The following is a 115,343-nucleotide window of genomic DNA, read 5'->3' as shown; positions in this document are numbered from 1 at the left end:
GATAATGAATAGCAGTCCCTATCCCTTTTTTTGCCAAAAATGCCTGTAATTGATCTTGCTATTTAGCCCATTCATAGCTTAGTTTTTTCTCAATATCTTTGGAGTTTAATAAGAGCAGTTTGAAATTTACAACCTTAAACTGATTTCTTCAGCATCTGCAACACGGATCTGAAACGAAATAATTGGTATCTCTCAAATTTCCGCTCAAAGAAAATAAAACCTAGTGAATGCTTTTCTAAAAACACCTTTGTTAAAATTCAATTCAATTTCAGTAGGCCCAATTATCCTCCTTCTAGCAACATTCACCTTATTTTCTTAATTTTAGAGATATGAATATTAAGGAGAAAATAAAAAACCGAATCAATGCTATCAGTGACCCGCGCCTTTTAGATGAAATTTTGAAGGCAGTGGAACTCGAATATGAAATTGAACATGTAAATGAACTATCTGAATTAGAGAAAAAGGCCATAGATAATGGAATTTCTGACGCTGAAGCAGGAAATCTATATTCAAATGCTGAAGCTAGCCAATTAGTAAAAAAATGGCTAAAAAAGTAAGATGGACTACAATTGCGATTAATGATCGGGTGGCGATATACAAGTATTGGTTACTGAGAAATCAATCAGATCACTTTCCTGAAAAACTTGAACAACTTTTCGAAAAATCAGCATTTCTAATTTCCATCTTCCCGAAAATAGGAGCCCAGACAAACTACCGGAATGTGTATTCAAAAGTTGTCAGAGAATACAAAATTTTTTATCGAATCACAGAGGATGAAATTCAAATTTTACGAGTTTGGGACTCAAGAAGAAATCCCGACTCGTTGGCCCTCTAAGAAGACAAATCTTCTTGAATGAGAGACTTAATTTCAATACTTTTAAAAATTAAAACATTAGCCCAAAAAACTCCTCCACTTTATCCACTATCCAATCCACCTCTTCTGCTTTCAAATAGGGGTTCAAAGGCAAAGAGAGCCCTTCATTAGCTAGTTTTCGGGCAGCTACAAAATCACCATCAGCACGATAGGGCCTCATATCGGGAATAATCCGAGGATAATGAATAGCAGTCCCTATCCCATTTTTTGCCAAAAATACCTGCAATTGATCTCGCTTTTCGGTCTGAACCACGAAGAGATGGGCATTGTGATCTTCTTCCAAGATTCCTTCGGGAAGTACAAGTTCAGAAACACCCGAAAGCTTTTCTACATACCGCTTGGCAAAGACTTTTCGTATTTTTTGGCCAGATTCAAACTCTTCAATCAGCACATTCAAAAATCCTGCTTGCAGGCTATCAATTCGACTGTTTCGCCCGATCAATTCATGCTGATCTCGAATAGGCTGCCCATGGTTAGAAAGCAAGCGGATCTTCTTGGCCAGAGTTTCATCTTGTGTAAGGCACATTCCTGCTTCTCCTAATGCACCTAGATTTTTGGTCGGATAGAAACTAAGGCAACCGATATCTCCCCACGTTCCCGCCGCTTTGCCTTCCTGCACTGCTCCAAAGGACTGGGCGGCATCTTCGATAACAAAAAGCTGATGCGCTTTTGCCTTTTTCACCAATGCGGACATATTGACCATTTTCCCATACAAATGAACAGGAATCACGCACTTGGTCTTCTCTGTTACTGCCTTTTCCCAATCCGATCGAAGCAATCCCTGCCCATCCGTTTCCCAAAAAATCGGCTTGGCACCTACGAACACTACCGCCTCTGCAGTACTGACCCAGGTCATTGCAGGAACGATCACCTCATCTCCGGGTCCGATATTCAACGCACGAAGTGCAAGCTCAAGCGCATCGGTTCCGTTGGCGCAAGGAATGGCATGAGAAGAATGGAGTAAGGAGCAGATCATAGATTCAAGCTGCTCGACCTCCTTACCTCCAGAAAATATACCCTTATCCAGCAGCTCTGAAAACTTTTGTCTCAGCCGATCCTTTAACTCTGCATTGATTTGGGAAAGATCAAGAAAGGAAATATTCATCAAGAAGTTGGGATAGCTGTTGAGTTAGGTTCTTTCTGGAGAATTTGGCAATCAACTCCGAATCTGCCGAGACGATCTTTCCTTCACAGAGTTTTCGCAAGGCCACCTGCATTTTGACTTGATCAAAATGTGGAATCACCTTCCCCGCTCCCGTTTCCCGAAGGATTTTGGCAGTATCTCCTTTGGGATCCCCGATGGCTAAGACAGGAACTCCTGTGGAAAGGTATTCAAAAACCTTCCCGGGGATATTTCCTTTTGCATTTTTGGTATCCGTAAGAATCAACAGCAAAGCACTTGCATCAGCATAAAACTGAAATACCTCTTCGTGCGCAACATAGCCTGGAAAAAAAACATGCTCCGAAAGCCAGGTATCCTCAGTGACAAAGTTTTGCACCACCTCACTTACTTTGCCCACGAAAGAAATCCGAACAGCTTGCTCGCTGTCTATGAATTCTTCTCGAAAGGCCTTTAAAAGCGGAATGGGATTTCGAATGGAATCAATCACTCCAGTATAGACCAAATGAAAACCAGATTTGGCTTTCTTCTTTTCTTCAAAATCGGCTGGAAGATCATTGGAGTCGAATCCATTGGTCAACAAATCGACTTCTCGCCGAGACAACCGTTCAAAATCCAGTTGAAATGTGGGAGAAATGGTCAAAATGCGATCTGCTTTTCTCAATACCTCCTGTTCAAGAGCTTGATGTTTCTCTCGGATTTTATCCCGCATGGGTAAAGTGTCCAAAAACTCCCATTCAGACCAGGGGTCACGAAAATCAGCCAACCAATAAATCCCCGTTTTCTCTTTGAGTGCTTTGCCGATCAGATGCATGGAATGAGGCGGTCCAGTCGTAATCACCGCCTGAAACTGTCCGTTCTCCACCAAATCAGTCAAGAATTTAACCGATGGCTTCACCCAAAACACACGCGGATCAGGGACTAATAAATTTGCGCGGGCCCAAATACCAACTTTCTCAAGCAAACTTTTATCCTTTTGCTCCAAAACCCTTGAGGGATGATTTTTCTTTCTTCCTCGCAGTTTCGCAAAAATAGAGTAGGGTTCCCAAATCGGAAATTTGATTACCTCTAGCGAGGGGCTGATTTCTTTTTCGAGGGAAGGGTCTTTGATGTCAAAATCAGGATTTTCGGGAGTAAAAATAACAGGTTCCCAACCAAATTCCGGAAGGTACTTGGCAAATTTCAGCCATCGCTGCACGCCCGAACCTCCACTTGGCGGCCAATAGTAGGTAATGATGAGAACTCTCTTTTGCATACGTACACAAAGTACAGTCTCGCTGTGACAAAGACCAAGATTGAGATAAAAAAATGAGAGGTTAACCTTTATTTCGGTTTTTGGTCAGATTAAATCTTAAATATTCTGGAAACAGACAAAAAGGAAATGACAGGGGTTAAAAATTTAAACAGGGTTTAAGGCAGCCCTGAGCGAAGTCGAAGGGTCCTCGACTCCGCTCGGACTGACCCAATTTTCTGTACAAAAATCGTTAATCGCTTTATTCCCCCTGAGCAAGGGAATAGCCCCTCACTCCATCAAAAACACAAAGATGCTCTGTCTTGATAAAATCAAAACCAAGGTCTTTGATTTGCTTTAACAGGTCCAAGACCTGCTCATGGGAAATTGCTCGCTGATCGTCGGTTTTGAATCGGCATCTCCAGTGGTCCGTGCAAAAAGTCTCCCGCAATCCTTCAGGGAATACTTTCACACCCCTATTAGTAATTAAGTGAAGCTGTAAACCGTCCGCATTGGCTTTGCGCAAGCGCTCTCCGATGACATTGGGATCGCGATTGTCTTCATCCCAATCAATAAACACATCCACCCCAACCAGTTCTTTTTTGGCTTTGGTCTTTGGAGTCAATTTGATTTGCATAGGCTGAGTAGCTTCTTCTCCGAAAACCGCCGGCTTCATTGAAGAAGGTAGCTGACCCAATCGCTCGATCACTGCATCAGCAAATTCTTTGGTAGTCGCTCTTTTGGCAGACAGTCCTTCTTGATAGATGTCTCCCGTATGAATACCATCTTCTAAGGTCTTCATCCAGGCATTGGAGATTTTTTCAGCGATTTCTGGCATTCCTATGTGAACCAACATCATCACAGCTCCATTCAATAGACCTGATGGATTGGCAATGCCCATTCCTGAAATATCAGGGGCTGATCCGTGAATCGCTTCAAACATGGCCACTTCCTCACCCACATTGGCAGAGCCACCCAATCCGACAGAACCCGTCACTTGAGCTGCGACATCGGAGATGATATCACCGTATAAGTTAAGCGTCACAATCACATCAAAAGTCTCTGGGCGATCTGCGATTAAAGCTGTGCCGATGTCAATGATTTTATGATCAGCTTCGATTTCAGGATATTCTTTAGCTACCTCATTAAATTTTTTATGGAATAGACCATCGGCCAACTTCATGATATTGTCCTTGGTCATGCAGGTCACCTTTTTACGACCATATTTTTTGGCGTATTCAAAAGCATAACGGATAATTTTCTCAGAACCGGGCTCAGAAATCAATTTAAGTGTCTGATATACCTCCTGTGTTTGACGGTGCTCGATTCCAGCATATAGATCTTCCTCGTTTTCACGGATGATCACAAGGTCTGTTTTTGGAAAATGAGTTTTGACAAAAGGAGAATAGGCCTTGCAAGGACGCACATTGGCATAGAGGCCGAATGATTTTCTGGTCGTCACGTTTAGAGACTTAAAACCTCCACCCTGCGGCGTGGTAATAGGTGACTTCAAAAAGACTTTGGTCTCACGAAGAGAATCAATTGCCTTGGGCTCCATACCGGAAGAAATACCCTTGAGATAGACTTTTTCACCGATTTCGATGACATCATATTCCAGTTGGGCTCCAGCGGCATCGAGAATCCTGAGGGTGGCATCCATGATTTCCGGTCCGATTCCATCTCCGTAGGCCACGGTGATTTTTCTTTTTGAAGACATATATCTTGTAGTTTTAGTTTAAAATTTTTCTACTGCAAAAGTAAGTAAAAAAAGCTAGATGAAAGGGGCAAAATTGATCAAATTAGCATTATGAATCCTATAAGTTGTCTTTGTAAACGGCATTAAGAATTGGATTTTCCCAAGACTTAATTTGGGATTGAAAACCCGCCTTGTATATTTGTTCGCTACAGACAATTAAAATCTATGGAAGATTTGAAAAATATCCTCGCAGAAGAAAAAAATGGCGTTTTGTTTCTCACTGTAAACAGAGAGGACAAAATGAATGCCTTGAATTTTGCAACTCTGGAAGAACTCCGGGAAATATTTGACGAGGTAGTTGACAATAAAGCTATCAAAGCGGTCATACTCACCGGAGCAGGGGACAAAGCCTTTGTAGCAGGAGCAGATATCAGTGAGATCGCCGAACTCAATGAAGTTAATGCCCGGAAGTTTGCGGAAAATGGGCAGGAAATTTTTTCCATGATTGAAAATTGTCATAAACCTGTGGTGGCTGTGACCAACGGATACACCTTGGGTGGTGGATGCGAACTGGCCATGGCATGCCATCTTAGGGTAGCTACCGCCAATGCGAAGTTTGGTCAGCCCGAAGTCAATCTGGGAATTATTCCGGGATATGGAGGCACACAACGACTCACCATCTTGGTAGGCCGCGGCAAAGCCAATGAATTGATGATGACTGGAGACATGATCGATGCCAATGAAGCCAAAGAGTTGGGATTGGTCAATCATGTTCTTCCCACCAAATCTGACGCCATGGCTAAAGCAGAAGAAATCGTCGCCAAAATCATGTCCAAAGCGCCTTTGGCAATTGGTATGGTCGTGGACTGCGTGAATGCAGCGTATTTGGCAGACGAAAATGGATATCAGACCGAAGCCAATAGCTTTGCTCGATGTGTGAAATCTGGAGATTATAAAGAAGGGACGACGGCATTTTTGGAGAAGCGAAAGCCCGTTTTCAAGGGTGAGTAAAATCTCCTCCCCATGAGCAATCTGAAAAAACTCGCCGGACAAACGGCTATTTATGGACTGAGCAGCATTCTGGGTCGGTCCATCAATTTTTTATTGATCATCGTCTACACGGCCTATCTGACTAAAGAATCCCTAGGCTCTTTCACGTCAATCTATGCCCTGATTGGTTTTTTGAATATCGTCTTCACTTATGGGATGGAAACTTCTTTCTTTCGCTATGCAACAGGAAAGCAACTTGATCCCCAGCGAGTTTACCAATCCACTCAATCTTTATTGATTTTAACCAGCGTAGCTTTAGGCACTGGGCTTTACCTCTCCGCACCTCTGTTAGCGGATTGGATGGATTACCCCGGGCAGGCCTACCTCTTTCGATGGACAGCTTTGATTTTAAGCTTTGACGCGGTGCTTGCCATCCCTTTTGCAAAGCTCCGCCTGGACAATAAGGCCTTTACCTTTGCTACTGCCAAACTGATTAATATTGGATTGAATGTAGGGTTTAACCTTTTGCTCATTATCGCTTTCCCCTACTGGATCCGTATCGGTATCCTCCCCTCTGATTTCCTAGGCTATCAGATCGATTGGGGAGTAGAATACATCTTACTTTCTAATTTACTGGCTAATGGCTTGATTATCCCATTTGTGTGGTGGAAAGCTGGGTTTTTCAATTTCAAAATAGACGGCAAGATTCTCAAGCCCATGTGGGCCTATTCGATTCCTTTGCTTTTCATGGGACTGGCTGGAGTCACCAATGAACTGGTTTCCAGGTTGCTCTTCGAATACCTCCTTCCCGAGAATTTCTATCCGGGATTAAGTAGTAGGGAGGCAGGAGGAGTCTTCGGTGCCAATTTTAAACTCGCCATACTGATGAATCTGGTAATTCAGGCGTTCAAATATGCAGCTGAGCCCTTTTTCTTCAAAGAATCCGAAAACGAAAACGCCAAGCAAATCTATGCACAAGTCATGCATGCTTTCATCATTTTCTGTAGCTTCCTGATGATAGCTATTTCTGTTAATTTAAACTGGATAGGGCCACTTTTCTTACGTAGCCCCGGATACGAGGAGGCTTTATTTATTGTCCCTGTTTTGCTGATGGGTTACTTGCTTTTAGGTGTCTATTTCAATCTATCGATATGGTTTAAAGTGACTGACAAAACCCAATATAGCTTTTGGATTACCTTACTGGGTGCTGCGGCAAGTATTGTTGTCATTTGGTTTTTGGTGCCCAAATGGGGCTTTATGGGAGGAGCGCTTAGTACATTGATCACTTACCTATTGATGACTGTGGTTTGTTTTTATTTTGGTCAGCGATATTATCCCATCCCCTATCAGACAGGCAAGGGGATATCTTACCTTCTTATCGCCTTTGGCTTAAGCTATGTGGGTTTTTATCTATCATTAGAGCATCATGTGGCAGAATTCATCTTCCGAAATGCCATGATGATTCCCTTCGCCCTGCTCCTTTTGCTAAGAGAAAAAGCGCTATGGCTAAAAATCAAATCAAAAATCAAGTCTTAAATGGATCATTTTTAGGCATAGATGGTTATCCTTTATGAGCCTTTGCTCATCTTATATCACATCATTCTGTGAAAAGGCATTATGTTTGTGATTTGATCCCAGATAATTCAAAAAACGTGATTTTAAGAAGATTTCTATATGTATTCCTGAGTCTCTCTCTGCTGCTTACCGGGCATGTGGAAGCTCAGAAAAAACTCAGCAAAAAGGAGCGCAAGGCTCAGAAAAATGAATCGCTTGCGAGTCGTTATTTCATCGAAGGAACCAAGCACATGAATTTGGGGGATTTGGAGAAGTCTTTTTTTTATTTTCAGAAATCATTAGAATTTCAACCTGAAGAAGCGGCTATTCACTACAAAATTGCAGAGGTTTTCACCAAAGCCAATCAAGCTGACAAAGCCCTTCCTTTTGCAGAAAAAGCTGTCGAATTAGATCCTGAGAACAAATATTTCTCTCTGATGATCGCTGAAATCTACAGCAATCTTAATCAGCCCCTTAAGGCTGCTGAAATACTTGATCGACTGACGGCAGATGGAGAGAGCAATCAACAATACAACCTGGACCTTGCTTCTATCTATCTCAATGCAGGAGAATTTGACAAGGCCTTAGTAGTCCTCGACAGAGCCGAGGAATATTACGGCGTGATGGAGCCGATCACCGTTCAAAAACAACGGATTTATCTTCGAAAAAACCAACTAGACAGTGCTATTGCTGAGGGAGAAAACTTGATAGAGGCTAGGCCTGGCAATCCCAGTTTTGTGCTCAGCCTGGTAGAAATACTCTATAATAACAATCGAGCCGATGATGCGCTCAATCTGATTCAGGGAGAAATTGAAAAATATCCCAATCAACCCGAGCTTCAGATGGCAGCTCACTCCCTCTTGAAAGAAAAAGGCGCTATTTCTGAATCCAATGCTTTCTTATTTTCTGCATTTAAAAATACCGAGCTAGACCCGGAGGTAAAAGCCAGAGCTTTTGAAGGAATTCTGACTGAAATCAAAACTCCTGAAAGAGAATTGATTTTGGATTCATTGGCTAAGTATATGGTCGATTTTTCATCCGAGAGTGCGACTATATACCAGGCCCTCGGCAAAAGAGCTGAAATGAATGGCAATCAGCAAAAGTCCATCACACTCTATAAACAATCACTTGCGATCCAACCAAAAAACCGAGAGATCTTAGAAAAAGTGATTTTGGGATCTTTCGGTGAAAATGCAGATTTTGAAGAAGTGGAGCGTTTCACCGTTATGGGAGTGGATGAGTTTCCAGAAAATCAGGAATTCTGGTTTTATGACGGTGTAGTCAAATCTGCCCGACAAAAAGACAGCTTGGCAGTCCTTTCTCTCAAAAGAGCTTTAGAACTGAATGATGGACAAAACCCCCAGTTGGATCAGGTAGCGTTTGGCTCCTTGGGAAGTTCATTTTATAATTTGAATGAAAAAGATTCTGCTTTTTTCTATTTCGAAAAAGCACTCAAACTCAATCCCAATGACGAGCAGGTTCTAAATAATTACGCATATTTTCTTTCGCTAGAGAAAAAGGACCTTGAAAAGGCCAAATCAATGTCTGAGAAAGTGGTGAAACGATTTCCGAACAACGGCACATTTCTTGACACTCACGCTTGGGTCCTTTTTCAGATGGGAGATTATGAAGGCGCTAAGAAATACATGAACCTAGCTATAGAGAATGAATCGGAACCAAGTGGAGTGATGCTGGAGCATTATGGGGACATTTTATATCACTTAGGCCAAAAGTCTGAAGCTATAAGTTTTTGGAAAAAAGCGGCCGATAGTCCCGAGGCCTCCGAAAAACTACCTATGAAAATTAAAGATGGAAAATACCATGAATAAATCGGTGTGGCTGGGTTTGATTCTTGTTGTTTTTCTGCTTTTTCAAGCTTGTGCCAAAAAAGTAATCCCTTTTGAATCAGATAGAAAAATGAGGGACTTCAATCCGGAGTATGCCGACTTTGACTACCTAAGCGCAAAAGCAAAAATTGTCATCGAGGAGACTTCTGGAAAAGTCACTCGCGGAACGCTCAACCTTAGAGCAAAAAAAGACAGTTTGCTTTGGTTTACCGTTTCTCCAGGATTAGGAATGGAAGCTGTGCGTGGCCTCATTTCTGACGAAAAGATCATGATCAAAGACCGAATAGGCAACGAGGATATTAACCTATCATTTGGAGAGTTTAAATCGCTCTATGGATTGAATCTCAGTCTTGATCTTTTTCAGAATTTATTATGGGCAAACCCTCCCTATACCTTCGATTACCGTGATCGATTGGTTCGCGTGGGTCAAGCTTACGAACTAACTCAAGTACGTGATCAAGTCCGCTACTTCAGTAAAGTGGGGACTAGCTCCGCAAAAGTATCCGAACTGGTATCGAATTCGCTCGACGATAGAGGAAGTCTTTTGGCTAGCTATGCCGAATACCAAAATATCGACGAAATGCCTTTCCCTGCAGAGGTACTTTACAAATTAGTCTATCAAAGCCCCGAGGGCTCACAGAATACTATAATCCATGTAGAGTGGGTTTCGATCGATCGGTATTCTTCCCCCTTGAGTTTTCCTTTTAGATTTTAATCAGTATGCGTCAAACCCTTCTTTTTTCGAGTTTAATTCTCATGTTGTTGGCTTGGTCTAGCGCGGATAGTTTTTCACAAACCAGCAGAACCAGAGAAGAACTGGAAAAACAAAAAGCCGAAGTGCAGGCCAAATTGCGAGAATTTGACGTCATTCTCAAGCAAACCACTGCCACCAAAAAAACCACAATTGGAGAATTGAATGCGATTACGCGTCAATTTCAAACTCAAAATAGACTAGTTAGCACCCTAGATCGGGAAGTCCGCCTGATCGATCAGGAAATCAGTGAAACGGAACGTGAAATCACGAAAATGGAGCAGGAATTAATCGACTTGAAGGCCGAATATTCACGAATGATTTACAATGCCTCCAAGCTCAATAGAAGCCTGTCCATCGTAGCCTTTGTATTCAGTTCGAGTACATTTAATCAGCTCTACATGCGGTTAAAGTACCTCAAACAATACACAGACAGCAGGAAGCAACAAGCAGCACAAATTGAAGAAGTCACACTAAAACTTGCCGAAAGGCGAGTAGAGCTCGATTCAAGAAAAGACGAAAAAATCAAAGTACTTGCTGAAGCTCAGGTGGAGCGAGCCAAATTGGAGCAACTGCGCAAGGAACAGCAGGGCATGGTCAATACACTCACCCGCAAAGAAACCGATATCAAAAAACAGATAACGGCCACTAAAAAACAACAAGCACAGCTCGAGTCTATGATTCGTCAAGTAATCGAAGAAGAAATCAGACTAGCAGAGGCCGCTGCCAAAAAAGAAAACTCCACCGCCACCAAATCTGCAGGTAGCTCCATGCCTATGACCCCTGAAGTAGCTGCGCTTTCCAGTTCGTTTGCAGGAAATAGGGGCAAGCTGCCTTGGCCTGTGGAGACAGGTTTTGTCACAGAAGTTTTTGGTGATAATCCCCACCCTACCCTAAGAGGAATCAGTGTCCCCAACGATGGAATCAATATTCGTACACAGCCCAATGCTAGTGTACGCTCAGTTTTTGACGGAACAGTGACCAAAGTCGCTACCATGCCGGGATATGGGGAGACGGTCATCATCAAGCACGGAGAATATTACACCCTATACAGTAAGCTAAAAACCATTACTGTAAAAACCGGTCAAACTGTAAAAGCAAAAGACGTAATTGGCCAAGTGGCAGTCGATGTCAATGGAGAATCAGAAGTTCATTTTCAAACGTGGAAAGGACTACAAAAAATGAATCCTTCGACTTGGATCGCACCCAAATAGTTAAAAAATCGTATATTTAAGAAAAAGATTCACAGTATAGGTCAGGCGCTTTGTCTAAGCGAATGACAATTATATCTTTGTGACCTCATTTACCCTAAAACAAAAGTAATCATGACAACATTGGGTTTTATTCAAAATATGGGCGGTGGCTCGATCATCTTGGTCATCTTAGTCATCCTCCTTTTATTTGGAGCAAAAAGAATCCCTGAACTGGCTAGAGGACTGGGCCGTGGAATCAGAGAATTCAAAGACGCAACCAAAGACATTCAAAACGATCTAGAAGAAGGACTAAAGGATAAGAAAAAGTAACTCGATAAAAGCTTACTGCTTTGGAAAAATTTATCACCTTCGACGAGATTAAAAAATCGCTCGAAAAAAAACAGACTGACTGCAAGACTATTGTCAGTCATTATCTCCAAAACATTCAAACGAAGGCGCATCTCAACGCCTTCGTTGAAGTTTATGAGCAATCCTCTTTAAAAAAAGCAGAAGAAATAGACGAGAAACTAGCCAATGGAAATGCAGGCAAACTAGCCGGCATGGTCATCGGCATTAAGGATGTACTCTGTCTCAGCGGACATCAGTCACACGCATCTTCTAAAATACTACAGGGCTATGAAGCCCAATACACCTCTACCGCTGTCCAACGATTGATCGATCAAGATGCCATTATTATTGGCCGCTTGAATTGTGATGAATTTGGAATGGGCAGCTCTAATGAAAATTCCGCTCATGGCAAGGTGCTCAATGCGCTGGACCCAAATCGAGTTCCCGGGGGTTCTTCAGGAGGCTCTGCAGTGGCTGTACAAGCAAACCTATGCACTGCTTCACTCGGAACAGATACCGGAGGCTCAGTGAGACAGCCGGCAGCATTCACAGGAGTGGTAGGAATGAAACCGACCTATTCCAGAGTTTCCCGATGGGGTCTTATTGCCTACGCTTCTACCTTTGATACGATAGGGATCTTTTCCCATACAGTTAAAGACAACGCATTGATCATGGAAATCATGGCTGGACATGATATTCATGACAACACCTCTTCCAGAAAACCTGTACTTCCCTATAGTCAGCTCCTTCATTTCGACAAGAAAGCCAAGATAGCCTACCTTAAGGAAACAATAGAATCCCCTGCCCTACAGCAGGAAATCAAAGAAAACACTTTAGCTGTTCTGGACCGACTCAAGGAGGAAGGTCATGAAATCAAGGCAGTAGATTTCCCCTTATTAGAATATATCCTGCCTACCTACTATATTCTAACCACAGCAGAAGCCAGTTCAAATTTAGCTCGATTTGATGGAGTGAAATACGGCTATCGCACACCCAATGCCCATAATCTCGAGAGCATGTACAAACTGACTCGTTCGGAAGGGTTTGGGGAAGAGGTCAAGCGCAGAATCATGCTTGGAACCTTTGTATTATCGGCCAGCTATTATGACGCTTATTTTACCAAGGCACAGAAAGTAAGAAGACAGATAAAAGAGCAAACTGAGGATCTTTTGTCAGAATTTGACTATATTATTATGCCGACTACGCCCACTACAGCGTTTAAGTTTGGAGAGCATAGTGGTGACCCTGTAGCTATGTATTTGGAAGACTTATTTACCGTTCAAGCTTCCGTCTCCGGAGTACCTTCTATTTCGATCCCAAATGGAAAAGACAAAGAAGGCATGCCGATTGGATTGCAAATCATTTCCAATTCATTTAAAGAAGCGGAATTGTACGCTTTCAGTAATTACCTTAAAGATTTAACTTCATAAACCCATCTCGATGAAAATCACTTTGCGCGGCTTATTTCTCTTTATTAGTTTGACAAGCGTCTTAATTCTGCCCAAAGCTTTTGCCCAAGAAGAAGAACCGGTAGAGGCAGCTTCTTTATTTTCAGAAGAGGAAGTTCAGCCAAACTACCATTACGAATACATCCCAGATTTTACCTACGATCAAATCGATCAGCGTATCAAGGCCATGGACATGAAAATGCCCTTTGAGCTGAATGATAGAATTTTTTCTTTCATCCAATATTTCACCGTAAGAAATCGAGACTATACCAAAATGGTCCTCGCTAGAAAAGACTTGTTTTGGCCAATGTTTGACGAAACGCTTCGAAAGCATGAAATGCCTGAAGAAATCAAATTTTTATCCATCATAGAATCTGGTCTTGATCCTCAGATTCGCTCCCGCGTCGGGGCGATGGGCCTATGGCAGTTTATGCCTGCGACAGGAAGAATGTACGGAATGCAAGTCAATCCTGAAGTAGATGACCGAATGGATCCCGAGATGTCCACAGATGCTGCCGCCAAATACCTGAAATCTCTCTATCGCATGTTTGGAGATTGGGAGGTAGCATTGGCAGCTTATAACTGCGGTCCTGGAAATGTGAGAAAAGCAATCCGAAGATCAGGAGGCAAAAAGACCTTCTGGGAAATTTACAATTATTTGCCACGGGAGACACGCGGATATGTACCCCAGTTTCAAGCGATGCTCTACATTCTAAATCATCTCGAAGAGCACAATTTCCATCCTGAGGACCCTACTTACGCTTTGGCTTATGAAAAAATCCGCTTTGATAGGGCTATGAGTTTGGACAAACTAGCCGAACTGACCAATCTCTGCGTGAGTGATCTAGAAAAACTTAACCCGTCTGTTAAAAATCGAATTATCCCTGAAGCCAACCGTAGCATGGAATTAAGGATACCCAAGTCAAAAACAGCCTTTATCCAAGAAAACCTAGCTTGGATAAGTGATTCCTTGGGAAATGCTCCATTACCAATGATGGCTTCTGATAAAGTGAGGCTCCAACCTGTAGAGGATTTGGCGAGGGAAATCCAACGCAATGGAATTACCTATAGAGTTCGTTCTGGAGATGTATTAGGGAGAATAGCTGAATTGCATGGAGTCAGTGTTTCTCAGCTCAAAGCGTGGAATGGACTCAGCTCCAATTTGATCCGCGTGGGACAAAACTTGACCATTTATTCATCAAGTACAGCCTCTACTGTAGCGCAGGTTCAGACTAATTCCAATGGTCAAAAAACCTACACCGTGCAACCGGGAGATTCTTTATGGATCATTTCTAAAAGGCATGCAGGATTGACCGTAGAACAAATAAAAAGACTTAACAATCTAAATTCCAACAATATAAAACCTGGCCAAAAATTGATCATTGGATGATTTTTTTAGGGTTACGTGACTGATATCATCATTATTATTGATCAAACCATCAAGAAACAAGAGTTACGTTAAAAATTGGTTGAATTAGTATCAGGTAAATAATATTGATTTTTAGACTGCAGCAGAAGAGGCAAAGTGGGTAAAGCTGCCTCCATCTGTTAATTTTTTTTAACAAACCGCAAAAGAATCAGGTGGAACAAGGTTTACGGTGGGAAAGTATTTATTTTGTACACACCCAAAGAATCAAAACACCAATCTAATGAAAACTAATTTCTGGATAGTTTCTCTTGTACTTATTTCAATGACGTGGATGGCTTGTGAGTCAAGCAGCGGATCTAACTCCAATAGCACCAAGCCCAAAGCCCGAGGATCTATCGGTGAAATCATTTTAGTCATTGATTCAGCAAAATATGCCGGTCCTGTCGGTGATGCTCTTAAAGATATTTTTGAATCAGACCTTCCGGGTATGATCCGATCTGAATCAAAATTCAAAGTCAATACTGTAGACCCAAGAGCAATGACAAGAATGCTTCGCATGTCTACTAATCTGATCTATGTCACTACCTTTGATGACAGGGGATCTGCCAGTCAAGTGATTAACTCACAATTTTCGAAAGAATCAAAAGAAAAGGCGCTCAATGACCCTAGTCTCTATTCCTTGAGAGTAGAGGATGAGTTTGCGGTGGGTCAAGAAGTGCTTTATCTTTTTGGAAATACCGAACCACAATTGATCGAAAATTTAAAAAAGAACGCGGCTCGCCTTCAAAACCTCTTTGAAGTCCGTGAAAGAGGCCGCTTGGAAAAAGCGATCTTGGCACGAAAAAGTAGTGAAGCAAACAACGAGGCTAAAAATAACCTAGGCATTGAAATAAACGTGCCCGTTTCTTATCAAATAGCTAAGTCAGAGCCGGGCTTTTTGTGGGTAAGGCAGCCTACACCGACCGCAAATCGTGCGGATATCAGTCTGTTTTTTCATGTAGAAGATTATGTATCAGAGGAGCAGACTTTTCCTGAAAACATACTGAAAATCAGGGACTCAATCACAGGAAAACATGTATTCGGTGACCCTGAAGATCCTACCTCTTATGTAGTAACTGAAAAACAAATCGTTCCTGCGTTCCGAAACATGGTGATAAATGATAATTTTACCACCGAAATCAGGGCTTCCTGGAAAACCAACAATCTCAGCATGGGCGGATCCTATCTAGGGTACCTCATGATCGACGAGGAAAAAGGCAAACTTTATTACATTGAGGGCTTTGTATACTATCCTAATGAAGTTCATAGGGATGCGCTTAGAGAAATAGAGACCATTTTACTTAAGACTGATGTGAGCTGGACACCGGAAGAGGGAGCCTAAAACCCCAAATAATTCAGCTTTTTATGGCAATTAAAATTCGTAAGGAAGACGCGCTCAACTATCATACCCAGGGTTCTCCGGGTAAAATCGAAGTAATTCCTACCAAACCCCTTTCCAGTCAAATGGACTTGGCCCTTGCCTACTCTCCAGGAGTAGCTGAGCCCTGCAAGGAAATAGAAGCCGATGTAGAAAATGTCTACAAATACACGGCAAAAGGAAACCTTGTGGCTGTAATTTCAAATGGTACAGCAGTTTTAGGTTTGGGTGATATCGGCCCAGAAGCCTCCAAACCGGTCATGGAAGGAAAAGGCGTATTATTTAAAAAATTCGCTGGAATAGATGTGTTTGATATTGAGATCAACGAAAAGGATCCTCAAAAACTCATTCAAATCATCAAGTCTCTAGAACCAACTTTTGGTGGAGTCAACCTAGAAGATATTAAGGCACCGGAATGCTTTGAAATCGAGCAGACTCTCAAAAAAGAAATGAACATCCCCGTGATGCATGATGATCAGCATGGGACAGCCATCATCTCCGGTGCAGCTTTGCTCAATGCTCTTGAGATCGTAGAAAAGGATATCACGCAAATCAAACTTGTCGTCAATGGCGCAGGTGCGTCTGCCGTCTCTTGTACACGATTTTACATGTCATTAGGCGTTAAGCGAGAAAACCTTGTGATGTGCGATAAGGAAGGCGTGATCCGAAAAGATCGAACTAACTTGGACTCGATCAAGGAAGAATTTGCTACCGATAGAGATATTCATACACTAAGTGATGCTTTGACAGGAGCTGATGTTTTTCTAGGCTTATCTGCTGGGAATATCGTTTCTCAGGATCAAATCAAATTAATGGGCCCCAACCCCATTGTATTTGCTCTGGCTAATCCAGATCCAGAAATCCCCTATGACTTAGCCATAGCCGCCAGAGAGGATGTAATTATGGCCACTGGTAGATCTGACCACCCCAACCAAGTAAATAATGTTTTGGGATTTCCATACATATTCAGAGGAGCATTGGACGTAAGGGCCACTGCTATCAATGAAACCATGAAATTGGCCGCTGCAAAAGCAATCGCAAAACTTGCTAAAGAACCTGTTCCGGATATTGTAAACAAGGCTTATGGAGAAAGCAAACTGGGATTTGGCAGAATGTATCTTATACCGAAGCCACTTGACCCAAGGCTAATCACTACCATTGCTCCTGCAGTAGCTAGAGCAGCAATGGAATCCGGTGTTGCCAAAAACCCAATTCTTGATTGGGCTGCTTACGAACTCGAATTGCAGGAGCGAATCGGAATTGATCAGCGATTGATGTCTGTAGTCATCGCCAGAGCCAAAAAAGATCCAAAACGTGTAGTTTTTGCGGAAGCAGACAACCGGAAAATACTCAAAGCAGCGCAAATCATCCGAGACGAGAAAATCGCCAATCCTATCCTTTTGGGAAATAGAGAGAAAATCCTAGCGCTGATCGAAGAAAACTCTCTAGACTTGAATCATGTCACCATCATTGATCCACTGGAGGAGAAAGACAAAGCAAATCAGTTTGCAGAAATACTCTATAGAAAACGTCAGCGCAAAGGAATGACTTTGGCAGACGCCAGCAGATTAGTCACTCAGAGAAACTACTTCGGCGCGCTGATGGTAGAGACTGGATATGCTGATGCATTTATTTCAGGTCTGACGAGAGATTATCCTAAGACAATACTCCCATCTCTACATACGATCGGTGTCAAGCCGGGCACTAAGCGTGTTGCAGGTATGTACATCATGAACACTGATAAGGGTCCTTTCTTTTTTGCAGATGCTACGGTAAATCTTAATCCTACCGCAGAGGAGTTAGTAGAAATCATTGGCTTGACAGCTGACGCAGTTAAGTTCTTCAATATTGAGCCAAGAATCGCTGTTTTATCTTACTCCAATTTTGGCTCTGCCAAAGGAGAAACGGCTTCGAAAACTGCTAAAGCTACTGAAATGGCAAAGGCAAAATATCCTGACCTGATCATCGAAGGAGAAATGCAGGCTAATGTAGCTTTGAACGAGGAGATCCAAAAGGAAATGTACCCTTTCTCCAAGCTAGTCAATAAAAAGGCCAATACCTTAATCTTCCCAGACCTGAGCTCTGGCAACATTGCCTATAAGCTGATGGCAGAATTGGGAAATGCCGAGGCTATTGGGCCTATTTTGTTGGGTATGAACAAACCGGTGCATATCCTTCAGCTGGGAAGTTCGATCCGTGAAATAGTCAACATGGTGGCGATAGCAGTAGTAGACGCACAGACCGCATCAGATTCATGATCGCCTATCTACAAGGAAAATTGGTTTTCAAAGATCCCACCTATGTCATCATAGATGTGGGCGGAATGGGATACCACGTGAAAATTTCCTTACAGACTTATAGTAAAATCAAAGATGAGGAGCAAATCAGGCTCCTCACCTTTTTGCATATCAAAGAAGATGCACACACCCTCTACGGATTCAAAGATGAAGAAGAAAAGCGCCTATTCTTGCTTTTAATTTCTATCAACGGTGTAGGTCCGAATACAGGTTTGATGATTTTATCTTCACTGAGTACAGAAGAAATTGAGCATGCCATACTATCAGGGGATGTTGCCACCATACAGCATGTAAAAGGGATAGGTGTAAAAACTGCTCAGCGGATTATTCTAGAGCTTAAAGATAAGGTAGGAAAAGGCAGTTCTGAAAGTAGCACAGTTCCAATGGGATTTTTGAAATCCAGCAATAAAATCCGCGAGGAAGCGTTACAAGCCTTAATTACTTTAGGGTTTCCCAAAACGGCAGCAGAAAAAAATATTGCTCAGGTACTCAAAAAAACCAATGGAGAAATTTCTTTAGAAGATTTAATTAAAGCATCTTTAAAGACACCATAATTTACAATTGGATTGGACTTTCGGAAGTTACTGACTTTTTGCAGGAGAAGGTTTCGAGGCAGTTGGCCCGCTAGCCTCATCCTGCTTGGTTTGATTCTAAGTTACCAAACAGCTCAATCCCAGCAGACCTCTGCTGACAGTGTACAGACACGCCTAGACTCTTTGAATAGAAGGAGGATGCTTCCCTCTTTTTTGCTTTGGCAAAACACACGGACAAACCCCCTCTATCCGAATAGAAACCCCTTTTTAATCAGTCGATCCCCCTTTTCTCCTCTCCCTCCTATTTCACAATCTGTTGAAGTAAGGATGGATTCCACTTTGCGCTATAACATTTCGGATCAGTTGGACACGACCCGAATGGGAAATGAACAAGAGTATGATTTTGAGCAATTCTCCAAAATTCAAGAATATAAGGTACGCCAAGACTACTGGCGAAGCCGCGCCCGTGGTGGTGATGGAGAAAGCGCTGTGGAAGGTAGGGGGCTAATCCCTCCGATGACAGTCAGCCCTCAATTTGACAGGATTTTCGGGGGAAGTGACATCAATATAGAACCTACGGGTTATGTCAATCTAGACTTTGGTGCTATTTTCAGGAGAATAGACAACCCTACCCTCCCCATTCGACAGCAGCGAAATGGCGGCTTTAATTTTAATCAGCAGATTCAAATGGCAGTCAATGGAACCTTGGGTGAAAAAATGAAAATCGGAGCCAACTTTGATTCCAACAATTCCTTTGATTTTCAGAATCAACTCAAACTGGAATTCAATGGCTTCGAGGAGGATATCATCAAATCCATAGAAATCGGAAACGTCTCGATGCCAGTCCAAAACAGACTGATTCAAGGTGCTCAAAATCTATTTGGTGTCAAAACCCAAATGCAATTTGGAAAATTAGGAGTAACTGCCGTAGCCTCAACACAAAGGGGAAGAAGAGATAATTTAGTCATCGATGCCAATGGACAAGGAAGGACATTTGATATTCAAGCATCCAGATATGATGAAAACAGGCATTTTTTCCTTTCACATTTCTTCAGGGAAAATTACGAACGCTGGCTAAGAGGGCTTCCACAGGTCCTCTCTGGTGTCAACATTACTCGGATAGAAGTCTACATCATGAACAGAGCGGCGAATACTGAAACCCTCCGTAATTTTGCCGCATTCATGGATTTGGGAGAGGGAAGAGTCCTTCTGAATGGGGAAAACCCATCTATTGCCCCTGGTAACCCTAACTCACCGGCTACCAATGGAGCGAATAATTTATTTCAAAATATCACAGGAAATCCAAGCTTCAGACCCTTTGATACAGGATCGAGAGCTATGGAAAGTGCCTTGGGTGTCCGAAAGGGAGTAGACTTTGAACAAATCAATGGTGCCAGAAAATTGGACGAAACTGAGTTTTTTTTCAATAAGCAACTCGGATTTCTCTCTTTGTTTAGAAGGCTTCAAAACGATGAAGTACTTGCAGTTTCCTACGAGTACACCTACAATGGTCAAGTCTATAAAGTGGGAGAATTAACCGAAGATTATCAAAATCGCCGGGAAGATGAATTGATTTTCCTCAAACTTCTTCGGCCCGCTCGGATCAATACCCAAGTACCTACTTGGGATCTGATGATGAAAAACGTCTACAGTCTTAATGCCTCCCAAATCCTCCGAGAGGGTTTTCAACTTCAAGTAATTTATAGAGATGATCGCACCGGCTTGGATAACCCTTCTCTACTTGAAGGTCAGAATGTTAAAGATGTGCCACTGATTCGATTGACTGGATTAGACAATCTCAACCCTCAAAATGATCCTGCCCCTGACGGGAATTTTGATTTCGTAGAGGGCATCACCATGATTTCCAATCGAGGATTATTGATTTTCCCTGTCCTGGAACCCTTCGGTTCCAATTTGGAAAAGAGATTCCTACCCAATGAAGGAGTACTTAAGGAGAAGTACGTGTACGATACACTTTATAAAACTACTCAGGCAGACGCCGAACTAGTCACACGACTCAACAAATATTTTATCAAAGGTCGACTGACTGCTGGTTCAGCAAGTGAAATCCAGCTTCCAGGATTGAATATTTCTCCCGGTTCAGTGATCGTGCAGGCAGGAAATATTCCTTTGACAGAAGGAGTCGACTATACTATTGATTATAATGTGGGCCGACTTGTCATCATCAATGATGCTATCCTCCAATCAGGCAAACAAATCAATATCAGTTTTGAAAAGGCCGATTTAGTATCCTTTCAAACCCGAAGTCTCTTGGGCACAAGGCTGGATTACCTTTTCAGTGAAAAATTCAGCCTAGGAGGCACCTTCTTATACCTCAACGAAAGACCTAACGTCACCCGAATTGCTACAGGAAATGAAACCCTCCGAAATAGTCTATGGGGTCTAGACGCCAACTTCAGTGATGAATCCCGATTTTTGACCAGACTGGCAGACGCACTTCCATTTACCAATACCAAAGAGCCTTCCTTGGTTACTTTCAGTGGTGAATTCGCACATCTTATTCCTGGTACTTCCAATCGGGTAAATGGCGAACAGGCTTCTTACATTGATGACTTTGAAGCGGCTATTACCCCATTTAATCTTGGAGGAGCCGCTAATCAAAATTGGAAATTGGCTGCGACTCCAGAAACAGATGACAATCGATTTGACCTGAGTAGTCTCACAGAGGACAACCTGGGGGCTACTTACAGACGGGCAAGAATCGCTTGGTATAATATTGACAATATTTTTTACCGTGAAAATGGCCCAGGTGTGCCTAGTAATATCACTCGAGAAGACAGAAGAAATCATTATGTACGCAGAGTAATTCCTCAAGAAATCTTCCCCAATCAAGACCGAGAAGTGATTATTACTCCGCAGCCCTTATTTGAATTAGCTTATTTCCCAAGTGAGAGGGGAATGTACAACTACAACCCTGGTTTAACGCAAGATGGTCTGCTTCCCAACCCTGAGCAAAATTATGGTGGAGTTACTCGAGCCATCACCACAGAGGTGGATTTTGACCGGACTAACATTGAATACTTAGAATTTTGGCTTTTAGACCCATTCATTGAGGGTGAAAATGGAAGAGTTCTCGATGGGATTTTCAATGAAAACAATACCACCGGGGGCAAGCTACTATTTAACCTAGGTGATATTTCTGAAGATGTCATGAAGGACGGAAGTCATGCCTTTGAAAATGGCTTGCCAGCGGATGGAGATCCTAGTGAAACTCGTAGTAATGAATGGGGCAGAATCACGAGAGAGCAATTCCTGATCCCGGCTTTTGATAACTCCGAATTAGCCAGAGAAAATCAAGATGTAGGCTTGGATGGGCTTAAAAATGAAGATGAGATCAGCTTCTTTCAAGATAGATTCCTGAATAGGATCAATGTAAATCAACAGGCAAGAAATCAGATATTAGCGGATGTTTCAGGTGATTTATTTCAATATTATCTGGATGAAAATTTTGACCAAGAGGATGTTAAAATTTTGGAGCGCTACAAGAAGTTTAATGGAATGGAAGGCAATTCTCCTGTCACTTCCAATCAAAACCTTCCTTACACCCCTTCAGGAACTAACAATCCTGATAATGAAGACCTTAATACCGATAATACCATCAATGAGCTTGAAAATTATTATGAGTACGAACTTGATCTCAGACCGGAAAGCCTAGAGGTCGGACAGAACTATATCGTAGACAAGGTCACTCATAATGAAGCCGGGGAAAATGTGGATTGGTATCTTTTCCGGATCCCTGTTCGCCAGCCAGATCGTACCCAGGGGAATATCACCGGGTTCAAATCAATCCGATGGATGAGAACTTACTTGACTGGTTTTCAACAGCCCGTAGTACTGAGAATGGCTAACTTTAGAATGGTGGGCAGTCAGTGGAGAGTCTTCCAAGAGTCACTGTATGAGCGTGGATTTTTTGAGATTCCTGAGCCAGATATATCAAATGTGACTGTAGATGTCGTCGGGATAGAAGAAAATTCACAAGGAAGTGATACCCAAAGCCCTTACGTACTGCCTCCTGGTATCGTCAGGGATAGGGATAATACCTCCACCGTAGAGCGAAGGTTGAATGAGCAATCCCTCAGAGTTTGTGTAGAAGACCTGGCTTCAAGAGACGCTAGAGCGGTCTTCAAAAATGTAACCCTAGACTTGGTTCAATTTGAGCGAATCAAGATGTTTTTTCATGCCGATAGTGAAGATGCTCAGGATGGAGAATTGACGGCATTTTTAAGACTAGGAACGGATTACACCGATAATTATTATGAAATAGAAGTTCCGCTTATCATTACTCCAAAAGGCACTCGAGACCCCAGACAAATTTGGCCTTTAGAAAATGAAATTGACATCGCCATCCAAGAAATCGTCGATGTAAAGATTGAGCGGGACAATCAACGAGTCCCCTTAAACCTCCCCTATTCTAAGCAGGTCAGACAGTATAAAGTAACCGTCATAGGACGACCAGAGCTTAATCAGACTCAGGGTAGTATGATAGGGGTAAGAAACCCGGGTACCGGAGCAGGGGGAAGCAAAAGTGTATGTATTTGGGCCAATGAACTCCGGGTGACAGGAGCTACCAAATCCAATGGATGGGCAGCAAATGCCTACATGAATGCCAAAATTGCGGATTTGGCTGTGGTTTCGGCATCTATTAGACACAATTCGATTGGATTTGGAGGACTAGAAACCCGGCTTTCCCAACGAGCCAGACAAGCCACTACCCAATATGACATCTCTACTAATGTGGACGTACACAAACTCCTTCCTGAAGCTATAGGAATCAATATTCCTATGTATTTCAGTTTGGAAAACTCATCCACACGACCAGAATTTGACCCGCTCAATCCAGACGTACCCTTTGAATTGGCTTTGGGGAAATTTGAAACAGATGCAGAAAGAGATGCCTATAGGGACATTGCCCTAGATCAGCAGAAGCGAAGAAATATCAGCTTTAATAATGTTCGAAAAATTAAATCTAATCCCGAGGCGCCCAACAGGATTTATGATCTGAGCAACTTCTCTTTTAGCTATGCTGTGGGTACTGTCACGCAGTCCAATGCACAGATTCAGAATTATGAGTTTAAAACCAACAAGGGAAATATTACTTATAGTTTTCAACCCAAAGCTCTAACTATAGAGCCGTTTAAGAATTCAGAATGGCTCAATTCACCCAATCTCAAGTTGATCAAAGATTTCAATCTTAACTTATCCCCTACCCTTATTTTAGCCCGAGTGGATGTAGATAGACGATTCTTGAGATCACAGTACAGAAATGATCAGCTCAGCTCAACTGGTGTAGATCCTTTGTTCCAAAAATCATTCTTCATGAATAGATTCTACACACTGAACTGGGACTTGACCAAAAATCTTAGGGTGGATTATTCGGCATCAATTATGGCAGTGATTGATGAACCCGAAGGTGATTTGGATACGGAAGCCAAAATCGACTCGGTAAGAACTAATTTTTGGAATTTTGGTAGAAGGACCAACTACAATCAAACGGCAGAGCTTAATTACACACTTCCGCTTGACAAAATTGGCTTCTTGAGCTGGATCAAATCAGATTATAAATACAATACCACCTACACCTGGATGACAGGGGCTATCGGTCAGCGGGACACTTTAGGAAATACCATCCAAAACACCCGAGAGCAAACACTGAATGGTAAGTTTGATTTGATTAGCCTTTATTCCAAAAACAAAAAACTAAATGCACTAAATGCTCCTAAACGGCCAAGTATTCCTGGAAGGCAATCAGTAACCGCAGAAGACACCATAGGAACTCCCTTTACGAACAAACTTCTTAAATTCCTGATGATGGTCAAGGAGGTCACCTATAATTATAGCCTAGTTGAGGGTACATTTTTACCAGGATACATGCCTAATACAGGACTTCTTGGAATGGATCGAGCCTTTGAAAATCCAGGATTAGCATTTCTCTTTGGAAGCCAAAATCCACAGATACGGAACGAACTGGCCCTGAGGGGGTCGATTGCGCCTAGTGCAGAGCTTACTCAGCCTTTCTTACAAAGTCGCTCATTCAATCTTCGCTTGGGAGCTTTGGTAGAGCCTTTTAGAGACTTTAGAATCACCTTAAATGCCAACAAACGTGAGGTCGGTGACTACCAAGAGATATTCAGAAACTCACTCGATAATCCTGGAGAATATTTATCCATAAGTCCCAATCGAATAGGCTCTTATTCTATCACCACAATGATGATAGGCACGAGTTTTTCGAGAGATGATTTACAAAACAACTCACCGCTTTTTGCAGATTTTGAGGCAAACCGATCCATTATCAAATCCAGACTGGATAATCTAAACTCCGGAGGAGAATACAGCATCAATGGACAAGACGTTTTGATCCCAGCTTTCATCGCAGCCTACCGAGGACAAAATGCGAGTGAAGTAAGTTTAAATCCATTCCCCAAAACCCCACTTCCCAACTGGAGAATAGATTACAGAGGACTTTCTAGGCTGAAAGGACTCAGCGATATATTCAGTAGCATCAATATTACCCACTCTTATACCTCTACCTATGATGTTAGTAATTTCTCCAATTCTCTACAATACCAGCAAGGCTTAGAATTATTTAACCGATTACAAGAAATCCCCTTAGGAAACCAAATCAATACCGAAGGACAGTTTATTCCTATTTTTGTACTTAATCAGGTAGTGATGTCGGAACGCTTCGCTCCTTTGATAGGTCTGGACCTATTGACCAAGGACCGCTTCAGCATCGCCGTCAATTACAATAAAGAGCGGGCCTTAGGTCTGAATTTTTCTAATGCACAGGTTACTGAGCAGCGTACTACTGATTTTGGAGTCAATCTCGCTTATACCAAAGCAGGGATGAAAATCCCATTTAAAATCCAGGGAAGAGAGACCGTCTTGAAAAATGACGTCCAAATGCGTCTAGACATGAAAATAGGTGACACCAGGCAAGTTCAGCGAAAAATCGAAGAAGGAAGTACCGTGACCAATGGAAATCTCAATATCCAATTCCGGCCAACTATAGGGTACATCATCAATCAAAACTTAGAATTGACTATTTATTTTGATCGCACCATCAATGATCCTCGTATCACCACTGCCTATAAAAGAGCTACTACCTCATTTGGCGGACAATTACGATTTAATTTAGCTCAATAGATTTTTTAAAGCGTCGAATCGTCTTATTTTTGATACCGTTTATAAAATCAATCAAACATGAATTTTCCTCAGGAATTAAAGTACACTAAAGACCACGAATGGGTAAAAGTTGACGGAGATGTCGCTACCATAGGAATTACCGAATTTGCCCAATCCGAACTAGGCGATATCGTCTACGTAGAAGTGGAGACTGTCGGCGAAACAATCGAGGCAGGAGAAGTATTTGGTACAGTAGAAGCCGTAAAAACTGTATCTGATCTTTTTATGCCAATCACTGGAGAGATATTGGAATTCAATGAAGAACTAGAAGGCTCCCCTGAACTCGTCAATGAATCTCCATACGAATCTGGATGGATGGTCAAAGTCAAAATAGTCGGTGACTTATCCGACGAGTTGATGTCAGCCGAAGATTATACCGAGCTGGTAGGAAAAAACTAAGTTAAAATTGCGCCTTGCTGTAAGTGTAGTTTGGCTGATACTATTGGCTTTTGCAATGCTCACACCCGGGGATAGATTCCCTGAAGTAGATGCATTCGATTACCAAGACAAGTTGATCCATATTGCTTCTTTTTGCCTTTTGGCCTACCTCTGGGCAGGAGTATTTAAGAAAAAAAGCATAAAACAGTGGAGTCCAAAAGCTTGGATCACTTTCCTTCTTTTCGGGTTTAGTCCTGCAGTAGCATTCGAATACGGTCAGCTTTATATTCCTAATCGTTCCTTTGATGAATATGACCTGATCGCCAATCTATTAGGTGCTATTTTAGGAATATTAGGATATTTTAAGATGCCACACAGCATTAGTCACTTGCATTAATGCAGGAGATTACTTACAATTGTTAGATAAATAGAAATCAAATTAACCTGTATAAACCAAATTCGCCATGGAAGCAAAAAAGACTCCAAGCGCTGACTTAACCAAAAAGACAGGAATGTTCCTGAACTTGGGTTTGGCAGTAGCTGTAGGTGTGACGCTTGCGGCCTTCGAATGGAAGTCATTTGACGATGGATCTCTTATGGATCTTGGAATGGGAAATGACAACTTTGAAGAACTGCTCGATATTCCTATCACCGAACAACCACCACCACCACCACCACCACCCGTGGAGCAGCCTATTATCCAAGAGATTCCTGATGAAGTAGAAATCGAGGATAAAATCGAAGTGAACTTTGATGTGGATGTAAAAGAGGAGACTGTCATTAAAGAAGTAGTCATTGCAGAAGCTCCTGTAGAGGAGAAAGCAGATGAAATTTTTGATGTGGTAGAAACTCAGCCAACCCCTCCTGGAGGAATGTCAGGCTGGAATGAATACCTCTCCAAAAATCTAAAATACCCTACTCAAGCAAGAAGAATGGGTATCGAAGGAACGGTAATCGTGGTATTCGTTATTAACACTGACGGTTCTATTCAAGACGTTGACGTATTGAGAGGAATTGGCGGGGGATGTGACGAAGAAGCGGTGAAAGTAGTCGAAAATGCACCTAAATGGGAACCTGGTAAGCAACGAGGTCGTCCTGTTAGAACGCGAATGAGACTTCCTATTCGATTCAAATTGAGCTAATTCACAGTTATTTATAAAAGAGCCCGTTGATACGGGCTTTTTTAATGTCTTTTCAGAACTTTTAACGTAGTTAATATTTCTTAACTCACTGTTTTTTAGAAAATTAATTTCTAGCTTCTCCTCTGTTTCACTTTAACTCTCTACAAATGGAAGCTAAAAAAAATCTCAAAGTAGATCTTAAAAACAGATCTGGTCTTTTCTTCAATCTAGGCTTATCCCTTAGCGTTGGACTTATCTTGGTAGCCTTCGAATGGAAAAGCGAAAACTCAGGCCCCTTAAAAAACATAGGGACAAGCAATGAAAATTGGATTTTGGAAGAAATCCCACTTAGTATTCAATCCCCTCCTCCGCCCCCTCCTCAACCTATTAGTCCGGAGATAAATGAAGTGGATAATCAAATAGAACTTGACGACTTTGATATTGACCTAGACATCAATATCGATGAATCCAAAATTATTCCTGAAGTCGTCCTTGAAGATAGTCCACCGATTGTAGAAACTGCCGAGGAAATCGTAGACATCACAGAAGTTCAAGCATCCTTTCAAGGCGGCATGAATGCTTGGTACGAATATCTTAATAAAAACCTACGCTATCCCAACCTTGCGAAAAGAATGGGGGTAGAGGGTACCGTTTTGGTAAGATTTGTAATCAATAAGGATGGAAGTGTTCAAGATGTAGAAATCCTAAGAGCCCTGGGTGGGGGCTGCGATGAAGTCGCGATGGATGTGATCAAAAATTCTCCTCATTGGATTCCAGGAAAAATCAAAGGCCAAGCGGTGAGATCCCGAATGGTCATGCCTATTAAATTTAAGCTGAATTAGCAGCTATGCTTTATGCCATCAGTAGGTAATGACACCTTTATTAATAAAACCTAAGGATTTCAATTCTTAGGTTTTATTGATGGTCCCCGCGAATAATTCAAAAATCACTTCCTCTCCATCTAATAAGAAGTAAGCATTTTGAGGTATTTTTGATTAAATGCCTTATTTTTCATCAACCCAATCTCGCACCCCTGATGAAAAAGAAATATTTACACCTACTCTTCATTTTCCTAGGACTATTTTCTTGTGGACGTCATGATACATTTGATATTTTGATAGTCAAAGGAACAGTCTATGACGGACAGAATCAGCCACCTACCCAGAAAGACATTGGAATAAGAGATGGAAAAATAGTGGCTATTGGAGACTTGGAAGGCCAAAAATCTCGAAAAACCATCCTTGCGGAAGGCCTTGCCGTAGCACCCGGCTTTATAGATATGCATACTCATCTGGAGCCACTTTTGGAAATGCCCCTAGCCGAGAGTTTGGTGAGACAGGGGGTGACTTTTGCCTTAGGAGGACCTGATGGAGGAGGACCTTGGCCTTTCGATAGCTATTTGGACTCTTTGGAGAAAATAGATCTCGGACTAAATGTGGGCTATTTGATTGGACACAATACGATTCGTAGAGAAATCATGGGCAATGAAGACCGTGCCCCCGAATCAGCCGAATTGGATAGTCTGAAAAGTTATGTTCATCAAGCCATGGATGCAGGAGCCTTTGGCATTTCTACAGGCTTAAAATACCTTCCAGGGACTTTTGCAAAACTAGACGAAATTGTAACTCTTTCTCAAGTAGTAGCAGCTGAAGGAGGTATTTATACATCCCATTTACGAGAGGAAGGACTAGGACTTATTGATGCTGTACAAGAGGCCATAAAGATTTCCAAGGAAGCCAATATACCAGTTGTTCTAACCCATCACAAAGCCATCGGCATTAAAATGTGGGGCCAAAGTAGCCGTACGCTGGCTTTAGTCGATTCTGCTAGGGCAGTGGGGCTAGACATCATGATGGATCAATATCCTTATGCCGCTAGTCATACAGGCATTAGTGTGCTGATTCCGAGTTGGGCTTTAGAGGGAGATCAATTCGAAGAGCGAATTAGCAATCCCGCATTAAAAGACAGCATCAAAGCAGGGATCATATTCAATATCCTGAACGATCGAGGGGGAAGCGACCTTAGGAGAATTCAATTCTCACGAGTGAGCTGGAAAAAAGAATTGGAAGGAAAAACATTACAGGATTGGCTAGCAATGGAAGGTATGGAGGCTACGATAGAAAATGGTGCGGAACTGGTCATCCAAGCACAACTCAATGGTGGAACAGGGACCATATACCACGCAATGGATGAAAATGATGTAGAAAACATCATGCAACACCCACAGACTATGATTGGCTCAGATGGTCGGCTTTCGATACCTGGTGAAGGACATCCGCATCCTAGAGCTTATGGCACTTTTCCACGTGTCCTTGGTCATTACAGTAGAGAAAAAGGAGTACTAGACTTGCATACCGCCATTCATAAAATGACCGGGCTCTCGGCAGAGCGACTGGGATTAAAAGGTAGAGGCAAAATTCAAGAGGGGAATTTTGCAGATATCGTGATCTTTGACCCTCAAACAATTAAAGATAAATCTACCTTTACAGACCCTCATCAATATCCCGAGGGAATTCCCTTCGTCATTGTCAATGGGCAAGTCGCTGTAGAAGATGACCGCTTCTTGGGGAGAGGCTTCGGTCAAGTAATTCGAAAAAATCAACAATAAGTCTGAAAAAAAGCAGCGGAAGTCCCCTTCCGCCGCTTTTTATAGCTATTGATTTCCTTTAGAGCACATTAAGTGACTGTTCTTTTATTTTCTCCAGTTCATCTTTCATTCGTATGACTGAGCGCTGAATTACCGCATCATTCGCCTTGGAGCCAATAGTATTGATTTCTCTACCGATTTCTTGAGAGATAAAACCGAGCTTTTTCCCTTGCCCTTTTTCCTCTGAGAGCGTCTTGGAAAAATACTTTAAATGAGTATCAAGTCTCACAAGCTCTTCAGTAATGTCTAGCTTTTCGAAATAATAAATTAACTCCTGCTCAAATCTATTTTCATCAAAATCATTTTCTTCAAGCCATTCTTTGAAATGGTTTCTAATCCGATTTTGAATTTTATTTTTTCGATTTCCTTCCTCAGATTTGACCTGATCTAGTCCCTCAGCGATAGATGCTATATTTTCTTCTAATTTTTGAAATAGGACTCGACCCTCATCTTGTCTGAAAGCATCACATTTTAATATTGCCTCTTCCAAAACCTTTTTGACTAAAGACCACTCTTCTCCCACATTTTCGGCCTCGACCGAGGTAGAGTTCATCACTGATGGAGCCTGAAGAGCGAGTTTGAAAATTTCCGCATTATCTGCTCCTACTTCTTTTGCCAAAGCATTGAATTTTGAAAAATAGGCTTTAAATAAGTCTTCATTGATGGTGACAGGCAGATCACTTCCTGTCTTGGACATAAACTCAATATTAACACTGACTTTACCTCGCTCTAGTATACCCTGCACTAGTGTTCTTATTTCTAATTCTTTCTCCGAAAATTGTCTGGGGCTCCTGAGGGAAAGGTCTAAAAATTTAGAATTGAGAGACTTTACTTCTACGTGAATGATATAATTTTCATCTTCCCATCCAGCATTCCCAAAGCCGGTCATTGATTTTATCATGATTGTATTTTCGTTTAGAAATTATAGCCCAAAGTTACATAGAACTTTAGATCTTCTGCCTCATAATTCCTAACAGGTCTCGCTATGTCAAATTTGACATAATAATTAAGCAATACAGTCCTGATGCCAGCCCCGTAACTTTGCAGCCATGGATTATTGAAATTATTCAACACAATGGTAAAAGGAGATCCTTCAGTACTGATTACCTCAGTATTTTGATCATTCACCCGCTCCCAAGGGGCAGAAGAATCCCAAGCTGAACCAATGTCATAGAATCCGACTAACTGGAAATTCCGAACAAAATTGGAGGTGATATTCCCTCTAGTGAGGTAAGAGAATACAGGTATTCTAAGTTCTGTAGAGAAGGTTATCACTTTATTTCCTCTTATTTCATCGTAATCATATCCTCTCAAATCAACAAAATCCGCAAAAAGAATATTGGAGTTTTCTACCCCACCCGGATTCCTTACCGGCGAGACTTCTGGTCGATTGGTAGGAGGCTGATAGAACGAATTGAATAGCCAGTTATCCATTCCACCCACCAGATAGGTCTGAGGATTTCTTCCAAAGAATGAACCTGCATAGAGTCGAGAAGCCAAAATTATATTTTTATGGATTCTTTGATAGTTTCTTATGTCAAGGTAGAAATTACTAAAGCTTCTAGACTTCTCATTCAATCCTTGATAATGTACGAATCCCACCTTACCCTTTAATCCGGCTTGAGAGTATAGTCCTATTTGCTGCGTCCTATCATAGACAAACTCAGCTTTACCTCCTGCATAGTTGACATCAAACCGATTTAATTCGGGATTGGTCGCCAAAATCAAAGAATCAGTATTTAGATTGAAATATTGAGTTTTAGCAATAAATGGAGCTAGGGTAAATCTAGAGTTAACATTAAAAGGATAAGATACTCCAAGTTCTACTTTACTGAGCACATATTTCTGATTGGTCAGATCCCCCTGATCCAAGCGTATAGTTCGCCTATCAAATCTACCTCTAAAATCCAACCGACTTTTCAGATACTCATATTCAAAGAAAATATCTCCCCCTGATCTAAAATCCAAAGATTGCATGATACCTCCCTGAAACACATGATTGTCCAAAAGATCTGTCATTTTACCATGCAGATTGATCCCAAATCCTCTCAATGGATCGACGACAAACCGAGAGTTGATACTATTCGTGAAAAACTGCGGGTCCATAGCCCTAGGGCCTACTATTCTTTTTTGAAGATTTTGAGCTCTGAATGTCTCAAGAAGATTCAATCTATTTCCTTGATTTACCTGCTCTCTAGACCCAAGCCCCGTAGATGGTATCGTGTCAAACTGATAATTTTCTGTATTTACTCCTCCACTATTTTGAAACTTCAGACGATCCAAATTGATACTAGAGGTTTGATTCGATTGACTTAATGTATCTAAAGGAACAGTAATTTCCTTGGGTTGCACTTCTATTTTTGGAGTCGAGGGTGCAGGTGTAAGTGAGGTTTCCTCCTTTTCAGAAGCAGCCTCTAACCTTCGTCTTGCTGCGATACGTTCATTCAGGCTTTTTGCCTGTTGTAGCTGTACTCTTGGAGTACTTGGAGTAAACTGATCGGAAGCGCTATAATTTTCAATCAGCAAAAAACTTTCTTTTCCATCTCTTATCGCCAAAGCGATTTTATTCATTCGGCTATTGACATCAAAAACTTCTATACTTTTGTTGTAAGCGGAAATTTGATTGGAAATTTGATTACCGACATTCAACCGCATCAAGTTATTGATTCCACTCAAATCACTTAAGTAGACCAGATTATTACTATTCACCTTTCTCGGTAAAAGATTTCTCGAGTACGAATTGGTCAATCGGGAGATTCGTACCGTATCTCTCACTTCGACCATAAACAAATTAAAACTCGATTCCAGATTGATTGGATTGGGATCCGTTTGAGACAAGGAATCAGGTTTATCCGCATAATTTGTCGAAAAAATGATCGTAGAGTCATTGAGAAACATCGGAGTCAAATCATCAAATTCATCATTGGTCAACCTTCGTCCCTGCCCTCTTGTATTTAAAGTAAAAATATCCGTTTTGCCATTTGAGATTGCCGAAATCACCATGTTTCTTCCGGTACTGTTGAAGTCCATGCTTAAAATCTGATTGATATTCCTCAAGAATATTTTATCCTGACTCGTACCGTCTATGGATCGCAGCCTCAAGGTGGTGAGACCTCTTTTGAAAGAGGCAATGGCCAAATTAGCCGAATCACGCCAAGCTATGACAGGACTCATTAGATTGGGCGTTTGATCTTCAAAAACAGCCCCTCCCTGGAAGACAGTCTGCTCTTCACCGGAAGAAATTGCCCTGACATTTACCTTGTATTTACCAGCATTGTTGAGGACATAGGCCACATTCAAGCCATCTGGGCTGAATTTAATGTCAGTAATAGCACCCGTGACCCTTGGAGAAGTTTTGGCTACTGCCTGATCAGAATTAACCTCTTTAAAGTTAGAACTTACCTGCTGATTTATATTTAAATAATACTTCTTCCAATCCTCGGTGAAGGTTTTATAGTTGAGTCCTACTGTATTGGCAATGCTGTTTTCTTCATTTCGGTTGATCCTCGAAAGATTCAAAATACTCGAAATGTAACGACGACCATAACGCTCAGCGATGTAATTCCAAACTGACTGACCCACCAAGCCTGCCTCCAAATCTTTTAACTTAAGAATTTTTGGAGTCTCTTCTTCTTTGAAATATTCCCGCACAAAGTCATCCATATCACGACTCCAGCCTTTGGCCAAATACCTGGCAATACCATCCACGTACCAGTCCGGAAAAGAATTCATGAGGTTAGACTGAAAAGCATCCGCGACAGATGCTCCATAAAGCATCTCCTGAATGATTACTTTGGAAACCGCATAAATTAGATCTTCTTTGAAAAGATCTGCTCTTCCTTTATAACCTACTTCTGCTATCAATCTACTAAAATTGGTCTGCCCCTCTTCATTAAACTCTTCCCGGTTGAGATTGAGGTTGCTTTGCAAAAGTTCTTCGGGAGAGTTATAAATGTAGACTCGAGGCTTGGTATAAGCCACATAACCTATCATCTGCGTCAATCGCTGAAATTCCTCTTCTAAGTACTCTATGGCTATTTTAGCATTGGCGCCTCCCCTGTCGTAATAGTATACTTCAAAATTATTGGAGGAAAAATAATACCAGTCAAACTCTTTGTGCTGAACTCTATTTTTACCGAATCGCTCTTGGTCAAATTGAGCAATACTGACTCCGGAAATCATCCAAAGCCCTATCAAGAAAAGAAGTCGGTTTACTTTTAATCGCATTCTAAGATCTTATAGTCGGTTAAATATAATTAAAATACCTTGCGATATCTACCTCCTTGGGGAGTGAGTTGGATCCTAGGAGAAAAGTGGCCATTACTTTGCTGTAGTAAGGAACCAACGACACACCTTTAGCGCCGAATCCATCGAATATGTAAACGTCCTGTTTACTTGGATGTTTTCCCAAAAATGGTTTTCTATCTTTAGTGGCAGGTCTTATACCTACTTTTTGACTTTGATACTCCTCTATAGGCAATTTGATCAATCCTGATAAGCGCTCTGTCAATTCATTTTTTGCCCTATCTGTGGGGCCTTGATCGAGATCATGCCAAGTGTAGGTAGAGCCCACCCGATGGATTCCCCCTCCAAGATGCACTCTAAAAACCCCTCGATTGATGATAAAATTCGGGGAAAACTCTTGCTTGATCTCCAGAATTTCTCCTTTGACCGGTGCAAACGGCAAGAAATCAAAAAAACCTGAGTCCATTGCTCCCAGACCGTTACAAAAAATCAAAGCCTTTGCCCTAATTCCTTTCACTTCCCAAAAGCCACCATTTTCTTCAAAATCTGAGGGGTTTAAGTAATCCAGTATCAAATCCTCTTTAAAATACTGCTGCATTCCGTCGAGAAGTGGATTGATGTCCAGCCAACCACAGTTTTTTAAAAGTACTCCTCCATAGGGGTCATGGATAAATGGAGATTGACTCTGCTGATGAATAGTTTCAAGGTATTGGCTAAATTCAGGATCAGCGCTGTGCCCCATCCATTCGTTTTGTTCCTCTATGGACAAAAAGGGTCTGTAAATGGGTTGTACCCTGAGAAATTTTTGTCGGGTGACAGTTTCCAATTCTCTATAAAAAGGAATAATCTCTGGAAAAAGCGAATCCGCATTCCAGGTTTTTACCATTTTTCTTCCCGTTACGGGATTAAATAGACCTGCAGCTACCCTACTGGATTGATTCTGGTCAGGTCGATCAAAAATCTTGATAGATTTCCCTGCCTGTTTTAATCGATATGCAAGAGCAGTTCCGGCAATTCCCTGTCCAATGAGCAAAAAATCTGTTTCCATAGTCCAAATAAAAGGTTTTATTCCTTATTTTGTTAACTCCACAGAGACAAAAACCATGTTAAAAATTAAGCTATTCACATTCAATCCATTTCAGGAAAACACCTACATCCTATATGATGAAAACGGAGCCGCAGCCATAGTCGACCCGGGATGCTACGAGTCCGAGGAGCAAGAAGTCTTGAGGAGCTTCATCTTGTCGGAGAATCTAAACCCTCAACTCCTTCTCAATACCCATTGTCACATCGATCATGTACTTGGAAATGCTTGGGTTAAGCGAACTTTTGACATTCCACTTCTAATCCATGATAAGGACATCGCTGTACTTAATTCCGTAAAAGCCTATGCTTCTAATTACGGTTTTCACAAGTACGAGTCCACAGAACCTGACGGTTACCTTTCTACAGATCAAGATATTCAGATCGGAGATGAAAAACTCGAGGTTCGATTTGTCCCCGGGCATGCGCCGGGTCATGTGGTTTTTTATCATAAAGAGAGCGGAGTGTGTATCGCAGGAGACACGCTTTTCCGAACTAGCATAGGGCGCACCGATCTTCCTGGTGGGGATCATGCTCTTCTACTAGAAAAAATCAAATCCGAACTTTTTAGCTTGCCTGACGACACGATTATCTACCCCGGACACGGCCCTGTAACTTCTATTGGATTTGAGAAAAACAATAACCCCTTCGTTGGCAAAAACGCAAAATTTTGAAAATCAAATCACATCTACCTAATACACTGACCCTGATGAACCTGCTCTCAGGCGTGATTGGGATTATTTGGGTTCTCAATGGAGAACTTTATGCCGCAGCTTGGTTTATCATTCTTTCGGCATTTTTTGATTTCCTCGATGGCTTCGCCGCTAGATTGCTTGGGGTAAGTGGTGAACTTGGGAAGCAGCTAGATTCATTGGCGGATTTGGTTTCTTTTGGTGTATTGCCAGGCTTTGTCCTCTTCAAGCTTTGTCAAGAGCTCAGTCCAGACTCATTATGGCCTTATTTTACTTTATCTGTCCCGCTTTTCTCTGCTTTGCGACTAGCTAAGTTTAATTTGGACACCAGACAAGGTGATCGGTTTATAGGTCTTCCTACTCCTGCCAATGCCTTGTTGATATCCACCTTGCCCTACCTGATGGCAGAGTGGGTAAATCTCAGCAGACTGTTCCTGAACCCTTGGTCTTTTGTAATTTTGGCAGGTATCCTTTCCTATCTTTTAGTGGCAGAACTCCCTCTTATTGCATTAAAGTTTAAAAACTTTTCCCTTCGAAATAATGTATTCAGGTATGTGCTGATTGGGGCAGGAGTTGGGTTCATGTTGGGTTTTGGCTTAGCAGGCATCCCAATGATCATAGTAATTTACATCTTACTCTCCCTCATAGAAAACAGCCTGAAAAAGGCATGATTTTATTCTCTAACAGACGTCTCCTTCTCGGAGTTTTGTTTTTCCTTTTCTTTCACTCCAAAGCAAAAGGACAGGATCAGTATTTCAGATTCTCTGTGCAGGAAAAAGGACTATATTTATTTTCAAAAGATCATTTATCCATTCTTGGCGGTTCAGATTTTTCTAATGTGGCATTCTATGGTTTTCCAGGCTCACTTCCCCAAAAACTCGACTCTTCAGCTTTTTCGCTCCATCAAATCCCAGCTTTAGAAACAGAAGAAGGGCTCTTAGTTTATCTGGAAGGAGCAAATCAGATGGTAGATTCCTTAGGCGAGCTTTCTTACAGGCATCATCACTTTACTGATGAACTTTCCTATTTGATAGGATTTGAAGAAAAGCCAACACGAATTTCTGCACAGACCCCTGACAACTCCTCCTCCACGGCTTCCACGATGTATAAGTGGGAGGCCTTGAAAATAGAGGCAATCAATTTACTGAACTCAGGTCGGACTTGGTATTCTGACCCCATAAGGGCCGGGGGATCGAGGTCATTTGGTTTTGACTTACAGTCGGAAAGTTCCGCTCCCTGGAAAATCCAAGGGGTCTTGATGGGGGCTTCGACCTCAGGGGGAAGTTTTGATATTTTTGAAAAAGAAAATCAGATTCATACTGTAGAAATAGCATCCATCCCGGAAACGACCTATGGGCTAAAGGGCGTAAGTAAACACTTCAAAGTCGAATTCAGCCCCGAGGGAAAATCGATGAGCTCCTTGCGATTGGCCTATCAAAGCAGTAGCTCTGGATCTTCGGGCTATTTAGACTATCTGATGGTCGGTATGCCTGTGGAGGCCGTAAATCCCCCATCTGGAATCTACTTTTTACGTCAAAATCATTCGACAGTTCATCCTTCATCTCAGCAATTCATGTGGGATATTTCTGATTTTTTTCGACCAATTCGGATTGAGCATACTGGCAATCCCATTGAAATAAGTGCTAGTAAAATCGCGCTATTTACAGAAAAGGATATCCGAAAAATTGAGAATATAACTCCTGTAAATTCCAGCCTCCGCCAATCAAGCGCATGGCCAGAACTCCTCATTGTATCACCAAAGTCCCTAGCCAATGCAGCCGAAAAGCTAAGCTTGCACAAATTATCACAAGGAATCTACACCGAGTGGGTAGCCCTGGAGAATATTTATGAAGAGTTTGGCTATGGCAATCCAGACCTGATAGCGATTCGCAATTTTCTCGCTTGGCATTTTCATCAGGGCAAGACGCTTAAAAATGTGCTTCTCCTAGGAAAAGGAACCTTTGATTACAAAGGAAAACTAGGAGGAAGACCCAATCTATTGCCAATTTACACGAGCAGAAATAGCCTCAATCCTTTGACTACCTTTAGCTCGGATGATTTTTTCGGACTCTTGGACTTGGGACAAGGAGAGTGGCAGGAAGACCGGGAAGGAGATGAAGTTTTGCAAATCGGTGTGGGACGGCTTCCCGTCATTACCAGCCAAGAAGCAGATGTGGTGGTAAAGAAAATCATCGACTACGAATCCGGATTTTCGGGGATACAGTGGAAAAAGAATTTCACACTCATGGCTGACGATGCTGACAATAATATTCATGTAAGAGATGCAGAATCACACAGTCAATATTCCTTGGAAAAAGCCCCCGATTTTACTCAAAACAAACTCTACCTGGATTTATTTGAACAGATTGCGGAGGAGGGTTCACAGTCATCACCCGATGCCAAAGAAGCACTTAAAAAGACTTTAGATAAGGGTACGCTATTTCTGAATTACATTGGGCATGGCAATGAAACCACTTTGACAGCAGAGCAAGTCTTTAGAGTGGAGGATCTTCAAGATTGGCCAGCTCAAAGGCATCTACCCCTTTGGATCACCGCTACCTGTGAATTTGGACGGCATGACAGCCCTTTCATTCGCTCTGCAGCCGAGGAACTCTTGACAATTCCCGACAAAGGCGCCATTGGACTTTTGACCACCGGGAGACCTGTATTCAGCAGTGTAAATTTTGCGCTTAATCAGGCTTTCATTCAGACCGTGTTCGAGAAAGAAAACGGAGCATTCCAGGATTTGGGTAGTATTTTTCTCAAGACCAAAAACCGAAGCCTCAATGGGCCATTCAACCGAAATTTCAGCCTATTGGGAGATCCTTCGATGAGGCTTGCCGCTCCAAATTATGAAGTTCGGCTCATTAGTCTAAACGATCCCGAAGAAATGGAATTGGAATCTCTATCTGGAAATCAAATTGTTCAGTACGAAGCAGATATCTGGGATCCCATTGCTAATCAAAGTGTAGAAAATTTTGATGGAGAGGTGACAGTCCAACTTTGGGACCGGCTAAAAACGTCTCGTACGCTAGGTGATGAAAGCAGCCCCATCGAATTTTCGGAAGAAAAAACGCTACTCTTTCAAGGTGAAGCAAAAGTTGAAAATGGAAAAATTCATGGAAGACTCCGAGTACCTTCACAGATTTCCACTGACTTGGAAAGAGGAAGTCTGCGCTTTTTTGCAATTGACAGCCTCAGAGAAAGGGATGCAGCAGGTAGTTCAAAACCCTTACTCGGAGGCGAGGCTATTCCCGAATCATTTGACGATGTGGGACCAAAGATCAGTCTATTTATGGAAAACAAAGAAGTCGTCCCGCTCTCTACATTTAAATCAAGGCTCATCCCAACGGAAATCACTTTCTTTGATAGTAGTGGCATAGATGTAAGTGGATTGGACCCAGAAAAAATCCTCAGTCTTCAACTCAACTCAAATCCTGAAATCAATTTAAATCAGCTTTTTAAAGCTAAAAAAGGAGATTTTATCGAAGGTATTGTTAAATTAAAATTGGAGGACTTGGTAGAGGGAAAAAATCAAATTCGGATCCAAGCTTATGATCTTGCAGGTAATCGAAATATCCTAGAACTTGAATTCATCTTAGAAGGAACGGACCGCTTACGGATACTTTCGCACAAAACATTTCCGAATCCTGCTTCGTCAGAAAGTCATTTTGAAATCAGGCATAATCGAGCTGGAGAAAACCTTATGATGAGATTAGAGGTTTTTAATTTGGAGGGAAAAATACTATATAGTGAATCCCTTCGTTTAGTGGAGGCCGGAGCTGTGATAGGGGATTTATCTTGGATTTTTTTGCAAAACCAAACCAAATATCCAGCAAAAGGAACTTATATTTACAAATTAGCGCTACAGTCAGAAGTGGATCAAACCATGGATATTGCCAGCGGTCAAATCGTAATTGAATGAAATTTATGGTCAAAACAAACCGGATAAGCATATTAGTTGCAATTTTCGCTCTGGCTGGCTTTCATACCTTTGCCCAGAATTCTGTGATCATTTCCGGTCAAGATCCAAATCGTCGTGTCATCACTACGGCTGTTCCTTTTTTGAATTTTGCTCCCGATTCTAGACACTCAGGGATGGGAGACGTAGGTGTCGCCACTTCTCCTGATGCCAATTCCGCCCAATGGAATGCAGGTAAACTAGCCTTCATCGATGATGATATGGGCTTTTCGCTTTCTTACTCGCCTTGGCTGGGAAAACTGGTCAATGACATGTCACTGAGCTATTTGACCGGATTCATAAAGATTGATGCCAACTCTGCCTTTGGTTTTGATCTCCGCTACTTCAATATGGGAGACATTCAGTTAACTGACGGTAGAGGAAATCCACTGGGAGAGTTTAACCCTAGGGATATCGCTATTGGCGGCACTTATTCCAGAAAACTATCCTCTAATCTTGGCTTAGGCATTTCAGCCCGATTTATTCATTCCAACCTTTCAGGGAGTATCTCTTCTGTAGGGGGTTCCGAAGGGAGACCAGGGATAAGCGTGGGCACAGATGTTGGATTATATTACTCCAAGCCCATAATTGCAGGATCGAAAGAAGGAACATTCTCTTGGGGCGTGAATCTTTCCAATATAGGGCCAAAAATCACCTACAATTCTGCAGATGATTTGGATTACATCCCCACTAATTTTAGAATTGGAACGGCCTATGGCATCGAATTGAATGAATTAAATTCCATCACATTTGCATTAGATTTCAACAAGCTGCTTGTCCCAACTCCTCCAGTGTATAGAACTAATGATAATGGGAGTCTCTACACAGATGAAAACGGAAATCTGGAAGTACTCAGAGGGAAAGATCCCAACCGTCCATTGATATCAGGCATGTTTGGTTCTTTTGCAGATGCTCCTGATGGATTTTCAGAAGAGCTTCGAGAGGTGATGATTTCCTTTGGAGTGGAGTACCAATACAATGAAAAGTTTGCTCTTAGGACAGGCTATTTTTACGAAAATCCATCTAAAGGTGGACGGCGATACTTTACTATGGGTGCTGGTTTTGACTTGAAAAAACTTGGTTTTGATTTCTCTTACCTTGTACCACAAACGCAAAATCATCCCTTAGCAGAAACACTTCGTTTCTCACTTCTTTACACGATTCCATCCAATTAAAAAATGTTAGACAGAAGTCTTTCTCCAGAATTTAAGGTTCCGGAGGATTTTGAATTGCGCCATCCCGAGCGGTTTAGCTTAGACAATGGAATACCCGTTTTTTACTATCCAACACCTGGAATAGATGCTGTCAAAATAGAAATCACTTGCAGAAGACAACGTGAGAAACTCCCCTTGGAGCAAACGCTCCTTCCTTCTTTTACACTTCAGATGCTTTTAGAAGGGACCAAACATAAAAGTGCCGCTGAAATTGCCAATATTCTGGATTTTCATGCCAGTGAAATCAGTCCTATCCTTACTTTCGGCAGGGAAGGCTTATCCATTTTAAGCACCAAAAAACACATCTTTTCGGTATTAGACCTCTTGATAGAGCTTATTCATTCACCTTCCTTTCCGGAGGATATGCTTATCAAAAGGAAATCTCAGCGAAAACTAAGCATTCAACTGGATCGGGAAAAAACTAATGCCCGAGCCGGTCAATTATTTAGAAAAGCATTGTTTGGACCCAGTCATCCTTATGGCTTTGAAATCGACTCCCAACAAGTGGATATCATCAGCCAGGAAAAACTCCGCTTCTATGCAGACCAGTTACTCTGGCAAGGAACGGAAGTTTTTATCACAGGTAATTTTACCAAAGAAAATCTAAATGATGTTTTTGACTACTTGAATCAAGTACCCAACAAATCCATCCTAGAAGGAGTGGTTTTACCCGAAAGCAACAGCCTAGAGCAAATCTATGAACAGCGTGAAAACGCTGTACAGAGTAGCCTCCGGCTAGGTTACTTCTCCATTCCAAAAAACCACCCTGATTTTATTTCACTGACGGTATTCAATACCATACTCGGAGGATACTTTGGGTCTCGGCTTATCAAAAATATCAGAGAGGACAAAGGCCATACCTACGGGATTTATTCAGGCTTGGCCGAGATTGGGAATTCTAATTATTGGGTGATTAGTGCAGACGTTCAAAAAGCTCATCACAGAAACGTCATCCATGAGATCCATCATGAGATCGACCGTTTGATCCATGAACCACTTGAAATGGATGAGTTAGAAACGGTAAGAAATTATCAAATTGGACAAATGCTAGGAAGATTTAGCTCGGCCTTTGATCTGATGGATCGGTTCAGGGCAGTTTATCATTCTGATTTAGAGTTGAGCTTTTATGCAGAAAAATTAGAATTTCTCAAGCGCTTCACAGCAGATGAGGTAATGAAGACTGGAGAAAAATATTTTAAAAACAGCCCTTTGATCGAAGTGATCGTGGGCTAAGTGGCGCTCTCATAGACCCAAGAAATATCCCATCGCATTTTTGCCCATAATTTATACAGCCCAAATAAAGGTTTCTTTATTCCGATTTTTTCACCCAGTTCAACCAGTGAAGAGGCGGAGGAAAAATTAGCAGACCACAGGGCATGCTTCAGCTCAAACATCACCCGCTCACCCAGTGCTTTATTTTCCTCTGAAGTCAAATTCATTTTATGAGCCTTTTGACAAACTAATACCGTACTTGGCAGCATATTAGAGTGATGACTTTGATATTGACCTGCAGACATAGAACGGCCATGTTGCCGTTTGAGAATACCGATGTGATCGGAAAACAAAACGGGATATTTTCTAGTCAGCCTGAGCTGAATATCAAAGTCTTCATAAAACAAACTAGAATCATATCCTCCCTCCTCTTTGAGAAGCCGAGCATTAAAAACTAGGGTTGCTGCACAGATGTAGCTTCTTTGAAGAAGGGTTTGATAGATGATCCCAAGCTCCACTTCCTCTAACAACTCCCCAAAGCCATTTCGCTTATAAAAGGTTTTGATATTGCCTTTTTCATCCAAAATATAGGCGTCAGAAAACACAAAAGCTGCTGACCTATCCATCTCCAACTGCTTAATAGACAAACTTAAATGATCGGGGTACAGTACATCATCACCCGCCAAGTCTACTATGTAATCCGTCTCAGTGGAGAACAATACCTCATTAAAAAGCGAGCAATACGCTTGTTCCTTATCCTTAAAAACAGTCTTTATTGGAAACAAACCTGTAAATCCCTGCAACCAGGTCTTGATTTTCTCTCGCGTATTATCGGAGCTTCCATTATCGACAATAATGAGCTCTTTCTGATAATAATCCTGCATTGCTACACTTTCTAGCGCTTCTTCTATCCAATCCCCATGATTGTAGGCTATACAAATGACGGTAACTGATGGCTTTCCCATATTCAAAGAAACCTAATCCATGTGACTTTATTGGAAATATCGTTCGAAAATCGCGATTTGAAAAACATCAAAGGATGATTTGCATGACTTTCTAGATCAGAGGAACCCAGATCAATAAATTCGGTTTTTTCTCTCATTGCCAGCTGAAAGAGCTCCATAAGCATATACTCTCCGACATTTTTGATGGGTGCTTTGGGATCCATGCCAGATAAAAAATAATACATTGAGTTTGAAGTCAGCTTCACTCCCACACTATATCCAAGGGTGATTCCCCTTTTTTCTAATGATATCAAAAAATACCGCTCAGGAAAAAGAGAGACTTGCTGCACCAATCGCTCTAAATCCAGGGTAAAACTATATCCCTTGGCTTGATTCCACCTTTTCAGATCATCTAGAAACCCAAAATCTGAAATGAAAGCACTATTAATTTGCCCCCCCTCTTTCTTTAGCTTTGCTTGGGTTTTGTTGTAATTATCTGAAATAAATTTCTTGATTTTTTTTCTCCCAAGAAAAAACTGATGAGCCAAAACAGATTCCTGCCGAAAACCTGACTTGAAAAACAAATAGTTGATCAAATCAGCGTGACTATCGTAGGGTTTGGGTGCCTGAGTGACTTTTACGGACCGAATGCCGTACTCCTTACAATACGCTAAAATCGCTTCTATAAATAATTGGATCTTAGCTGACTTCAAAGAAGCATAAGTCCATATTCCTCCAAAAGGAGCATTTTCTAGAGAAACAGCATTCAAATCCTCCGTTAATGCAAAGGTAATATCTGCCAAAGTCTTTCCAGCTTTGGTCAAGACAAAGTGTAGCAATGGAGCACCATCAGAAATTAAGTTAGCTAAAAAATAATCAGCCTGAATCGCCCCACCATTTGTGATACTCAGCGTGTATTCACCATAATTCTTTTTAGCGAGCTCTCTCAAAGTCTTCTAAATTTCGAATGTAATCACTTTCTGAAAACTCAGTATCAGAAAAGCCAATTAGGATGGCTTCTTTGGAAAAATGTGTTTCTACCCAATGCATGCTGGGAATGAAAAGCCCTGAAGAGGGATTATCCAGCATGAATTTTTTGGGAGGGTTACCAGGTTTTCTGATCGAAACCTCCACCTTTCCCAAGATTGCCAAGATAATTTGAGACTCCTCTTTATGGGCATGATTTCCTCTATGGGCTTCCTCCTCTGTCCTTATCCAAAATACTCGCTTAACTCCATTAGGGAACCATTTTGAACCTTCTAAAAAATGGAGAGCACCTGTAGTATCTTGTACTTCAGGAAAGGTTACTACCTGAACATCTCGAACCGAATTATTAGTGTTCATTTGTTTTTTTGATCATTCTAAAATAAGACAAATCAGAGGTATTCCTGAGCAAGCCTACATTAAATTTCTATCTTCGCTATCGATATTTCAATCGGTAAAGGAATCATTCATGGAACACCCAAACGTCGAAGATACCTATAAAACTCTATCCAAAGTATCCTCGGGGCTTTATAAAGACCGAAGCAGCAAATTTCATTATTTTGCTTTTCCCGTAAAAACGGAAGAGGAAATAAAAAACCACCTTGCTGACCTTCGCAAAACTTACTATGATGCTCGGCATCACTGCTTTGCTTGGATCTTGGGAATAAACGGTGATAGTTATCGGGCAAATGACGATGGTGAACCCAATCATTCCGCAGGAGACCCCATTTTAGGTCAAATCAGATCCAATCAACTCACCAATATACTTATTGTGGTAGTGCGCTACTTTGGGGGCACCAAACTGGGTATGAGTGGTCTGATTAATGCCTACAAAACTGCAGCTGCCATGGCCATTGAAGAAAATGAAATAATAGAAGAGCAAGTCAAAAGTCAATTAAAAATCAGCTTCTCCTATCCCGCCATGAATGAAGTAATGAAGCTGGTCAAAAACCAGGAACTAAACATCATTGATCAGCAGATGAGTCTGGACTGTCAAATGTCCCTGGAGATGCGCCAAGGACTATTTGAATTTGTACTAAATGCCCTTCAAGAGATTGAAAGCTTACAAATTCTTGAAGTTGAAGAGTGAATCAAAATACCCTTCTTTATTCAGCTTTTTGAAGATTTCAAGACATGCCCATGCATCGGTCGCCGCATAGCGCTGCTGTTTTTCGGTGAGCACTTCAGCCTCCCAATTAGAAACCTGTTCGGATTTTGAAATTCTGATTCCTAAGACCATACCGCTGAGATTCCTTACTCCTACATTGTGAAATCCGATTTTCTTAAGTTCATCGTTAAGATCAAAAAAAGAAGAGGCATAAAAGGAATCGGTAAGCTTCCCTAAGCCTTTGATATCATCGTGCACGGCAGCGCCTACTTTGATGATATGCTCCCTTTCTAGCAGATTTCTAATAGAGTCCGGAAAACCAATATGATTTAACCGAAACAGAAAAGCCTGATCTGCAGTGGATAATTGCAACAAAGAAACTTGATTAAACACCCCTTTTCTGAAAGCCGGCTTAGTTTCGGTATCAAAACCCAAGAGATGCTGTTTTTCCAAAAACTCGACCACCTCGTCCACTTCCTCTGCTTGATCGATTAAGTAAATCTCTCCTTCAAACTGTCCCAAAGGAAGCTCATTGACCTCCTCTTTACTTATTCGCAATGGAATCATGCTACAACTTCTTCTTCCTCTTCGTAATAATTAATTCCTATGTTCAAATATCCATACAAGATCGTCATAAACGGGCTGATTATATTGAAAAAACAATATGGGGCATAAACTAGAGTAGCCACTCCCAATACTGACGCCTGTGTAGCTCCACAAGTATTCCAAGGGACTAACACGGAAGTCACCGTCGCAGAATCCTCTAGCGTTCTACTTAGGTTCTCTGGTTTCAATCCTCTCTTTTTATAAATATCTGCATACATTCTCCCTGGAACAAGGATGGCTAGGTATTGATCTGATGTGGTAATATTGAAAAAAACACATGTCGCAGCAGTAGAAGCAATCAAAGATCCCACGGTATGCACTTTTCGAATAATAGCTTCTGCCAGTACCTTAAGCATTCCGCTCACTTCCATTATACCTCCGAAAACCATCGCACAGACGATTAGCCAAATGGTATTGAGCATTCCTCCCATCCCACTAGTAACCAATAGCTCGTTGACAACGTCGTTACTCGTCACCACGGCTATTTCACCATACAGAGACATCATGACTGCCTTGAAACTACTATATGCATAGGAAGTTCCACTTTCATTAGCGATAGCATAAATTATATCAGGCTGAAAAATCACTGCAAATACACCCCCCAATAAGGCTCCAGTCAACAATGCCGGAATTGCTGGGACTTTTTTCAGAATCATCACCAAGACTACTCCAGGAACTATAAATAACCAACCGTTAATATTGAATTTATCCAGAATAATTGAAGAAATCGCTTTTACGTCGTCCACAGAACCCGCCGTCTCATAATTCATCCCTATCACTATAAAAAGAAGCATGGCTATGGTGATCGAGGGAACGGTCGTTTTGGCCATGTGGCGGATATGGGTAAATAAATCCGTTCCCGCCATCGCCGGGGCTAAATTGGTGGTGTCTGATAATGGAGACATTTTATCTCCGAAATATGCACCTGAAATAATCGCTCCTGCTATAATTCCTTCCTCAAAACCCAATGCTTTTCCTATCCCCAACAAAGCAACGCCCACAGTAGCCACAGTGGTCCATGAGCTTCCCGTCGCAATGGATACAATCCCAGAAACAATACAAGCCGCCACCAAAAAAATGGCTGGACTCAATACCTGAAGACCATAGTAAATCATGGCGGGTACTATTCCGCTCAAGAGCCAGGTTCCCGCGAGTGCACCGATTAGAAACAATATCAAAATACTGGACATCGCCGAGCTGATGCTCTTGACCATCCCATCCTGAAGTGTCTCCCAATGAAAGCCTAGTCTATACTTGGCTACTAAGGCAGCTACTCCTGCGGACAGTATTAAAACGATTTGATTGGAACCCGAAAGTCCATCTGTACCAAAAACCTGGATATTTAATACCAAAAGGATAATCAAAAAAACCAAAGGTATTAGCGCATCTCCTACGCTGGGCACTCGAGTTTTCTCTTGCATGAATCAGTTAAAATCAAATGAAGTTTTGAATCTAAACAAAAAATATTAATTCCTCTTTCTGATCAGGGTGCTAAGTTCTTTGCCGACTTGCCATCCTACAGCCACTCCCATCCCACCTAAGCGAGCTGCCAGAAAGGTTCTCTTTCCTATTTCCTGAATGATCGGAACTTTCTTTGGGCCAAAAGCCATGATTCCTGTCCATTCCAAGTCCCATTCCAAGCTTTTGCCAGGAAAGATGATTTCTTCTGCTAATTGGATCAAATGACTTTTTATTTTCGGGTTGATCTCGTTGCTCAGCGTTTGCTCCGTTTCCTTATCTAAGTTTCTGGCTCCACCGATTAACAATCGATTCCCCACTTTTCTAAAATACACATAGCCTTGGTCCATATGAAAACTTCCTTTCCATGGGATTTTGAAATCCAATTCCTTTGTAGTCATCACCAATCCCCTACCAGGCTCCAAATCCAGATCAGGAATTAAGTTTTTGGCAAAAGCATTGGTACAGATCGCGATTTTCTCTGCCTCGAAAGGGATCCTTTCTTCCGAAAATGAATTTTTTGCTAAGAGCTTTCCTTCATCCTGATCGATTGAAAGCACCTCTACACCTGTAAGAATTTTAATCCCAAGGCGGCTAGCCTCTTTCCAAAGGGCCTCTACATATTTACCCGGATCCAATTCTCCCTCGTATTGATTTTGTACGATTTCTTTTATTTTTTCGGAAAACCCAAAACGGGACCGCTTGGGAACTAAAGAAAAAACGGGCTTTTTGAAGATAGGCTTTAAAAACCCATTGATCTCATCGATTCGGTCCAAGGCATCTAGCTGTGAAGCATCTATCAGTTCAAAGCCTTTGCTAGGCCGATAATCAATGGTTCTATCACCAAACTCCTTACGAATACTCTCGAGTCCTTTATACCTTCTTTTGACTAGGTCAAGCACCTCGGGAGGGGTCATCTGCCAGAAATCATCCAAAAGCTCCGTAAGACTCCCAAAACATGCAAAACCAGCATTTTTGGTACTCGCTCCATTAGGAAAAATCCCTCTTTCCAAAATCAAAACCTTGGATTTTGGAAACTTTCTACTCCAGTGAATAGCAGTAGAGAGCCCTACAAAACCAGCTCCTATGACAATGAAATCATATTTTAAAAAATTTTTCTTCTCCCAGTAGCTAAACATTTTTAAACCAGATTGAAATTATGACATCAAGAATTATTAATTTGAAAGCAATCTAACGGATAATTCCCCAAATAACCATGAGAAAAATTGATGCATTACTTCATGAATATGGATTGAGTCATCAAAATCACACCAATAAAATTATTCATTGGTTTTGTGTACCCGCCATATTTTTTAGTGTCGTAGGATTGATCTACAGCATACCCGCAGGGCCTCTCCCCGAACTCCTGCCATTTCTTCACAATTTTGCCAATTGGGCTACAATAGTGTTGATATTGGTCTTGATTTATTATGTAACACTCTCTGCACCACTTGCCTTGGGAATGCTGTTTTTCTCCGCCATCTGTTTGGCTTTGGCAAATTTTCTAAACCTAAGCTTCCCAGGAAAACTCTGGGCCATTAGCCTAGGTATCTTCATTATTGCATGGATTATTCAGTTTTATGGACATAAAATCGAAGGAAAGAAACCCTCTTTTTTAAAAGATGTCCAATTTCTAATGATTGGCCCTGCTTGGTTAATGCACTTTATCTACAAAAAGCTAGGTTTGGCTTACTAGTCTCTATTTGTCTCAAAAATTTCTCTAAGACGATTTAGGGATTCTTGATTTTTGGGAGTATAAATACTCATCAAGATGGATTTTTTTTCTCTGGCCGTTAGTCTCCAGTTCAGAGATGCACGTTGCATCGTCTCCTGAGTCGAGGTCAATTCCCCAGGTTGAGCTTTATTTGGAGCATATTCAAATTCTACCTTCTCCAAAGAAAAAGGCATTGACTCCGCCATGTAATTATAGAGCACCTCATTTTGAATAGTCTGAATATTATCCCAATTGGAGTAAATATTTTTAAGAGGAGTGAAGATTTTTTCGAAGATTCTGGGAAAAGGATGAGTAGGGATTTCCTCCACCTTCTCTGAATCTCTGATAGTAATTAAGCAAACTCCAGAAGTATTCTCCTCTATCCAATCCTGAAAAACATAGGTAAAACGCAAAGCGTCCTGAATCCCAAAATTATCTGAAAGCCCTGTGTCCATGGTTTCCATCGTAGGATCTGAGGGCAGTTGAACATTAGGCGTGATAAAAGGAAAGGTTGCTGACATTCTAAGAGCTGTCAAAAACCGTAAATTTTCACTTTTTTGAGCTTTAAAAAATCGCAGAAAATCCACACTTTGTTTCTTTTCCGATTCTCCTGTTTTTCCCAAAATGGAGGTTCCCAAAAAAGACATAGAATGCGGAGAAATCACAAGTTTCCTCCCATCATTTGTGATCAAGGCAGTCACTGGAAGTAGTGGGATCTTTCCCGAAAACTCGGGCTCTTTGTAAGCTTTTAAGGGCTTGTCCAGTAAGCCTTGGGTATTGATATTCAATTGATTTTCAAAAGCAAATCCCCTGTCTTTCAAGTGTCTATATCCACCATATTCAAAATATTGATTTCGGATCAGTAGATCATTCACCAAAAGCGTAAAGATAATCGGATTCAGATTATCAGCAGAAATCTGCTCTCTATAAAGCGAATCGGTAAGGTTAATCTCCGGATTACTCAGAGATTGCAGGTACAATTCCCTAAACATCGCTGCACCTATAACCCCTCCTGAGGCTCCTGTCATCAGTTCGGTTTGCTTTGAGATTTTACCATCACTAATGCTGTGTATCGTCTGGAGTACATGAAGCGTCCACAGTGCCGCCCGCTGACCTCCTCCACTTGAAGCCACCAAGACTAACTTAGGCAGCGAGTCTTCCTGATGACTCTTCCAGTTATTGAGTATTTGAATGAAATGCTCTCGATCCTTTTTGACGGTATCAGGATGCAAAAGCGCATCAAGCTTCTCAAGCGTGTAGGGAACGGGCCTAGCATCATAGTCTAGCCCAAATGCCTCATGAGGTCGGTTCAAAAAGTCAAAATTGGAGAAATAATTCACTAAAACTACTCCTGCAAATACAACCACTGTCGACCAGCTCCTCAACCAAAAACTAAGCGCTCCTACCAGCATAACCAGAATCGAAAGCAACAGGGTGGCACTCATGGCCGCCGGCAACTGCAAAACTGGTTCTTCTTTGAATACTCCCAGAAACAAAACAAAGGCGATGAGAAACACTTGGATCAACAGTAAATTCAAGTGATTTTGATCAAAAACGCGTAGAAGCTTAGCCTGCTCAAACCTACTGATATCTGGCCTTACCGGCTTCAACTTTAAGGAAAGATCCAAGTAATGATTTACTTTTCTCTTCTTGTTTTTAGCTTCCCTAAACCTACTTAGTGCATTAGCTTGGGTGAGTTTTACTTTTCTCAACCTCCGATCAAGATTATCTGCAAAAAGGACAAAAAAGTCTTTGTTGGTAAAAGCAAAATACCCAAAAATCACCCCATAAGAAATCAAGCTACCTAAAGAAAACCCTCCAAAGTAGCCTAAAACTTGCCAGTCTGAATCCAAATCATTTTGAAGCTGAAATGACACAAAACTATAGCAATAAGCCAAGTAAAAGACTAAAGGGACAATCGAATTATTTACACAATAGTGAATAAATGGTCTTGTCACCACTGCCAAAAAAGAAAATTGACGACCATCCATGATGTAAGTCGTCATGTGAAAAGCCATGGTAAATGCAGCAAACCCCACTCCCATCAACAAAAAACTAACCCATGATACCTGATGCAGGTATTCTGGATCTAAAAACAAAAACGGAATTCCAAGTACTACCCCAAACGATTCAAAAGTAATGGCCAATAACAAGATCCAAATCAGGAGCAAAGCCAGATTTTTTCTTAAATGCAGCAGTAGGAGCTGAACGGGGAAACTATACCAGATTTTGGAGGCCATAATAGTCTATTGCTCAAAAGATAGCGCTTTTTCGGAAGGGAGAAAATTAAGAATCACAGTTTTCTGATTGTCAAAGTTTTAATTTCCAAGCGAATAAAAACTCCATAAAATTAAGAAAAGGAACATGGACATTCCCTAGATAAACTTTACCTTCATTGCCCAAATGAATTGAATTATGAGAACGTGGTTTTTGTGCAAAGTCAAATATGCGAAGGAAAATGAACAAGGTTTGCTAAAGAATATTTCTGAGCAATACCTGGTAGACGCTGTCTCCTTTACAGAAGCCGAAGCCATTCTTTACGATAGGCTAGGCTCACAGATAAGGGGCGATTTTCAAGTGACGGGGATTAGTAAAAGCAACATCGTTGATGTCTTTTTCTATGAGGATGCTGATCTTTGGCACAAGTGCAAAATCACCTATCTTGTCGCAGATGGAGATAACGGCAAAGAAAAGAAAGTCACACAATACATGATAGTCACAGCCGAAGATGTTAAGCAGGCCTATGTGAGAATCCAAGAGAGCTTGAGCAATATGTTGGTGAGCTTTCGTGTCCCTGATGTTACCGAGAGTCCTATTGTGGAAGTTTTCCCCTATGAGCGAGAAGAAGAGCAGGCAAGTTTACCTCCAGGCAATTTTAAGCCCGTAGAAAATCTAGAGGACCAAGAATAATTAAGATACTTCTATATCTTCAAAAAGGCTGTCACGACTAAGACAGCCTTTTTTATTTTACTCTATCAAGTAAACGCGAATCCAACTCTCTTAGCAAGTTTTTTAGTCCAATGCCCTAGCCTGATGATCGATTACAAATTGGATCAATTCCTCCACAGGTATTGCCGCTCGAGCAGATGCGTCAGCAATATCCTCTCGACTGACCTGAGCCGCAAAGGTTTTATCCTTTAAGCGTTTCTTCACACCTTTCACTTCCATGCCCTCATAGCCATTAGGTCGCATCAAAGAATAGGCATGAACAAATCCACTGAGCTCATCAAAGGCATACAGCATCTTATCCATCAAAGAAACAGGCTCCACACCAAAGTACCTCGGACCATGTGAAGCGATAGCATGTATAATCTCCGGATCAATTTCCCGCTTTTCCAACTCCTCTATGATCTTGTGACAATGTGTTTCGGGCCATTTCTCCCAATCTGCATCATGCAAGAGTCCAGCTAAAAACCATCGATACTGATCCTCTTCAGAAAAGCCAAGTTTGGTAGCATAGCTACGCAACAAATGTCCAACCTGACGCATATGGACGATTAGTTTGTCATTTTCCACCCAATCTTCCAATAGGCCAAAGGCTTCCGTTTCACTTAACACATTCCCTTTGTTACTGGGATTTCCGAACTCTGTTCGGTTCAGTTTCATCGCATCATAAGTCATTATGTATTATTTTTTTTGTATTTTATATAAATATTAATGCTTTTTAAATAAATTGATTTTAGAATCACTTACTTTTACCTCATGGTTAATAAAAAGTCTCTGGAAATCTTAGCCCAATTGGCTATCAATTCAGAATACTTTATGCAGGTCACACTGGATAAGGAAGGGAAAGTACTGTCTTCTGATTCAGGTATCGGCCCAGTTCCTTCCCTCTTTGAAAAGAAAGTGGTTGATATGCACTTCTCAGATTGTTTTATCTCGTCTGATTGGGTAAAATATGAAAATAACCGATTAAAAGCTTGGAAAAATCACCAGCAATCCTTCCTAGTAGATCTTCGGAAGATTAATTACGGGAGCGGTTCAAGTGTATTGACCAAATGGGAGTTTTATTTCATCTCGGAAGAGTTTGGCACCTGCTTGGGAATCGGGCATCCGCTCGAGGTCAAAAAACCTTATGACATAGGTTTAGGTGAATTTATAGATCAATCTGACAACTCCAATGAACTTCTGGAGAGTCTTTTGGACAACAAACTGATAGGATTTTGGGATTTTGATCCTTTCAGTAAAAAAAATGCTATCAGCTCGGGACTAGCGCTTTCACTAGGGTATAAGGAAAGAGAGATTGAGGCAAAAGGTGAAATCCCCTGGCAGCAGCATATACATTCAGAAGATTATTCTCAGCTGATGATTGACTTGGTTCATCACTTTAAAACCTCTGGAAACCTCCCCTTCAAAAAAGAGTTTAGGATGATTAACAGACAGAATCAGACCATTTGGGTGGTTGGTTTTGGCAAAACTATTCAGTGGTCACCTGAGGGTAAACCCTATCGCGTACTAGGCTTGATCATCGATATTTCCGATCGGAAAAAGCAGCAGTTATGGCTAAAAGAACATCACTTTTTCCTTAAAGAACTTGCTTATAAACAATCGCATACGCTTCGCTCAAGAGTGGCAAATATCCTAGGTCTACTCGATATTTTGGACATAGAACAACAGTCCGTAGAATCTAAACGAATCGTCGAAATCATCCAAAAGGAGACCAAAGAACTCGATATTGCTCTTAAGAAAAGCATCAAAGAGTCTGTTCAACACCATAAATCACTCGAAAAAGAAGCCGCCGAAGACGACGACTCCCATAGCCTCTCAATTAAAGATTCCTGATTTTCCACTTTGCTTTGATGTAGCCCCAAATCAGGCTGGGGCTCATGCTTTTTTTCCTCTACTCGCTTCTAGCATATCCCACATTTCATCTGGTATCTGATCCAGATTGTTAAACTCTCCTGCTCCCTTGAGCCATTCTCCTCCATCGATAGTGATCACTTCTCCATTGACAAAGGAAGAATAATCCGACACCAAATAAGCGGCAATATTTGCCAACTCCTGATGCTCTCCTACTCGACCCACAGGGACTTTTTTAGCCGGGTCAAACTTTTTGACCAGATCTCCCGGCAGAAGCCTAGACCATGCTCCTTCGGTAGGAAAAGGACCCGGAGCAATGGCATTGGAACGAATCCCGTATTTAGCCCACTCCACAGCCAAACTTCTTGTCATTGCCAAAACACCAGCTTTTGCAGCAGCAGAAGGAACGACGTATCCAGAGCCAGTCCAAGCGTAGGTAGTCACAATATTGAGGAAAGTCCCAGCTTGTTTTTTGGCAATCCAATCCTTTCCTGCTGTCAGTGTCACCTGGGAGGTTCCTTTCAATACAATATCCAAAACAGTATTAAATGCATTAGTCGAAAGTCTTTCGGTAGGACTGATGAAATTTCCTGCAGCATTATTAAGAACCACATCAATCTGACCAAATTTTGCATTGGCATCTGCCCACATCTTTTCGACTTCTTCTATTGACCTTACATCGCAGGCAAGTGCTAATACCTCACCTCCCTTGGCCTGCATCATCTCATCGGCCGATTGTTTCAATACATCCAGTTTACGTGAAGTAATGACCAAGTTGGCCCCCAACTCTAAAAAGTAAAGGCCCATGGATTTACCGAGACCAGTACCACCACCGGTTATCAAAATAGTTTTGCCTTTCAGGGCACCAGCTTTCAGCATACCTTCCTTCAAAATCATATTATATTTGGTTTGATTTAGGACAAGTTAAGGATACGGCCTGGTAATTGAAAGCAATTTAAAACTGGTAATTACTCTTTTTGACAGTATCATGAAATCTTTGAAACATCTTCTCGTATTTCTATTGATTGGTTTATGTTTGGCCTGTCAAGATGATACCGACCGTATCATTCAAACCAACCTGCCTGATGAAGCTCTACAGCTTTTTGATGTTTCATCAGTCCTTGGAGAAACCACTCCATTGGCATCCTTCAGTTTTAGTGATTTTCGAAATCTAAGCTCGGAAAATTTACCGGGATGCCCACTCATTGAACTTGATCTGAATTTACAGCAGGTTCTTTTAAATTACGATGAAAGAGGAGACTGTGAGGGAGAGCCTAATCATTCCAGAAAAGGAAAAATTTTAATTGATTTTTCCAATCAATCTGGGCTCGTCAGAAAACTGTTCTACTATGAAAATTATTCCTTTGAATCTTACCAGCTACAAGGAATCCGGGAATTTACCCAGTCTACCCTTTCTAACTTTACAGAAACTTTTGAAAACTTAAGGTTGGAATCAGAGCAAAATCTAGGTTTTACTATATCAGGTGAATTCACCCATCAGATCAAACGCAACTCATTCATCCCACAGTCTATTACAAGTAGTGGAAACCTAACAGGAAGGAATCCAGCAGGAAGAACGCTCCGGTTAAACATAGCTACTCCTAAATTCACTGAGCTCCGCTGTTATGCTCAAGATCAAATTTTACCTATGGCAGGAATCGAAACCTGGTGGGTAGGAAGAGGAGAGTCCTCCGAAGTGAGCTATAGGATTTCTTTCGAAAAAGAAAGCGAATGTAGTGTGCAGGCTTTTGCACAGCTTCCCGATGGAAGAAGGCTCAGACTCATCAACTAATATCTACTTAAGTTTAATCAACAAAAAAGCCCCGAATTGCTACGGGGCTTTTTAAAATAGTCAAAATTGTGATGAATTAGTATCTGTAGTACTCAGGCTTAAATGGACCCTGCACTTCTACTCCAATATATTTCGCTTGATCCTCAGAAAGGGTATCCAATTCAACCCCCAATTTAGAAAGATGAAGAGCCGCTACTTTCTCGTCAAGATGCTTAGGAAGTACGTAAACTCCCGGCTGATATTCTTCATGCTTCTCCCAAAGCTCCAACTGAGCCAAAGTCTGATTCGTGAAAGAATTAGACATCACAAAAGATGGATGACCTGTGGCACAACCCAAATTAACCAGTCTTCCTTCTGCCAAAAGAATCAACTCTTTTCCGTCAAGATCATACAAATCCACCTGAGGCTTGATTACATTTTTGGTATGACCGTAGTTTTTATTCAACCAAGCCATATCAATCTCATTATCAAAGTGTCCGATGTTACAAACGATGGTCTTATCTTTCATCGCTTTGAAATGCTCACCTGAAATGATGTCTTTGTTTCCGGTCGCTGTCACGACGATATCTGCCTCTTTTACGGCATCGACCATCTTTTTCACCGCAAAACCGTCCATCGCTGCCTGAAGGGCACAAATAGGATCGATCTCTGTGACGATCACTCTAGCGCCTGCTCCTCTCAAGGATGCGGCAGATCCTTTTCCTACATCACCATATCCAGCTACAACCGCTACTTTACCAGCCATCATTACATCGGTAGCTCTACGGATAGCATCTACCAGAGACTCTTTACAGCCGTATTTGTTGTCAAATTTCGACTTAGTCACAGAGTCATTTACATTGATGGCAGGCATAGGCAAAGTGCCATTTTTCATGCGCTCATACAGCCTGTGTACACCAGTAGTAGTCTCTTCGGAAAGTCCTCGGATACCTTTGACCAACTCAGGATAGTTATCCAAAACCATGTTGGTCAAATCTCCTCCATCATCCAAAATCATATTAAGCGGCTGACGGTCTTCTCCGAAAAACAAAGTCTGCTCGATACACCAGTCAAATTCTTCTGCTGTCATGCCCTTCCAGGCATATACAGGAATCCCGGCAGCAGCAATAGCCGCAGCAGCATGATCCTGAGTAGAAAAAATATTACAAGATGACCAAGTCACCTCAGCCCCTAATGCTGCAAGCGTTTCGATCAAAACGGCTGTTTGAATCGTCATGTGTAAGCATCCTGCAATTCTAGCACCTTTAAGCGGCTGAGTAGCCCCAAACTCCTCTCTCAAGGCCATCAATCCAGGCATTTCTGCTTCTGCAAGTTTGATTTCTTTTCTTCCCCACTCGGCAAGTGAGATATCCTTTACTTTGTACGGAATGAATTTTTCAGATTTAATTTCTGACATATGAATTATATTATTTGATAAAATCGTTTTTCAAAAACTCGGGCAAAGGTACCGTTTAAATTTTGGAATCTAAAATTCCATTTAAATCCTAGGAAATCGAATCTCCTTAAAATCAAAGCTTTGAAGCTCATTATTTTCTAGCCTCAGTTCAAGCCTACCAAGAGGATCTAATCCTGATATTTTCCCTTTTAACAAACCGCTTCGAGTCTCAAAAGTTTCCCATTCTTCCCATAAATACAAGTAGCTCAAGTATTCCTTTTTGATCAAAGCGAAAGCAGCTTGTTTTAATCGGATATATACCTGCTCAATTTGAGTGATAATCAGTCTAAAAAGCTCCTCAAGATCAAAGGAAGAACCTGTCATTAAACGAAGTGAGGTGGCCCCTGCTGTAGAAAAAGCTTGCTGATTGATATTCAACCCAATTCCCACAATGGCATATTCCCATGATTTATATCCAAGAGAATTTTCAATCAAAATGCCTCCTATTTTACCAAAACCTCTAATCACGAAATCATTGGGCCATTTGACTTGAATATCTGGCAAATAATCTGACAAAACTCTTCTAACCGCAACAGAAATTGCCATATTTAAATAAAACTGCTCAGTAACATCCAAAAAATCAGGCTGAAGGATAAGAGAAAACGTTAGGTTTTTACCAGACTCCGATTCCCAGGAATTGCCCCGCTGCCCTTTCCCTTTGATTTGGTTTGCACAGATAACGATAGTGCCTTCCTTGGCTCGTTTTTCTCTGACTAATTGGAGGGCGATGTCATTACTTGAATGACAGTCTGACAGGAAATGTATATCTTTTCCTAAAAAAATGGTATTGGCAAGAATTTTATACATATGTTTTCGGTTTGCCTATTAGCGGTTAGCTTTACCAAAGCATTGCAAAATTAAAAGAATAATATGACAGCAGAAGAGCTGAGCAAAATCATTGTAAAAGGAATGGAGGAAAAAAAGGCCTCCGACATCGTAGTAATGGACCTGAGAAATATAAAAAATTCTGTTTCTGATTTTTTTGTTATTTGTTCTGGCACCTCTGACACCCAAATGGAATCTATTTCAGACTCAATCGAAGAGCAGGTGATCAAAGCAGGCCAATCCCTACCCTTTAAAAAAGAAGGGAAAAATGGAAAACAATGGATCCTCATGGATTATTTCGATGTGGTAGCCCATATTTTCTTAAAAGATAAAAGACAATTTTACGGTTTGGAAGAACTCTGGGGAGATGCCAAAATGGAGCGAGTAAATTAATTTCCACAAACTTTCGCCCACGCTAACCGTTTCAACATAAGTTTATAGAATTATCAAAGATCAATGAGCGAGAACACTAAAAATAAAAGCAAGAAATTTGTCCCAAAACCACCTCAAAAGCCCGGTTTTCAACTTTGGTTAATTGTAGCGGCTGTTGCGGTTTTGATCGGACTCACATGGATTCAGCAGCGAGGGGCAACGGTAGATATCACACAAAAACGATTTGAAGACATGTATACCAACGGCGATGTAGCCAAGGTAATGATTGTCAAAAACATGGATCGTGTCGATGTCACACTCAGTCCAGCAGCTCTTTCTAAGGAAAAATACAAAGCAGAATTGGAGTCTAACTCCAATTTTTTTAATCCTAACGGACCTCATTATTCGCTTCAGGTAGCCTCTTCAGATAAATTTGCAACGGATTTTGACGCATTAGAAGAACAACGAGAATCAGATCAACGCATAGGATACTCTGTGAGCACAGAGGAAAACTGGAGCAGTTGGTTTGGAAGTTTTGGGTTCTTAATCCTCCTTTTTGTATTCTTCTGGTTTATGATGAGAAGAATGGCCGGCCCATCAGGTCCTGGAGGACAGATATTCAATGTAGGAAAGTCAAAAGCTCAACTCTTTGATGCAGAAAATAAAGTCAAAATCACATTTGACAATGTAGCAGGTCTAGATGAGGCCAAAGAAGAAATTCAAGAAATTGTTGAATTCTTAAAGAACCCATCCAAATTCACCAAACTAGGAGGAAAAATCCCGAAAGGTGCCCTATTGGTTGGCCCTCCAGGTACAGGAAAGACTCTTCTCGCCAAAGCTGTGGCAGGTGAAGCAGGGGTGCCTTTCTTTACACTTTCAGGTTCAGACTTTGTCGAGATGTTTGTTGGTGTAGGTGCAGCAAGAGTCAGAGATTTGTTTAAGCAAGCCAAAGAAAAAGCACCTTGTATCATCTTCATCGATGAAATCGACGCCATCGGGCGATCTCGTGGAAAAGGACAAATGCCAGGTTCTAACGACGAACGCGAAAACACACTTAACTCCTTGCTAGTAGAAATGGATGGTTTTGGTACGGACACAGGAGTAATCGTACTAGCAGCCACCAACAGACCGGATGTCTTGGATAGTGCGCTTTTGCGACCGGGACGATTTGATAGACAGATTTCTATTGACAAGCCAGATATAGTTGGTAGAGAGGCGATCTTCAAAGTTCACCTGAAGCCTATCAAAATCGCGGAAGATATTGATCCTAAAAAATTGGCAGCTCAAACACCAGGCTTTGCCGGAGCAGAGATCGCCAACGTATGTAATGAAGCCGCACTGATTGCAGCAAGAAGAAATAAAACTGCAGTCGATATGCAGGACTTCCAAGACGCAGTAGATCGTGTAATCGGTGGTCTTGAGAAGAAAAATAAGATTATTTCTCCTGAGGAAAAGAAAATTGTCGCTTACCATGAAGCCGGTCACGCAGTAGCAGGTTGGTTCCTTGAGCACGCAGACCCATTGGTCAAAGTCAGCATCGTCCCTAGAGGCGTGGCGGCTTTGGGCTATGCCCAGTACTTGCCCAAAGAGCAGTTTCTTTATCAAACAGAGCAGTTGATTGATGAAATGTGCATGACCTTAGGAGGGAGAGCGGCTGAGGAAATCATCTTCGGAAAAATATCCACTGGAGCCCTTTCAGATCTGGAGAGAATCACCAAGATGGCCTACTCCATGGTTTCTGTCTATGGAATGAATGAAAAGCTCGGAAACATTTCGTTCTACGAAAGTAAGAGTGACGGATATAAAATGACTAAACCTTATTCTGAAGCAACTGGTGAAATGATCGATCAGGAAGTGCATAAATTGATCGACTTTGCCTACAAGCGTACCTTGGAGCTTTTGAAAGAGAGAAAAGGAGAGTTGGAAATATTGGCCAAGGAACTTCTGGAAAAGGAAATCCTATTCCAGTCTGATTTGGAAAAATTGATCGGAAAGCGACCTTTTGAAAAGGAAACTACCTATCAAGCATTTACAAATAAGAAAGATAAAGTACTACCTGAGGCAGCAGCTGAGGTCAAGGAAGAAGTAGCAGCCGAAACAGAATCAAAAACGGAGTCTTCATCCGAGCCTGAAAAGGAAGAAGAAGTAACTCCCGCCGTGGAGTCAGAAACTAAAACGGAAAAATAAGTAAAGAAAAAGCCCTGAGTCTTCAGGGCTTTTTTATTTTTGTAGAGTCTTTGAATTCGCCGTATGACTATCTCCAGCCATAGCTTTCCCTTAAACGGAAAAAAAATATTTTTTGCCTCAGACTTTCATCTTGGCGCTCCCAATACAGAAGAAAGCAAAAAAAGAGAGCAAAAAATCATACGTTGGCTCAATCAAATTGAAGACGAAGCAGCTGCTATTCTGTTGGTTGGTGATATTTTCGATTTTTGGTTTGAATACAAAGAGGTCATCCCCAAAGGATTCATCCCATTTATTTCTAAAATCCACGACCTTAGAGCAAAGCAAATCCCCATCCTTTTTTTTACAGGAAACCATGATTTATGGATGAAGAATTACTTTACAGAGGAATTGGGCATTCCGGTATATCATCATCCCATTGAGCTTAGAGTAGAACACAAACAATTTCTTGTGGGCCATGGTGATGGATTAGGCCCGGGAGATCAGTCCTATAAATTGCTGAAAAAAGTTTTTACCAATTCGGTGGCGCAATGGGCATTCCGATGGCTGCATCCTGACCTGGGAGTCAGGCTAGCTAAGGCCTGGTCCGGAAGTAGCCGGATCACCAACCTTCAGAAGGATGAAGGTCGCTTCCTAGGAGAGGGAGAATGGCTTTGGCAGTATGCCAAGGAACTGGAAACAAGGACACATCATGATTATTATGTTTTCGGTCACCGACATCTTCCTTTGGAGCTTGCTGTAGGAGAAAATGCCACTTATTTCAACTTGGGAGAATGGGTCACACAGTTTACCTATTTGGTTTTTGATGGTGAAAAAGCCTCCTTGAAAACATTCCAAGAATGAAAAGAATTGGCATCTTAATTCTCCTTTTCAGTATCCTATTCAAGGGTTCCGCTCAAGACGTCCTACACTCCTCACCTATCGCCACGATCACGGTTTCAGATAGTGATCTTCTGTCCTTTGACACTAGGGATCAGCTTTACCTTTCCAATGCCCAAGGGGATCTTTATTTATTTGATGAAAACGGAGATCAAATCAATTATTTCTCACCTCTTCAGCAAGGCCGACTGCAGCAGCTAGAAGCAGCGTGGACTGTGACGGTCTTCACTTTCTCGGAAGATCGCCAGGAATTTCGAATTTTGGACCGCTTTCTAAACCCCGTCTCAGAGGGAAGGTATCCTTTTCCAGAGGTCAATTTGGCCAAAGCTTCTACTTTGGGCAATGCCAATATAATTTGGATCTGGGATGAATCCGACTTCAGTCTCAAAAGGATGGACTATCGCCGTAAAGCTATTCTCGATCAGCAACCCCTCAATTTGATACTCAATCAAGAACAACTTGTAGTAGTAGAACTCAGGGAGATAAAGAATCGTCTTTTTATGAATACTCGGAGTTCAGGTGTTTTTATTTTTGACAATCAAGCTAACCTATTAGAAACACTCTCCCTACCCTCTTTTGATAGAATTTGCTACTTCAAGGATAGATTACTTTGGGTAGAAGGTCAGGAGGTATGGTTCTATCATTTACCCACTGGCAAGACTGAAGTGATTCTAGATTTAAAAGGGAGAAATGCAAAAGAAATCCAATTAGGTCAAGAAAGAATGGCACTCGTTTACCCGGATAGAATTGAGCTATTTTTGATTCCCGAAGCCTTGAAAAAATTAAACTAGCAACAAAAAAAATCAATCCTAAAAAAAGCCTGATTCGGAAAATTCCAAATCAAGCTTTCGCAATTTTGATGCGAGAAATTATCCGATTTTCACTAACTCAATGTCAAAAATCAAATCTTTCCCAGCCAATTGATGGTTTGCATCTAAGGTAATTTTCTCTTCGTCCATGTTGGTGACGGTCACCGGCATAGGCTGTCCGTTACCTCCCTGAAGAGTTAATTGCATTCCGATTTCAGGCTTGATATTTTCAGGCACCTGAGTCAAAGGCACATCGATCATCATATCATCTCTACGCTCTCCATAAGCCTCGGCTGCGGGGATGGTTACTGTCTTTTTATCACCAACAACCATTCCATGAACGGCCGTGTCAAATCCTTGAATCATCTGCCCACCACCTAAGGTAAATCCTAGCGGTTCTCGCTGTACAGAAGAGTCAAATACGCTCCCGTCTTCCAATTTCCCTGTGTAGTGTACTTGTACGTTATCACCTTTTTTTGCTTGCATGATAATTATTCTTTTTTTGATTAAAGCACAAAGATACAAATTATAAGTGGGGCTTGAAAATCAGCAAACTGTCCGCTTTTTTGTTCGGTAATGATATAAAATCGTACAAATTCGGACATTTTTTTTCCTAAAGATGCCTAATTTGCCTTAAATTGGACTTGGCATAATTTTCCCAACAATGCTAGCGTAACCCTACTGTAATGGAAAATCAAGATTTAGGAAAAATCCTCATCATAGATGATAATGAAGACTTGCTCTTTGCCGCTAAAATGCTGTTAAAAAAACATGCAAAAGAAGTCATGATCGAAAAGGATCCCCGAAGAATTCCCTTTTTGATCAACAATAATAATTACGACGTGATCCTTTTGGACATGAATTTCCGTGAGGACACGACTTCCGGAAAGGAGGGCTTTTATTGGCTAAACCAAATCAAAGAAATAGACCCCAAGGCAGTAGTGATTTTAATTACAGCATTTGGGGATGTAGAAATGGCAGTTCAGGCATTAAAAGAAGGTGCCACTGATTTTATCCTCAAGCCCTGGCAAAATGAAAAACTTCTCGCCACACTTTCGGCAGCGATCAAACTTAAAGAAAGCTACAACGAGGTGGACAAGCTTCAGAAAAAGCAGAAGCAGCTACAATCTGATCTGAAAAAGCCCTACACAGATATCATCGGAAATTCCGCCTCGATGAAAAATATCTTTTCCATCATTGACAAGGTAGCTCAGACAGATGCAAATATTTTAATCCTTGGAGAAAACGGAACCGGAAAAGAGCTCATCGCTCGGGCCATTCATGAGCGCTCGCTTCGCAAAGATGAAATATTTGTGGGTGTGGATATGGGGGCTATCACCGAAACGCTTTTTGAATCAGAGCTATTTGGACATAAGCGGGGCGCTTTTACCGATGCCAAAGATGACCGAGCCGGGCGCTTTGAAATCGCAGACAAAGGGACCTTATTTCTGGATGAAATAGGAAACCTTTCCATGCCTCTTCAATCCAAACTACTCACTGTCCTCCAAAGAAGAGAAGTCACCCGAATCGGAACCAATAAGGCCATTCCGGTAGACATCAGATTAATCTGCGCTACCAATATGCATGTGCATGAAATGGTCATGGAAAACACCTTTCGTCAAGATTTGCTCTACAGGATCAATACAGTGGAGATCTTCCTTCCTCCACTGAGAGAGCGTCAGGATGATATCCCTAATTTGGCCAATCACTTTCTAAAACAATACGCTCAAAAATACAGGAAAAACTTCAAGGGCTTCCGAGCTACCGCCATGGAACTGCTACAGCGATATCCTTGGCCAGGAAACATCCGAGAGCTACAGCATGCTATTGAGCGGGCCATCATTATGGCAGAAGGCGACGAGCTTGATTCAAGAGACTTCTTCTTTCTCTCAGCCAAGCCGGCTTCAGAAAAAGCCCCTGCCAGCAATACACTCAATTTAGATGATATGGAGCGAAGCACCATTCAGCGGGCGATTGACAAAAATGGAGGCAATATTTCGAAAGCAGCTAAAGAACTTGGGTTGACAAGAGCTTCTCTTTATCGCAGATTAGAAAAATATGGATTATAAGGTTGGCTTGCTTGGACGCATCGTCCTACTAGCTGTTACACTTTTCTTTTTATCCTACACCATGCTTGATGAATGGGGAGTCTTTATGACTTCCCTTTTCATCATTTTAGTGATTTTTCAGATTATTCTTTTGGTTCGCTTTTCCGAAAGCTCCTTCAAAAAAGTCCGCACCTTTCTGGACAATATCAAACAAGACAACTACACACAGGTCTATCCTGTAAAATTTGACGGCACGGAGACAGATGACCTACACATTGAGTTTAATGCCATTCTGGCCAAACTAAAAGAAGACCAAGCCGAAAAAGAAGCCAATTATCAGTACTTCCGATCTGTCTTCAAGCACTTGAGCATAGGCCTACTGACCTATGGTGAAAATGGTGAAATCCAGATCTTTAATGTGGCTGCCAAACGAATCCTCAACGTAGATGATCTGAAAAATATCTCTGAGATCGAAAACATCAATAAAGAGCTTCACTTAGCCATTCAAAACCTGAGAACCGGAGGAAGCGAACTGATCAAAATAGCACATCCCGACGGAATCATGCAGCTCTCTGTCTATGTCATCGAGCTGCTGATGCGGGGTGAAAAATTCAAACTCGTCTCACTCCAAAATATTCAATCAGAACTGGAAGAAAAAGAGATGGAAGCTTGGCAAAATCTCGTCAAAATCCTTACCCACGAAATCATGAACTCCATTGCTCCGATTTCCTCATTGGCGGGTACGCTCAAAGGTGAAATCGAAGATAGAATGGAGCATAACGAACCCCTCAGCCCTTCTGATATGGAGGACTGCATGATGGGAATCAGCACCATCGAAAAGCGAAGCGAGGGATTGATCAGCTTTGTCTCAGATTTCAGGAGTTTGGCACATATTCCTGCACCTAAATTTACCAGTATTCGAATTTCCAGTCTTTTTGAGCAGTTGGAGGTTTTGCTTCAGCATCAAATAGAGTCCGAAAGTATCCAAGTTATCCGAGAGCTAGAACCGGAGGAGTTGATCCTCTTTGGCGATCAGACACAGATCGAGCAGGTCCTGATCAATTTGACGCAGAATGCCATTCAGGCAGTAGAAGATTCTGATAAAAAAATCATCCGATTGCGTGCCTATATCGATGAAGCCGGTAAAATCATTATCGAGGTATGTGATACCGGAAAAGGAATAGAAGAGGAAGCGCTCGGTAAAATTTTCATCCCTTTCTTTACTACTAAGAAAAAAGGCTCAGGTATCGGCCTCAGTCTGTCCAAGCAGATTATGCGCCGCCACAAAGGCAATATACAAGTCAAGTCAACTTTGGGTGAAGGGACGACTTTTAAACTTATCTTTAATGGGTAAAAACCTGTGAATCATTAAATAGCCTGAGACTAGGTCTTACCCTATTTCAAAAATAAACCTTCAACCGGTAAGTCTGCTATCTTTTCCTTTCCCAGGCTTGGGATGCCATTCAGATAGTTTTTTTCCCTTTACTTAAAAAGCTCCTCCTAGGTGGCCAATCTCGATGTTGGGGTCATCTTGAATTGCATTCCTGGAAAGACACGAATCATTTGGCTAAAGAAATTTTAACAGGAAAACGAATTCTAATGAGCAGATCCTACTTATTTTGAGTAACCATTGCCAAACACCTTCCGTTTAATGAGGAGTTATCCTTAATAATCCAATCAACCTATGAAGTATCTAATCAGCGTTCTGGTGTTGACTTTTGGAGTAATACTATTCGGATTTGCTCAAGAGCGGGAAGAAAAAAAACTTAGTATTGAAGATTTAAAAAAATTCATCCCACCACTGAAAGATCGTCTCAGCGATTTGGATTTTGGCAAAAAGGACTCTTTTTTATTGGATTCGGCAAGTGTTTTCATCCCAAAAACTCCTTTTTTGGATCGAGAAATGTCCGCTACACCCAGGCCATCCCCAACGGCTGAAATGCCCATTTACCGTTTTCCAGAAACTCAAAGCACCATGCCGATTAAGAAATTTGAGGATTCCATCCATTACACCCTTCGGATAAAGGAGTTCAAGTAGCTGGGCTTCTTTACCATGAATTCCTCCACGAAGGAGGGCAGGAAAATCCCCCTCTGTTGACCCTTCTATAACATAAAAAGACCTTTGATTCTGGATTTTCCAGAATCAAAGGTCTTACTTTTTGTTCTCGTTTCGATTCCAATAATAAACTTACTTATCCTGGGGTTTATCCCGCTGCATTTCGACCATATCCACAGGTGGTGGCGTATTGTCTCCCAACAAGTGACGAACAAAGTAATCTCCCATTTTCCAGAAGAAATACTCAGCCATTGGACCATATCCATGCCGCTGACCTGGTAAGACAACCAATTCAAATCGCTTGCCTGCTTTGATCAAAGCATCAGCCATTCGAAGGGTACCTGCGGGGTGCACATTGTTGTCTACATCTCCAGTCGATAGCATCAGGTGTCCTTTTAGATTTTTGGCCAAATCCGGATTCTTTTCGATTTGGTAGACAAAAGTAGTGTCTCCCTTTGGAGAAATACGTTCCTGTACGCCGTGATGCTTCTCTGACCACCAACGGTTATAAATGTTGTTTTCATGATTTCCCGCAGAGGAAACAGCTACTTTGAACACCTCAGGGTACACTAGCATGGCCGCAGTGGACATAAATCCACCTCCGGAGTGTCCATGAATCCCCACTTTGTTTCGATCAATGAAGGAGTGTCGATCTGCCAACTGATCCACTGCAGCTTTCTTATCTGCCAAACCATAATCTCTGAGGTTGCCGTATCCATAGTTATGATACCACTTGGATCGTGCAGGATGTCCTCCACGGTTACCCAAAGTGACAACTACAAAACCAAACTGCGCCAAACGATCTGTTCGGTCAAACGATCTTCCAAAGGCCTTATTTACTGCCTCCGTCTGAGGACCAGGGTATACGTACTGGACCAGCGGATATTTTCTGGTCGAATCAAAATCAAAGGGCTTATACATCACCCCATAGAGATCGGTGATGCCATCATCTGCCTTAAACTTGAATGGCTCAGGAAACTGATAGCCTGCGGCAAAAAGCCGGCTCAAATCTGCTGTTTCCAAATCCATCACCTTATTCCCATTTCTATCCCGAAGTACCGAAACAGGTGTAGTATTTACTCTAGAGTAGGTTTCGACAAAGAAAGAGGCATTGTCGTTGATGTCAATGTCATGATTATAATCACCGGCATTCAGCAGGCTAATGGCTCCTCCATCCATACTCACACTGTACAAATGCTCGTAATAAGGGTCTTCCTCTTTTTCTCTCCCATTGGCCACAAAATAGACTTTGCGATTGCGTTCATCCACTCGTGCTACACCACCCACATGAAAAGGTCCTGAGGTCAATTGGCGCTTCATCGTACCATCTTTACCGTATAGGTAGAGGTGACCCCAACCATCTCGCTCAGACCACCAGATCAGGTCATTACCGACCAGTTCCAGCTTGGTAAAATCAATGTAGGTATTGGATCGCTCTTCTATGACTACTTCCTTTTCATTGGTAGCTATATTCCATCTGACCACATCCACTCGCTTCAAATCTCGACTGGTAATCGCAAAATAGAACTCATTCAAATCTCCTAACCAAATAGCCGGACGAAAATCATCGTCTCGAGTATTTGCAGCTGGAGTCGTAGACCATAGAGAAATCGTCTGATCCTTGAAGGTGGAAATCGGGAGCTTATTCAACTCCATTTTCTCAAAAGAAAAATGAAGCAACTCAGTCTGAGGCTGCTCTTTTTCTCCCGGCATAGCATACTTATACGTTTCCAAAGTAGGACGCGGGTTGCGTGTATTATGAATGACCCACAGATCTTTTACTTCACGCTGATCGGTACGTGTAAGCACAAATTGCTTGGAATCTGAGCTCCAAAGAACCCCTACCCGCTTTCGGTCATCCTTTTTCTTTTCTTCCTGCACATTATCATCTCCCCGGCCTCCCCAGCCGTACTCGTAATCCTTTTCTCCATCCTCAGTCAACTGATTCTCCACGATGGTAGAATCCTTTTCATCCTTTACCGCCTTCAAAAAGTTTTCTTTATCCATCCAGTATAGGTTAAAGTTTTTGGAGTAGACCACTTTTGAAGAGTCAGGAGCAATATTAGCCCAAGAGAGCCGCTTAGGACCTTTCTCCGTTTCGATTTCAGTCAAAGTCTGCGTAGCAATATTCCAAAGAAAAGTATGCACTTTTTTCTCTAGGGAGTCTTTCGCATTTTTATTCTTTTCCTTGATTTCTTCCCAATCCGACTTGATGACATCAGCTGTACTTTTCACTTTGAAGCGGATGGTATTTTCATCATCCATCAGCTTCATGTCATCCAACTTCAAATGCTGTCCATCAAAAGGGTCTTTGACTGCCTTAGTGATTTCAGCCGCTAATTTGTCTCGATCAAATAATTCGCTTTTTGTCTTTCGGACAGGATCGACCACATACCAATTCTTACCATCACTCGTCTCATATTCGTACCAAAAACGATCAGACTTTTTCATCCAATGGGGGCTTACACTGGTCGAAAAGATCATTTTTCTTACTTTTTCTGGCGAAAATCTAGCCGCCAACTCATAATTCCCTTTGTACACCGACTCTTGTGCATTCACAATCGTCAATGCAAAAAAGAGTGTAATCACACCAATTATTCTCTGCATATTCTTAAGAGTTTATATTCAAGCATCTAAACTATAGCCCAAGTAAAAAAGAAGCTTTACCGCTCGCGTAAAAATCAAATTCTACGCAAAAAACCTTGCTTTTTAGCCCTTCGTCGGGATTTTCACATCTGCTTAACATCATCTTCACAAATGCCAAACAAAATTTGGAATTGTTAGCAAATACTTAACAAACTAAACATCAAATATTTAAATCGGCACCCTACCTTTCAACCAAAACAAATCAGGTTGAAGACACATTTCAAAACCATCATCGTCTCCGACATTCATCTCGGAACAAAGGGATCAAAATCCAAGGAAATCGTCCGTTTCCTAAAGCTGTATCACTGTGAAAACCTGATCCTCAACGGGGACATTATCGACGGCTGGCAGCTCAAAAAGTCCGGAACTTGGAAGAGAAAACATACCCGTTTTTTTAACCGAGTGATCAAAATGATCGACAATCAAAAGACAAAAGTCTTCTACCTTAGGGGAAATCATGATGATTTTTTAGATCAGATTTTACCCCTTCAAATCGGTAATCTTTCTATTCAGACTGATATGATTTATGAAAGCGCCGGAAAAAAATACTTTATCACACATGGCGATATTTTCGATAGTATTACTACCAATCTACGCTGGATAGCCTACCTAGGAGATGTGGGCTACACCTTTTTACTTTGGCTGAATCGTATCGTCAATCACTACCGTTTCAAGCGTGGACTACCCTACTTTTCGCTTTCCCAATATGTCAAGGGCAAAGTCAAATCTGCTGTCTCCTACATCGATCAATACGAAACAGAGCTGGCTAAAATGGCAAAAGCAAAAGGTTGTGATGGCATTATTTGCGGACATATTCACAAAGCCGAAAAACGAATCATCGACGGGGTGGAATACATGAACTCTGGAGACTGGGTAGAAACCATGTCGGCCTTAGCCGAGGATCATGAGGGCAACTGGCAACTGATCTATTACAATGAAATCGACTTTAAATCTATCCGGGATCTTCGGGTCAGTAGTTTCTTCGCAGGAGAAGAAAGTCCTGTAATCCCTTTAAAGCAGGTTTCTTTTGATGCCTCAGACGATGAGCTAAATCCCCCTGCTTTCCGAAAGCTATGAAATTCTTATTCATCGTACAGGGCGAAGGTCGTGGGCATTTGACCCAAGCGATTTCATTTTCTCAGCTACTTCGAGAGAAGGGGCATGAACTATCAGGGGTCCTAGTCGGAAAAAGCAAGCGCAGAGAAATACCAGCATTTTTTGAAAAGGAGATAAAAGCTCCTATCCGATTGGTGGACAGTCCCAATTTTGAATGTGATGCCTCTGATAAAAAAATTCAATTGGGCAAAACCATACGAAAAAACTGCCTGAAACTGGGTGTTTTTAGAAAAAGTCTGCAAACCATAGATCAAGTTGTAAAAGAAAGCCGGCCAGATATCATTTTAAATTTTTATGATTTACTTGGAGGACTTTATCAGCTTATATATCGCCCAAAAGCAAAATTTTGGGTTATAGGCCATCAATACATGACCAAACATCCCGATTTTTGGTTTGCACCCAACCGGCCTCTAGAGAAGTTTCTTTTTCAGCTCAATACCCATTTTACCTCTTGGGGCGCAAAGGAATATTTGGCCCTGTCCTTTTTACCTCCTTGTCACAAAAACTCAAAGGTAAGGGTAGTTCCTCCCCTACTTCGACAGGAAGTAAAAAATCTTAGAGCAAGCCCTGGAGATTTCTACCTAGCTTACATGGTAAATCCTGGCTATGGTCAGGAAGTGATCGACTATGCTAAAAACCATCCAAAAATAAAGGTTAAGGCCTATTGGGACAAAAAAGGAGCAGCGGAAACAGAACAGCCCTTACCCAACTTGACTTTTCATCGAGTCAATGACAAAGGTTTCCTCGAGGACATGGCGGCATGTCGGGGTTTGATCTGTACAGCTGGATTTGAATCAGTATGTGAGGCCATGTATCTGGGCAAACCTATCTTAGTCATCCCTGTCGCAGGTCAATACGAGCAGGCATGCAATGCGCTTGAGGTATTTCATTCCAAAATCGGAAAAACCGCATCTCACTTTGATTTTTCAAGATTGGAAATGGCTTCCTTAGAAAATGAGGACCGATCAAAAGAATTTCATAATTGGGTCAGTACTTGGGATCAAGTTTTGGAAAACTTACTTGCTGAACCAATGGATCAGGAGGCATTTTCAACAACCCAATGGAGTTTTTCTTAACCCCTTGTTTTTCTGCTGAAAAATAAAATCAACAGTCCTCCAAACCCTTTGCCGTGCGAGAAGGCATCGAAGGTGGAGATGGAGCCTTTATTTGTTTTTTCTCCTCATGATCTAATGCCAAATAGGCATTCTGAACTTTGATGAACTCTTCGAAAAAGGAAGCTCTTTTGGGTGAGTTTTCGATCAGGCTGTGCTGCAATTCATTTTTTTTGAACTCGTAGGCCAGCAGCATCTTTCGATAAATATCCAAAAGTCCAGCAGTAGTTCGGTCTTGAGTTTGGGAAGCCTCGTGAGCTGGAGGCGGTGGTGGGGGCAATTGTTGTCTTTCCTCCTCAGTAAGATCTTCTTTTAGCTTAAAATAAAATTCGTCCCCCTTTTTCAAGCGGATGTAGGGAGCAAAGGGATGAGTCGGCCTCTCTGTAAGCTTTTTATCTTCAACGCGCAAGCGAAAAAACTTCCCACCGAGATCCAAAAACTCCTCCATCAACTCCTCTTGGTCTGTTTTTGGTTTATCGATGAAGTGAACACCTGAATTGAGTTGTTGATGGTAGGCTTTTAGCTCCTTTTGATAAAGAGAAACAGGGTTCGTATTGACGGAGAAGCTTTGATTTTTGGGTTCATCGACGGGTATGGTCACTGTTCCGCGAAGCGGCTTGACTCTCAAGTCTGAATACTCTCCAAAACTATTTTCAAAAGCCTCTTCCCTATACAATTGCACTTGGTAATTCTGAGGAAAACGCTTAGATCGGGCATTGTTATGCACAAAACTGGAAAAGTAATGCACGATTTCATCTCGAGAAATCTCGTTTAATTTTGAATTGGGAATCACCTTTCCATCGAGCCAAAGTGCAAATTCTTTCTCATTTTTCCAGCTTTCAAATTGCTCAGCTGTTGGTGCCTTGGGCTCCATGGCTCCCGGTGCATCAGGAAGTCCATTTTGTAGATTTTCGGGAAGCTCATCGTACTTACTTTCCACCAGTTCTCCGTCAGGATATTTGAGGATAAATTTGGTTAGGCTGTAGTACTTAGCCTTAGTCATATTCTGAAGTAAAGATTGATAAACCAGCGTATACGACACACCTTCTAAACTATTCTTAGTTTGATTGGCTTCATTTTGAGCTATCACCTTTTCACTAAACCCATAATAAATCAACCCCAAAATCGGGATTACTGCTAGGAATTTCCAAGCCACTTGCATCGGCTTACTTCTCTTAGTCATCATCTGAATGCGTTTTTTGGTAAGGGAATAATTCAAGTTGCTGACCAAGGCAGAAGGAGTCCCAGTCTGGGCCAAGCGGATTAATTCATATTGATAGTCAGTGATTTCAGTGCGCTGAATAGCAGATCGATCGGCGATAAATTCATGATTGAGTCGGATGGCATGTCTTAACCAATAAAGTCCTGGGTGAAACCAAAATGGTATCAATAGGAGCTCCACAAAAATCAGATCCCAACTGTGTTTCTCAACCACATGGACCCGCTCATGCTCAAATACAGCATCTGATATACCCTCACGTTCGAAGCCTTCTTTTGAAACAAAAATGTATTTCAAAAAGGAATAGGGAAGGGTATCCTCTGGAAGTAGCACCAATAGCTGACCTCGATAGTTAATGTGGATGTTAGAGCGGATTTTTGATCGTAAAACCTGAAAATTTCTCAAAAAGCGAATCAAAAAGACGATTGAAACCAAAATATAAATCCCAAAACCAAGCTCAGACCAATTCCAATTAGATGAGACTTCCGATTTACTGCTGAGTCCAATTTCTGTTGGAAGATATTCTTCATTTACAGGGAAATTTCCGAGTTGGGAAAACTCTTCTTTTCCTAGTTGCAGAGGTTTGGGAGAAGAAATCTCGATTTGATTGAGTGGAATCAAAAAAGACAAAATTACCGCCGCTAATAGAAAAAAGCGATTGAAGCGATGTAAAACTTCCTGCTGTAAAAAGAGGCGATGAACCAGTAAAAACAACAACAAGCAAGCGATGGATTTGAGTAGGTATTCCATTATTTCTTATTTAATTGATCGTCAATTAAGGCTTTGAGTTGCTTCAGTTCACTTGCTGACATTTCTGTTTTTTGAGTAAAAAAAGAAGCGAATTGAGCAGGAGAATCATCAAAGAAAGTCTTGATCATACCCTTGAGCTGCTTGGAGAAATATTGCTCTTTACTTACCAAAGGGAAGTATTCTCGCATATTTTTCACGGCCTTATATCCCACAAAATTCTTTTCTTGCATCCGCTTCAAAAGGGTAGAAACCGTCGTCGGGGCAGGTTTTGGCTCTGGATACAAATCCAAAAGATCCTTCATAAAGGCTCTTTTGAGCTTCCATAAGTAATTCATTAATTCTTCCTCGGATTTAGAAAGCATGGTGAAAGTTGTTTTTATTCTCTACAAATGTAGAACACTTTTTTAATTCTACAAATGTAGAAGTGTTAAAAAACCTAATTCATTTAATTAGAGTTAATAGCCAGAATATTCTAATTTCGTCCCCTGCTCAAAAGCGAGAAAACCTATATGTCAGCCGAACAGATAAGATTAACAGAAGATAAGGAGCGAAAGAAACACTGGAAAAAATGGGGGCCGTACCTCACCGAACGTCAGTGGGGAACCGTTAGGGAAGATTACAGTCCTGATGGGGCTGCTTGGGAAAATGTCACACACGATGATGCCCGAAGCAAAGCCTACCGATGGGGAGAAGAAGGTATAGGGGGCATTTCTGATTACAAACAAAAGATCTGCATGTCTTGGGCTTTTTGGAATGGAAAAGATCCCTTTATCAAAGAGCGACTTTTTGGTCTCACCGGAAACCAAGGTAATCATGGAGAAGATGTAAAAGAGATCTACTATTATCTCGATTCTACTCCCACTCATTCCTACATGAAGATGCTTTATAAGTATCCTCAGAGTCCTTTTCCTTATGAAGAACTGATAGGAGAAAATAAAAGAAGAGGAAAGACAGACTCAGAGTATGAACTGATCGATACCGGTATATTTGATGAAGACAGGTATTTTGATGTTTTTATGGAGTATGCTAAGCATGACTCTGAGGATATCATTGGTGTAGCTACTATTCACAACCGCGGGCCAGAAGCTGCCAAAATTTGGGTGATGCCTACTATCTGGTTTAGAAAAACTTGGTTTACCGGGCACGAGCCATTTATGCCCAAACTCAGTCTCAAAAGGTCCAATCAAATCAAAGTTTTCAGTCCAAAATCAGGGAATTTCAACCTGACATTTGATGGCAATCCTGATATCCGCTTTTGTGATAATGAGACTAATAGAGAAAGACTCTATAATATCCCCAATGAGCGTCCCTATACCAAAGACGGTATTAATGATTTTATAATTCACGGCAATGACAACCGTCTCAATCCTTCATTTTATGGGACAAAAGCTGCCGCAATTTATGAACTAACCATTCCTGCAGGTGAGAGCAAAGAGGTAAAATTCAGACTTCAGCGACAAGACGAGCCCAATCCACTGAGTGTATGCAAAGATTGCCTCAATCAGCGAAAAAAGGAGGCAGACGAGTTTTACAATTTACTTCAGGAACGAGTAACTGACCCTGACCTGAGAAGCATCCAAAGGCAAGCGTACGCCGGAATGATGTGGTCCAAACAATTTTACTATTATGACGTGGAGCGATGGCTGGAGGGTGACCCTGGACGATATGTACCTCCTGTAGAGCGAAAAAAAGGTAGAAATGGTAATTGGAGACACCTCCAAAACTACGATATCATCTCTATGCCTGACAAGTGGGAATACCCTTGGTATGCGGCCTGGGATTTGGCTTTTCATTGCATCCCGATAGCTAGAATCGACCCTGAATTTGCAAAAGACCAACTACTTTTGCTTCTCAACGAATGGTACATGCACCCGAATGGGCAGATTCCGGCTTATGAGTGGAATTTCTCCGATGTCAACCCTCCGGTGCATGCATATGCGGTACAACGTGTCTATCAAATTGATAAAAAAGCAAATGATGGAGTAGGTGATCAGGAGTTTCTCGAACGCGCCATGCATAAACTGATGCTCAACTTCACCTGGTGGGTCAATCAAAAGGACTCCGACGGCAAAAATATTTTCGAAGGCGGATTCCTAGGCTTGGATAATATTTCCCTCTTTGACCGAAGCCACGCCCAATACTATCAAGGAAAGTTGGAGCAGGCAGATGCTACCTCTTGGATGGCGATGTTTTCCTTAAATATGCTGAGAATCTCATTGGATTTGTGTGAATTTAATAAGACTTATCAGTTTACCGCCACCAAATTCTTGGAGCACTTCCTATACATCGCTGGGGCGATGAATAATATTTCTTCGGAGCACATCTCACTTTGGGATGATGAGGACAACTTTTTCTATGATGTCTTTCATTTGAAAGGAAAAGAGCCCAAAAAGATGAAAGTGCGGTCTATCGTAGGTTTGATACCCATGTTTGCCGTGGAGCCCATTCGAGAAGATCTTTTTGATGAGTTGCCGGAGTTTAAGAAAAGGCTGGACTTCTTCATGCGTGAAAAGCCCAAGTTGGCGGCCTTGGTGTCGAGCTGGGCTCAGCCTGGACAAGACAAACGACGTTTATTTTCACTTCTCCGAGGACATCGAATGAAAAGCGTCCTATACAAAATGCTGGATTCCCAGGAGTTTTTAAGTGAGTTTGGAATACGATCTCTATCCAAATTTCATCTTCCCAATCCCTACACGATGAAAATCAATGGAGACACCTTTTCCATCAAATACACACCTGGAGAGTCGGATACGCGGATGTTTGGAGGCAACTCCAACTGGAGAGGGCCGATTTGGTTTCCGATCAATTATTTGATTATCGAGTCGCTTAAAAAGTTTGACTTCTACTATGGAGGAAACTTCTCCATCGAATACCCAACCGGATCAGGCAACTACATGACTATGGATTTGATCGCAAAAGAACTTTCTCTCAGGTGTATGAAGATCTTTATGAAAGATGAGCATGGTAACAGGCCAGTCTTTGGTACCAACGAGAAATTTCAAAAAGACCCGCATTTCAAGGATTACATTTTATTTTATGAATACTTCCACGGAGATAGTGGCAAGGGCCTTGGGGCTTCCCATCAGACGGGCTGGACAGGGCTTGTTTCTGAGATGATCCACAAATATTACAAAGAAAAAGAATTTGTCAATCATGCCGCTGCTCCCCTATTTAGAAGCTGATAGAGTAGAAGCCGGCTGTGATGAAGTGGGCCGAGGCTGCTTGGCTGGCCCTGTCGTCGCAGCTGCGGTCATTTTACCCACTGACTACCATAATCCATGGATCAATGATTCCAAAAAATTAAAAAAATCCAACCGAGAAGAGCTGATTGAAGAGATCAAATACAAGTCTATTGCTTGGGCCATTGGGGAGGCTTCTGTGGCCGAAATTGATCAAATCAATATTCTCAATGCTTCCTTTTTGGCGATGGAGAGGGCAATTGGGCAGCTGAAAATCCAACCTGATCATCTGCTCATTGATGGGAATCGCTGGAAATCCAATTTGGATATAGATTACACCTGTGTCATCAAGGGAGACGGAAAACTCACAAGCATTGCAGCTGCCTCTATTCTGGCAAAAGTTTACAGAGATCGGTTGATGGAGGACTTGGCTGAGGAGTTTCCGCACTATGGATGGGAGCGAAATGTAGGTTATCCTACCCCTGCACATAGACAGGGTATTCAGCAATACGGCAAAACGATTTGGCATCGATCTAGTTTTCGACTTTTGCCTAAGCAGCTAGACCTTGACCTCTAATTCCTACTCAATCCTCAGGCGCTACCCAAGGCTCAAAAATTAATTTCCCCAAAGTTCCGGTTTCACTGATTGGCTCCAAAACCAGTCGGTTCTCCGAAATCTCTACGATTTTCGCTTTTCTTACTTCATCTTTCAGAACAATATGAAGCAGGTCTTCATTTTCTACTTTTATATTAGCCTGTCTCTGAACGATTCCTTTGGCCCCAAAATCTGTAAAAACAAGTGAATCCCCCTCAAAAAACTCATAGACGGTATTTTCCAACCTATTAGCAATCCGATAGTCCATATCTTGTCTAGCAGCTGCAGAGGCATTTTGATAGCGCGCAGATTGTTTGATTTGATCTATTCCATCAAAATATACAAGTTGCCACTTGCCGATAAGCCGAGGGTCTTCTGGGTGATGATTATAGAAACCGAGACAGATTCCTAAAACCCAAAGTATGTTTAATTTGAATAGCATGGTTTACAATTGGCAATTTTATTGCCAAAAGATGGAGGGCATTGAAAATTTCAAGGGGATATTTTTATATGGAGAAAAGGCAGCCATTCTCCCGCATGTCGCTCAGCATAATCTGCCAGAAAAAAAGATAGTGTAGGACGAAAAGGTAAATTTTTTAAAATCATACCCGCCTGTTCAGGAGTTTTATCCCCTTTTTGGACATTGCAGCGATTACAGGCAGTGACCAAGTTAGTCCAAGACGTCTTCCCTCCTTTGGATTTAGGCTGCACATGATCAATGGTCAAATGCCTTTTGCTTCCACAGTATTGACATTCGCCATTATCTCTTCTGAAAAGATTGTTTCTATTCAGTAGTACACCTTTATACGGGATGTTTTTGTACTCATTGAGACGGATGACTGCCGGGTATTCAAAACTTCTGCTAACAGTTCTGATTTCCAAAAACTCATACGTGGAGAGTATATTCGCTTTTTCTAAAAGAGTCAATACGATGGCTTTTTGGGGAGAAACAACCCCAATCGGTGAATGATCCATATTTAAAACGAGCACCCTCTTTTCCATAATCAACTACTAAACACAGTTCGAACTTCCAAAACTTCCTGTTTATTTCGATTGTTTCCCATTTTAAAAATCCACTCATCCCAGTCAAGAATTTTCATCCTTCCGTCCATTTGAAGAACTTCTTCCAGACCTAGGTAAATCCCATAGTGATCCTTGTCTTCGGCTTTGTTATTCACAATCAAAATATCACCCACCTCACAATCTACAAAAGGTATCAATCTCCCCGGCAAATGCCCTGCATGCCAGGAGTATCCTGCAATCTGAAAAATCAGAGCAAAACCCAATCTTTCATCCAAACCAAAAATGCTTCTACCGCCGGACTGCCAAGGAGCATTGAGGTATTTTAGCGCGATCTGAATCAGCTCATCTCGGTCAGCTTTGATCGCATGACTTCTAGTCTGTCCCGTAAACCCTATATGGTCCTCCCAATTGAAAAGCTCCAAATCGGAGAAATGAAGTCGGCTTCCAGGTAAAAGATACAGATTAGACCCCATGTATTCGATAGCCGCAATAGGGCTCACTACCACCTGAAAATCTTGATTGAGATAGTTTTGGTAGTCTTCGGGGGTGATTTCTTTGAGCGATTTGTGCGAAATCCATCCTCCTAGTCTAGAGTCCTCATGAAAAACCCTGTACCAAGTCCGATCCGAACTCACCGCTAGGACTTGATAGCACTCCCCAAAAAGCAGCTGGGTAACTAATGAAGAATCTACTGTAGGTTTTCGATAGACGGGAAGTATGGTTTGTCTACAAATCCCATATCCATCACCTAAGGGCCATTCGCTGAAGTTCTCTTTTGGCATCTTTCTCTTTCAGGTCCTGTCTTTTGTCGTGTATTTTTTTTCCTCGACCCAGAGCGATATCCATTTTCGCTTTGCCTCGGTCGTTGATAAATATACGAACCGGAATGATAGTAAGGCCTTTTTCCTGAGACTTAGTTTCAAGTTTTTCCAGCTCCTTTTTACTCAAAAGAAGTTTTCTGTCACGAACTGCCTCATGATTATAGCTAGCTGCCATGGAATACGGCGCAATATGCATCTGCCTGACATACAGTTCCCCATCCAAAAAAATACAGAAAGACTCAGTCAAAGATACCTTCCCCTCACGAATGGACTTGATCTCGGTTCCTTTGAGCACCATCCCGCAGACATAAGTATCGATAAACTCAAACTGAAAGCTCGCTTTCTTATTCTTGATGTTGATTATTTTCTCAAATTTATTCGTCTTGGCCATCTTAGATTTTCATTTTTGCCAGAGGCGTCACATCCATACTGGAAAACTCCCCCGCTACATATTTGTAATGTGCTGCCATAGCTATCATCCCTGCATTATCGGTGCAATATTCGAATTTGGGAATATACAAATTCCATCCTTTTCGATTTGCTAATTCTGTCAAGGTCTTTCTCAAACCCGAATTGGCAGAAACCCCTCCTGCAATAGCGATTTCCTTGACCCCATATTGTTTTACAGCCGCCTTCAATTTGATGAGAAGCATTTCGATCAAACTGTATTGGATGCTTGCGCATAGATCAGCTAGGTTTTCTTCGATAAACTTCGGGTTGGCTTTCAATTGATCTCGTAGAAAATACAAAACTGCTGTTTTGATACCGCTAAAGGAATAATCCAAATCAGGCATTCTTGTGATTGGAAAGTCAAAAGCTCGTGGATTACCCTCCTTGGCATATCGATCTATCAAAGGACCACCGGGATAGGGTAATCCTAGAAGTTTGGCAGTTTTGTCAAAAGCCTCTCCCACGGCATCATCTCTTGTCTCGCCGATCACTTGCATCTCTAGCGGACTTTTCACGAGTACCAACTGAGTATGGCCTCCACTCACCGTGAGGCATAAAAAGGGGAAACTCGGCTTTGGATCCTCGATAAAGTGAGCCAAAACATGCGCCTGCATGTGATTTACCTCGATCAGTGGGATTTTTCTGGCGTAAGCAAAAGCCTTAGCAAAGCTCACTCCTACCAGCAATGCCCCCATCAGGCCGGGACCACGGGTAAAAGCCACAGCGGAGAGCTGTGATTTATCTAGACCAGAAGTTTTCAAAGCTTCCTCGACCACGGGGATGATGTTTTCCTGATGTGCTCTTGATGCTAATTCAGGAACAACTCCCCCATATTTTTCGTGGACTGATTGTGTGGCGACAATATTATTAAGTACTTTGCCATTTAAGATAATTGAGGCAGAAGTTTCGTCACAGGAGGACTCAATTGCGAGAATAGAAATATCGTTGGTATCCATTGGAAAAGAACTCGAAAGTTAGGAATTTTTTGCACAAAGCATTTCGAGTAGTGCTTTGGGGGATATTGATTTTATTTTTTTCAGTGCTGATGATAGGAGGACTTTTACAAACCCAACCTGTACAAAACTGGGCGATTGATAAAGTCACAAGCTACCTCAACAAAAACTCCGACTTTACTACCAGCATAGACCGCATCGCTATCAATTGGTGGGATGCTATTTCGGTAACAGGTCTAGAGATCAAGGATCATCGGGACAGTATCATGATCTTTGCAGACAAAGCCTACGTGGATTTCGAGCTCAATACACTCCTTGCCACTTCGGGACCTAGCCTAGATGAGGTACGGATAGATCGAGCAAAAATCCAATTGCTCACCCATCAAGGCGACACACTAATGAACATCAACAGATGGACCAAAGAATTAAGTTCCCTCTTCGGTTCGGGTAGTTCTTCAGGTCAAACCAAATTCGGTATAGGCCAAATCGAACTCAGAGAAACTGCCTTTACTTTAGCAAATTTCAATGCTGACACCATCAGTTCCGGTTTGGATTACAATCACATGAGATTTATAGACATGAGTGCAAGTGCGTCTGATTTCTATGTAGATGGAGACGAAATCGGGATTAATATCCGCTTACTTAGTGGTACTGAAGCAGGATCAGGACTTTATATCAAAGAATTTAGAACTCAGCTCACCTACAACTCCGAAATGCTGGAGTTTGATAAGCTTCACTTAATCAGCAACAATAGCTACATCAAAAATTTCTTGCGATTAGAATATGTAGATGCCAGTGCATTTTCGGATTTTCTCAATAAAGTAGTCATAATCGCTGACCTCGACGAAACCCTGATCGGGCTGAACGATTTACGTTACTTCGTGCCTAATCTACCAGATATTGATGATTCTATCGTCTTATCCGGTAAGATCGCCGGGCCTGTAGCGGATATTCGATCTGAGGAGCTTTTGATACGATTAGGAAAGCGAACAGAGATTTTTGGTGCATTTCGTGTGGATGGATTGCCGGATATTGATAATACTTATCTCAATCTTTCCCTAAAAAACTCTACCATCCAATCAGAGGATTTAGCTCCTTACCTAAGTGCTGATTTGCAAAGAGAAATCCGAAAATTAAAAACCATCAGATTGAATGCGGATTTTGCAGGTTTACTGACACGATTCACCACCAACGGAGAGTTCAAAACGAGCATAGGGAACTTAACAGGCAGGGTAAATTATGACCAGAAAAACGGAAGTAATCAAATCGTCTCTAAGGTAAGCATCAAAGACCTAAACATCGGGATTCTAGCCGACAACCGAGACCTACTTCAAAAGGTCAGCTTAGAAGGAAATGTCAACCTTAGGGGAAATACGCTGCAAGATATGCTTCTTGATTTAGATGCTTCGATTTCTAAACTAGGCATTTTGGGCTACGACTACCAGCGGATCAATACAAAAGCCACTTATGGTTTGGATCTATTTGAAGGAAATATCAGCATCGACGACCCCAATCTCCAATTACAAGCCTTCGGGGCAATCAATCTTCGTGATAGTTCTGAATCTATCAACATTGACTTACAATTGGATAGTGCCAATCTACATCTACTTAATCTAACGGATGAAATCACCTACATCAAGGGTAAATTTGAAATGGATACAGAGGGAATCAACATTGATAACCTGACTGGCATCGCCCGATTCAATGATTTGACGGTAGGGTATCAAGACCGCTACTTGGAGTTGGGAGACTTTTATTTCCAATCCCTATTTGCTGGTGGTACTAGGACGATGTCATTAAATTCGGACTACATAGTAGCCGGAGCTTCGGGTCAGTTTCAGCTGGAGCAAATGGCCAAAGACCTCCCTATTCTGATGAGGCAATACCTGAGTATTATCACCAAAGAAGATCCTCCTATTGCGGATTTGGAGGAGTTTTTCTACGAACCTTACAATCTAGACCTTAATGTCCGACTTATCAATATCAATCCGATTTTACAATTGATTGAGCCAGATATCAGTATCTCTCAAAATACGGTAATTGAAGGAGCATTTTATCAAACTGCCGAAAACACCATATTCAATTTCTTCTCAGGAATAGATACTTTGAGATATCAAGACAATACAGCTTATTCGGTAAATATTGATTTCAACACCTCCAAAATCATCAACAGCGATGATATTTTGGCCTCTTTTTATATTTTTTCTAAAAATCAACGACTCGGAAAAGAGTTGGAATTTTCCAATTTTGGCTTTGAAGCTATCTGGAACCAGAATGCATTGAATCTTGAATTTGCCCTAGATCAGGATTCTACTCAAAGCCGAGCGAGAGTCGATGCAGTTGCTCAATTCACCAGCAACGAAACTCAAATCACCTTTAAGCCTTCAGAGTTGACGGTATTGGATCGAAGTTGGGAATTTGACTCCCTCAATCAGATTACGCTTCGACAGGGGGAGATTGCATTTGATAATGTGCGTGTCTTATCCGGTGCCCAAGAGATAGACTTGGAGGGAATCTACAGTGACAGTCCCGAGGATAGCTTAAGCCTTGTGATCAAAAATGTCAACATCGACCTACTCAATACTCTTACTGCCCAAGAGTACGAAGGAATTGCAGATGGTGCCATTTATTTCCGAAACTCAGAGACTAACCAAGCCCTACTCGACCTTCGGTTCAATGTGGATGAACTGTCCATCAACCAATTCCCGGTCGGCGACTTCCAGTCTACAGCCCAACTCAGTGACGATATTCTCAAGGTGAATTTCGAAAACTTTTACAATGGAAAAAGAACCATTTTAATGGCTGGAGATATCGGTTTGGAAAACTTTGATTTCAGGTTGGACGGCGAACTGAGAGAAACTGAACTGGCCAGCTTTGAGCCCTTCCTCGCCAACTATCTTTCGGATCTGAGAGGAACAGTTACCGGTGACCTCCGCCTGAGGGGCAGTGCCAATCGACCTGAACTCACAGGGCGAGGACAAGTCAATCAAGGGAAATTCCGCATCAATTTTCTCAATACGCTCTATCAACTGGATGGCAGTTTACTTTTTGATCCCGGAGAAATCAACTTTTCACAGCTAGTTCTCAAAGATGTCAACGGTAATACAGCCAGCCTAAATGGAGGACTTACCTACCAGGGTCTTGAAGATATTATTTTGGATATTGATTCCAGAATGAACAACTTCCAGGTGCTCAATACTACCGCCAGAGACAATGAAACTTTCTACGGAAACGCTTTTGTATCAGGCACTTTGGATATAGTGGGATCTACGTCCAACTTGGATGTCACAGCAAGAGCTACTAGTCAGCCCAATACACGAATATTCATCCCGCTTAGTAGCAGCGATGAGCAGACAAGTGAGGAATTCATCCACTTTATCAATGTCCGTGACACTGCCCGAATTCAAGAGATAACTGAGGATGTCAATCGACTGGATATAGAAAATGTCAGAATGAATTTTGTACTCGACATCACACCGGATGCCTATGCGGAAATCATCATCGACCCCCGAACAGAGGAGAAAATTTCAGGAAGAGGCCGAGGGGTTTTGACCATGAATATTGATACACAGGGACTATTCACCCTAAGTGGCACCTACGAAATCACAGAAGCCAAGTATAACTTTTCACTCTACAATGTTCTCAGAAAGGAATTTACCGTGGAGCCAGGAGGCCGAATCACATGGTATGGCAATCCCTATGAGGGAGTCATGAATCTGACCGCTAAGTATTCCGAGCCCGTCAGTGTACAGCCTTTACTCGCGAGGACAAGTATCAACGAACAAGAGAGTAGCCTTACCCGCAGACGATTTCCCGTGGATGTGATTATGAATCTTAGAGGCGAATTACTTTCTCCCGAATTTGATTTTGGCTTTGACTTTTCTCAGTTTCCAAGTAGTGGTGAAATCCAGACTGCCATTTCAGCTTTCCAATCCAGGATTGCAAATGACGAGCAAGAGATGAACAGACAAGTGTTCTCAGTCATCATGACTCGATCCTTCTCTCCGGAGGGACAGTTTGCCGGCGTCAATTCTTTCTCCAATTCTCTAGGCCAGCTACTGTCTTCACAACTCAACAGTTTTCTCGGACAAGTAGATAAAAATTTGGAAGTAAATATCGATTTGGCTTCCCTAGACCAAAATGCACTGGAGACTTTCCAGTTGAGTGTCGCTTATACTTTCCTCGACGGTAGACTGAGGGTCTCACGGGACGGAGGATTTACCGACAATAATGGTCAGGCAGATGCCGCTTCGATCATCGGGGACTGGCAGGCCGAATACCTGATCACAGAAGATGGAGTATACCGACTTCGAGTCTTTAACCGAAACAATTTCAACACCTTCACCTCCCTTTCACTCTCCAAAAATGTAGCTACCTATGGCGTGGCACTTTCTCAAAATATCTCCTTTAACTCCTTCTCGGAGCTTTTTAAAAAAATCACCCAGAAAGATCAAGAAGCAGATGAACTGTATGAAGATTCGGATAATTACCTGCGATATAACCAAGAAGATTGGAAGCCTGTAGACCTAGATAATATTGAAGAACGACTCGACTCCCTTCGCAAAAACAAGCAAGAGGTCTTCCTCAAAAAAGAGGATGAGGAGTAAACATTTACCTTCTGAAACCTCTTTTCCCAAAGAGAAAACATCATAAAATCAGCTCAAAAAAATCCGCTTCAATAGCTAAAAATGCAAGTGTCTACGCAAGAGTTTTAGCCATGGGAGATGAAAAAACGAATGGATATGAAAAAAATAAGCCTTTTTTGGTTTCGAAGAGACCTTCGCTTAGAAGATAATACAGGGCTCTATTACGCCCTGCAGCAAGAAGAAAATGTATTACCTCTCTTTATTTTTGATCAAACCATTTTAGAAAAACTCGAGGAAAAAAACGATGCTCGAGTGGGTTTTATTCATGATCAAATCAGCAAATTAAAATCCCAATTCGAAGAAAAAGGAAGCTCGCTTTTGGTAAAAGTGGGAAAACCGCTCGATATCTACCGAACACTGCTCGAAGAATACGATATTCAGGCGGTGTATACCAACCGGGATTATGAGCCCTATGCCAAAGAGCGGGATCAAAGCATAGAAAAATTACTGCGTGATCAGCAGATTGACTTTTACAGCTTCAAAGACCAGATGATTTTCGAACCAGGGGAAATCCTCAACGGCTCAGGAGAATTCTATAAGGTGTTTACACCCTACAGCAAAGTATGGCTAAGCGAATTCAAAAAGCAACAAATAGAACCTTTGAGCTATTTCCACTGGAAAAACCTCTACCAGACAAAAGGCTTCGGCTTACCAAGCTTAGCAGAGGTAGGCTTCGAAAAGTCAAGTATCGAAATCCCTCCTATGTGGACTGATAAGGACATCATCGCTCACTATGACCAAAACCGGAATTTCCCAGCAAAAAACGGCACCAGTCGACTGGGTATTCATCTTCGCTTTGGCACTATTTCCATTCGTCAGCTGGCACTGACCGCTGCTAAGTTGAATGATACCTACCTCAACGAATTGATCTGGAGAGAATTTTACATGACCATTTTGGCCTTTAATCCCCAAGTGGTAGACAAGGCCTTCAAACCTGCCTACGATCAGATTCCTTGGAGGAATAATGAGAAGGAATTTGAAGCCTGGTGCCAAGGTAAGACTGGCTACCCCATAGTAGATGCTGGAATGCGAGAGCTGAATGCCACGGGATACATGCACAATCGGGTGAGAATGATCGTCGCATCTTTCCTGACCAAGCATCTTCTGATAGATTGGAGATGGGGAGAAGCTTACTTTGCCAAAAAATTACTGGACTTTGAGTTAGCCTCAAACAATGGAGGCTGGCAATGGGCTGCAGGTACGGGTACAGATGCTCAGCCTTATTTCAGAGTTTTCAATCCTGAATCCCAAACAGAGAAGTTTGACAAGGAATTGAAATACATTAAAAAATGGATTCCAGAATTAAATAGCCAAGACTACCCAAAACCCATCGTAGATCATAAATTTGCAAGGCAAAGAGCAATTGATACATACAAAGAAGCACTGAATTCATGAATATAGGCGATCGAGTACGATTACTTCACGGCAAAGAAGAAGGCATAGTCCGAAAAATTTCCTCCGGAGGCCGAATAGAAGTAGAAATCGAAGATGGATTTCTAATTCCCGCTATGAAATCAGAGGCTGTGGTCATCTCCGAAGTAGAACAGGCCTATTTTGGAGAGGGAAAGGAACCCGAAGCAGAAACGCCAATGGCTTTGTCCGCTCCTAAGGATCAGGGAATGTACTTGGCCTTTGTCCCCATCAATGATCAAAACCTGAGTCTATACCTGATCAATGATAGCCGACAAGAATACCTCATCCATATTTCAGAAGTATTTGGTTCCAATCACAGAACGCTCCTGTCCGAGGTGGTCAAACCAGGCATAGCCAAAAAATTTGACGATCGTCTACTCAAAGAAATGGATGAATGGCCTTCGTTTTTGCTGAGATTTATTCCAGTTCAAAACCAACTTGAAAAAGCTATCTCGCCTTTTGAAAGGCAAATAAAGATTAAAGCCACCCAATTTTTTAAACACCTCAGCAAAGCTCCTTTCCTAAATAAGTCCGCCTACCTATTTCACATGGAGCAGACCACAAAAGAACTCGATATTCAAGCGCTCAACTATGAGCTCGATCAAATACGACCAAAACCCGAGGAAAAACCTCTGAGGCGTCCTGAAAGAAGCATAGATCTGCATATCGAAGAGCTGGTAGACAATCATGAATCGATGAGCAACTCAGAAAAACTCCGGATACAACTGGAGACTTTTGATCAAAAGCTTGATCATGCAATCCGAACGGGAATGGATGAAATCACCTTCATTCACGGGATTGGAAATGGAGTACTTCGAAAAGAAATTCACAAGCGACTGAGTCAATTGGGAAATATTAAGTACTTTCAAGATACCCAAAAGGGACAGTGGGGCTATGGTGCCACTTTGGTTAGAATTTCCTAATTCATGCAGCGAAAAACATCTCCGATTTTTCAGGCTTTCGAACAGCAGCACCGTGAGGCCAAAGAGCTATTTCTAGCCCTAGGAAAGCAGATCAAATCCAAAAAATCAATCGAACTTTATACTAAGTTGAGTTTTTTAGAGCTTTACTCGGACCTTATGGCCAAAATTCATTTTGAAAAAGAGGGCCTGCAATTTGACTTTTTCACCCCTTTCAAACCTCTCCAGAAAAACCTGAGAAAAGTACATCATCTCAAACTCGTTCAGCGAGGAATTCTGGGGCGAATGACACAAACTGGAGAAACATTCAACTCCTACTCTAGCTATCTGGAAAAAGAGAAAAAAGGCCTCTACACCGAAACTTTTGATCAGATCATCGGCAGTCCTCTCAAGGACTGGGATGAGTTTCTCCTCAAATCTCTCCAAAGCAGCAATAACATCAAACCCCTGACGATCAATACCGCCATCAATCAGTTGATTCAGGAAGAGCTCGAGTACTTTCAACTGGACAAACGCAATGGCTTCGATTCCAAGGGTCTCAAAGATATTTTTGAAGGTCTGAGAAAAATCATCATGCTAGAAAACCTGCTCATTCACTTGGGTTTCAATTCTATTTTTGTAGAAAAAATCCATCAGGAAATCGAGCAATTAAAAGAAAAACTCAAGCCTTGGTATGCCAACCACCTTGAGCTTCAGTCCCTGACTTATTTCCTGAGTGACAAAGAAAATGTCTCCAAAAAATACATTGACTGGGTAAAGGATTTGCGGGACAAAAAAAAGAGCCTGTCCTCCCAAGTGGAAAAACAGGCGCTTAGTTTATTTCAAAAGATTTTAGATTGATCAAATTTTAGCTAAAGCATTCGCCAGATCATTTTTTAAGTCCTCCGCATCTTCTACACCCACGCTCAATCGGATCAGTGAATCCAGCAAGCCTACTTTCTCCCTCTCCTCTCGCGGAATACTGGCATGAGTCATACTCGCGGGATGTCCACAAAGGGACTCTACTCCGCCCAAGGATTCGGCTAGAGAGAAAAGATGAAAATTCTCCATAACGGTTTGGGCGTCTTCCAGTCGATTTCCGACAAGGGTAAAAGAAATCATTCCACCAAAATCCCTCATCTGTTTCTTAGCAATAGAATGATTAGGATGATCTTCAAAACCCGGCCAATAGACTTTTTTTACCTTGGGGTGATTTTTGAGATAGGCGGCGATGGTTTTACCGTTTTGGCTGTGGCGCTCCATTCTTAGATGTAGTGTTTTGATCCCTCTTAACACCAGAAAACAGTCCTGTGGACCCGGTACAGCCCCACAAGCATTTTGGATAAAAGTCAATTTTTTCGCCAACTCATCGTCATTGACTACCAAGGCTCCCATCACCACATCAGAATGTCCTCCCAAATACTTGGTCACCGAGTGCATCACGATATCTGCGCCCCAATCTAGGGGATTCTGAATAAAAGGTGATGCAAAGGTATTGTCCACAGTCATAAGAACTCCGTGCTTTTTAGCTAAGGCTCCCATGGCTTCCAAATCGATAATATTCATCATGGGATTGGTAGGAGTTTCCACCCAAATCATCTTGGTATTGGCGTTGATTTTTTCGACTACCGCCTGAGTATTTCCCATTGGAACAAAATGAAACTTGATCCCAAATCGCTCAAAGACCTTGGTAAAAAGCCTGTAAGTACCTCCATAGAGGTCATTGGTACTGATAATTTCATCGCCGGGATTGAAAAGCTTGATCACTGCATCGATAGCCCCCAGTCCAGAGGAAAAACAAATACCATGTTTTCCATTTTCCAAAGCAGCTAAATTTTGCTGTAAAGCGGTACGTGTAGGATTGTGCGTACGCGAATATTCATAGCCTTGATGGTCTCCTAAAGTGCGCTGCACATAGGTGGAGGTTTGGTAAATCGGGGTCATTATCGCACCGGTGGATGGATCAGGCTCCACACCGGCATGAATCGCTTTGGTGCCGAATTTCATACTCTTATTATTAATCTTCAAAATTACTTGGGAGTTAGAAGGGAAGGACATTGTGCTACTTTCCTAGTATACTTGCAATAGATTCCGGGGAATTCCTCCCCTAAGTCTGTCAAAGATGACAAAAAAGGGCAGTATTTTCAACTTCTTTCGTTTGTATGCAAAAACCCATCCATGGGCAGTTTTGACCTGGTTATGGGTACTGATTTTCCCAGCTTTAGGTTCGCTCATAGCGCTGGCAAATTACAATCATCTGATCTTATTGGCCCCAAAAAGCATCCTAGGATATTTCGTATTCACATGTATTGCTACCATTTGTATGGGTTTGGCTTTGCTGCCTACTACTTTCACCGCGGTATTGAGTGGTTTTGTGCTAGGATGGGTAGGACTTCCACTTTTGGTACTTGCTTATGCCGCGGCTACTGTTTTGGGATACCTCTTTGGTAGATCGACCAATACTGACTTACTCTCCCTTTTGTCAGTGAGATTTCCCGAAATAGAAGAAGCGATAGAAAAACGGAAAAATAATCCTGGCGCTTTGATCTTCTTTATTCGAATCAGTCCAGTCATACCCTTTGCCCTATCCAATTTTATTTTTGCTTCAGTGCAAGTATCCCTTAAGCAAATTTTACTTTATGGAATTCCGGGAATGCTCCCTAGAACCATCCTTGCTTTCTTGGCAGGCATTCTTGCGAGCGACTTTCTCTCTGCCCAATCTTCCCTACAGGACCCTTATCAAATCGCTTTCTTGGTGTTCTTTCTTTTAATCAGCATTTGGGGGATCTGGCACAATTGGAAAAAGTCTAAATCCTAGCGCAGCAAATACAACTTGCCATATCCTTTGTTGAATCCGCGGTCTCCTGCAGTAGCCCGATGCTCCATAAACTGCCCGTTCTTTCGAACTAGGACACGGTAAATGTAAACGCCATTGGCGAGCTGATCACCATATTCATCTTTTCCATCCCAAGCATACTCTGTGATGTTATTTCCAATCCGAATAGGTCCTAGCTCATTTTGAAGAATCTCTCTTACGACTCGTCCCGTGACAGTCATGATTTGAATTTTAATCTCATCAGGCACCTCCGAACCAGTCACCGTAAATACAAATCGAACACTAGTACTGAAAGGATTGGGATAGGGATAAAAATTGGTGATTTGAGATTCATTGATCACCTCAAAGTTGACCTCATAAGGCTCAGGAGAATCTTCATTGACCACGCGAAGGGTATATATCCCGTCATCAAGGGGGCCAGGCTGCAGTGCTACTCTAAAGTCACTTTCTTCGCTAGCAGGGGACCATACTACCTTAGGATCCGAAAAATTCACCCGCTCAAATCGACATCCTTCACAGTCTTCTTTGAGGTAAAGCTCAAGTCCTAGCGTATCCGTTTTGAAAATAATCGCTTGATCATCTTTAAGGACGGCATTGATCAAAACATTTGGAGATACAATATCCCCATCCATGATATAAACCCCATCAAAATTGACATCCAAAAGTGAAGTCGAAGAGACTCCCTGAACGATAAAATAGGTTCCCAAATCAAGCTGATTATTTCTAAATGTCTGCTCGGGCTGAATTCTTGGGTTGGCAAAAATCTCAATTTCATTTTCTCCTTCTTTACCCAAAGAGGTAAAAGGTATACTGAAATCCAAGGTCTCTCCGGCTTTGACGGGAGCAAATTTCTTAGAGAAATTTTCTACTCGGCGCGTTTTAAGATTTCTCAAAGTCCAATCCACCTGAATCGAATCCCTAAAATCATGAATAGAAACATTCTTGAATTGTAAATCTAATTTACCTTCCTGCCCCTCAAAGAGGTTGACGACACTTTCTGTAGATTTCACTAAAAGGGCACCTTCTGGTACTCCGGTATAATTTACCTGCCAAAAGTTAAGATCCGAAGGAGCAGTAGCCAAAGGGTCATTCATAGAATAGCGTAGCCTCAAATAGGGATATTCCTGAGAATTGATAAAGGACAAATCGACACCGGAGCTCACCTCATTGTCCAGCAGGAGTGCTTCTTCACCATTTTCTTTGATTCCGAAAATATCAAATCGGGTATTGCCTTCTTCCTCTATCCAAGGCCTTTCATTGACTCTTTGGAAAAAGGTCTGCCAAGATGAAGCAGGACCGATTCTAGGAGTGATGATTACTCCATCCGTGATGTATCCTTCAAGGTCTGTATGGAAAGACAGCGTCTGCTGTGCGGGTTCTACTTCGAGATTAGGATTACCCACGATCTCCAATGCCTCACCTGGACGCATTCCTTTGCGTCCGTAGAGAATGTAAGGGTCTCCCGTTTTCAATGCTCTTAAGGTCACTTCACTTGCCCCAAACTGCTTCAACGATTCAAAAGCTCGATCTGGCCAAGCGTCAAAGGTCACGTTACCTACCGAAAAAATCACCACAAAATCACCCTCGGGCACATTAGCAGTGTAATCCTGAAGCATGGTCTGTCCCGGTGCGGTGATCCAGGTATTCTGAATACTCTGTATCAACTGAGGGGTACGTCCGCATGATCGCCCATCCAAAATATCAAATCCCGGGACAGGAATAGGCAAATACGGCTGTAGCGTAGCCTGCTGAAATGTCACCAAGCCCAATGATCCGTTGGGGCAAAGTCGACTGTTAGCATTATTTACATTATCGATAATCTGAGGTATTTGATTCAAATAGAACTGAGTATTTCTGAAGGATAGGGTATCCACAGCAGCTCCTACCGTAAAGACCTCCACTCCCAGCTTTTGATCCACAAACTTCAGCTGTCTACTACGATCATCCACTATCAAATTATTCAGCTGATTTTCGGTCACTTGAGCAAAAGTCCTCTGAGTCCACCCTTCGGAAGACTGATTAATATAAGAGAAACTTGAGCTGGTCCAATTGTCCGTTTCACCCGGTCTTGGTTCTTGGTATTTGGACCTCCAATAGTAGGTCAGTGAATCAGTCCCCGAAAGTAACTGAACTGGCCACTCCACGATCCCTCTTGTAGCAATTCTTAATTCTTTTTTAAAGGCAGAGCTGTAGTCCGCTGCGGTATCCAGCTGCAAAATCACTGTACGCTCCTGTTCGTTTTTACCTGGCAGCTGAATGCTTAGATCCAATTCTTTAGAATTTACAATTCCATACTCCTGAGGGTATAGATGAAGTGTACCACTGAGTGAGATGAATTGGGTAATCGAAATCTGATTATTACTAAAATTCATTTCATCCACCGTCTGATTTCTATTCACACTGATGGAGAAGGTATTTTCTCCCGCCGAATTCACATTTACATTAGGGATTGCGAACTGAAGGGTGTCCAATCGAGCTACATAGGGGATCGCCACAGGATCGTAGGAAATCAGGGTACCATCAGGTAGAATCCGCTCCACTTGATAGCTAATGGAGTCTGTATCCACTATCCCTAGATTCCGGAGAGTAAAGGTTAATTTAAGACTGTCTGAAAGAGAGGACAGAGGATCATCGTCAAAACTATCCACTGAAGCTTCCAGCGCATCTAGGCTATAGTCCGCCTTATTTGCAGGAAAAATCCTGACAGCAGGATCCCCCATCAGGATCATCTGCTCCATGTGGGAGAAGTTGAGCGGGCTAGTTCCATACCGTCGAATAAAAAACTGCTCGGCATCCATTTTGATCTCGCCCAGAGTGCGGTAAATTTTTGATGAATCAGAGAAGGCCATACGATAGAAAGCGTCCGAATACCTTCTCAAGTAGACATCCACCCCAATTGCAGAGTTAGCCATAATGGCTGCCGCTCCCTTTTCCGGAGTCATTACCCAGTCTTCTCCCTGAGTATAGCCTGTGCCAAAAGCACTGCCATAGTCACAGCCATTGAATAGCATGACCGGATACTTTCCTTTGTTTTGATAATTGATCGTTGGGTCAGAGGCAAAGCCAATATCAATATCCAGAATAGTGGGTGAACCATGCCCGAAGAAAGTCACCAAGGAACGCCCTTCTCTCAGGTCCCCCGTGATGTCAATGACTTCGACGACACTATTGGATCGCTTTCTATAAGTGGTGACATTGCCTCCCAGGTACAGACCTTCCGCGATATCCTTAAATCCATTGAGGAAATTGAAGTACCTATCCAGCTCAAACTCAGACACACCTCCTCCTAAGTGAATCAGTTCCTTTTGCCAAGGTCCTTCCAATCCCACCTGATCTTTTTCTATGGCCTTGTTCATGTAATCCACCAATTCTTGTGAATTTTTGGCCACAATTCTCCCTATAGCCATACCCGGAGCATCGGGAAATGCAGGGTCAAGCCCTTCCACATACGCATTGTCAGAGAAAGGAAAGCCTCCTACGGGTACCAGTCGCTGAAAACTAAAGACTGATGGATTCTTCCTATAAAAATAAGTCACTCCTCCCACTCTGCTGGTAGAATAAATCGCCAAATCTCTACCCATCAAGAGCAGATGCGTCGGCTTATGGATGGGGTAATAGGTTCTGAGAAATTGATACAATGCCACCGAGGAGGGCTCACCATAGCCAAAATGATCATACAAATCTTCCATACGAATACTCAAGGTATCGTAGCCACCTCCCAAAGGAGAAGCCCGATGTGCAGCATACGCTTGCATGGGATTGGGATATTCCTCTGTAGCTTCTTCTAGGGCTTTGTGACCGATAAGAATGTAATTAGCCTTTTGAGCAAGTAGATTTCTAAAACGCATCTTTTCCAGACTCTCTACCACCTTAACTTGCTCTTCATTTTGGATAAAAATCGAACTGGGCTGTGTAGGGACGCTACCCTGAAAGGTGAGGTTACCGGCAGCTTGATTGAGGGAAATTCGGATTGGATTTTGAATAGAACTGATGTCTAACGCTTCATAAGCACCTGAAACTTGTGGAATCACTACCCTTTGATTTCCTTCAGGAAAATTCATCAACTCTTGTGTGAAATCACCTGAGGATACATTTTTTTGATAGGTAATTTTCACATACGCAATCGAAACATTGTCCGCTGATCCCGGACCGTTTGGATTGATTCCGATAGACACCGAACCAGTAGCATTAAAATCTGACATGGCCATAGGAAAGCTGAAAACCTGCGAATTGAAACTAGTGAGTGAAGCCACTCCTACCTCACGTTGATTTGAAGCAGTAGCCCCAGCCAATATTCTCACCGCATGCTCATCAGCAGAGCGACCAACTAGTCCCACCTCTACAGCCGCTTCTCCACTACCCGGCAATGCCCCCAAATTTTCAAAAACTACTTGACTGGTAGCGCCTTTGGTGACCACTCCGCTCATCCAACCCTGCGCATAGTCAAATCTCGAAAGTCTAAAGCCCAAGGTGTAGGAAATCCCTAATGAATATTGATCTGAAAAAATTCGAATCTGCTCAGAACCTACTGAAGAGGAAACTGGCAAACTAGCGGCAGGGCTAGGTCGAGTAGCCATTCTTTTGCCGTTGACGCCAGGAGAGACCGTGAGAAAAAAGGCCGTAGTATCTGTAAATGTGTTGTATTGGGGATTGGGAACCTGACCTATTTTACGATAAAGCACCGAGTCCATGGTGGCATCATTGCGAAGGCCATAAAAAAGAATGTAATCCTCAGGATCAAACTGCCCATTTTCCTGCCCTGCCACATGAATGGCTACTTCCTGTCCCCTATGAAAAACTTGGATAGCAGCAGGATTGACAGTAGATAGATTCAATCCAGAGTTTGCCAAGCTTTGGCCAGATATTCTATAGATCCCATCCTCTGCTGTTTTTATTTTATAATAATCTTGGTCATAAGTATACCAAACCTGCTGCTGCGCCATCAAAAGCACCACAGGAAGCATCATCCCAAAAAGAGTAGCGATCCACTTTCTCACTGGCCCCAACCTTTAAATTTTCTAAAATCCTCTTCCAATTTTTCTAAACTGACACGTACGCTAAATATATGAGAATAGGGTGTATCTGAAACGTTACCAATATCCGACAAAGCATAATCCAATTGAAAACGATCATTGAGTCGAACACCCAAGCCTGCACTCGGCATAAAATTCATGGAGCGCTCTCCTTGAAAATCCCGCACATATTGAAAAGTACTCGCTCCAGCCCGAAGAAACACTTGATTTTTAAATCCTACCTCCATCCCAAATCTGGGATCAATACTAATCAAGTCCGAGGCGATCACGGTATTTCTTCTCCCGTCAAAGGTCATATCCAAATCGAGCACGGTCAAAAGGGAAAAGGTACTTCCCAAATTCCAGTCATATGCCAAACTTCCGATTGCCCTTGGCAAAGTCAACTCTACAGAATTGACCGGAACTTCATTATTAGTGTTGGCATAGATGTCTCTGACCATATCCGCATTATGAGACCAGGCATTGAAAGTTGTGGTGATGTCTCTAAGCATCAGTCCCACGGTCAGTTTTTTCTGCACATACATGGCTCCCACATCCAATCCAAAGCCCCATGCCTGGGCGAATTTCCCCACGTTTCTATGAATGATTTTGGCGTTGGCTCCTACTTTCAATTTATCTGATATATCCCTCGCATAGCTTAGCAGGAGAGCGTAATCCGCCGCATTGAAAAACTGGATATTATTATAATTCAAGGCTCCGTTGGCATCGTATAAAAATCTCGTGTCCGGAATATCATCTACACCGAAGCGAATAAGCGAAACTGCAACCTGACTTTCCGACTTGATTGGAGTAGTAAAGCCCAGGTAATCGTACTGGGCTATACCCGCAAAATACTCTGCATGCATCAGGGTAGCGTCGTATTTATGCGTGACTCCCATCAGACCAGCTGGATTCCAATAAGCCGCAGTCACATCTCTACTGGCGGAGGCCTGGGCTCCCCCCATACCTAAGGCTCTAGCCCCGACACCGATGCTCAAAAATTCATTGGAATACTTAGGAGTCAAATCCTGTGCGGGGCTCAAATGAATGACTGAGCTCCACATTAGGACTGTCGCAAAAAGAAGAAATAAAGGTTTCCGGCAGGAATTCATAGTTCCAAAATAAAGCAATTTCGCTTTCGAAGATCGAACTTACTAAAAAAATCTATTGAAAAAAGCATAAGTGTACGCCCTCGGACATTTCTCTGTTCACATTTTCAACATATTTTTTGGTCTGGAAGCTTGAGCACTGGAGTTGATAATTTTCCTGAAAAAAATCTAAAAAATCTAAAAACAGGCTTTACTCGTCAAAAAGAGGCTTTTTCAAGCTCCTCTTTGCAAAAAGACCTACATTTAATACAAGGAATCAGGTATAACAAGGTACTGAATAAAAGATTGGTATCATTTTTCATTATATGAGCTACGAGAAATAGAAAATCTCTTAAATCTAATCACCTGAACATGAATGTCGCTAACACACAAATTCAAATGCGAAAGGGAATCTTGGAGTATTGTGTACTCCATATTATTTCCCGAGGTGAAGTTTATACTTCTGACCTGATCGAAGAGCTCACACAAGCTGAACTGATCGTCGTCGAGGGAACACTCTACCCACTTCTCAATCGTCTCAAATCCGCAGTTTTAGTAGAATATCGATGGGTAGAATCTGAATCTGGACCTCCACGAAAATATTACTCCATCACCGCCGAAGGAAAAAAATTCCTCCTCACCCTGGAAGAAACCTGGCAGTCACTCGTCCAATCCACCCATTTGATCACTCAAACTCCCTCAGAGACCACCACCGACCCTTCTTCGCAGGAGTCCAATAGCCCTGACGAAAAAGAATAAATTGACACACACATGAAAAAGACCATAAGCATCAACATCAGTGGGATTCTTTTCCACATAGAGGAAGACGGGTACGACACACTACGTAAGTATCTCGATGCAATCAACAGGCACTTTTCTTCCTATAAGGATAATCATGAAATCATCTCCGATATAGAAACCCGTATCGCTGAGATCTTTCTGAGCAATCTCAAAAATAACAAGCAAGTCATCACTGCCGAAAATGTAGACAAACTCATCGAGAAAATGGGGACAATCGCAGATTTCGCATCAATCAGTGAGGCCGATCCTGAGGATCTCGAGGAGCAGGCACAAAGCAAGGATGACTTTTACAAGTATGTGACCCCTCCCAATCAAGAAAACCGTGGATACAAAAAGCTGATGCGGATAGAGCCTAAGAAAATCTTGGGGGGAGTCTGTGCCGGTATTGCACATTACTTTGCAATTGATCCGCTTTGGCCGAGACTTATTGCACTGCTTCTCCTCTTCAGCGGCCAATTCAACAAAACCTTTATCGGAAATGATTTTTGGATTTTTGATGAATTCCGCTTCCATCTTTCTTTTGGCCTTTTCACCGTCATCGCCTACATCGTACTGTGGGTGATCCTTCCTGTCTCCTACGATATAGAAGAAGACAAAAACATCAAGAAGCTCTATCGAAACCCAGATGACAAGGCCTTGGGAGGTGTGGCGAGCGGTTTGGCAGCTTATTTCGGTATCGAGGTGATCTGGACGAGACTGGCTTTTGTGATCTTGACACTTGCCGGAGGATCAGGAGTGCTGCTTTATCTTATTTTATGGATTATTACTCCTGTGGCGATGTCCATCACCGAGCGCATCCGGATGAAAGGTGGCGAAATCACACTTGACAATATTGATTCTACCTTAAAAGAGAATCAAAACCCACTCCCCCCGAAACCTGAATCCACCGGACGGAAAATCCTGATGGCACCTTTCCGGGTATTGGGTCAAGTAATCGAGGCAGTCGGAAATGCACTCGGTCCATTGGGTAAATTGCTGTTGAATATTCTTCGTGTACTATTCGGCCTATTTGTCTTCTTCCTTGGCTTGGTGTTGACTATCGCTCCGCTGATTTCCATTGCAGTTTACTTTGGGATTTTCAATAGTGAAGACTATCGAATATTACTTGATAACTTCCCTCTTGAAATCTTCTCAAATCTGGTTCCCCTTTGGCTGATAATCGGAGCTTCCTTTATCATCATCATACCGGGAATCATCCTTCTCTTGCTAGGACTTAGCGTCTTGGCACAGAAGAATTTGATCGGTGGTAGATTTGGATTGGTAGCCTTGGGCCTTTGGCTTCTTTGCATGGGAGTCTCTGCCTTTCAGATTCCTAAAATAGTGGCTCAGTTTAAGCAAGAAAATCGTCATATTGTCGAAGAGGTACTACCGGTATCAGAAGGCATCATGGTGCTAAAGCTCAATCCTATTTCGGAGGAAGCCACCTTCAATCATGTCAAACTGCGCTTACTCGGAACGGAGGATTCCTTGGTGTCTATCGAGAAAAAATTCTTCTCCAGAGGGAGAACCAAGTCGGAGGCACTTGAAAACGCCAAAAAACTTGCCTATGAGGTAGAACTTGCGGATTCTGTGGTGCTATTTAACGAAGGCTTCGGACTGCAAAATACAGATATGTTTAGAGCACAAGAACTTGAGGTTATAATGCATATCCCCTATGATAGACCCTTTATCATGGAAAGGTCCCTGCTCGAGATCATTCGGGGCACGATTTACACCAACGGATATAGAAATTCCGACATTTCTCAGCGAAGTATCTGGGTATTTAATCAAAATGGTCTTCTCTGCCTGACCTGTCCTCCCCCTGCGGACTCTGAAGAGGAAGAAAATGAGCTTTCTGAAAATCAACCTCTTACTGAAGAAGAGCGAATAGACAGCCTCTCGAGAGCAAAGTTTAAGGAGCTGTTTGATTAGAGAGATGAGTAAAACTTATCCAAGAGGTGTCCGAAAGGATGCCTCTTTTTTTGTATCTTCTGCCATCAAACACAATACTAATGGATGTTACTGTAAAATTTTTGGGAGGTGCAGGCAGTGTCACTGGGTCTAAGTACCTGATCGATATAGGTGAATTTGAATTTCTGGTTGACTGCGGATTATTTCAGGGCCGCCGGGAGCTTCGGGAGCGAAATTGGGACAAGTTTCCAATGCCCGCAGATCAAATGGAGGCCGTGCTCCTTACCCACGCACATTTGGATCATATCGGCTACTTGCCAAGACTGGTCAAACAGGGATTTAGAGGGCCGATCTACTGTACCGAAGCCACTGCCGAACTGGCTAAAATCTTACTCTTAGACTCGGGGAAACTTCAAGAAGAAGAAGCCGAATACGCTAGAAAAAAGGGCTTTTCTCGTCACGATGATCCCCAGCCTCTCTATGGAATTGAAGATGCTGAAGCGGTTTTCCCCCTACTGGAGCCTCGGCCTTTTGAAATTCCTTTCGACATTCATCCCAACATCACCGTTACCTATTATCATGCCGGGCATATTTTAGGCGCTGCCATCACCAAGATCAAAATCAAAGGAGAGCAGCAAGAGAAAAAACTGGTCTTTTCAGGAGATTTGGGCAGGTATCACGATCCTTTGCTCTATCCACCCACCCGCATCCCAAGAGCAGATATCCTATGGATAGAGTCTACCTATGGGGATCGTAAGGCCTCTCCTATGAATCCCGAACTGGAATTGGGACTAGCCATCCGAGAGACATTTGATCGGGGAGGATTGGTTATCATTCCATCCTTTGCTGTAGGTCGAACCCAACTTGTATTATACTACCTTTTCCAGTTGATGAAAAAGGGAAAAATCCCAAAAATCCCGATTTACCTGGATTCACCGATGGCTATAGAAGCCACCAACCTATACAATGATTTTCATCAAGATCACCAACTGAGTGCTTCTTTGGAAGAAAAAGGAAACCACCCTTTCAATCATGATCAGCTTCACTACTACCGCAAGCAGGAACAATCCCGGGCTCTCAACGAATTCAGGGGAAATGCTATCATAGTATCAGCTAGTGGCATGGCCACAGGAGGAAGGGTTCTTCATCACCTATTTCATCATTTGCCTCATGAGCGAAATGGAGTAGTCTTTGTAGGTTTCCAAGCTGAAGGGACTCGAGGCCGTAGGTTGGTTGAGGGAGAAAAATACATCACCATTTATGGAAATCAGGTTCCTGTAAACGCCAAAGTCTATCAAATAGACGGGCTCTCCGCCCATGCCGATCAAGATGAACTATTGGAGTGGGCAGAGGGATTTTGTGAATCACCCAAAATGACATTTATAATCCACGGTGAAGAAAACAGTGCAGCAGCATTGGCCGAAAAATTAGAAAATGAATTGGGATGGAAAAGTATCATCCCCAACTACCTCGAATCAGTCGTCCTCTTTGAAGGAATCTAAAAAAATCAATGGGCATGAAACGGTTTTTGTCGGTTGTTTTTCTCCTACTTCTCCTTTTGGGCCTAATCTCTCAATGTAGATCTATGAAAAATAAAGGTCAGGGTATTAAAGGAAACGTCACCTGGGTAGAGGGCAATCAAATGCCTACTATCAGTGAGGATATTCAATCCAGTCCACAAAAAGACGATGGCACTGCTGTCAAAAGAACAATCCTTATCTACCCATTGACACCATTGGCAGACGCTACCATGGAAAACAGCCTGTTTACCTCCGTTCGAGGAAAACCAATCGCCCAAGTAGAATCGGATGAGAAAGGCTACTTCGAAATAGAACTGGCCCCAGGCACCTATTCTCTGTTTACCCAAGAAGAAAATGGCCTCTTTGCCAATACCTTCGACTTGAATGGAAACATCCAACCCATCTCAGTAGAAAGGGGAGTATGGACTAGTACCACTATTTCCATTAATTACAAAGCAGCGTATTAATTAAGGATGAGGGAGAATACCAACTTAAACCATCTCCGCATCCCAATTTTTATTTTTTGGATAGACGGAACTTTGCCAGTAGCCTATTTAGAAGTCAAATGAAATAGTAAATGCTAATTCTTGGGTTTCTTCTGTCTCCCGTCTTCGGTCTCCCAGCCCCCAAATCAAGGGAATATTCGTCTACTGGCAGAGTAGCGTATGTCAGATTTTATTTTATTGATTTTCAATATTTTATATTTTTTTTCACTTTTTTTAGCTTACCATGCAACGTTTTTTAACAAAGCGACATCTACCTATTTGAAAGCATAAAACGGAATGTTCACCAGAACCGACTTTTCTACTGAATCAGGATTAATCAAGGGCTGCCTCAAGGGTGATCGTAGCGCTCAGCGGCACTTGTATGATACCTACTCAGGGAAATTTCTAGCCATCTGCCTACGCTATCTCAAGGATAGAGAACATGCCGAAGATGTCATGATAGAGAGCTTTATGAAAATCTTCGAAAAACTAACTCAGTTTCAGCATAAAGGGAGCTTCGAAGGATGGATGAAACGAATCGTGGTCACTCAGGCCCTCATGACACTGAGAAGTAATCGACACCTGATGATGGAAGTCAGTGTAAATGAGGAAAGCCAACTGGAAGATCATCACTACGAACTGACGCACTTAGAAGCTGCGGATCTGATGGACTTGGTAAAAAACCTTCCTATAGGTTATAGGACCGTTTTTAACCTTTACGTGCTTGAGGGCTATTCGCATCAGGAAATCGGAGAAATGCTGGGAATCTCCGAAAGCACCTCAAAATCCCAGTTGAATAGGGCGAGAAACACCCTGAAAGAAAAAATCAATGCCCAAAACCTCAAAGAAAGGAGAATCAATGGCTAATGAATCAAAAAAAATAGACCGTATTTTTCAGCAACAGCTGAAAGATCATGAGGAGAAACCTAGTACGCTAGCTTGGGAAAGGTTGGAAAAACAACTCCCTCAATCCTCACGAAAAGGTCTCGGATATACCTGGGCTGCTGCCGCAGCTATAGTGATTCTATTCACCACAGGAGTACTCTTCTGGAATTCAAATCAATCTATTTCAAACGAAGGAATCATAGCCTCAAAAGAGACTACACTTCCGGTGGAAAAAGAAAAAACTACAAAAACCAACGAAGTCTTAGCCTCTACAAATGAAGAAATAGCCATAAACGAAAAGCAACCCAATACAGAAGAAAAGTCAGCAGCAGTTGAATCCACTTCAAGGTCCCAAGCCAAAGAGGACGGACGTAACTCTGTTCCGAAAACCATCTCCGCTACAGAACTCATTGCCAGCGTGGAAAATCAAGAAGAAGAAGATCAAAATCCGGCTAGCAAAAGAGAACCAATGCAAGCCCTGATCGCTGAAAAACCTCTTCCGGAAATGGACCTACCACCAACGGGAGCTCTAGCCCAACTCACTCTGCCAGAAGCAGAAGAGTTAGAGGAGGAACCTGCCTACACCTTGACGATTCGATCTGATGGACTTAAAGAAAACAAAGGCCTCATCGCCAATCTAGGCAAGACAGTGAATCAAATAGAAGGTATCAAAGAAAAGGTAGATCTCTTTGCTGAGCTACAAGATGCCAAAAACAATCTATTTGCCTCACTTACTTCCAAAAAAGAGCGAACAAGCGAAAACCCTTAAAAAATCACCTACCACCTAAGTGAACAAAAAATGAAAAAATACCTGCTATTATTCTGCCTGATGGCATTGGTACAAGTTGCCTTTGCCTACGAATTACCGACTGATTCAATCCATCTAGCCAACAAGGACTCCGTGATCGTGGAATTTGGAAAGTCCGGAAGGATAGTCATCATCGTCGAGAACAAAGAAGATTTCGAAAAACTCAAAATGATGAATATCAATCAAATCATCTCTACACTGGACCTGGAGGAAAATGAAAACACCGGTGAATTGACCATCGTCGAGATCAAAAAGAAAGATGGCACCTCCAAGGAGATTGTGAGGGTTAGAGAGGAAGGAGCAGAAACAGAGGTCAATATTGGAAAAATGCGGGTCTATGTGGATGAGAGCGGAACGAATACCCGTGTAAAAATCGAAACAGGGGAAAGGAAATACAAGGATCCAGCATTTCGTACCTTTTTCAATACCGACATCGGCATCTCTAATTACCTGACTCCGGAGGGAAGTTTTCCCACCTCTGACAACCCCTATGCCGTCAAAGGCTGGGGAAGTTGGAACATCGGCCTCAATTGGGTGGCCGCACAGCGGATATCAAAAGGATTGTATTGGAACTTCGGCTTGGGATTTCAGTGGTACAATTTCAAGTTTGAGAACCGCGACTTTCAAGCAATTCGAGGAGCGGGGGGAATTGATTTCACCCAAAGAGATGACGTGAATGGGTTTAAAAGTAAAATCTCCGCATCCTATATCACCGCAATGACCCTTCTAGAACTGGACTTTGGCAAAATGAATGACAAAGGCCGAAGAGGTTTGCGAATCGCCGCAGGTCCTTATGTAGGTTATCGATTGGGAGGCCAATCCAAATACGTTTATCGCGAACTAGGCGGCTCAGGCCGTAAGAAGGAAAAACAAAACACAGGTCTCTATCTCAACAATTTCCGCTATGGAGTGAGAGGGGAAGTAGGCGTAGGAAGAGTCACTTTCTTCACCACCTATGACATCAACGAGCTCTTCCAGGAAGGAAAGGGTCCTGCTCTCAACCCCATTACCTTTGGAATTGTCTTTTAAAACAAAGGGAGGTCTCGGCCTCCTAAAATCCTAACTAGAAACTAAACCAATATTACGCATGAAAAGATTTTCACTGATCCTATTCATTTTAGTATTCGCATCTCAGTGGGTAATGGCACAAGAGAAGAAAGTCGTAAAAACCAATGAATTCAAACTTCTGGGACTCAACTGGTACACTGAAAAATACGAAGACGGTACCAAGTCCTGGGCTTTCACATCTCCTGATGAGCCTAAGCCGGAGTTTACTCCTAAATCAACCAAGTACTACAGTAACCTAGAAACCGATCTAGGTATCAATATCTGGGCACCTAGCGATAATATCCCACGGGTCAAACCATGGGGAAGCTGGAATGTAGGACTCAACTACACCGGTACCTACCGAGCCAGTCAAAACTTCCACCTTAAAACAGGACTTGGCGTTTCTTGGTACAATTTCAAGTTGGAAGACCGCAACACCTTCATCGACCGGACCCCTGATGGCCTAGAATTTACTCAGTTTACCGATGGAATAGGAACCAAATCCAAGATTTCGGCTTCCTTTGCCAACTTAACACTTGTACCCACCTTCCTCACCAATGATGGAAATGTGCGAATAGGGGTCGGAGGATTTGCAGGACTTCGGATAGGTGGACGAGGCAAGTTTGTCTATGATAATCCCGAAGGCAACAAGGAAAAACTATTTACCAAGTCAAACATGTACGTGAATAATTTTCGCTATGGACTTCGGGCAGAAATCGGTGTTGGCGAACTTGACCTCTATTTCAATTATGACGCAAATTCACTTTTCGAGACAGGAAAAGGTCCCGACGTGAATGCCTTTAGCTTTGGACTTATCTTTAAATAATTAGCAGCATGAAGAATCTTTTGAAAATTACCCCCCTTTTGGCACTGTTCCTATTCATTGGGACACTAAGTCAGGCACAAAACATCCTAGTCGACGTAGACAAAGATTATCCTGGTATCAAAACCATCGAAGTCAGCGGAGGCTGGCTGGATGTGAGTTATACCGGAGGCGCAGATGTGGTGAATGTAGAGGCTTTTCTACAGTCCAATGATGAGAAGCAGGATATTGTCTTTGTGACCCTTGGTGACGTGCTTAAAATCTCCTACGAAAGAAAATCAGGAAATTTCTCCTGGAATGATCGGACCAAAGGATACATCAAAATCACTGGCCCCGAGGAGATTAAAATTCAAATCAAAAATAGCTCTGGAAGCCTTTCTGTGCAGAATGTGGCACAAAACCTCACAAAGCTCAGCGTGAGTTCCGGTAAAATCACCGCTCAAAATATCAGTGGAGATCTGGACGTAAGGGCTACCTCTGGCAATATAGATGTAGAGCAAGTCAATGGCAGTGTCGCTGCTTACCTAACCTCAGGTAGGGCCAATATTATGGGACTGGAAGGTGATTTGTCCTACGAGTCCACTAGTGGCGACCTTAATGCCGAAAATATTGCCGGTGCAGTCAAAGTGAAACTAACCTCTGGAAATGCGAAACTTCAAAATATCGGAGAACTCGGTAACCTCCGATTCACATCGGGTAATATCCGTGCCGAGAATGCTGGTCTGGGACCGAATACAGCTTTCAGTGGTTCTTCAGGAAACTTTAGAGTCAAGACACCATCCAATTTAAAGGATTTTAATTTTGATCTGAGAGCTTCCTCTGGTAATCTGAAAGTAGGGACTATTTCCACCGGTAAAAATCTCGAAATTGACAATAGCTCCTCCAAAACGATCAAAGGAAATATTACCTCCGGATCGATCATTATCGAGAATTAAATTTTCTTTCTAAAAAGTAAAAAGCCCCAGTGACTAGAATGGAACTGGGGCTTTTTTGGGTAAATTCATTAATCTATTTCCAAACGGGAAGCTTTTCTTACCACTTCTGAATCTTCTTTATTCAATCGATACAACCTTTTGATCCGATCAGGAGTGGGCTTTGCCAAAGAAAAGAAAATCAAGGCCACAGCAAAAGTCACCACGTAAATTTCATTTTGGTAAAAAAGTAAACCCAAAGCACTCAGGAGAGCTACTACAAACAAAAAATAAAATCTCACTCTAGTAGATCGAATGTAAATGGCTACTTTTTTAAAAAGATCTTCTGTCACTTTTCCCTCTTTAATATCTCTATGAAATTTAAAATATTGAGTAATCAATAAACCGATATTTAGGCCTACCAAGAGCCCATTAAAGAAGTCCGGTAGCACAGGTAAATCCCAATTCAAACTTCCTGAATTAAAATATAAGTATACCATACCAAATACCGGAAGAGAGATAATCATCAAGACTAGCACCAACTGCTCTAGGCGACGGTAGGATTTTTGGATTTCTTCGAAAGTCAAAACTTTTTATTTATTCGATGTTGATTTGAATATCATCTGAAGCCGCTCTTGATGAGCAGCAAAGGATGTATCCTTCCTCTATTTCATTTTTACTCAATCCCGCATCCTCGTCCATTTTCACTTGCCCCTGAGTCAGTTTTCCTCTACAAGCTGTACAGAGGCCGCTTTGACAGCTGTAGGGCATATTTAGTCCTTGCTCCAATCCTGCTTCCAAAATGGTCTTATCAGGACTCACTGAGACCATATGCTCCTCACCTTCTAGCGTGATTTTTACATCCCGAGTGAGAAGCCCTTTGGTCGCTCCAGCTTTGGCTTCAGCCTTGGCTTGCTCTGCCGCTGCCGAATAAAAGCTTTCCTCATAAACTCTTTTCTCATCCACGCCAAGCTCATTCAAGACCTCTTTGGCTGTATTCATGATGCCATCGGGACCACAGAGAAAATAAATCTCCTCGTATCGCTTCTCGTACTCTGCCATGCTTACGAGACTATGAAAAGAATCCTTGTTCAACCTTCCCTTGAACCCAGTCCATGACTCAGAAGGCTGACTGAGATTATGCTTGACTTTGAATCGATCCGGATTAGCCTTCTCCAGCATATCCAGTTGATTTTTGAAAATAATCTGATCCTCGCTGCGGCTGCAGTAGATCAACGTGACAATAGAGTTGGGTTCATTGACTAATACTGACTTGAGAAGTCCCATAATCGGTGTGATCCCACTTCCACCTGCGACCATGATGTAGTGTCGTTGATTTTTGGAGTGAAAATCAATGGTGAAATTACCCATCGGGGGCAGTACATTGATCGTTTTTCCGGGAAAAATCTTCTCATTGAGAAAATTGGAAAACAAGCCTCCAGTCACCCGTTTAATCGAAATTCCCGGAAAGGGGTCCACGTAGGGAGAGGTACAAAGGCTGTAAGACCTTCGCTCTTCCTTTCCGTCAAAATCCATTACCAAGGTCAAAAACTGCCCCGGCTTATAGTCCATGATGGGTTCAGGCTGCTCAAAATAAATACTCACCGTATCGGGAGTTTCTCTTACCACTTCACGTACCTTCAATGGGAGAAAAGCACCTTTTTTTACTTCCTCCTTTTTCTTCTTAAATAGATTGAACATTCGAAATTGAGATTCTTAATTCGGATACAAAATTAAACGCTCAAGGATATAAACCCGATTAATCCTGAGAAATTCAGAAAGAAAACTCAAAAAGTAGAAAGTAAGTTTGCCCGAGCTTCATTATTATTCTTGCGAGAGGGCATTTTTAGAGGCTTTGCCCTAAATTGCAACATCAATTAAAAACCCGCTGAGCCTTTCGGCAAAACTATACACCCATGGAATTGAATGCATTGAATGCTATCAGCCCGATAGATGGCCGATACGAGAGCAAAACCCTCCCATTAAGAGCTTATTTTTCAGAGTTTGCCCTGATCAAATATCGGGTACATGTAGAAGTAGAATATTTCATCGCACTCTGCGAATTGCCTTTACCCCAACTTAAGCAGTTTGATACAGACCTCTTTGCTGCACTTCGAAATATCGTTAAAAGTTTCAGTCAAGAAGATGCCGAATGGATCAAAGAAACCGAAAAAACCACCAATCACGATGTGAAAGCAGTGGAGTATTTTTTAAAGGAAAAATTTGATGAACTCAGTCAGCAGGATTACAAAGAGTTTATCCATTTTGGACTCACCTCCCAGGACATCAACAATACGGCTACTCCGCTGATGCTGAAAGAGGGTTTGGAAAAAGTAATTTTGCCCGGGCTGAATGAAGTCATGCAAAAACTAAAAGCCCAAGCAGAGGAGTGGAATGCTATTCCTATGCTGGCAAAAACCCACGGGCAGCCCGCCTCCCCGACCCGATTGGGCAAGGAAATCCAAGTCTTTATTACCCGATTGGAAAAGCAGCTGGAGCTCTTGGATCAGGTTCCATTTTCAGCCAAATTTGGTGGTGCTACAGGGAATATGAATGCACATCTGGTGGCTTACCCCGACAAACCTTGGAATGATTTTGCCAATCATTTCGTATCGCAATACTTAGGCTTAACGCGATCTTTTCCCACTACACAGATTGAGCACTACGACAATTTGGCGGCTATTTTTGATGGTTTAAAGCGGATAAACACCATTCTTTTGGACCTTTCGAAAGATGTGTGGCAATACGTCGCCATGAACTATTTCAAGCAAAAAATCAAAGCCGGTGAGGTGGGGTCTTCCGCTATGCCGCATAAGGTCAATCCCATAGATTTTGAAAACGCCGAAGGAAACTTAGGTATAGCGAACGCACTTTTAGAGCATTTGGCTTCCAAGCTTCCGATTTCGAGACTTCAGCGGGATTTGACAGACAGTACAGTACTACGGGCTATCGGTGTTCCTCTCGCCCATATGTTGATTTCATTTGAATCACTCAAAAAAGGCTTGGGTAAATTGGAGCTAAACCGAGCGGCAATCCAAGCAGATCTAGAAGATAACTGGGCCGTCGTGGCTGAGGCCATTCAAACGGTTTTGAGAAGAGAAGGCTTTCCAAAGCCTTATGAAGCCTTAAAAGATTTGACACGGACTAATACCAAAATCACCGAAAAGTCAATCGCTGAATTTATCGATGGATTGGATGTATCGGATGAAGTTAAGGCAGAGTTGAAGGTCATTACTCCGTTTAATTACACAGGGATTTGAAGGCTGAAATAGTAGGCACTGGCAGTTTTCAGTGAGCAATATCATTTCTTCGCCGCTGTATGTGTCCTCACTCACAGCAAAAGGTTGATACAAATAAGCGAGTGAAGACACACTCGCTTGGTCGAAATAAATGTCTTTATCTGGCCGCTACGCCGTTGTGAGTAGCTTGTCCGCCGTTGTGAGTGTCTTCACTCACAACATTTTAATGGCAACTGATTAAAACACTCACATAAGCAAAAGAATAGTCAAATTTCAAGCGAGTGGAGACACTCGCTTGGGCGAAGTAAAGCTATCTCGGCCGTTGTGAGTGTCCTCACTCACAACTCTGCATATATCCAAATCAGATCCTCTCTCTTATATGCAAAAGAAATCCAAACCTGTCTTTTCCCGTTTCATAAAATTCAAATGAAGAATAGGGATATTCCACTGGGTTATCGACAAGCATCCACTTTTGAGAACAGGGATTTTTATGGATATAGTCTAATTTCTGATAAACAATCTCATTTGTGTAAACTTCAACAGGTAAGGAATCTCTTTGCCAAAAAATATGACTCCTATTTGCATCATTAACTCTAAATTTACTCAATAGGTATAGATCTTCTTTTTTTAAAATCTCCAGAAATCTGTGTCCTGTAAATTTCAAAAAACTTGAATGAGGAGATTCCTTTCCGTTTTCCTTTCTCAATTCCCACAAAATATGAATATGGTTCGGCATTATTACAAAACCATAAACTTCAATGAGATTTTTGGCGCTTAAGAAATATAAACTCTCTAAAATTATTTCCTTTAGACCTTTCATCTCTAAAAGTGGAAACCAACCTTTTATAGTTGCTGTGAAAAAGTAAATTTTACCAAAATCCATCTGATTAAATTCTAGAAACTTATTATTTGGAGAAAAATTTACTTTTAAACATGATTATCCGTAATAACACCAGTAGCCTTATTTCCTTTGCTTATTAGGTTGGAAGACCGATGACGGAAGACCGAAGTTCCCTGAAATTGAACTTCCAGCCTTGTTTTAGGCCGTTCAATCTTCTTACTGGTAAGAAAGCGGATATACATACTTTTAAAAATAACAAAAGGCTATCACAAATCAAGCGAGTGGAAACATTCGCTTGGGCAGTTTCTCCTTCTGAAACGTGAGTGGAGACACTCACGTAGGCATGTTGTAGCCGTTGTGAGTAGCTTGTCTGGAATGATCTCTAATCTCCGCCCTTGTGATTAGCTTGTCCGCCGTTGTGAGTGTCTTCACTCACAACATTTTAATGGCAACTGATTAAAACACTCACATAAGCAAAAGAATAGTCAAATTTCAAGCGAGTGGAGACACTCGCTTGGGCAGCAGAAGACACTCGCTTGGACTAAGACAATCTGCCACTGAGAATATCATTTACAGCTTAACTTTTGGGTAAAAAAATCTCAGCCATCATGCACCTAGCACTTCCACCACCCAATTTTTCGATAGTTGGGATCTGAGGACTGATGATGGTTGTGTATTTTTCGATTTGTTGAATTTGCCCCACATTCAGTGAATCGTAAGCCGTCTGAGACATAACGGTAAATTTCTCCCCTCCATCATTACTTACCTCAAGCATATTTCCGGCAAAGTTAAATTTCTGCTTGGCCGTTATTGGAATCACTTTTTTTCCGGCCTTGGATAATGCCTCCTGCACCTGTCTCCGCTCGGCAGATTTTCGAATACTTTCCAGACAGACCACTGCCAAATCTCGTCCTATATGCATCATTACATTGGTATGATAGATCGGAGTCCATTCTCCCTCGATCTCCTGCTGCGCATCAAAACCAATCAACTCATAAGCTAATAAATCAGCCAAGTATTTCAGAGGAACAGGATGTGTACGAAGAGAATAGCCTGCAAAAATCAACTTTTGATCATGATCCATCACCATGCTTCCCGTACCTTCAAGAAACTGCTCATCCTCTTCAAAAAAACTCAAATCTATGATTTCATTCACCGAAAAACCCAAGCCCATCAGCTGTTCGATCAAATCTTTGCGCCGCTCGAGACGCCGATTAGGGGAATACATCGGATAGAGAATAAGTTTGCCATCAGGATGGGTACTGAACCAATTATTGGGGAAAACAGCATCTGTTTTGACAGGATCTGACGTATCATCCACCACAATCACATTGACCCCCTGATCTCTTAGCAAAGCCACGAAACCATCAAATTCCCGTAACACTAGCTCTTGAATCTCCGCATGAGTTCGGGAATCGGTCTTTTGATAAAAATTGTTTTCGGCAGTCTCTGGATTAAACCCAAAATTAGCCGGACGAACCATCAAGATATGTGAGGTGGTTTGCATGTTTTAATCGTTAGCTTGATAGCGATACAAAACCGGAAAAACATTAAAACGCTTTTCGCTTATCGTATAAAAAACCTTTCCACTCGGGTCAAAAGCAATGGCCTCACCTTGTGGTTCGGGCACATAAGGCAATTGCTTGGGAGTGGCTTGCAAGGCCTCCACCACTGACTGCCCCTTTTCTCTTTTCCAGTAGTAAATCGCAAAGTAATTTTTGATCAAAATCTGACTGCCATCACTCGAGATATCTGCTGCCGTGGAGCTCGAGAAGAAGAATTTATGGTATTCTGTAAGCTCTGTCTTTTCATCCGACAAGAAGGCCTTTTGCGAAAAACCATAGAGGGTATTTTCTTTATCTCGCTTGGAAACAATAAAGAGCTCACCATCAACAGGATCGACAAACAATGACTCTGCATCTCTAGCTCCACCAGGGTAAACCAATCTCGCAACCTCTGGCTTTACTTCTATCTTTTCTTTCAGATTTGCAGGCTCTGGAAACCGATAAACCCTCACCTCATTATGAACCGCCAGATTATCTCCGATCTCAGCCACATAAATATAGGTCTTCCCTTCCGGACCAGGACCTATAGCAATATCCTCCCAGTCCCGATTTTTTACCCCAAGTAAGGTGATTTCACCCAATTCATTTCCCTTCTCATCCAAAAAGTAAACAATGGGCTCTCCCCCACTATCCGTATGGGTGTACCAGATGTTGGGATGCTTTCTGGAGAAGACCATTCCGCTCATCTCCTCCAACTCAGGATTAGAGATCGTCTTGATCGCCTCACCTGCTGAGAAAATAGAATCTATTTTGGCCTGGCCTTGGGAAAAAGCCTCAACCTGTAAAAGGACAAATGCAAAAAAGAAGAGTAAGCGCTGCATAACTTTTATTTTTAGCTAAATTAAGCCAATTGTCCCACAAAGGAGCAATAAAATGATGGATAAGCCTAAAATGTGAAGAAATGGATAGCCTATTAAAAAAGATGAATTTCAAAGAAGGAATGAAGATACAAATCTGGAATTTACCTGCCGAACTTCAAGACTTATCCTCCACTTGGAGAAAATCCGGAATGTTGGCAGCTGATTCGGAGAAGCCTGATTTTTTACTGGCTTTTGTGCAGTCGGAGCAAGAGATCAATGAATTATTCCCCTTACTTCAAAAAATGAGTGATGAGGATGAGTTACTCTGGATGGCTTATCCCAAGGGAAGTTCTAAAAAATACAAAGTCAAAATTAATCGGGACTCGGGATGGGGCATTGCCGGAAAGTATGATTTTGAGGTGGTCAGGCAGATCGCCATCGACGAAGACTGGTCAGCTCTTCGCTTTCGAAGACTGAAATTCATCAAAACCCTCAATCGTAAATTCAGCACCAAGGACCAATAAAATACTTTGGTGACTAAAGTTCCCAAAACAAAAGTGGCAATCCACTTCTTTAGAGGTAAATATTCCTCAACAGATTGATACAGCGTTTCTTCAAAAGCCAAATCAAGATTTTTGACAAGCTCGATGGGCAGTGGGAAAGCCCACGGGTCAACAAAGTCATCAGCAACCTGGTGGTCCTCTTTTTCATATTGGGACTATTGGTGGGCTTGATGAATTACCTGAACATAAAGACCCCACTCAATTCAGTTTCTCCTTTTTTTGCGATCGAACTCGCCTTCAATGTGCTTTTGATCTTCGAGATTTTGGGACTGATATTTCTGATTCCCCGGTCTGTTGCAGACTCGGTGGGCAAGCAGTTTGAGATTATCTCACTGCTTTTGCTTCGGGATGCTTTCAAGGAGTTTGGTCACTATTTGGGTGATTTAAAATGGGAAATTGATTTTTTATGGGAATTAGCCCCCATCGTATCGGATGCTTTTGGAGCAATTTTGCTGTTTTTGATTACTGGGATATTTTACCGAAATCAGCGTCATGTGCGGATTACGGGAAATTATGAGGAGCAGAGCGGCTTTATCAGCATCAAAAAGTTGATTTCGATCTATCTGGCTTTGAGTTTTATGGGCTTAGGCATCTATGATTTATTTACAGCCTATCAGACCAATCATTTCAATAATAGTCTGGAGTTGTTTTACACGCTTCTGATTTTTGCAGATGTGTTTATCTTGCTGTTTTCGTTGCGTTACAATTCCAAATACCTCAATCTCTTTCGCTATTCCACCTTTGCATTGGCAACCATATTTTTAAGGCTGACCCTCTCAGCCCCGGCTTATTTCAATGTACTCTTGGCCTTGATTGCGAGCTTGATGGTACTGGGAGTAACCTACATTTACAATGGAATGCTAAAGAAAACAGTAGAAAGCACCTAGGTACAAAAAATTAAGTAGCTGAATGTGAAACCAAAACCGCGAATAGCATAAATCTTTCCATATTTTTTTAGCGGCATACTTGGAAAAAATCACTTAGCCTTCTACATTTGCATCACGTTATCCGAAAGGTATGGCGCTATAAATAAAATTCCTCCTTAGCTCAGCTGGTTAGAGCACATGACTGTTAATCATGGGGTCCTTGGTTCGAGCCCAAGAGGGGGAGCGAAAGCCACTCAGAAATGGGTGGCTTTTTTAGTTTAATTTAAAGACCTAATTTACTTTAAATCTTCTAAGTCTTGTGGTTAAAATCCCGCATATGATGGAGGCGCAAAAGCCTTGCATAAATACCGTGCTTTTTGCATTTTACGACATGACTTTTTTCATCTACGTACTCTATTCCCAATCTATCAACAGGTTTTATGTTGGACATTCGGAGGATCCTTTCAGAAGACTTACTGAACATAATTTTGGAAAACACTTCAAATCTACTACCCATGGAAGACCTTGGATCCTTAAAGCAGTTTTTGAAGTAAAAGGAGAAAGAGGTGATGCGTTGAAAATTGAAAAGTTTATTAAAAAACAAAAATCCCGAGCTCTGATTGAAAAATTGATAGATTCTAATTTCACACCTCAGGACTTTTTAGCTCAGCTGGTTAGAGTCCCGCATGTGCGGGATTAATCATGGGGTCCTTGGTTCGAGCCCAAGAGGGGGAGCTAATGAGAAAAAGAGGTCAGAAACGACCTCTTTTTTTTTTATGTCCCTTTATATTAATTTGAGGAGGTTTTTTTATGGTTGCAAGTTTTTAAAAACGTGAAATTTAAGCTAATGAATCAATCTTGATTACGCTTATAAGAAATAGTTGGTTGCACATCATTTGGGTCAATCTCCACGATTTCACCATTTCTCACGACAACTAATGGACTATTCTTCGCTTTTTTGAATTCCACTAGCTTGCGATAAGCTTCTTCAAGCCCTTTAACTATTTTGTCTCTTTCCTCTTTTAGTTGCTCTTTAGTCTCCATAATATTTTTGTTTTAAACCTTCCCACAATTCTTTGTTATTAATTGTGACGTCATTAACCCCTCCTTCTGCCACTATTTCATAAGTGTCTCCAGAATTATTTACAAATAACCAGTTATCCACTTTGGGCAGAAATAATCTGAAAAAATTCTCAAGACCACTTTTATATCTTCTCCTGATAACATCTTCAGGTATATGATGTCCGCCCTCTTTTACTCGCCTTGCTACCCTTGAAACAGCCAAGTCATCGGAATCTAACCAAAAAAACAAACAGGTTACTTGATAATTTAATTCTTTTGCTCTTTCAACAAATTGCACATAACTCCTTGTAGAAAGCGTCGTTTCAAAAGCAAAATTTTCTCCTGACTCTAATAACTTTTTGATTCTTTTCAGCATATATCTTCCCGCTTCAATACCAGCTTTCTCTGGTTGGAAAGGAGAGATTCCTTTTGCAATTTCATCTGCATTCACAAACTCTTTACAGTCCAGGATTTCAGGCAAAATGGTATAGGAAGCAGTAGTTTTACCCGCTCCATTACAACCTGCTATGATGTAAAGTTTCTTCATTCAATACAAATATACACTTTACTATCTAATCATCATTTTACCCAATCCATGAAGATAATATTGGTGAGAATACTTCTTACAACCTGAGTGAAAGTATTACTTAGTCAACTCTTTCATTACTTCTTTTAAAACCAAAAATACCCTCCTCCGGTTTCAACTATCGTTGATAGGGGGAGCCAAAACAGAAGAGGCTGTCTCAAAAATAGATAGTTTAAAGGCTAGTCGATTTCTCGGCTAGCCTTTCCTGTTTAACTCAAATGTTGTAATTTGAGGTGTGCAAAAACAAGACTTAAATGTAGGCTTTAAAGACTACAATCCCAACCAGCTAATGTTTCTTCCACCAAGTTTGGAAGAACTTATTCCGTTAAACCATCCCGGACGAACCGTCAACCAGATTATTGACCAGATTGATCTTAGTTCTGTTTATAATCGGTTCTCTGAAAATGGGGCTAGTAGTTACCATCCCAAACTGTTGTTGAAAGTTCTGGTATACG

General features: G+C 41.9%; 95 protein-coding genes and 1 tRNA gene. 60 read left to right on the top strand and 36 right to left on the bottom strand.

From position 1 onward, the window contains the following. Window positions 1-329: 329 nt before the first annotated feature. Complete coding sequence (locus BLQ57_RS08460; protein WP_087938826.1) at window positions 330-557, top strand: hypothetical protein; 228 nt, start codon at window positions 330-332, stop codon at window positions 555-557. Further along, on the top strand, window positions 542-835 hold the full coding sequence (locus BLQ57_RS21660; RefSeq protein ID WP_087938827.1) for a type II toxin-antitoxin system RelE/ParE family toxin: 294 nt from the start codon (window positions 542-544) through the stop codon (window positions 833-835). Before BLQ57_RS08460 ends, BLQ57_RS21660 begins: the two co-directional genes overlap by 16 nt. Before the next feature lie 49 nt (window positions 836-884). On the opposite strand, the gene BLQ57_RS08450 is transcribed toward BLQ57_RS21660, so the two are convergent. The 3 genes from BLQ57_RS08450 to BLQ57_RS08440 all read right to left on the bottom strand — a co-directional run bounded on the left by BLQ57_RS08450 (window position 885) and on the right by BLQ57_RS08440 (window position 4,942). Then, a complete protein-coding gene (locus tag BLQ57_RS08450) occupies window positions 885-1,979 on the bottom strand; it encodes a DegT/DnrJ/EryC1/StrS family aminotransferase (RefSeq protein ID WP_087938828.1) in 1,095 nt (364 codons plus the stop codon). Beyond that, window positions 1,960-3,249 carry a glycosyltransferase family 4 protein gene (locus tag BLQ57_RS08445; RefSeq protein WP_087938829.1) on the bottom strand — a complete coding sequence of 430 codons (1,290 nt, stop codon included), beginning with the start codon at window positions 3,247-3,249 and terminating at the stop codon, window positions 1,960-1,962. The genes BLQ57_RS08450 and BLQ57_RS08445 overlap by 20 nt, the downstream gene beginning before the upstream one ends. A gap of 238 nt (window positions 3,250-3,487) precedes the next feature. Further along, window positions 3,488-4,942 (bottom strand): NADP-dependent isocitrate dehydrogenase, encoded by a 1,455-nt coding sequence (locus tag BLQ57_RS08440; protein ID WP_087938830.1) that lies wholly within the window; start codon window positions 4,940-4,942, stop codon window positions 3,488-3,490. Window positions 4,943-5,146: 204 nt separating this feature from the next. On the opposite strand from BLQ57_RS08440, the gene BLQ57_RS08435 reads away from it, so the two are divergent. The 17 genes from BLQ57_RS08435 to BLQ57_RS08355 all read left to right on the top strand — a co-directional run bounded on the left by BLQ57_RS08435 (window position 5,147) and on the right by BLQ57_RS08355 (window position 29,978). After that, complete coding sequence (locus BLQ57_RS08435) at window positions 5,147-5,932, top strand: enoyl-CoA hydratase/isomerase family protein (RefSeq protein WP_087938831.1); 786 nt, start codon at window positions 5,147-5,149, stop codon at window positions 5,930-5,932. 12 nt (window positions 5,933-5,944) lie between these two features. After that, on the top strand, window positions 5,945-7,447 hold the full coding sequence (locus BLQ57_RS08430) for a lipopolysaccharide biosynthesis protein (RefSeq protein ID WP_087938832.1): 1,503 nt from the start codon (window positions 5,945-5,947) through the stop codon (window positions 7,445-7,447). 116 nt (window positions 7,448-7,563) lie between these two features. Further along, window positions 7,564-9,294: a tetratricopeptide repeat protein gene (locus BLQ57_RS08425; protein ID WP_087938912.1), complete on the top strand. Its 1,731-nt coding sequence runs from the start codon at window positions 7,564-7,566 to the stop codon at window positions 9,292-9,294. After that, a complete protein-coding gene (locus BLQ57_RS08420; RefSeq protein ID WP_087938911.1) occupies window positions 9,287-10,027 on the top strand; it encodes a lipoprotein insertase outer membrane protein LolB1 in 741 nt (246 codons plus the stop codon). The genes BLQ57_RS08425 and BLQ57_RS08420 overlap by 8 nt, the downstream gene beginning before the upstream one ends. Before the next feature lie 5 nt (window positions 10,028-10,032). After that, window positions 10,033-11,277: a murein hydrolase activator EnvC family protein gene (locus tag BLQ57_RS08415; protein ID WP_087938833.1), complete on the top strand. Its 1,245-nt coding sequence runs from the start codon at window positions 10,033-10,035 to the stop codon at window positions 11,275-11,277. 111 nt (window positions 11,278-11,388) lie between these two features. Beyond that, complete coding sequence (gene tatA / locus BLQ57_RS08410; protein ID WP_087938834.1) at window positions 11,389-11,586, top strand: twin-arginine translocase TatA/TatE family subunit; 198 nt, start codon at window positions 11,389-11,391, stop codon at window positions 11,584-11,586. Between the two features lie 20 nt (window positions 11,587-11,606). Beyond that, window positions 11,607-13,034, top strand: coding sequence for an Asp-tRNA(Asn)/Glu-tRNA(Gln) amidotransferase subunit GatA (gatA, locus tag BLQ57_RS08405; protein WP_087938835.1), 1,428 nt, complete (start codon window positions 11,607-11,609; stop codon window positions 13,032-13,034). Window positions 13,035-13,044: 10 nt separating this feature from the next. Then, window positions 13,045-14,442, top strand: coding sequence for a LysM peptidoglycan-binding domain-containing protein (locus BLQ57_RS08400; RefSeq protein ID WP_087938836.1), 1,398 nt, complete (start codon window positions 13,045-13,047; stop codon window positions 14,440-14,442). 259 nt (window positions 14,443-14,701) lie between these two features. Further along, a complete protein-coding gene (locus BLQ57_RS08395) occupies window positions 14,702-15,802 on the top strand; it encodes a DUF4837 family protein (protein ID WP_087938837.1) in 1,101 nt (366 codons plus the stop codon). A 23-nt stretch (window positions 15,803-15,825) separates the two neighbouring features. Continuing rightward, window positions 15,826-18,096 (top strand): NADP-dependent malic enzyme, encoded by a 2,271-nt coding sequence (locus BLQ57_RS08390; RefSeq protein WP_087938838.1) that lies wholly within the window; start codon window positions 15,826-15,828, stop codon window positions 18,094-18,096. Continuing rightward, a complete protein-coding gene (ruvA, locus tag BLQ57_RS08385) occupies window positions 18,093-18,689 on the top strand; it encodes a Holliday junction branch migration protein RuvA (RefSeq protein ID WP_087938839.1) in 597 nt (198 codons plus the stop codon). Before BLQ57_RS08390 ends, ruvA begins: the two co-directional genes overlap by 4 nt. A gap of 12 nt (window positions 18,690-18,701) precedes the next feature. After that, window positions 18,702-25,832 carry a T9SS outer membrane translocon Sov/SprA gene (gene sov, locus BLQ57_RS08380; protein ID WP_449353809.1) on the top strand — a complete coding sequence of 2,377 codons (7,131 nt, stop codon included), beginning with the start codon at window positions 18,702-18,704 and terminating at the stop codon, window positions 25,830-25,832. A gap of 57 nt (window positions 25,833-25,889) precedes the next feature. Next, window positions 25,890-26,270 carry a glycine cleavage system protein GcvH gene (gene gcvH, locus BLQ57_RS08375; RefSeq protein WP_087938840.1) on the top strand — a complete coding sequence of 127 codons (381 nt, stop codon included), beginning with the start codon at window positions 25,890-25,892 and terminating at the stop codon, window positions 26,268-26,270. Window positions 26,271-26,277: 7 nt separating this feature from the next. Further along, window positions 26,278-26,646, top strand: coding sequence for a VanZ family protein (locus tag BLQ57_RS08370; protein ID WP_139162695.1), 369 nt, complete (start codon window positions 26,278-26,280; stop codon window positions 26,644-26,646). Window positions 26,647-26,713: 67 nt separating this feature from the next. Next, window positions 26,714-27,391, top strand: a complete 678-nt coding sequence (locus tag BLQ57_RS08365) for an energy transducer TonB (protein WP_087938842.1) — start codon at window positions 26,714-26,716, stop codon at window positions 27,389-27,391. Between the two features lie 146 nt (window positions 27,392-27,537). Continuing rightward, window positions 27,538-28,212 (top strand): energy transducer TonB, encoded by a 675-nt coding sequence (locus tag BLQ57_RS08360; protein WP_087938843.1) that lies wholly within the window; start codon window positions 27,538-27,540, stop codon window positions 28,210-28,212. Window positions 28,213-28,406: 194 nt separating this feature from the next. Next, a complete protein-coding gene (locus BLQ57_RS08355) occupies window positions 28,407-29,978 on the top strand; it encodes an N-acyl-D-amino-acid deacylase family protein (protein WP_087938844.1) in 1,572 nt (523 codons plus the stop codon). 58 nt (window positions 29,979-30,036) lie between these two features. On the opposite strand, the gene BLQ57_RS08350 is transcribed toward BLQ57_RS08355, so the two are convergent. The 3 genes from BLQ57_RS08350 to BLQ57_RS08340 are packed head-to-tail and all read right to left on the bottom strand — an operon-like array spanning window position 30,037 to window position 35,310. After that, a complete protein-coding gene (locus BLQ57_RS08350; protein ID WP_087938845.1) occupies window positions 30,037-30,918 on the bottom strand; it encodes a YicC/YloC family endoribonuclease in 882 nt (293 codons plus the stop codon). A gap of 14 nt (window positions 30,919-30,932) precedes the next feature. Further along, window positions 30,933-34,244 carry a BamA/TamA family outer membrane protein gene (locus BLQ57_RS08345; RefSeq protein WP_087938846.1) on the bottom strand — a complete coding sequence of 1,104 codons (3,312 nt, stop codon included), beginning with the start codon at window positions 34,242-34,244 and terminating at the stop codon, window positions 30,933-30,935. A gap of 19 nt (window positions 34,245-34,263) precedes the next feature. Beyond that, window positions 34,264-35,310, bottom strand: a complete 1,047-nt coding sequence (locus tag BLQ57_RS08340; RefSeq protein ID WP_087938847.1) for an NAD(P)/FAD-dependent oxidoreductase — start codon at window positions 35,308-35,310, stop codon at window positions 34,264-34,266. Window positions 35,311-35,365: 55 nt separating this feature from the next. Between BLQ57_RS08340 and BLQ57_RS08335 the strand changes: the two genes are divergently transcribed. The 5 genes from BLQ57_RS08335 to BLQ57_RS08315 are packed head-to-tail and all read left to right on the top strand — an operon-like array spanning window position 35,366 to window position 42,445. Continuing rightward, a complete protein-coding gene (locus tag BLQ57_RS08335) occupies window positions 35,366-36,019 on the top strand; it encodes an MBL fold metallo-hydrolase (protein WP_087938848.1) in 654 nt (217 codons plus the stop codon). After that, window positions 36,016-36,708 (top strand): CDP-diacylglycerol--serine O-phosphatidyltransferase, encoded by a 693-nt coding sequence (pssA, locus tag BLQ57_RS08330; protein ID WP_087938849.1) that lies wholly within the window; start codon window positions 36,016-36,018, stop codon window positions 36,706-36,708. Before BLQ57_RS08335 ends, pssA begins: the two co-directional genes overlap by 4 nt. Continuing rightward, on the top strand, window positions 36,705-39,962 hold the full coding sequence (gene porU / locus BLQ57_RS08325; RefSeq protein ID WP_087938850.1) for a type IX secretion system sortase PorU: 3,258 nt from the start codon (window positions 36,705-36,707) through the stop codon (window positions 39,960-39,962). The genes pssA and porU overlap by 4 nt, the downstream gene beginning before the upstream one ends. A 5-nt stretch (window positions 39,963-39,967) precedes the next feature. Further along, on the top strand, window positions 39,968-41,173 hold the full coding sequence (gene porV / locus BLQ57_RS08320; RefSeq protein WP_092824046.1) for a type IX secretion system outer membrane channel protein PorV: 1,206 nt from the start codon (window positions 39,968-39,970) through the stop codon (window positions 41,171-41,173). A 3-nt stretch (window positions 41,174-41,176) separates the two neighbouring features. Further along, window positions 41,177-42,445 (top strand): M16 family metallopeptidase, encoded by a 1,269-nt coding sequence (locus BLQ57_RS08315; protein WP_087938851.1) that lies wholly within the window; start codon window positions 41,177-41,179, stop codon window positions 42,443-42,445. Here the strand turns inward: BLQ57_RS08315 and BLQ57_RS08310 are convergent. The 3 genes from BLQ57_RS08310 to BLQ57_RS08300 are packed head-to-tail and all read right to left on the bottom strand — an operon-like array spanning window position 42,442 to window position 44,712. Then, a complete protein-coding gene (locus tag BLQ57_RS08310) occupies window positions 42,442-43,389 on the bottom strand; it encodes a glycosyltransferase family A protein (protein ID WP_087938852.1) in 948 nt (315 codons plus the stop codon). The genes BLQ57_RS08315 and BLQ57_RS08310 overlap by 4 nt on opposite strands. Window positions 43,390-43,391: 2 nt before the next feature. After that, window positions 43,392-44,318: a hypothetical protein gene (locus tag BLQ57_RS08305; RefSeq protein ID WP_087938853.1), complete on the bottom strand. Its 927-nt coding sequence runs from the start codon at window positions 44,316-44,318 to the stop codon at window positions 43,392-43,394. Next, window positions 44,302-44,712 (bottom strand): sugar 3,4-ketoisomerase, encoded by a 411-nt coding sequence (locus BLQ57_RS08300; protein ID WP_087938854.1) that lies wholly within the window; start codon window positions 44,710-44,712, stop codon window positions 44,302-44,304. Before BLQ57_RS08300 ends, BLQ57_RS08305 begins: the two co-directional genes overlap by 17 nt. Window positions 44,713-44,821: 109 nt before the next feature. Between BLQ57_RS08300 and BLQ57_RS08295 the strand changes: the two genes are divergently transcribed. Then, window positions 44,822-45,442 carry an IMPACT family protein gene (locus BLQ57_RS08295; RefSeq protein ID WP_087938855.1) on the top strand — a complete coding sequence of 207 codons (621 nt, stop codon included), beginning with the start codon at window positions 44,822-44,824 and terminating at the stop codon, window positions 45,440-45,442. Here the strand turns inward: BLQ57_RS08295 and BLQ57_RS08290 are convergent. From BLQ57_RS08290 to BLQ57_RS08280, 3 genes are read right to left on the bottom strand one after another with little or no spacing between them, the layout of a single operon-like run. Beyond that, window positions 45,416-46,027 (bottom strand): 3'-5' exonuclease, encoded by a 612-nt coding sequence (locus BLQ57_RS08290; RefSeq protein WP_087938856.1) that lies wholly within the window; start codon window positions 46,025-46,027, stop codon window positions 45,416-45,418. The two genes, BLQ57_RS08295 and BLQ57_RS08290, sit on opposite strands and share 27 nt — an antisense overlap. After that, on the bottom strand, window positions 46,024-47,487 hold the full coding sequence (gene nhaC, locus BLQ57_RS08285; RefSeq protein WP_087938857.1) for a Na+/H+ antiporter NhaC: 1,464 nt from the start codon (window positions 47,485-47,487) through the stop codon (window positions 46,024-46,026). Before nhaC ends, BLQ57_RS08290 begins: the two co-directional genes overlap by 4 nt. Window positions 47,488-47,532: 45 nt before the next feature. Then, a complete protein-coding gene (locus tag BLQ57_RS08280) occupies window positions 47,533-48,663 on the bottom strand; it encodes an NAD(P)/FAD-dependent oxidoreductase (protein WP_087938858.1) in 1,131 nt (376 codons plus the stop codon). A 77-nt stretch (window positions 48,664-48,740) separates the two neighbouring features. On the opposite strand from BLQ57_RS08280, the gene BLQ57_RS08275 reads away from it, so the two are divergent. Continuing rightward, complete coding sequence (locus BLQ57_RS08275; RefSeq protein WP_087938859.1) at window positions 48,741-49,220, top strand: Mpo1 family 2-hydroxy fatty acid dioxygenase; 480 nt, start codon at window positions 48,741-48,743, stop codon at window positions 49,218-49,220. Here the strand turns inward: BLQ57_RS08275 and BLQ57_RS08270 are convergent. Next, window positions 49,217-51,478, bottom strand: a complete 2,262-nt coding sequence (locus BLQ57_RS08270) for a patatin-like phospholipase family protein (protein WP_087938860.1) — start codon at window positions 51,476-51,478, stop codon at window positions 49,217-49,219. The two genes, BLQ57_RS08275 and BLQ57_RS08270, sit on opposite strands and share 4 nt — an antisense overlap. Window positions 51,479-51,653: 175 nt before the next feature. Between BLQ57_RS08270 and BLQ57_RS08265 the strand changes: the two genes are divergently transcribed. Next, complete coding sequence (locus BLQ57_RS08265) at window positions 51,654-52,148, top strand: DUF4494 domain-containing protein (RefSeq protein WP_087938861.1); 495 nt, start codon at window positions 51,654-51,656, stop codon at window positions 52,146-52,148. A 102-nt stretch (window positions 52,149-52,250) separates the two neighbouring features. Here the strand turns inward: BLQ57_RS08265 and BLQ57_RS08260 are convergent, their stop codons facing one another. Then, complete coding sequence (locus BLQ57_RS08260; protein WP_394331259.1) at window positions 52,251-52,844, bottom strand: HD domain-containing protein; 594 nt, start codon at window positions 52,842-52,844, stop codon at window positions 52,251-52,253. Window positions 52,845-52,940: 96 nt separating this feature from the next. On the opposite strand from BLQ57_RS08260, the gene BLQ57_RS08255 reads away from it, so the two are divergent. Beyond that, a complete protein-coding gene (locus BLQ57_RS08255; RefSeq protein ID WP_087938863.1) occupies window positions 52,941-54,020 on the top strand; it encodes a PAS domain-containing protein in 1,080 nt (359 codons plus the stop codon). Between the two features lie 42 nt (window positions 54,021-54,062). On the opposite strand, the gene BLQ57_RS08250 is transcribed toward BLQ57_RS08255, so the two are convergent. Then, window positions 54,063-54,935 (bottom strand): SDR family oxidoreductase, encoded by an 873-nt coding sequence (locus BLQ57_RS08250; protein ID WP_087938864.1) that lies wholly within the window; start codon window positions 54,933-54,935, stop codon window positions 54,063-54,065. Window positions 54,936-55,035: 100 nt separating this feature from the next. On the opposite strand from BLQ57_RS08250, the gene BLQ57_RS08245 reads away from it, so the two are divergent. After that, the gene (locus BLQ57_RS08245) at window positions 55,036-55,830 is read left to right on the top strand and encodes a hypothetical protein (protein WP_139162694.1); all 795 of its coding nucleotides are present in this window, start codon (window positions 55,036-55,038) and stop codon (window positions 55,828-55,830) included. Window positions 55,831-55,906: 76 nt separating this feature from the next. On the opposite strand, the gene ahcY is transcribed toward BLQ57_RS08245, so the two are convergent. Then, a complete protein-coding gene (gene ahcY, locus BLQ57_RS08240; protein WP_087938866.1) occupies window positions 55,907-57,226 on the bottom strand; it encodes an adenosylhomocysteinase in 1,320 nt (439 codons plus the stop codon). Between the two features lie 81 nt (window positions 57,227-57,307). Further along, complete coding sequence (locus BLQ57_RS08235; protein WP_087938867.1) at window positions 57,308-58,072, bottom strand: biotin--[acetyl-CoA-carboxylase] ligase; 765 nt, start codon at window positions 58,070-58,072, stop codon at window positions 57,308-57,310. A 63-nt stretch (window positions 58,073-58,135) separates the two neighbouring features. On the opposite strand from BLQ57_RS08235, the gene rsfS reads away from it, so the two are divergent. From rsfS to BLQ57_RS08215, 4 genes are all read left to right on the top strand, one after another. Continuing rightward, on the top strand, window positions 58,136-58,483 hold the full coding sequence (gene rsfS / locus BLQ57_RS08230; protein WP_087938868.1) for a ribosome silencing factor: 348 nt from the start codon (window positions 58,136-58,138) through the stop codon (window positions 58,481-58,483). A gap of 63 nt (window positions 58,484-58,546) precedes the next feature. Further along, window positions 58,547-60,649: an ATP-dependent zinc metalloprotease FtsH gene (ftsH, locus tag BLQ57_RS08225; protein ID WP_087938869.1), complete on the top strand. Its 2,103-nt coding sequence runs from the start codon at window positions 58,547-58,549 to the stop codon at window positions 60,647-60,649. A gap of 63 nt (window positions 60,650-60,712) precedes the next feature. After that, window positions 60,713-61,489: a UDP-2,3-diacylglucosamine diphosphatase gene (locus tag BLQ57_RS08220; protein ID WP_087938870.1), complete on the top strand. Its 777-nt coding sequence runs from the start codon at window positions 60,713-60,715 to the stop codon at window positions 61,487-61,489. Continuing rightward, window positions 61,486-62,316, top strand: coding sequence for a hypothetical protein (locus BLQ57_RS08215; protein ID WP_087938871.1), 831 nt, complete (start codon window positions 61,486-61,488; stop codon window positions 62,314-62,316). The genes BLQ57_RS08220 and BLQ57_RS08215 overlap by 4 nt, the downstream gene beginning before the upstream one ends. A gap of 78 nt (window positions 62,317-62,394) precedes the next feature. Here BLQ57_RS08215 and BLQ57_RS08210 read toward each other — a convergent pair whose 3' ends face one another. Next, window positions 62,395-62,823 (bottom strand): FKBP-type peptidyl-prolyl cis-trans isomerase, encoded by a 429-nt coding sequence (locus BLQ57_RS08210; protein ID WP_087938915.1) that lies wholly within the window; start codon window positions 62,821-62,823, stop codon window positions 62,395-62,397. A 197-nt stretch (window positions 62,824-63,020) separates the two neighbouring features. Here BLQ57_RS08210 and BLQ57_RS08205 point away from each other — a divergent pair, with 197 nt between their 5' ends. The 3 genes from BLQ57_RS08205 to BLQ57_RS08195 all read left to right on the top strand — a co-directional run bounded on the left by BLQ57_RS08205 (window position 63,021) and on the right by BLQ57_RS08195 (window position 66,420). After that, entirely contained in the window at window positions 63,021-64,403 is a 1,383-nt protein-coding gene (locus BLQ57_RS08205; protein WP_087938872.1) for a sigma-54-dependent transcriptional regulator, read from the top strand. Continuing rightward, complete coding sequence (locus BLQ57_RS08200; RefSeq protein WP_087938873.1) at window positions 64,393-65,736, top strand: sensor histidine kinase; 1,344 nt, start codon at window positions 64,393-64,395, stop codon at window positions 65,734-65,736. The genes BLQ57_RS08205 and BLQ57_RS08200 overlap by 11 nt, the downstream gene beginning before the upstream one ends. A 330-nt stretch (window positions 65,737-66,066) precedes the next feature. Next, complete coding sequence (locus BLQ57_RS08195) at window positions 66,067-66,420, top strand: hypothetical protein (RefSeq protein ID WP_087938874.1); 354 nt, start codon at window positions 66,067-66,069, stop codon at window positions 66,418-66,420. Window positions 66,421-66,570: 150 nt separating this feature from the next. Here the strand turns inward: BLQ57_RS08195 and BLQ57_RS08190 are convergent, their stop codons facing one another. Beyond that, window positions 66,571-69,045 (bottom strand): S9 family peptidase, encoded by a 2,475-nt coding sequence (locus tag BLQ57_RS08190; protein ID WP_087938875.1) that lies wholly within the window; start codon window positions 69,043-69,045, stop codon window positions 66,571-66,573. Window positions 69,046-69,291: 246 nt separating this feature from the next. On the opposite strand from BLQ57_RS08190, the gene BLQ57_RS08185 reads away from it, so the two are divergent. Beyond that, the gene (locus tag BLQ57_RS08185; protein WP_087938876.1) at window positions 69,292-70,161 is read left to right on the top strand and encodes a UDP-2,3-diacylglucosamine diphosphatase; all 870 of its coding nucleotides are present in this window, start codon (window positions 69,292-69,294) and stop codon (window positions 70,159-70,161) included. Further along, a complete protein-coding gene (locus BLQ57_RS08180) occupies window positions 70,158-71,276 on the top strand; it encodes a glycosyltransferase family protein (RefSeq protein ID WP_087938877.1) in 1,119 nt (372 codons plus the stop codon). The genes BLQ57_RS08185 and BLQ57_RS08180 overlap by 4 nt, the downstream gene beginning before the upstream one ends. Before the next feature lie 28 nt (window positions 71,277-71,304). Here BLQ57_RS08180 and BLQ57_RS08175 read toward each other — a convergent pair whose 3' ends face one another. Together BLQ57_RS08175 and BLQ57_RS08170 are read right to left on the bottom strand one after the other, a co-directional pair. After that, on the bottom strand, window positions 71,305-73,281 hold the full coding sequence (locus tag BLQ57_RS08175; RefSeq protein WP_087938878.1) for a M56 family metallopeptidase: 1,977 nt from the start codon (window positions 73,279-73,281) through the stop codon (window positions 71,305-71,307). Next, window positions 73,281-73,643 carry a BlaI/MecI/CopY family transcriptional regulator gene (locus BLQ57_RS08170; RefSeq protein WP_087938879.1) on the bottom strand — a complete coding sequence of 121 codons (363 nt, stop codon included), beginning with the start codon at window positions 73,641-73,643 and terminating at the stop codon, window positions 73,281-73,283. The genes BLQ57_RS08175 and BLQ57_RS08170 overlap by 1 nt, the downstream gene beginning before the upstream one ends. A 147-nt stretch (window positions 73,644-73,790) precedes the next feature. Here BLQ57_RS08170 and BLQ57_RS08165 point away from each other — a divergent pair, with 147 nt between their 5' ends. Both BLQ57_RS08165 and BLQ57_RS08160 read left to right on the top strand, forming a co-directional pair. Continuing rightward, a complete protein-coding gene (locus BLQ57_RS08165) occupies window positions 73,791-76,463 on the top strand; it encodes an MGH1-like glycoside hydrolase domain-containing protein (RefSeq protein ID WP_087938880.1) in 2,673 nt (890 codons plus the stop codon). Further along, the gene (locus tag BLQ57_RS08160) at window positions 76,435-77,037 is read left to right on the top strand and encodes a ribonuclease HII (protein ID WP_087938881.1); all 603 of its coding nucleotides are present in this window, start codon (window positions 76,435-76,437) and stop codon (window positions 77,035-77,037) included. The genes BLQ57_RS08165 and BLQ57_RS08160 overlap by 29 nt, the downstream gene beginning before the upstream one ends. Before the next feature lie 7 nt (window positions 77,038-77,044). Here BLQ57_RS08160 and BLQ57_RS08155 read toward each other — a convergent pair whose 3' ends face one another. Genes BLQ57_RS08155 through tsaD form a run of 5 tightly spaced genes read right to left on the bottom strand, consistent with a single transcriptional unit; the run spans window position 77,045 to window position 80,305 of the window. Continuing rightward, entirely contained in the window at window positions 77,045-77,497 is a 453-nt protein-coding gene (locus BLQ57_RS08155; protein ID WP_087938882.1) for a hypothetical protein, read from the bottom strand. Between the two features lie 50 nt (window positions 77,498-77,547). After that, window positions 77,548-78,057 carry an HNH endonuclease gene (locus BLQ57_RS08150; RefSeq protein ID WP_087938883.1) on the bottom strand — a complete coding sequence of 170 codons (510 nt, stop codon included), beginning with the start codon at window positions 78,055-78,057 and terminating at the stop codon, window positions 77,548-77,550. 2 nt (window positions 78,058-78,059) lie between these two features. Next, a complete protein-coding gene (locus tag BLQ57_RS08145) occupies window positions 78,060-78,860 on the bottom strand; it encodes an SH3 domain-containing protein (RefSeq protein WP_139162693.1) in 801 nt (266 codons plus the stop codon). After that, on the bottom strand, window positions 78,823-79,290 hold the full coding sequence (smpB, locus tag BLQ57_RS08140) for an SsrA-binding protein (RefSeq protein ID WP_087938885.1): 468 nt from the start codon (window positions 79,288-79,290) through the stop codon (window positions 78,823-78,825). Before smpB ends, BLQ57_RS08145 begins: the two co-directional genes overlap by 38 nt. Window position 79,291: 1 nt before the next feature. Next, complete coding sequence (tsaD, locus tag BLQ57_RS08135) at window positions 79,292-80,305, bottom strand: tRNA (adenosine(37)-N6)-threonylcarbamoyltransferase complex transferase subunit TsaD (RefSeq protein ID WP_087938886.1); 1,014 nt, start codon at window positions 80,303-80,305, stop codon at window positions 79,292-79,294. Between the two features lie 29 nt (window positions 80,306-80,334). Here tsaD and BLQ57_RS08130 point away from each other — a divergent pair, with 29 nt between their 5' ends. From BLQ57_RS08130 to BLQ57_RS08115, 4 genes are all read left to right on the top strand, one after another. After that, entirely contained in the window at window positions 80,335-84,909 is a 4,575-nt protein-coding gene (locus tag BLQ57_RS08130) for a translocation/assembly module TamB domain-containing protein (RefSeq protein WP_139162692.1), read from the top strand. Window positions 84,910-85,044: 135 nt separating this feature from the next. After that, window positions 85,045-86,343 carry a cryptochrome/photolyase family protein gene (locus tag BLQ57_RS08125; RefSeq protein ID WP_087938916.1) on the top strand — a complete coding sequence of 433 codons (1,299 nt, stop codon included), beginning with the start codon at window positions 85,045-85,047 and terminating at the stop codon, window positions 86,341-86,343. After that, window positions 86,340-87,284: a Smr/MutS family protein gene (locus BLQ57_RS08120; protein WP_087938888.1), complete on the top strand. Its 945-nt coding sequence runs from the start codon at window positions 86,340-86,342 to the stop codon at window positions 87,282-87,284. Before BLQ57_RS08125 ends, BLQ57_RS08120 begins: the two co-directional genes overlap by 4 nt. A gap of 3 nt (window positions 87,285-87,287) precedes the next feature. Then, entirely contained in the window at window positions 87,288-88,121 is an 834-nt protein-coding gene (locus BLQ57_RS08115; protein WP_087938889.1) for a hypothetical protein, read from the top strand. Here BLQ57_RS08115 and BLQ57_RS08110 read toward each other — a convergent pair whose 3' ends face one another. Further along, a complete protein-coding gene (locus BLQ57_RS08110) occupies window positions 88,122-89,267 on the bottom strand; it encodes a cystathionine gamma-synthase (protein WP_087938890.1) in 1,146 nt (381 codons plus the stop codon). Window positions 89,268-89,382: 115 nt separating this feature from the next. Between BLQ57_RS08110 and BLQ57_RS08105 the strand changes: the two genes are divergently transcribed. Continuing rightward, a complete protein-coding gene (locus tag BLQ57_RS08105; protein ID WP_087938891.1) occupies window positions 89,383-90,078 on the top strand; it encodes a VTT domain-containing protein in 696 nt (231 codons plus the stop codon). Here the strand turns inward: BLQ57_RS08105 and porU2 are convergent. Then, complete coding sequence (porU2, locus tag BLQ57_RS08100) at window positions 90,075-95,093, bottom strand: putative type IX secretion system sortase PorU2 (RefSeq protein ID WP_240507772.1); 5,019 nt, start codon at window positions 95,091-95,093, stop codon at window positions 90,075-90,077. The two genes, BLQ57_RS08105 and porU2, sit on opposite strands and share 4 nt — an antisense overlap. After that, window positions 95,090-96,172, bottom strand: a complete 1,083-nt coding sequence (locus BLQ57_RS08095) for a putative type IX sorting system protein PorV2 (RefSeq protein WP_087938892.1) — start codon at window positions 96,170-96,172, stop codon at window positions 95,090-95,092. Before BLQ57_RS08095 ends, porU2 begins: the two co-directional genes overlap by 4 nt. A 396-nt stretch (window positions 96,173-96,568) precedes the next feature. Here BLQ57_RS08095 and BLQ57_RS08090 point away from each other — a divergent pair, with 396 nt between their 5' ends. The 9 genes from BLQ57_RS08090 (at window position 96,569) to BLQ57_RS08050 (ending at window position 105,390) form a co-directional block, all read left to right on the top strand. Beyond that, window positions 96,569-96,955, top strand: coding sequence for a PadR family transcriptional regulator (locus BLQ57_RS08090; protein WP_087938893.1), 387 nt, complete (start codon window positions 96,569-96,571; stop codon window positions 96,953-96,955). A 12-nt stretch (window positions 96,956-96,967) separates the two neighbouring features. Further along, window positions 96,968-98,908 (top strand): PspC domain-containing protein, encoded by a 1,941-nt coding sequence (locus tag BLQ57_RS08085; protein WP_087938894.1) that lies wholly within the window; start codon window positions 96,968-96,970, stop codon window positions 98,906-98,908. 80 nt (window positions 98,909-98,988) lie between these two features. Beyond that, on the top strand, window positions 98,989-100,389 hold the full coding sequence (locus BLQ57_RS08080; protein ID WP_087938895.1) for an MBL fold metallo-hydrolase RNA specificity domain-containing protein: 1,401 nt from the start codon (window positions 98,989-98,991) through the stop codon (window positions 100,387-100,389). 83 nt (window positions 100,390-100,472) lie between these two features. Continuing rightward, complete coding sequence (locus tag BLQ57_RS08075) at window positions 100,473-100,874, top strand: hypothetical protein (protein WP_087938896.1); 402 nt, start codon at window positions 100,473-100,475, stop codon at window positions 100,872-100,874. A 315-nt stretch (window positions 100,875-101,189) separates the two neighbouring features. Then, window positions 101,190-101,759 (top strand): RNA polymerase sigma factor, encoded by a 570-nt coding sequence (locus BLQ57_RS08070; RefSeq protein WP_087938897.1) that lies wholly within the window; start codon window positions 101,190-101,192, stop codon window positions 101,757-101,759. After that, window positions 101,722-102,546: a hypothetical protein gene (locus tag BLQ57_RS08065; RefSeq protein ID WP_092824041.1), complete on the top strand. Its 825-nt coding sequence runs from the start codon at window positions 101,722-101,724 to the stop codon at window positions 102,544-102,546. The genes BLQ57_RS08070 and BLQ57_RS08065 overlap by 38 nt, the downstream gene beginning before the upstream one ends. Window positions 102,547-102,576: 30 nt before the next feature. Next, window positions 102,577-103,614 carry a hypothetical protein gene (locus tag BLQ57_RS08060; protein ID WP_087938899.1) on the top strand — a complete coding sequence of 346 codons (1,038 nt, stop codon included), beginning with the start codon at window positions 102,577-102,579 and terminating at the stop codon, window positions 103,612-103,614. Between the two features lie 58 nt (window positions 103,615-103,672). After that, window positions 103,673-104,458 (top strand): hypothetical protein, encoded by a 786-nt coding sequence (locus tag BLQ57_RS08055; RefSeq protein WP_139162691.1) that lies wholly within the window; start codon window positions 103,673-103,675, stop codon window positions 104,456-104,458. Window positions 104,459-104,466: 8 nt separating this feature from the next. Next, window positions 104,467-105,390, top strand: coding sequence for a DUF4097 family beta strand repeat-containing protein (locus tag BLQ57_RS08050; RefSeq protein WP_087938901.1), 924 nt, complete (start codon window positions 104,467-104,469; stop codon window positions 105,388-105,390). 68 nt (window positions 105,391-105,458) lie between these two features. On the opposite strand, the gene BLQ57_RS08045 is transcribed toward BLQ57_RS08050, so the two are convergent. Both BLQ57_RS08045 and BLQ57_RS08040 read right to left on the bottom strand, forming a co-directional pair. Next, on the bottom strand, window positions 105,459-105,953 hold the full coding sequence (locus tag BLQ57_RS08045) for a hypothetical protein (RefSeq protein WP_087938902.1): 495 nt from the start codon (window positions 105,951-105,953) through the stop codon (window positions 105,459-105,461). Window positions 105,954-105,963: 10 nt separating this feature from the next. Further along, a complete protein-coding gene (locus BLQ57_RS08040; protein ID WP_087938903.1) occupies window positions 105,964-107,067 on the bottom strand; it encodes a ferredoxin--NADP reductase in 1,104 nt (367 codons plus the stop codon). A gap of 215 nt (window positions 107,068-107,282) precedes the next feature. On the opposite strand from BLQ57_RS08040, the gene purB reads away from it, so the two are divergent. Continuing rightward, entirely contained in the window at window positions 107,283-108,626 is a 1,344-nt protein-coding gene (purB, locus tag BLQ57_RS08035; protein ID WP_087938904.1) for an adenylosuccinate lyase, read from the top strand. Window positions 108,627-108,966: 340 nt separating this feature from the next. On the opposite strand, the gene BLQ57_RS08030 is transcribed toward purB, so the two are convergent. From BLQ57_RS08030 to BLQ57_RS08020, 3 genes are all read right to left on the bottom strand, one after another. Further along, a complete protein-coding gene (locus tag BLQ57_RS08030) occupies window positions 108,967-109,488 on the bottom strand; it encodes a transposase (protein WP_087938905.1) in 522 nt (173 codons plus the stop codon). A 535-nt stretch (window positions 109,489-110,023) separates the two neighbouring features. Then, window positions 110,024-110,953, bottom strand: a complete 930-nt coding sequence (gene ctlX / locus BLQ57_RS08025) for a citrulline utilization hydrolase CtlX (protein ID WP_169712726.1) — start codon at window positions 110,951-110,953, stop codon at window positions 110,024-110,026. A gap of 3 nt (window positions 110,954-110,956) precedes the next feature. Continuing rightward, window positions 110,957-111,832, bottom strand: coding sequence for a hypothetical protein (locus BLQ57_RS08020; protein ID WP_087938906.1), 876 nt, complete (start codon window positions 111,830-111,832; stop codon window positions 110,957-110,959). An 80-nt stretch (window positions 111,833-111,912) separates the two neighbouring features. Here BLQ57_RS08020 and BLQ57_RS08015 point away from each other — a divergent pair, with 80 nt between their 5' ends. The 4 genes from BLQ57_RS08015 (at window position 111,913) to BLQ57_RS08000 (ending at window position 113,940) form a co-directional block, all read left to right on the top strand. Continuing rightward, the gene (locus BLQ57_RS08015; RefSeq protein ID WP_087938907.1) at window positions 111,913-112,335 is read left to right on the top strand and encodes a hypothetical protein; all 423 of its coding nucleotides are present in this window, start codon (window positions 111,913-111,915) and stop codon (window positions 112,333-112,335) included. Between the two features lie 74 nt (window positions 112,336-112,409). Then, entirely contained in the window at window positions 112,410-113,261 is an 852-nt protein-coding gene (locus BLQ57_RS08010; protein ID WP_087938908.1) for a hypothetical protein, read from the top strand. 149 nt (window positions 113,262-113,410) lie between these two features. Further along, window positions 113,411-113,484: transfer RNA gene (locus tag BLQ57_RS08005), tRNA-Asn, on the top strand. Window positions 113,485-113,577: 93 nt separating this feature from the next. Next, window positions 113,578-113,940 (top strand): GIY-YIG nuclease family protein, encoded by a 363-nt coding sequence (locus BLQ57_RS08000; protein WP_240507773.1) that lies wholly within the window; start codon window positions 113,578-113,580, stop codon window positions 113,938-113,940. Window positions 113,941-114,092: 152 nt separating this feature from the next. Here the strand turns inward: BLQ57_RS08000 and BLQ57_RS07995 are convergent, their stop codons facing one another. Together BLQ57_RS07995 and BLQ57_RS07990 are read right to left on the bottom strand one after the other, a co-directional pair. Continuing rightward, window positions 114,093-114,284, bottom strand: coding sequence for a hypothetical protein (locus BLQ57_RS07995; RefSeq protein ID WP_087938909.1), 192 nt, complete (start codon window positions 114,282-114,284; stop codon window positions 114,093-114,095). Then, the gene (locus tag BLQ57_RS07990) at window positions 114,274-114,849 is read right to left on the bottom strand and encodes an ATPase (protein WP_087938910.1); all 576 of its coding nucleotides are present in this window, start codon (window positions 114,847-114,849) and stop codon (window positions 114,274-114,276) included. Before BLQ57_RS07990 ends, BLQ57_RS07995 begins: the two co-directional genes overlap by 11 nt. Window positions 114,850-115,123: 274 nt before the next feature. On the opposite strand from BLQ57_RS07990, the gene BLQ57_RS21325 reads away from it, so the two are divergent. Further along, window positions 115,124-115,343 (top strand): transposase (locus BLQ57_RS21325; protein WP_394331258.1); only part of this gene is annotated, 220 nt, incomplete at its 3' end.

This window comes from Algoriphagus faecimaris (assembly GCF_900101705.1).
In the GTDB taxonomy this organism is placed as follows: Bacteria; Bacteroidota; Bacteroidia; order Cytophagales; family Cyclobacteriaceae; genus Algoriphagus; species Algoriphagus faecimaris.
This window is presented reverse-complemented; position numbering and strand designations above follow the sequence as displayed.

What these genes read in the sequence shown, in the direction of transcription:
- BLQ57_RS08250 (WP_087938864.1), bottom strand. Translation starts at nt 54,935, where the DNA reads ATGATTTTGAAGGAAGGTATGCTGAAAGCTGGTGCCCTGAAAGGCAAA.
- BLQ57_RS08445 (WP_087938829.1), bottom strand. Translation starts at nt 3,249, where the DNA reads ATGCAAAAGAGAGTTCTCATCATTACCTACTATTGGCCGCCAAGTGGA.
- BLQ57_RS08205 (WP_087938872.1), top strand. Translation starts at nt 63,021, where the DNA reads ATGGAAAATCAAGATTTAGGAAAAATCCTCATCATAGATGATAATGAA.
- BLQ57_RS08040 (WP_087938903.1), bottom strand. Translation starts at nt 107,067, where the DNA reads ATGTTCAATCTATTTAAGAAGAAAAAGGAGGAAGTAAAAAAAGGTGCT.
- BLQ57_RS08390 (WP_087938838.1), top strand. Translation starts at nt 15,826, where the DNA reads ATGGCAATTAAAATTCGTAAGGAAGACGCGCTCAACTATCATACCCAG.
- BLQ57_RS08095 (WP_087938892.1), bottom strand. Translation starts at nt 96,172, where the DNA reads ATGTGGAGCTCAGTCATTCATTTGAGCCCCGCACAGGATTTGACTCCT.
- BLQ57_RS08270 (WP_087938860.1), bottom strand. Translation starts at nt 51,478, where the DNA reads ATGGCCTCCAAAATCTGGTATAGTTTCCCCGTTCAGCTCCTACTGCTG.
- BLQ57_RS08290 (WP_087938856.1), bottom strand. Translation starts at nt 46,027, where the DNA reads ATGATTCCATTGCGAATAAGTAAAGAGGAGGTCAATGAGCTTCCTTTG.
- BLQ57_RS08275 (WP_087938859.1), top strand. Translation starts at nt 48,741, where the DNA reads ATGAGAAAAATTGATGCATTACTTCATGAATATGGATTGAGTCATCAA.
- BLQ57_RS08050 (WP_087938901.1), top strand. Translation starts at nt 104,467, where the DNA reads ATGAAGAATCTTTTGAAAATTACCCCCCTTTTGGCACTGTTCCTATTC.
- tatA (WP_087938834.1), top strand. Translation starts at nt 11,389, where the DNA reads ATGACAACATTGGGTTTTATTCAAAATATGGGCGGTGGCTCGATCATC.
- BLQ57_RS08145 (WP_139162693.1), bottom strand. Translation starts at nt 78,860, where the DNA reads ATGCCAAAAGAGAACTTCAGCGAATGGCCCTTAGGTGATGGATATGGG.
- BLQ57_RS08350 (WP_087938845.1), bottom strand. Translation starts at nt 30,918, where the DNA reads ATGATAAAATCAATGACCGGCTTTGGGAATGCTGGATGGGAAGATGAA.
- BLQ57_RS08430 (WP_087938832.1), top strand. Translation starts at nt 5,945, where the DNA reads ATGAGCAATCTGAAAAAACTCGCCGGACAAACGGCTATTTATGGACTG.
- BLQ57_RS08065 (WP_092824041.1), top strand. Translation starts at nt 101,722, where the DNA reads ATGCCCAAAACCTCAAAGAAAGGAGAATCAATGGCTAATGAATCAAAA.
- BLQ57_RS08345 (WP_087938846.1), bottom strand. Translation starts at nt 34,244, where the DNA reads ATGCGATTAAAAGTAAACCGACTTCTTTTCTTGATAGGGCTTTGGATG.
- ruvA (WP_087938839.1), top strand. Translation starts at nt 18,093, where the DNA reads ATGATCGCCTATCTACAAGGAAAATTGGTTTTCAAAGATCCCACCTAT.
- BLQ57_RS08365 (WP_087938842.1), top strand. Translation starts at nt 26,714, where the DNA reads ATGGAAGCAAAAAAGACTCCAAGCGCTGACTTAACCAAAAAGACAGGA.
- BLQ57_RS08170 (WP_087938879.1), bottom strand. Translation starts at nt 73,643, where the DNA reads ATGCTTTCTAAATCCGAGGAAGAATTAATGAATTACTTATGGAAGCTC.
- BLQ57_RS08190 (WP_087938875.1), bottom strand. Translation starts at nt 69,045, where the DNA reads ATGCAGAGAATAATTGGTGTGATTACACTCTTTTTTGCATTGACGATT.
- BLQ57_RS08175 (WP_087938878.1), bottom strand. Translation starts at nt 73,281, where the DNA reads ATGGAATACCTACTCAAATCCATCGCTTGCTTGTTGTTGTTTTTACTG.
- ahcY (WP_087938866.1), bottom strand. Translation starts at nt 57,226, where the DNA reads ATGTCAGAAATTAAATCTGAAAAATTCATTCCGTACAAAGTAAAGGAT.
- BLQ57_RS08400 (WP_087938836.1), top strand. Translation starts at nt 13,045, where the DNA reads ATGAAAATCACTTTGCGCGGCTTATTTCTCTTTATTAGTTTGACAAGC.
- BLQ57_RS08355 (WP_087938844.1), top strand. Translation starts at nt 28,407, where the DNA reads ATGAAAAAGAAATATTTACACCTACTCTTCATTTTCCTAGGACTATTT.
- BLQ57_RS08315 (WP_087938851.1), top strand. Translation starts at nt 41,177, where the DNA reads ATGTTAGACAGAAGTCTTTCTCCAGAATTTAAGGTTCCGGAGGATTTT.
- BLQ57_RS08260 (WP_394331259.1), bottom strand. Translation starts at nt 52,844, where the DNA reads ATGAAACTGAACCGAACAGAGTTCGGAAATCCCAGTAACAAAGGGAAT.
- BLQ57_RS08395 (WP_087938837.1), top strand. Translation starts at nt 14,702, where the DNA reads ATGAAAACTAATTTCTGGATAGTTTCTCTTGTACTTATTTCAATGACG.
- BLQ57_RS08150 (WP_087938883.1), bottom strand. Translation starts at nt 78,057, where the DNA reads ATGGAAAAGAGGGTGCTCGTTTTAAATATGGATCATTCACCGATTGGG.
- BLQ57_RS08155 (WP_087938882.1), bottom strand. Translation starts at nt 77,497, where the DNA reads ATGCTATTCAAATTAAACATACTTTGGGTTTTAGGAATCTGTCTCGGT.
- BLQ57_RS08310 (WP_087938852.1), bottom strand. Translation starts at nt 43,389, where the DNA reads ATGGGAAAGCCATCAGTTACCGTCATTTGTATAGCCTACAATCATGGG.
- BLQ57_RS08070 (WP_087938897.1), top strand. Translation starts at nt 101,190, where the DNA reads ATGTTCACCAGAACCGACTTTTCTACTGAATCAGGATTAATCAAGGGC.
- BLQ57_RS08055 (WP_139162691.1), top strand. Translation starts at nt 103,673, where the DNA reads ATGAAAAGATTTTCACTGATCCTATTCATTTTAGTATTCGCATCTCAG.
- BLQ57_RS08180 (WP_087938877.1), top strand. Translation starts at nt 70,158, where the DNA reads ATGAAATTCTTATTCATCGTACAGGGCGAAGGTCGTGGGCATTTGACC.
- BLQ57_RS21660 (WP_087938827.1), top strand. Translation starts at nt 542, where the DNA reads ATGGCTAAAAAAGTAAGATGGACTACAATTGCGATTAATGATCGGGTG.
- BLQ57_RS08415 (WP_087938833.1), top strand. Translation starts at nt 10,033, where the DNA reads ATGCGTCAAACCCTTCTTTTTTCGAGTTTAATTCTCATGTTGTTGGCT.
- BLQ57_RS08215 (WP_087938871.1), top strand. Translation starts at nt 61,486, where the DNA reads ATGAAAAGAATTGGCATCTTAATTCTCCTTTTCAGTATCCTATTCAAG.
- BLQ57_RS08220 (WP_087938870.1), top strand. Translation starts at nt 60,713, where the DNA reads ATGACTATCTCCAGCCATAGCTTTCCCTTAAACGGAAAAAAAATATTT.
- BLQ57_RS08085 (WP_087938894.1), top strand. Translation starts at nt 96,968, where the DNA reads ATGAAAAAGACCATAAGCATCAACATCAGTGGGATTCTTTTCCACATA.
- BLQ57_RS08360 (WP_087938843.1), top strand. Translation starts at nt 27,538, where the DNA reads ATGGAAGCTAAAAAAAATCTCAAAGTAGATCTTAAAAACAGATCTGGT.
- BLQ57_RS08460 (WP_087938826.1), top strand. Translation starts at nt 330, where the DNA reads ATGAATATTAAGGAGAAAATAAAAAACCGAATCAATGCTATCAGTGAC.
- BLQ57_RS08030 (WP_087938905.1), bottom strand. Translation starts at nt 109,488, where the DNA reads ATGGATTTTGGTAAAATTTACTTTTTCACAGCAACTATAAAAGGTTGG.
- BLQ57_RS08015 (WP_087938907.1), top strand. Translation starts at nt 111,913, where the DNA reads ATGGATAGCCTATTAAAAAAGATGAATTTCAAAGAAGGAATGAAGATA.
- BLQ57_RS08165 (WP_087938880.1), top strand. Translation starts at nt 73,791, where the DNA reads ATGTCAGCCGAACAGATAAGATTAACAGAAGATAAGGAGCGAAAGAAA.
- BLQ57_RS07995 (WP_087938909.1), bottom strand. Translation starts at nt 114,284, where the DNA reads ATGGAGACTAAAGAGCAACTAAAAGAGGAAAGAGACAAAATAGTTAAA.
- BLQ57_RS08255 (WP_087938863.1), top strand. Translation starts at nt 52,941, where the DNA reads ATGGTTAATAAAAAGTCTCTGGAAATCTTAGCCCAATTGGCTATCAAT.
- BLQ57_RS08300 (WP_087938854.1), bottom strand. Translation starts at nt 44,712, where the DNA reads ATGAACACTAATAATTCGGTTCGAGATGTTCAGGTAGTAACCTTTCCT.
- BLQ57_RS08200 (WP_087938873.1), top strand. Translation starts at nt 64,393, where the DNA reads ATGGATTATAAGGTTGGCTTGCTTGGACGCATCGTCCTACTAGCTGTT.
- BLQ57_RS08265 (WP_087938861.1), top strand. Translation starts at nt 51,654, where the DNA reads ATGAGAACGTGGTTTTTGTGCAAAGTCAAATATGCGAAGGAAAATGAA.
- BLQ57_RS08280 (WP_087938858.1), bottom strand. Translation starts at nt 48,663, where the DNA reads ATGTTTAGCTACTGGGAGAAGAAAAATTTTTTAAAATATGATTTCATT.
- BLQ57_RS08440 (WP_087938830.1), bottom strand. Translation starts at nt 4,942, where the DNA reads ATGTCTTCAAAAAGAAAAATCACCGTGGCCTACGGAGATGGAATCGGA.
- ctlX (WP_169712726.1), bottom strand. Translation starts at nt 110,953, where the DNA reads ATGCAAACCACCTCACATATCTTGATGGTTCGTCCGGCTAATTTTGGG.
- porU (WP_087938850.1), top strand. Translation starts at nt 36,705, where the DNA reads ATGATTTTATTCTCTAACAGACGTCTCCTTCTCGGAGTTTTGTTTTTC.
- nhaC (WP_087938857.1), bottom strand. Translation starts at nt 47,487, where the DNA reads ATGCAAGAGAAAACTCGAGTGCCCAGCGTAGGAGATGCGCTAATACCT.
- BLQ57_RS08105 (WP_087938891.1), top strand. Translation starts at nt 89,383, where the DNA reads ATGACAAAAAAGGGCAGTATTTTCAACTTCTTTCGTTTGTATGCAAAA.
- BLQ57_RS08110 (WP_087938890.1), bottom strand. Translation starts at nt 89,267, where the DNA reads ATGAAATTCGGCACCAAAGCGATTCATGCCGGTGTGGAGCCTGATCCA.
- BLQ57_RS08340 (WP_087938847.1), bottom strand. Translation starts at nt 35,310, where the DNA reads ATGGAAACAGATTTTTTGCTCATTGGACAGGGAATTGCCGGAACTGCT.
- BLQ57_RS08115 (WP_087938889.1), top strand. Translation starts at nt 87,288, where the DNA reads ATGCAGCGAAAAACATCTCCGATTTTTCAGGCTTTCGAACAGCAGCAC.
- BLQ57_RS08160 (WP_087938881.1), top strand. Translation starts at nt 76,435, where the DNA reads ATGCCGCTGCTCCCCTATTTAGAAGCTGATAGAGTAGAAGCCGGCTGT.
- BLQ57_RS08195 (WP_087938874.1), top strand. Translation starts at nt 66,067, where the DNA reads ATGAAGTATCTAATCAGCGTTCTGGTGTTGACTTTTGGAGTAATACTA.
- tsaD (WP_087938886.1), bottom strand. Translation starts at nt 80,305, where the DNA reads ATGGATACCAACGATATTTCTATTCTCGCAATTGAGTCCTCCTGTGAC.
- BLQ57_RS08450 (WP_087938828.1), bottom strand. Translation starts at nt 1,979, where the DNA reads ATGAATATTTCCTTTCTTGATCTTTCCCAAATCAATGCAGAGTTAAAG.
- porV (WP_092824046.1), top strand. Translation starts at nt 39,968, where the DNA reads ATGGTCAAAACAAACCGGATAAGCATATTAGTTGCAATTTTCGCTCTG.
- BLQ57_RS08335 (WP_087938848.1), top strand. Translation starts at nt 35,366, where the DNA reads ATGTTAAAAATTAAGCTATTCACATTCAATCCATTTCAGGAAAACACC.
- BLQ57_RS08060 (WP_087938899.1), top strand. Translation starts at nt 102,577, where the DNA reads ATGAAAAAATACCTGCTATTATTCTGCCTGATGGCATTGGTACAAGTT.
- gcvH (WP_087938840.1), top strand. Translation starts at nt 25,890, where the DNA reads ATGAATTTTCCTCAGGAATTAAAGTACACTAAAGACCACGAATGGGTA.
- BLQ57_RS08020 (WP_087938906.1), bottom strand. Translation starts at nt 111,832, where the DNA reads ATGCAGCGCTTACTCTTCTTTTTTGCATTTGTCCTTTTACAGGTTGAG.
- BLQ57_RS08075 (WP_087938896.1), top strand. Translation starts at nt 100,473, where the DNA reads ATGAAAAATAAAGGTCAGGGTATTAAAGGAAACGTCACCTGGGTAGAG.
- BLQ57_RS08125 (WP_087938916.1), top strand. Translation starts at nt 85,045, where the DNA reads ATGAAAAAAATAAGCCTTTTTTGGTTTCGAAGAGACCTTCGCTTAGAA.
- BLQ57_RS08435 (WP_087938831.1), top strand. Translation starts at nt 5,147, where the DNA reads ATGGAAGATTTGAAAAATATCCTCGCAGAAGAAAAAAATGGCGTTTTG.
- rsfS (WP_087938868.1), top strand. Translation starts at nt 58,136, where the DNA reads ATGACAGCAGAAGAGCTGAGCAAAATCATTGTAAAAGGAATGGAGGAA.
- BLQ57_RS08080 (WP_087938895.1), top strand. Translation starts at nt 98,989, where the DNA reads ATGGATGTTACTGTAAAATTTTTGGGAGGTGCAGGCAGTGTCACTGGG.
- BLQ57_RS08295 (WP_087938855.1), top strand. Translation starts at nt 44,822, where the DNA reads ATGGAACACCCAAACGTCGAAGATACCTATAAAACTCTATCCAAAGTA.
- BLQ57_RS08235 (WP_087938867.1), bottom strand. Translation starts at nt 58,072, where the DNA reads ATGTATAAAATTCTTGCCAATACCATTTTTTTAGGAAAAGATATACAT.
- purB (WP_087938904.1), top strand. Translation starts at nt 107,283, where the DNA reads ATGGAATTGAATGCATTGAATGCTATCAGCCCGATAGATGGCCGATAC.
- BLQ57_RS07990 (WP_087938910.1), bottom strand. Translation starts at nt 114,849, where the DNA reads ATGAAGAAACTTTACATCATAGCAGGTTGTAATGGAGCGGGTAAAACT.
- BLQ57_RS08000 (WP_240507773.1), top strand. Translation starts at nt 113,578, where the DNA reads ATGATGGAGGCGCAAAAGCCTTGCATAAATACCGTGCTTTTTGCATTT.
- BLQ57_RS08420 (WP_087938911.1), top strand. Translation starts at nt 9,287, where the DNA reads ATGAATAAATCGGTGTGGCTGGGTTTGATTCTTGTTGTTTTTCTGCTT.
- BLQ57_RS08090 (WP_087938893.1), top strand. Translation starts at nt 96,569, where the DNA reads ATGAATGTCGCTAACACACAAATTCAAATGCGAAAGGGAATCTTGGAG.
- ftsH (WP_087938869.1), top strand. Translation starts at nt 58,547, where the DNA reads ATGAGCGAGAACACTAAAAATAAAAGCAAGAAATTTGTCCCAAAACCA.
- BLQ57_RS08120 (WP_087938888.1), top strand. Translation starts at nt 86,340, where the DNA reads ATGAATATAGGCGATCGAGTACGATTACTTCACGGCAAAGAAGAAGGC.
- smpB (WP_087938885.1), bottom strand. Translation starts at nt 79,290, where the DNA reads ATGGCCAAGACGAATAAATTTGAGAAAATAATCAACATCAAGAATAAG.